The organism is Pradoshia sp. Z6_59, assembly GCF_058267515.1.
In genome coordinates this window covers 173014-261402 of sequence record NZ_JBZCPP010000004.1, presented here as the reverse complement: position 1 = coordinate 261402, position 88389 = coordinate 173014, and the positions used below count along the sequence as shown (strand labels likewise).

The 88389-nt window shown below is 38.2% G+C and carries 90 protein-coding genes, 3 pseudogenes and 2 riboswitches (1 of these 95 only partly in view); of the genes and pseudogenes, 15 read left to right on the top strand and 78 right to left on the bottom strand.

The annotated features are described in order from the left end of the window. From AC4D4B_RS06745 to AC4D4B_RS06735, 3 genes are all read right to left on the bottom strand, one after another. Positions 1-343 (bottom strand): FAD-dependent oxidoreductase (locus AC4D4B_RS06745; protein ID WP_490999494.1); only part of this gene is annotated, 343 nt, incomplete at its 3' end. 222 nt (positions 344-565) lie between these two features. Further along, positions 566-1663 carry a branched-chain amino acid dehydrogenase gene (gene bcd, locus AC4D4B_RS06740; protein ID WP_490996092.1) on the bottom strand — a complete coding sequence of 366 codons (1098 nt, stop codon included), beginning with the start codon at positions 1661-1663 and terminating at the stop codon, positions 566-568. A gap of 319 nt (positions 1664-1982) precedes the next feature. Further along, complete coding sequence (locus AC4D4B_RS06735; RefSeq protein ID WP_490996321.1) at positions 1983-4046, bottom strand: sigma-54 interaction domain-containing protein; 2064 nt, start codon at positions 4044-4046, stop codon at positions 1983-1985. A 148-nt stretch (positions 4047-4194) separates the two neighbouring features. On the opposite strand from AC4D4B_RS06735, the gene AC4D4B_RS06730 reads away from it, so the two are divergent. Beyond that, the gene (locus tag AC4D4B_RS06730; RefSeq protein ID WP_490999493.1) at positions 4195-4443 is read left to right on the top strand and encodes a DUF2627 domain-containing protein; all 249 of its coding nucleotides are present in this window, start codon (positions 4195-4197) and stop codon (positions 4441-4443) included. A 694-nt stretch (positions 4444-5137) separates the two neighbouring features. Here AC4D4B_RS06730 and AC4D4B_RS06725 read toward each other — a convergent pair. The 32 genes from AC4D4B_RS06725 to AC4D4B_RS06570 form a co-directional block, all read right to left on the bottom strand. After that, on the bottom strand, positions 5138-5440 hold the full coding sequence (locus AC4D4B_RS06725; protein WP_490999492.1) for a hypothetical protein: 303 nt from the start codon (positions 5438-5440) through the stop codon (positions 5138-5140). Continuing rightward, a complete protein-coding gene (locus AC4D4B_RS06720) occupies positions 5440-5670 on the bottom strand; it encodes a helix-turn-helix transcriptional regulator (RefSeq protein ID WP_490999491.1) in 231 nt (76 codons plus the stop codon). The genes AC4D4B_RS06725 and AC4D4B_RS06720 overlap by 1 nt, the downstream gene beginning before the upstream one ends. A 242-nt stretch (positions 5671-5912) precedes the next feature. Then, positions 5913-6101, bottom strand: a complete 189-nt coding sequence (locus tag AC4D4B_RS06715; protein WP_490999490.1) for a hypothetical protein — start codon at positions 6099-6101, stop codon at positions 5913-5915. A 213-nt stretch (positions 6102-6314) separates the two neighbouring features. Further along, the gene (locus tag AC4D4B_RS06710) at positions 6315-6548 is read right to left on the bottom strand and encodes a hypothetical protein (protein ID WP_490996087.1); all 234 of its coding nucleotides are present in this window, start codon (positions 6546-6548) and stop codon (positions 6315-6317) included. A 64-nt stretch (positions 6549-6612) separates the two neighbouring features. Continuing rightward, entirely contained in the window at positions 6613-7338 is a 726-nt protein-coding gene (locus tag AC4D4B_RS06705; protein ID WP_490999489.1) for a glycerophosphodiester phosphodiesterase, read from the bottom strand. A gap of 451 nt (positions 7339-7789) precedes the next feature. Then, positions 7790-8581 carry a sporulation transcription factor Spo0A gene (spo0A, locus tag AC4D4B_RS06700; protein WP_490996085.1) on the bottom strand — a complete coding sequence of 264 codons (792 nt, stop codon included), beginning with the start codon at positions 8579-8581 and terminating at the stop codon, positions 7790-7792. Positions 8582-8830: 249 nt separating this feature from the next. Beyond that, a complete protein-coding gene (gene spoIVB, locus AC4D4B_RS06695) occupies positions 8831-10117 on the bottom strand; it encodes a SpoIVB peptidase (protein WP_490996084.1) in 1287 nt (428 codons plus the stop codon). Positions 10118-10299: 182 nt separating this feature from the next. Beyond that, on the bottom strand, positions 10300-12012 hold the full coding sequence (gene recN / locus AC4D4B_RS06690) for a DNA repair protein RecN (protein WP_490999488.1): 1713 nt from the start codon (positions 12010-12012) through the stop codon (positions 10300-10302). 17 nt (positions 12013-12029) lie between these two features. Continuing rightward, on the bottom strand, positions 12030-12479 hold the full coding sequence (gene ahrC, locus AC4D4B_RS06685; protein WP_066104923.1) for a transcriptional regulator AhrC/ArgR: 450 nt from the start codon (positions 12477-12479) through the stop codon (positions 12030-12032). 145 nt (positions 12480-12624) lie between these two features. Then, positions 12625-13461: a TlyA family RNA methyltransferase gene (locus tag AC4D4B_RS06680; RefSeq protein ID WP_490996082.1), complete on the bottom strand. Its 837-nt coding sequence runs from the start codon at positions 13459-13461 to the stop codon at positions 12625-12627. Between the two features lie 2 nt (positions 13462-13463). Further along, positions 13464-15359 (bottom strand): 1-deoxy-D-xylulose-5-phosphate synthase, encoded by a 1896-nt coding sequence (gene dxs / locus AC4D4B_RS06675; protein WP_490996081.1) that lies wholly within the window; start codon positions 15357-15359, stop codon positions 13464-13466. Positions 15360-15364: 5 nt separating this feature from the next. Beyond that, entirely contained in the window at positions 15365-15979 is a 615-nt protein-coding gene (locus AC4D4B_RS06670; protein WP_490999487.1) for a hypothetical protein, read from the bottom strand. A 715-nt stretch (positions 15980-16694) separates the two neighbouring features. Beyond that, positions 16695-17582 (bottom strand): polyprenyl synthetase family protein, encoded by an 888-nt coding sequence (locus AC4D4B_RS06665; protein WP_490996079.1) that lies wholly within the window; start codon positions 17580-17582, stop codon positions 16695-16697. 1 nt (position 17583) lies between these two features. Beyond that, positions 17584-17820, bottom strand: coding sequence for an exodeoxyribonuclease VII small subunit (gene xseB / locus AC4D4B_RS06660; RefSeq protein WP_066104937.1), 237 nt, complete (start codon positions 17818-17820; stop codon positions 17584-17586). Between the two features lies 1 nt (position 17821). Then, a complete protein-coding gene (gene xseA / locus AC4D4B_RS06655; protein WP_490999486.1) occupies positions 17822-19165 on the bottom strand; it encodes an exodeoxyribonuclease VII large subunit in 1344 nt (447 codons plus the stop codon). 109 nt (positions 19166-19274) lie between these two features. Then, positions 19275-20123 (bottom strand): bifunctional methylenetetrahydrofolate dehydrogenase/methenyltetrahydrofolate cyclohydrolase FolD, encoded by an 849-nt coding sequence (gene folD / locus AC4D4B_RS06650; protein WP_490999485.1) that lies wholly within the window; start codon positions 20121-20123, stop codon positions 19275-19277. Between the two features lie 41 nt (positions 20124-20164). Beyond that, complete coding sequence (gene nusB, locus AC4D4B_RS06645; RefSeq protein ID WP_490999484.1) at positions 20165-20551, bottom strand: transcription antitermination factor NusB; 387 nt, start codon at positions 20549-20551, stop codon at positions 20165-20167. Positions 20552-20930: 379 nt separating this feature from the next. After that, a complete protein-coding gene (locus AC4D4B_RS06640; protein WP_066104947.1) occupies positions 20931-21338 on the bottom strand; it encodes an Asp23/Gls24 family envelope stress response protein in 408 nt (135 codons plus the stop codon). Positions 21339-21367: 29 nt separating this feature from the next. Further along, positions 21368-22720 carry an acetyl-CoA carboxylase biotin carboxylase subunit gene (gene accC / locus AC4D4B_RS06635; protein ID WP_490999483.1) on the bottom strand — a complete coding sequence of 451 codons (1353 nt, stop codon included), beginning with the start codon at positions 22718-22720 and terminating at the stop codon, positions 21368-21370. 13 nt (positions 22721-22733) lie between these two features. Further along, positions 22734-23228, bottom strand: a complete 495-nt coding sequence (accB, locus tag AC4D4B_RS06630; RefSeq protein WP_490996320.1) for an acetyl-CoA carboxylase biotin carboxyl carrier protein — start codon at positions 23226-23228, stop codon at positions 22734-22736. A 717-nt stretch (positions 23229-23945) separates the two neighbouring features. Then, positions 23946-24509 (bottom strand): SpoIIIAH-like family protein, encoded by a 564-nt coding sequence (locus tag AC4D4B_RS06625; protein WP_490996074.1) that lies wholly within the window; start codon positions 24507-24509, stop codon positions 23946-23948. 20 nt (positions 24510-24529) lie between these two features. Next, the gene (gene spoIIIAG, locus AC4D4B_RS06620) at positions 24530-25189 is read right to left on the bottom strand and encodes a stage III sporulation protein AG (protein WP_490999482.1); all 660 of its coding nucleotides are present in this window, start codon (positions 25187-25189) and stop codon (positions 24530-24532) included. Then, positions 25186-25812 carry a stage III sporulation protein AF gene (gene spoIIIAF, locus AC4D4B_RS06615; protein ID WP_490999481.1) on the bottom strand — a complete coding sequence of 209 codons (627 nt, stop codon included), beginning with the start codon at positions 25810-25812 and terminating at the stop codon, positions 25186-25188. Before spoIIIAF ends, spoIIIAG begins: the two co-directional genes overlap by 4 nt. Positions 25813-25824: 12 nt before the next feature. Further along, positions 25825-27021, bottom strand: coding sequence for a stage III sporulation protein AE (gene spoIIIAE / locus AC4D4B_RS06610; protein ID WP_490999480.1), 1197 nt, complete (start codon positions 27019-27021; stop codon positions 25825-25827). Between the two features lie 37 nt (positions 27022-27058). Next, on the bottom strand, positions 27059-27442 hold the full coding sequence (spoIIIAD, locus tag AC4D4B_RS06605) for a stage III sporulation protein AD (protein ID WP_066104967.1): 384 nt from the start codon (positions 27440-27442) through the stop codon (positions 27059-27061). A gap of 26 nt (positions 27443-27468) precedes the next feature. Beyond that, positions 27469-27672: a stage III sporulation protein AC gene (gene spoIIIAC, locus AC4D4B_RS06600; RefSeq protein WP_049670184.1), complete on the bottom strand. Its 204-nt coding sequence runs from the start codon at positions 27670-27672 to the stop codon at positions 27469-27471. 21 nt (positions 27673-27693) lie between these two features. Beyond that, the gene (spoIIIAB, locus tag AC4D4B_RS06595; RefSeq protein ID WP_140462034.1) at positions 27694-28209 is read right to left on the bottom strand and encodes a stage III sporulation protein SpoIIIAB; all 516 of its coding nucleotides are present in this window, start codon (positions 28207-28209) and stop codon (positions 27694-27696) included. Then, positions 28206-29129, bottom strand: a complete 924-nt coding sequence (gene spoIIIAA / locus AC4D4B_RS06590; protein ID WP_490996069.1) for a stage III sporulation protein AA — start codon at positions 29127-29129, stop codon at positions 28206-28208. Before spoIIIAA ends, spoIIIAB begins: the two co-directional genes overlap by 4 nt. Positions 29130-29352: 223 nt before the next feature. Beyond that, the gene (gene efp / locus AC4D4B_RS06585; RefSeq protein ID WP_066104976.1) at positions 29353-29910 is read right to left on the bottom strand and encodes an elongation factor P; all 558 of its coding nucleotides are present in this window, start codon (positions 29908-29910) and stop codon (positions 29353-29355) included. Between the two features lie 21 nt (positions 29911-29931). Beyond that, the gene (locus AC4D4B_RS06580; protein WP_490999479.1) at positions 29932-30993 is read right to left on the bottom strand and encodes a M24 family metallopeptidase; all 1062 of its coding nucleotides are present in this window, start codon (positions 30991-30993) and stop codon (positions 29932-29934) included. 22 nt (positions 30994-31015) lie between these two features. Continuing rightward, positions 31016-31450, bottom strand: coding sequence for a type II 3-dehydroquinate dehydratase (aroQ, locus tag AC4D4B_RS06575; protein ID WP_490996067.1), 435 nt, complete (start codon positions 31448-31450; stop codon positions 31016-31018). Positions 31451-31518: 68 nt separating this feature from the next. Further along, complete coding sequence (locus tag AC4D4B_RS06570) at positions 31519-32031, bottom strand: YqhR family membrane protein (RefSeq protein ID WP_490999478.1); 513 nt, start codon at positions 32029-32031, stop codon at positions 31519-31521. 133 nt (positions 32032-32164) lie between these two features. Between AC4D4B_RS06570 and AC4D4B_RS06565 the strand changes: the two genes are divergently transcribed. Both AC4D4B_RS06565 and AC4D4B_RS06560 read left to right on the top strand, forming a co-directional pair. Beyond that, entirely contained in the window at positions 32165-33112 is a 948-nt protein-coding gene (locus AC4D4B_RS06565) for a DUF1385 domain-containing protein (RefSeq protein ID WP_490999477.1), read from the top strand. A gap of 86 nt (positions 33113-33198) precedes the next feature. Further along, complete coding sequence (locus AC4D4B_RS06560) at positions 33199-33591, top strand: SA1362 family protein (RefSeq protein ID WP_490999476.1); 393 nt, start codon at positions 33199-33201, stop codon at positions 33589-33591. A gap of 144 nt (positions 33592-33735) precedes the next feature. On the opposite strand, the gene AC4D4B_RS06555 is transcribed toward AC4D4B_RS06560, so the two are convergent. The 9 genes from AC4D4B_RS06555 to AC4D4B_RS06515 all read right to left on the bottom strand — a co-directional run bounded on the left by AC4D4B_RS06555 (position 33736) and on the right by AC4D4B_RS06515 (position 45356). After that, on the bottom strand, positions 33736-34344 hold the full coding sequence (locus tag AC4D4B_RS06555; RefSeq protein WP_490999475.1) for a hypothetical protein: 609 nt from the start codon (positions 34342-34344) through the stop codon (positions 33736-33738). Next, positions 34344-34961, bottom strand: coding sequence for a phosphate starvation-inducible protein PhoH (locus AC4D4B_RS06550; RefSeq protein WP_490999474.1), 618 nt, complete (start codon positions 34959-34961; stop codon positions 34344-34346). The genes AC4D4B_RS06555 and AC4D4B_RS06550 overlap by 1 nt, the downstream gene beginning before the upstream one ends. Before the next feature lie 636 nt (positions 34962-35597). Further along, the gene (locus AC4D4B_RS06545) at positions 35598-36386 is read right to left on the bottom strand and encodes an ABC transporter ATP-binding protein (protein WP_490999473.1); all 789 of its coding nucleotides are present in this window, start codon (positions 36384-36386) and stop codon (positions 35598-35600) included. Continuing rightward, the gene (locus AC4D4B_RS06540) at positions 36387-37877 is read right to left on the bottom strand and encodes an ATP-binding cassette domain-containing protein (protein ID WP_490999472.1); all 1491 of its coding nucleotides are present in this window, start codon (positions 37875-37877) and stop codon (positions 36387-36389) included. Next, positions 37861-38748: an ABC transporter permease gene (locus tag AC4D4B_RS06535; RefSeq protein WP_490999471.1), complete on the bottom strand. Its 888-nt coding sequence runs from the start codon at positions 38746-38748 to the stop codon at positions 37861-37863. The genes AC4D4B_RS06540 and AC4D4B_RS06535 overlap by 17 nt, the downstream gene beginning before the upstream one ends. Before the next feature lie 91 nt (positions 38749-38839). Then, positions 38840-40423: an ABC transporter substrate-binding protein gene (locus AC4D4B_RS06530; protein ID WP_490999470.1), complete on the bottom strand. Its 1584-nt coding sequence runs from the start codon at positions 40421-40423 to the stop codon at positions 38840-38842. A 298-nt stretch (positions 40424-40721) separates the two neighbouring features. Further along, the gene (locus tag AC4D4B_RS06525; RefSeq protein WP_490996057.1) at positions 40722-41618 is read right to left on the bottom strand and encodes a patatin-like phospholipase family protein; all 897 of its coding nucleotides are present in this window, start codon (positions 41616-41618) and stop codon (positions 40722-40724) included. Between the two features lie 61 nt (positions 41619-41679). Next, positions 41680-42708, bottom strand: coding sequence for a spore photoproduct lyase (gene splB / locus AC4D4B_RS06520; RefSeq protein WP_066105011.1), 1029 nt, complete (start codon positions 42706-42708; stop codon positions 41680-41682). Positions 42709-42803: 95 nt separating this feature from the next. Continuing rightward, entirely contained in the window at positions 42804-45356 is a 2553-nt protein-coding gene (locus AC4D4B_RS06515) for a vitamin B12-dependent ribonucleotide reductase (protein ID WP_490999469.1), read from the bottom strand. A gap of 614 nt (positions 45357-45970) precedes the next feature. Here AC4D4B_RS06515 and AC4D4B_RS06510 point away from each other — a divergent pair. Further along, positions 45971-46354, top strand: a complete 384-nt coding sequence (locus AC4D4B_RS06510; RefSeq protein ID WP_490996055.1) for a rhodanese-like domain-containing protein — start codon at positions 45971-45973, stop codon at positions 46352-46354. Positions 46355-46415: 61 nt separating this feature from the next. Here the strand turns inward: AC4D4B_RS06510 and AC4D4B_RS06505 are convergent, their stop codons facing one another. Further along, on the bottom strand, positions 46416-47018 hold the full coding sequence (locus AC4D4B_RS06505; protein WP_490999468.1) for a DUF1836 domain-containing protein: 603 nt from the start codon (positions 47016-47018) through the stop codon (positions 46416-46418). Positions 47019-47106: 88 nt separating this feature from the next. Beyond that, positions 47107-47778 carry an NAD(P)H-binding protein gene (locus AC4D4B_RS06500; protein WP_490999467.1) on the bottom strand — a complete coding sequence of 224 codons (672 nt, stop codon included), beginning with the start codon at positions 47776-47778 and terminating at the stop codon, positions 47107-47109. Between the two features lie 117 nt (positions 47779-47895). Here AC4D4B_RS06500 and AC4D4B_RS06495 point away from each other — a divergent pair, with 117 nt between their 5' ends. After that, a complete protein-coding gene (locus AC4D4B_RS06495; protein WP_077248062.1) occupies positions 47896-48021 on the top strand; it encodes a DUF4023 domain-containing protein in 126 nt (41 codons plus the stop codon). Positions 48022-48683: 662 nt separating this feature from the next. On the opposite strand, the gene AC4D4B_RS06490 is transcribed toward AC4D4B_RS06495, so the two are convergent. Then, complete coding sequence (locus tag AC4D4B_RS06490; RefSeq protein WP_490999498.1) at positions 48684-49904, bottom strand: DNA/RNA non-specific endonuclease; 1221 nt, start codon at positions 49902-49904, stop codon at positions 48684-48686. A 1008-nt stretch (positions 49905-50912) separates the two neighbouring features. Beyond that, positions 50913-51920, bottom strand: a complete 1008-nt coding sequence (locus AC4D4B_RS06485; protein WP_490996052.1) for an NAD-dependent epimerase/dehydratase family protein — start codon at positions 51918-51920, stop codon at positions 50913-50915. Between the two features lie 528 nt (positions 51921-52448). On the opposite strand from AC4D4B_RS06485, the gene AC4D4B_RS06480 reads away from it, so the two are divergent. Next, positions 52449-53066, top strand: coding sequence for a DUF7010 family protein (locus AC4D4B_RS06480; protein ID WP_490996051.1), 618 nt, complete (start codon positions 52449-52451; stop codon positions 53064-53066). Between the two features lie 217 nt (positions 53067-53283). On the opposite strand, the gene AC4D4B_RS06475 is transcribed toward AC4D4B_RS06480, so the two are convergent. Both AC4D4B_RS06475 and AC4D4B_RS06470 read right to left on the bottom strand, forming a co-directional pair. Further along, positions 53284-55320: a Na+/H+ antiporter gene (locus tag AC4D4B_RS06475; protein ID WP_490999466.1), complete on the bottom strand. Its 2037-nt coding sequence runs from the start codon at positions 55318-55320 to the stop codon at positions 53284-53286. A 99-nt stretch (positions 55321-55419) separates the two neighbouring features. Then, complete coding sequence (locus AC4D4B_RS06470; protein WP_490996049.1) at positions 55420-56253, bottom strand: hypothetical protein; 834 nt, start codon at positions 56251-56253, stop codon at positions 55420-55422. Between the two features lie 193 nt (positions 56254-56446). Here AC4D4B_RS06470 and AC4D4B_RS06465 point away from each other — a divergent pair. After that, positions 56447-56981, top strand: a pseudogene (locus AC4D4B_RS06465) (kinase). An 81-nt stretch (positions 56982-57062) separates the two neighbouring features. Here the strand turns inward: AC4D4B_RS06465 and AC4D4B_RS06460 are convergent. The 5 genes from AC4D4B_RS06460 to gcvT form a co-directional block, all read right to left on the bottom strand. Then, on the bottom strand, positions 57063-58505 hold the full coding sequence (locus tag AC4D4B_RS06460; protein WP_490999465.1) for a DEAD/DEAH box helicase: 1443 nt from the start codon (positions 58503-58505) through the stop codon (positions 57063-57065). A gap of 228 nt (positions 58506-58733) precedes the next feature. After that, entirely contained in the window at positions 58734-59240 is a 507-nt protein-coding gene (locus AC4D4B_RS06455; protein WP_490999464.1) for a GNAT family N-acetyltransferase, read from the bottom strand. 127 nt (positions 59241-59367) lie between these two features. After that, entirely contained in the window at positions 59368-60825 is a 1458-nt protein-coding gene (gene gcvPB / locus AC4D4B_RS06450) for an aminomethyl-transferring glycine dehydrogenase subunit GcvPB (protein WP_490999463.1), read from the bottom strand. After that, the gene (gene gcvPA, locus AC4D4B_RS06445) at positions 60818-62164 is read right to left on the bottom strand and encodes an aminomethyl-transferring glycine dehydrogenase subunit GcvPA (RefSeq protein WP_490999462.1); all 1347 of its coding nucleotides are present in this window, start codon (positions 62162-62164) and stop codon (positions 60818-60820) included. The genes gcvPB and gcvPA overlap by 8 nt, the downstream gene beginning before the upstream one ends. Then, positions 62161-63279 (bottom strand): glycine cleavage system aminomethyltransferase GcvT, encoded by a 1119-nt coding sequence (gcvT, locus tag AC4D4B_RS06440; RefSeq protein WP_490999461.1) that lies wholly within the window; start codon positions 63277-63279, stop codon positions 62161-62163. The genes gcvPA and gcvT overlap by 4 nt, the downstream gene beginning before the upstream one ends. A 171-nt stretch (positions 63280-63450) precedes the next feature. Next, positions 63451-63542, bottom strand: a riboswitch (glycine riboswitch). 3 nt (positions 63543-63545) lie between these two features. After that, positions 63546-63637: riboswitch (glycine riboswitch) on the bottom strand. Positions 63638-64084: 447 nt separating this feature from the next. On the opposite strand from gcvT, the gene AC4D4B_RS06435 reads away from it, so the two are divergent. From AC4D4B_RS06435 to AC4D4B_RS06425, 3 genes are all read left to right on the top strand, one after another. Beyond that, a complete protein-coding gene (locus AC4D4B_RS06435; protein ID WP_490996318.1) occupies positions 64085-65716 on the top strand; it encodes a DEAD/DEAH box helicase in 1632 nt (543 codons plus the stop codon). After that, positions 65694-66488 carry a YqhG family protein gene (locus tag AC4D4B_RS06430; protein WP_490999460.1) on the top strand — a complete coding sequence of 265 codons (795 nt, stop codon included), beginning with the start codon at positions 65694-65696 and terminating at the stop codon, positions 66486-66488. The genes AC4D4B_RS06435 and AC4D4B_RS06430 overlap by 23 nt, the downstream gene beginning before the upstream one ends. Positions 66489-66950: 462 nt before the next feature. Then, positions 66951-68360: a vWA domain-containing protein gene (locus AC4D4B_RS06425; RefSeq protein ID WP_490999459.1), complete on the top strand. Its 1410-nt coding sequence runs from the start codon at positions 66951-66953 to the stop codon at positions 68358-68360. 172 nt (positions 68361-68532) lie between these two features. Here the strand turns inward: AC4D4B_RS06425 and AC4D4B_RS06420 are convergent, their stop codons facing one another. The 9 genes from AC4D4B_RS06420 to comGA are packed head-to-tail and all read right to left on the bottom strand — an operon-like array spanning position 68533 to position 73357. Next, entirely contained in the window at positions 68533-68727 is a 195-nt protein-coding gene (locus AC4D4B_RS06420; protein WP_490999458.1) for a YqzE family protein, read from the bottom strand. Positions 68728-68780: 53 nt separating this feature from the next. Then, a complete protein-coding gene (locus AC4D4B_RS06415; protein ID WP_490996040.1) occupies positions 68781-69284 on the bottom strand; it encodes a shikimate kinase in 504 nt (167 codons plus the stop codon). 10 nt (positions 69285-69294) lie between these two features. Beyond that, positions 69295-69678 (bottom strand): hypothetical protein, encoded by a 384-nt coding sequence (locus AC4D4B_RS06410; protein WP_490999457.1) that lies wholly within the window; start codon positions 69676-69678, stop codon positions 69295-69297. Then, complete coding sequence (gene comGF / locus AC4D4B_RS06405) at positions 69665-70111, bottom strand: competence type IV pilus minor pilin ComGF (protein ID WP_490999497.1); 447 nt, start codon at positions 70109-70111, stop codon at positions 69665-69667. The genes AC4D4B_RS06410 and comGF overlap by 14 nt, the downstream gene beginning before the upstream one ends. Next, complete coding sequence (locus AC4D4B_RS06400) at positions 70089-70382, bottom strand: hypothetical protein (protein WP_490999456.1); 294 nt, start codon at positions 70380-70382, stop codon at positions 70089-70091. The genes comGF and AC4D4B_RS06400 overlap by 23 nt, the downstream gene beginning before the upstream one ends. 19 nt (positions 70383-70401) lie before the next feature. Further along, positions 70402-70845: a competence type IV pilus minor pilin ComGD gene (comGD, locus tag AC4D4B_RS06395; protein WP_490996037.1), complete on the bottom strand. Its 444-nt coding sequence runs from the start codon at positions 70843-70845 to the stop codon at positions 70402-70404. Positions 70846-70847: 2 nt separating this feature from the next. Continuing rightward, on the bottom strand, positions 70848-71156 hold the full coding sequence (gene comGC / locus AC4D4B_RS06390; RefSeq protein ID WP_490996036.1) for a competence type IV pilus major pilin ComGC: 309 nt from the start codon (positions 71154-71156) through the stop codon (positions 70848-70850). A gap of 13 nt (positions 71157-71169) precedes the next feature. After that, a complete protein-coding gene (gene comGB / locus AC4D4B_RS06385) occupies positions 71170-72210 on the bottom strand; it encodes a competence type IV pilus assembly protein ComGB (protein ID WP_490999455.1) in 1041 nt (346 codons plus the stop codon). Continuing rightward, complete coding sequence (gene comGA, locus AC4D4B_RS06380) at positions 72200-73357, bottom strand: competence type IV pilus ATPase ComGA (RefSeq protein ID WP_490999454.1); 1158 nt, start codon at positions 73355-73357, stop codon at positions 72200-72202. Before comGA ends, comGB begins: the two co-directional genes overlap by 11 nt. A gap of 247 nt (positions 73358-73604) precedes the next feature. Between comGA and AC4D4B_RS06375 the strand changes: the two genes are divergently transcribed. Then, positions 73605-74312 (top strand): helix-turn-helix transcriptional regulator, encoded by a 708-nt coding sequence (locus AC4D4B_RS06375; RefSeq protein WP_490999453.1) that lies wholly within the window; start codon positions 73605-73607, stop codon positions 74310-74312. Positions 74313-74413: 101 nt separating this feature from the next. Further along, the gene (locus tag AC4D4B_RS06370) at positions 74414-74656 is read left to right on the top strand and encodes a DUF2626 domain-containing protein (RefSeq protein ID WP_066105073.1); all 243 of its coding nucleotides are present in this window, start codon (positions 74414-74416) and stop codon (positions 74654-74656) included. Between the two features lie 32 nt (positions 74657-74688). Here the strand turns inward: AC4D4B_RS06370 and AC4D4B_RS06365 are convergent, their stop codons facing one another. Both AC4D4B_RS06365 and AC4D4B_RS06360 read right to left on the bottom strand, forming a co-directional pair. Beyond that, positions 74689-75810 carry a class I SAM-dependent methyltransferase gene (locus AC4D4B_RS06365; RefSeq protein ID WP_490999452.1) on the bottom strand — a complete coding sequence of 374 codons (1122 nt, stop codon included), beginning with the start codon at positions 75808-75810 and terminating at the stop codon, positions 74689-74691. A gap of 114 nt (positions 75811-75924) precedes the next feature. After that, positions 75925-76557, bottom strand: coding sequence for an MBL fold metallo-hydrolase (locus AC4D4B_RS06360; protein ID WP_490996031.1), 633 nt, complete (start codon positions 76555-76557; stop codon positions 75925-75927). Positions 76558-76777: 220 nt separating this feature from the next. On the opposite strand from AC4D4B_RS06360, the gene AC4D4B_RS06355 reads away from it, so the two are divergent. Further along, positions 76778-76951, top strand: coding sequence for a DUF2759 domain-containing protein (locus tag AC4D4B_RS06355; RefSeq protein WP_490996030.1), 174 nt, complete (start codon positions 76778-76780; stop codon positions 76949-76951). 77 nt (positions 76952-77028) lie between these two features. Here the strand turns inward: AC4D4B_RS06355 and AC4D4B_RS06350 are convergent, their stop codons facing one another. From AC4D4B_RS06350 to AC4D4B_RS06330, 5 genes and pseudogenes are all read right to left on the bottom strand, one after another. Beyond that, positions 77029-78219, bottom strand: a complete 1191-nt coding sequence (locus AC4D4B_RS06350; protein WP_490999451.1) for a M14 family metallopeptidase — start codon at positions 78217-78219, stop codon at positions 77029-77031. A gap of 706 nt (positions 78220-78925) precedes the next feature. Then, positions 78926-79974 (bottom strand): annotated as a pseudogene (locus tag AC4D4B_RS06345) (DUF2332 domain-containing protein). A gap of 65 nt (positions 79975-80039) precedes the next feature. Next, positions 80040-80484: pseudogene (locus AC4D4B_RS06340) on the bottom strand (NUDIX hydrolase). A gap of 179 nt (positions 80485-80663) precedes the next feature. Next, the gene (locus AC4D4B_RS06335) at positions 80664-81638 is read right to left on the bottom strand and encodes an ROK family glucokinase (protein WP_490999450.1); all 975 of its coding nucleotides are present in this window, start codon (positions 81636-81638) and stop codon (positions 80664-80666) included. 6 nt (positions 81639-81644) lie between these two features. Then, positions 81645-81872 (bottom strand): YqgQ family protein, encoded by a 228-nt coding sequence (locus AC4D4B_RS06330; RefSeq protein ID WP_066105666.1) that lies wholly within the window; start codon positions 81870-81872, stop codon positions 81645-81647. A gap of 223 nt (positions 81873-82095) precedes the next feature. Between AC4D4B_RS06330 and AC4D4B_RS06325 the strand changes: the two genes are divergently transcribed. After that, complete coding sequence (locus tag AC4D4B_RS06325; RefSeq protein WP_490999449.1) at positions 82096-82971, top strand: hypothetical protein; 876 nt, start codon at positions 82096-82098, stop codon at positions 82969-82971. A gap of 12 nt (positions 82972-82983) precedes the next feature. Here AC4D4B_RS06325 and AC4D4B_RS06320 read toward each other — a convergent pair whose 3' ends face one another. The 7 genes from AC4D4B_RS06320 to AC4D4B_RS06290 all read right to left on the bottom strand — a co-directional run bounded on the left by AC4D4B_RS06320 (position 82984) and on the right by AC4D4B_RS06290 (position 88011). Next, positions 82984-84519 (bottom strand): rhomboid family intramembrane serine protease, encoded by a 1536-nt coding sequence (locus AC4D4B_RS06320; protein ID WP_490999448.1) that lies wholly within the window; start codon positions 84517-84519, stop codon positions 82984-82986. Between the two features lie 84 nt (positions 84520-84603). Next, positions 84604-84759, bottom strand: coding sequence for a hypothetical protein (locus AC4D4B_RS06315; protein WP_490999447.1), 156 nt, complete (start codon positions 84757-84759; stop codon positions 84604-84606). Positions 84760-84817: 58 nt separating this feature from the next. After that, positions 84818-85774, bottom strand: a complete 957-nt coding sequence (locus tag AC4D4B_RS06310) for an L-lactate dehydrogenase (RefSeq protein ID WP_490999446.1) — start codon at positions 85772-85774, stop codon at positions 84818-84820. Between the two features lie 49 nt (positions 85775-85823). Next, a complete protein-coding gene (locus AC4D4B_RS06305) occupies positions 85824-86612 on the bottom strand; it encodes a DUF92 domain-containing protein (RefSeq protein ID WP_490999445.1) in 789 nt (262 codons plus the stop codon). Further along, positions 86605-87168, bottom strand: a complete 564-nt coding sequence (locus tag AC4D4B_RS06300) for a 5-formyltetrahydrofolate cyclo-ligase (RefSeq protein WP_490999444.1) — start codon at positions 87166-87168, stop codon at positions 86605-86607. The genes AC4D4B_RS06305 and AC4D4B_RS06300 overlap by 8 nt, the downstream gene beginning before the upstream one ends. A gap of 66 nt (positions 87169-87234) precedes the next feature. Further along, entirely contained in the window at positions 87235-87384 is a 150-nt protein-coding gene (gene rpmG / locus AC4D4B_RS06295) for a 50S ribosomal protein L33 (RefSeq protein WP_066105110.1), read from the bottom strand. 63 nt (positions 87385-87447) lie between these two features. Further along, positions 87448-88011, bottom strand: a complete 564-nt coding sequence (locus tag AC4D4B_RS06290) for a hypothetical protein (RefSeq protein ID WP_490999443.1) — start codon at positions 88009-88011, stop codon at positions 87448-87450. 224 nt (positions 88012-88235) lie between these two features. Between AC4D4B_RS06290 and AC4D4B_RS06285 the strand changes: the two genes are divergently transcribed. Continuing rightward, positions 88236-88389: the beginning of a hypothetical protein gene (locus tag AC4D4B_RS06285; RefSeq protein ID WP_490999442.1), read on the top strand. Its footprint extends 209 nt past the window's final position; only the first 154 of its 363 coding nucleotides appear in the window; it begins with the start codon at positions 88236-88238; its stop codon lies off the right edge, out of view.

Genomic DNA, 88389 nt, shown 5'->3' with positions numbered 1-88389 from the left:
GGCCATATCCTTCATATAAATCGATTTTTCCTTGTTTGATTAGATGGTGCACACCTTTGTGGAGCTGTTCAACGATTCTTTCTTTTCTTTCCTGTGCCTTAAGAAAATTTAGACGAGGTTCGGCTACTTCCACACCAAACTCTCCTGCATGTTTGATAGTTTGGTAGACCTCAGCACTGCGTAAAAGTGCTTTTGACGGTATGCATCCTGCATGGAGACAGGTTCCGCCTAGCTTGCCCTTTTCAACAATAGCTGTTTTCAAACCTAGCTGGGAGCCTCTTATGGCTGCTACATAGCCGCCGGTGCCACCACCCAAAATGACCAAATCATAATCAGTTGCCATTTAAAATCCACATCCTAACATCTATATTCAGTACTTTATATTTAAGAGAAACACACTTTCGATAACTTCATTCGTATTCTATACTGGTCTTACCACATGGTCAGAGGTTATTAAGTTAAACCGCATTCAGCAGCCAAATACAACCTACACATTTAGGTGCCTAATTAGTGAACAAGAGTCCGCAAGTTTACACGTATACGGACTCTTCATTCACAGGTTACTTTAACGGCGACGATTTAGTATATGGCGGCCGTTTAATAAAAACTGGCTTCTGGATTGTTTTAATTGTTCAATTCTCTCCTCAGCCATACGATCCGCTGCAACATAGGTCGGAATGCCGTCTCTTTTAGCAATCTCAATCACTCGTTCAATATTGCTATATATACCCTCTACTTTTTTCAATGCCCGGTCCTTGTTATAGCCATATAATTCATCTGCGACATTAATAACCCCGCCGGCATTAATCACATAATCAGGTGCGTAAATGATACCCATTTCATGAATGGCATCTCCATGACGAGTTTCCTTTAATTGATTATTAGCTGCACCCGCAATTACTCTTGCTTTGATTCGCGTAATAGTTTCATCATTTATAGTTGCACCGAGTGCACAAGGTGCATAGATATCACAATCGACACTATATATATCTTCAGGATCCACTGCTTTTGCTCCAAAGTCCTCCACAGCACGATTCACAGATTCTTTATTAATATCTGTCACTATTAATTGTGCACCCTCTTCATGCAGATGCTTACAAAGATTATAGGCTACGTTTCCCACTCCTTGGATAGCGATTACCTTTCCTTCCAGTGAATCTGTTCCAAATGCTTCTTTTGCTGCTGCCTTCATTCCTCTGTATACGCCAAATGCAGTGACAGGGGATGGATTGCCTGATGAACCAAAAGCAGGTGAAATACCCGTTACATAGTCCGTTTCTTCATGGATAATGTCCATATCAGCCACTGTCGTTCCTACATCCTCAGCTGTAATATATCTTCCATTCAACCCTTGAATATAACGACCAAATGCACGGAACATTTCTTCATTTTTATCTTTACGTGGGTCACCGATAATAACGGTTTTACCTCCGCCAAGATTCAGGCCGGCAGCTGCATTTTTATACGTCATTCCCTTCGCTAATCGAAGAGCGTCCTCTATTGCAGCATCCTCTGTATCATATGTCCACATTCTTGTGCCGCCAAGCGCAGGTCCGAGAGTTGTATCATGTATAGCAATAATAGCTTTTAAACCAGATTGTTTATCCTGTACAAACAGCAATTGTTCATAATCATATTGCTCCATATATTTAAAAATTTCCATTTTTTCATTTCCCCTCTCTATCTTCGGTCCAACCTTTACTTTTAACTGATATTTTCACATTTCAAGATTATTTGGATATTTAGGGTGTAAATTCTAAATCGGACTTGAACTTGCCTCCTCTGTAGACTTGTTAAGAACAGCACAGTTGCTGTAAAACTCAAGCCATATCATCTTGGCCCTTGTTTTGGACCACCCATAGTCTTATAGATGCAAGAATCGTGCCAACATGAATTTTGTTGAATAACCAACCTTTTTAGAAGAATCCTTTTTTCATCGAACCTGCAAAAATTTGCACACATGAAAAATTCAGCATGCAAATTTATTCAAGTCTAAACTTTTGCAATTTATAATAAAAATTACGAATCGATAAACCCAGATCACGGCTGGCAGCAGTTTTATTCCCATTATGCTTTTCTAAGGAACGCATAATAATACTTTTCTCCACTTCATCTAATTGATCTGCTAAGCTTTGTTTATCATTTAAGGTAGGCCTTTTTTCGATTGTATGGTTAGGAGAACCCTCTGCAGCTTTCAATAATTTTTCAGGTAAATGCTTCTTTTGTATAATTTTTTCATGCTGATCCATAAAAATTATGGCTCTCCCTAATATATTCTCTATTTCCCTGACATTTCCAGTCCAATCGTATTCTTGAAGCATGATGAGTGCCTCACCGCTTATATCCTCAATACTACGGCCATACTCCAAATTTAACTTTTTGATTAAGTGGACGCATAATGGAGGAATATCTTCCTTACGTTCCCTTAATGGCTCAATATATATAGGCATTCTATTAATTCGATAATATAAATCTTCTCTAAAGTTTCCATTTGCAATCGCTTTCTCGAGATTGACATTGGTCGCTGTTATGACACGCACATTAATGGAAATAGGCTTAGTTCCTCCTACACGAACTATTTCATTCTCCTGCAAAACGCGAAGAAGCTTCGCCTGCATATTTTGAGAAAGCTCTCCAATTTCATCAAGAAATATGCTGCCATTATTGGCTTCTTCAAACAGTCCGCGTTTACCGCCTCGCTTTGCACCCGAAAAAGCTCCATCTTCATAACCAAATAACTCACTCTCCAAAAGCGACTCCGAAATCGCTGCGCAATTCACGCGAATGAATTTATTATATTTTCGATCACTGGCATTATGGATTGCATGGGCGAATAGTTCCTTACCTGTACCTGATTCACCCCTCAATAATACGGTAACTGGCGTACGGGCACATAAACGCGCCTGCTCTATTGCCAATTTCATCTCTTTAGATTGGCCAATAATATCGTCAAATGTATATTTGGCTTCTAGATTACGAATGATCTGTCTCGCCCTTTTCAGTTCCTGTGTTAGGCTTTGTATTTCGGAAAGGTCATGAATAACGCCAACGCTTCCCTTCAAATGACCATTCACCATAATCGGTGCTACATTAACCACCACATCCCGGTTCGAAGCCCCTACCTTCATTCGTACGCCGCGGACAGGTTTTTTTGTTTTCAAAACCTGCATATGCATACTTTTACCTTCAGTAATATCTGCCGTAGCCGGCTTCCCCAGAACGTCCTCTTCGGTCAACCCGGTAATTCTGGTATAAGCAGGATTAATTAAGAGTCCATTCCCATCCTCATCCACTACAGTTATGGCATCTTCACTCGAATGAATAATGGCTTCGAGCATGTTTTGAATATGCTTTAAATTTGTAATTTCCTCTGCTAAGCTTGTAAATTCCGTGATTCCTTTAAAAACGGCCAAAGCTCCCAGTAAACCGCCTTCTTCATTCTTGATAGGCATTCTGGTTGTTACCACATCTAAATTTTTATCCAAATGAGCCCGTTGATTGCTCTCCGTTTTTCCTGTTTTGAGGATTTCAGGAAGACGGGATGCAGGAATAACTTTATGTATGTGCTGACCGATTGCTCGTTCCCTGGCAACACTGATAATCGTTGCTGCAGCCTGATTAAAAAAGATGATGTTCTCTTCTGTATCAATAAGTACCATCCCATTATCGGTCGCATTCAAAACTAATTCATGTAAATATGCCTCTTCTTTGGACTTCCTAATTAAACTTTCTTTCTCTTGAATCAGATTGGCTAACAGAAAGGCAATCTGCCCGTGAACCAAAAGAGTGTTATTACTTTTATGGCGAGCTATATCCTGGTAAACTCGCTCATCCCCTGTCACTTCAAAAATGATATCCGAGCCATCATTGATAAAATCTACCCAGTCACTGCCTGTTTTTATATGATTTTGTTCAGCTAATTGAAGTCCCGCTGCATTCGAATGACGATCCACCACTCCTATGACCTGATAGTCCTTTGCCTCAAGCAAAATTTTTAAAATGGATAGTCCTCCAGTGCCCGCCCCAATAATCACAACTGTTTGCAGGGCAATCTCCTCCTTTTGAAGTGAGGGTACAGAATAGTGCAAATTTTTTCATTGTTTCCTCTATCATAAGTTATTTGAATAAACTTGACAAATTTTCTATATTTTATAAAGTTGAAGATAGAAATACACTTAATCAGGACGTGATGAATTGCAACGGATAATCGCCTTTGCGCTTTTATTGATTCCAGGACTTCTAACCGCCCTCGGAATTAAATGGATGAGAGACATGATTTTTGGCAGACTCAACCCAATGCTACCTGCCCTTTGGGTACAATTTTTATTAGGTTTACTATTATTTATTGGCGGACTTTCTTTTATTGCCGGATTCGTGTTTTATCGCGATCGAAAACGTAATAAAGTTCAAGATCGATTTAATGAGAAACCTGTACGTAAATGAATCTCAGGTGATTATAACAGGCATATCATCATTAGGTTTTTAAGGGTGCCAATAGACGTAACAAATTAAAGACCAAATCCTATAGTGATTTGGTCTTTAATCATGACATCCTCTTAAAAGCGCTGGTTATTTAAGTTAATCGCTATAATGGGATAAATATGCATTAAAAATGAAATACGCAGAAGTAAGGAATAGATGTATTCGTGTGGATGTAACGGAATGACAAAAACACAGCTAAATGACGTATGTGTTGTTACTAATGACTAAAAAAGCGGCTGGGACATAACTTATAATCAATGCAGAAAGACAAACGATATCTGTTTCTGTTGCTTGTTAAAGAGTTAAGTTGGAGAAAAAAGTCCGTTCCATTGTACAGCCACTCGCTTTCCGCAGGGAGGAAGCTGAGCCTGCGGGGTCTCAGCCTTTCCTCTGCTTCCCGCAGGAGTCGGTGGCTTCCGCTCCATTCCACTAGATATGAATAATGGTATGCAGCATGAACCTATCTATTGAAAACAAATAAAACCCAAACTAGCCGGCGAATATCCAATTAAAGTATCAACTAATAGTTCGGAATTATCGTCAACTGAAATACTTATGTCCAAGCCTCCATATTGAACAAACTTTCCAATTAATTCAATGAAATGTAAAACAACTTTATTTAATGTTGAGCTTTCAGAAAATCAAATGTTACACTTTATGAAATCCTTTTCAATTTATATAAACTAACAGCGTGAATAATATAGGTTCCAGTTAATATGAACCATATAGCCATTTTGTAACCATCAAAAGAAAATGGTGTTATATATTCATCAATTAAAAAAATAAAGAACCATCCTAATATGAATAGCGGGAAAGCAATTGAGTAAGATGTGTTTAATATACCTTTCCCTCTCTCATCCTTACTTTCTTCTCCAAATTGGAATTTCACACTAAAGATTACAGAACCAAAAAAGACTAATATATACGCGATTATAGCGATAAGCAGAAACACCGCCATTATAACCCCTCCCCTTTTTTTCTATACTGGAATATTTCATTAATCCCAACATTAAAAGCTTCTGCAATATCAAAGGCTAGCACTAATGACGGGGTGTAGTTACCTTTTTCTATCGAAATAATTGTCTGTCTACTTACCCCTACGCTTTTAGCTAAATCATGTTGAGTCATTTTTCTTTCGGCTCTTAGAATACGAATTCGATTTAATAATAAATATCCCTCTCCTCCCACACAAGCCCTCCTTTGTAAATATATGTTAAGTTAATTGTAAAACTAATTTTACTAAAAGTAAAGTTTGTTTTACAATTTAGTTTGAAATTGGTAATCTTCTTCCGCTAGTCTAATCGTTAACTGAAGAAGTATATGTGAAAAATACAACATTATATACGAACAAAGCCTTTTAGAAATATGAAAAAAGCGAACCATTTAGATTCATTTTTATGGCACATACCCGTTTTTGTTACTAAAGACGTTTAAACTCCTCCGCCACTACCGCCATCGAAACTTCCTCCGCTATAGTCAGAGGAATGATCATCACGGTCAGAATCAAAAAATGCCCAAAATCCAGACGAAGGCGCATCATCTGAAGTTTTTGAACTTGCTACCTTTGTTTTAGGCTTTTTAGGTATAGGTCCTCTTCCTCTACAATATTCGTTTTCCATTTTTAGAATACCTTTTTTTCATACTAAAAAACGAACGTATACAATACGTTCGTCTGTTATAAATGCTATTCACGAAACACGATTCCAAGCTCAACTATATCACGATTAGAAAGGCTCCAACCGAAAGACACTTATTGCTATATCCTACTTTAGTTGATCTATTTATGTACTCTCATATATCTTATTTTAAACCAAAGGCTGCCCATCTAAGATCTACTTATATGATTTACCTTCTTGCAAGTACTTTTGGTAGGCCTCTTTTACTTTGTCTTTCTTTGGCTCATCTTGTAAAAGATAATTATGTACCTTAGTTATAAGGTATAAGCTTCTGACAAGACATCCTAATACTATGCCCAAAACAATTATACCGCCATTTAAGTAGCCAAATACCGCAAAGGCAAAATACCCTATAAATATACAGCCTGCGATACAGAGTAACACTATCATTTCATCATCCCCCAATGATTTACATGGATAAATATACCACAAAAATACATAGGCTCAGATGAAATTATTGATATTGGTTCCTAAGCTGAATCGCTTTTTCTGGATCATCCGTAATAAAGGCAGTGCATCCCACCTTAAATAATCGCTTCATATCTGCTTTGCGGTTGACCGTATAGGGCCTGACTGCAATCCCAGCTTTCATAGATTCCTCAATGATTTCATTAGGTGCTGCTTTGTATTTTGGATGAATCCCTTTCGCTTTTATCGAGCTTGCATAAATCCAGGGCATATATAGTCCATCTGAGTATAATGGCGCTGTTTCAATCTCAGGAGCCAATCGATGACAATAGACCATACTATAGTGATTAAACGAGGACAAAACCGTTCTCTCCTCCATGTCATACTCACGAATCATTTCAATCACTTTCTCTTCCATGCCTGGATAAGGAAACACCCCATTTTTTAATTCGATATTCAATAGTAAGTCATTTGTAGCCAACCAATCCATAACTTCCCGAAGAGTTGGTATACTGGCGAATTCCACAGTTTTGGAGTTATTGGCAGCATTGAGCTTTTTAATCTCTGTAAGAGTAAAATCACGAACATTTCCTTCTGAGTCTGTCGTACGGTCAACCGTTTGATCATGGATGACAACAAGCTCACCATCTTCCGTTAATTGTACATCCAATTCAATCCCATCTGCACCTGCATTAAAGGCTTCGGTAAAAGAAATCATCGTGTTTTCCGGATACACAGCAGCATATCCTCTATGTCCAAATATTAATGTCAATATTCATACCTCCGTTTTAAAACATATAAAATTTCTATTCCCTATATCATTTTATTTCATGCATCTATTTTATAGGACAGGAATTAGAATGCAAACTAACAAAAAAGGGGGAATAGGAAATTTTCTCTGGAGGTAATTATTAAACAGTATTCCGATAAAGGTAGCTGTACTTTCGTTTTCAATTTCTACAGGATTAGGAAAATCCGTAAGGCATAGGGCTAGGGGAGTCACATGAATTAGGGGTTAAAATGATATTGGATAAACTTTTAAAGCCAATATAGTATTTATAAGGTTGGATAATCAGGAAGAAAAGAAGTACCCATGCAAAATTCATTTCACAGATACCTCTTTAATGATAATAAACCAAACATTTGGTACATAAGGTTTATTTATTAATTTAATCCTACCACTTAGAGTTAGAACAGACTCTTTAAGTATGCCACTTATATGTTTAAGATGCTTTATGCTCAAGTCGAAGCTTATCTGCGACCATTGCGATAAATTCACTGTTTGTTGGTTTCGCCTTCGTCATACTGACTGTGTAACCAAATAATGAGGAGATGGATTCAATATTTCCTCTGCTCCATGCAACCTCAATTGCATGTCGGATAGCACGTTCTACGCGGCTCGCAGTAGTGTTGAATTTTTTCGCAATATCCGGATAAAGCACTTTAGTAATCGAACCAAGTAGTTCAATGTCGTTATAAACCATAGAAATTGCTTCACGCAAATACATATAGCCTTTAATATGCGCAGGTACCCCAATCTCGTGAATAATGCTCGTTATACTTGCATCTAAGTTTAGAGGCTTAGATTCCGCTGGCTGACGTGGTGTATATGTGCTTGATCTTGCTATACCGGCACCCTTTTCACCTGTTTGTCTAATATGATTGACAAGGTTATCCATATCAAATGGTTTAAGTATAAAATATGACGCTCCCAGTTCAACCGCTTTTTTCGTAACATCTTCCTGGCCAAAAGCAGTTAACATGATGACATTCGGAACACTCGTTCCTTTTTGAGAATCTTTAATTCGCTCCAGAACGGCCAGACCATCCAAATGTGGCATGATAATATCAAGTACTAAAACATCCGGTGTTTGCTGTTCAAGCATGCTTAAGCAATCCTGTCCATTATGGGCAACCCCTATAATCTCCATATCCGGCTGTTCTGATATATACTCTTCCAATAAAGCAACAAGTTCACGATTGTCATCAACGATACATACTTTTATTTTTTTCAACCAGATATCCTCCTCAGAACATTTCCTTTATTTTCTATCATTTCTAATCTTTATTCTAACCGAGATATTCGACATTGCAATATAAAAAGCATTGAAAAAATGAAAAATACTTAAAATTATTAATTAATACAAGTTTTGCTCCTGATTCCTCTTTATTTCGACTGTTTTCGTCTTAACATGCAGATAATATTATACAATTGTCGAAAAATCTCCACGCCAACTACTAATAAAAGGAAAAAGCAGGCTAAATTACCCTGCTTTTTGATCCTTTTGATAGATATTAATACCTGCTTCATTAAGCATCCATTCAATATGAACTCCGTATCCGCTTGTTGGGTCATTAACAAATACATGCGTGACTGCGCCAATAACCTTCCCTTTTTGTATAATTGGACTCCCACTCATTCCTTGCACAATCCCGCCAGTTTTGCTTAATAAATCTTTATCGGTAACCTTTAATACCATTCCTTTAGTTGCCGGAAATTTTTGTGGAATAGTACTGATTATCTCTATATCGAATTTTTCCACCTTATTTCCGTTCACAACTGTATAAATTTCTGCTGGTCCTTCTTCGACTTCATTTGATAAAGCAATTGGCATTGGTGTATCATTCACTCCATTGTCCACTTGCCGATTCAGCCGTCCAAAAATACCGAATGGAGAATTACGGTTTATATTCCCGATTACTTCCCGATCAGCTGCAAAACGAGCCAGCTTTTCTCCCGGATTTCCATTGCTTCCTTTTTCTATCGAGGTAACGGTTGACTTAACAATTTGGCCATCCTTCACTACAATTGGCTTTTTTGTATCCATATCAGAAATAACATGACCTAAAGCCCCATATTTTCTCGTCTGTGGATGGTAAAAGGTCATTGTACCTATACCCGCAGCTGAATCACGAATATACAAACCCAATTTAAATACTTTTTCATTCTTATCCTTTAAAGGAGATAATTGTTTGGTCAATTTTACATTATCGCGAAATATATCTACCTTTAGCGGTTTATTATTCTTCTCAAATTCCTGAACGAAAGGAGCCACATCCTGCATTTTGGTAATTGGTTTCCCGTTTATAGCAGTAATGATATCTCCAACTTGAACTCCTGAGATCTCACCTGGCGAAAGATTGCCTTTCTCGGTTGCTATTTGATGATGGCCTACCACAAGGACACCCAATGTATTCAATTTCACTCCAATGGATTGCCCTCCCGGTATTACCTTAAAATCCTTTAAAACCTCTATATCAACCTTTTTAACAGGAATACCTGCAATATTAAAAACAACTTGGTTATACCCATTTTTTGAGCCCTTAATATTCAGGGCCTTGGAACGATTATCAATTAAAACTCCAGAGTTTGCAGAGACCACTTCTGCGTTAAGGAACTGGCTTTTTTCAAATGACTTATTTTGTCCTTCAAATAAAGTAAGTTTGGTGGGAATTTCAAAATATTTTTGCATTGGGTGGCTAAAAATAACGGCTAACAGCGAAACAAGGAGAAATACACCGAAACATTTTCTTATTGATATCGATTTCATCCATTCACTCTCCTCGTTTCTATGGCTACCCTTATAATTTTGCCGAGAGGGAATGACTTTATAACAAAAGTACAAAATAAAAAGCTACCCATTATGGATAGGAATAACAATGGTAAAATATTTACATAAGATAATTTTAATGCGGAGACAATAGTATTGAAAAAAACTGAGGAGAACGCTCCTCAGTTTGTCTTTATATTGTATTTAATTTGATCTGCCTGATTGAGCATTTCTTTTACATGCTCTTCTGTTAAAGCTGTTAATTCTTTACCGGATATCATTCGACCAATCTCTATTACTCGTTCCTCTTTTTCAAGAGGTTTGACATTCGTTTTTGTACGGCCTTCCGTAATTTCCTTAGAGATAAATAAATGAATATCTGCCATAGCTGCTACCTGCGGCAAGTGACTGATACATAATACCTGCGAGCCTTCCGATACACGGTATATCTTTTCGGCTATTGCCTGTGCAACTCGTCCGCTTACTCCAGTATCTACTTCGTCGAATATAATCGACGTGATTCCCTGGTGTTGAGAAAAGATATTTTTGATAGCCAGCATAATACGTGAAAGTTCTCCACCGGAGGCAGTTTTGGAAAGCGGCTTTACAGGCTCACCGGGGTTAGCAGAAATATAAAATTCCACCTGATCCATCCCGTTCTCACCAATTAGATTGGATTGATCTTGTCCAGAATGATGGAAATACACTTCAAATACGGCTTTATCCATGTATAGCTCTTTTAGTTCACGGTGGATTGCGTCCGTTAGAAGATGTGCATATTTTTGTCTCAGCTCTGACAGATTTGTGCCCTCTAGGATTACTTCTTTCTCCAATGCCGATAGCTGGCTTTTTAATTTTTCAAGATGTGTTTCACGATTCAGTATCGTATCAATCTCTTCTTCAATGGTTGCAGCATACTCCAGAATGTCCTTTATCGTCTTACCATATTTCCGCTTCAGATGATTAATTTCATTAAGTCTTGCGTCAATATCATGAAGCCTTTCGGGGTCAAACTCTAATAAATCCAGCTGTGAACGGATCGAGCTTGTTGCATCCTCAAGGATATAAAATGCATTTTTCACTGATTCAGACAAATCTTTATATTGTTCATCAATATGTTCAATCCCTTGTAGGTCTGTCATTGCGTTACCTACCCAATCAAGTCCTCCATTCTCATTATTTAAGGACATATAGGAATTATGCAGACTTTGATGAACCTTTTCAAAGTTACTCAGTTTATGCTTTTCCTCCATTAAACGCTCTTCTTCATCAATCTCCAATTCAGCCTTTTGTATCTCATCAAATTGAAATTGTATTAAATCAAGCCTGTGTGCCATTTTCTGCTCATTTTCACTTAATTTTTTCATTTGCTGACGTGTTTCATTATATTGCTTATAAAGCTTCCGATATTCAGTTAGAGATTGTTTAATATCCTGCTCACCAAATTGATCCAACAAAGGGAGATGAAAATCCGGATCCATTAACTCCTGATGTTCATGTTGCCCATGAATATCAATTAATTTTCTCCCTACCTCTCTTAAGGTTGAGATTGTAACCATTTTCCCATTGATACGGCATACACTTTTTCCTGAGGTATACATATCTCTTCTTATAATAATTATATTTTCTTCAGATTCAATCCCAAATTCTTTTGCTTTCTCTATGGCTGGATGCAATGAATCCGGCAACTGAAACAAACCTTCCAGTTCAGCTTTTTCTTCACCATGTCTTATGAATTCAGACGATCCGCGCCCACCGGCCAATAGCTGTACTGCATCAATAATAATAGATTTACCGGCACCTGTTTCACCAGTAAGTACAGTCAGACCTTTATCGAGAGAGAGCGTTTGCGATTCAATGATGGCGAAATTACGAATGGAGAGTTCCAATAACATCTTTCATCCCAACTTTCTTAAAGCATATCAAGAAAACGCTTTGATATGATTTCAGCATCTTTTTCATCTCTGCAAATAATTAAACACGTATCATCTCCGCAGATCGTTCCGAGGATTTCTTCCCAATCCAAATTGTCCATTAACACACCAATTGCCTGAGCATTACCTGGTAATGTTTTCATGACCAATAGATTGTTGGCTGAATCAATTCGCACAAACGCATCTACCAATGCACGTTTAAGTTTTTGAAAAGGGTTGAAGCGCTGATCTGCTGGCAGGCTGTATTTATAGCGTCCATCCTGCATCGGTACTTTTGCAAGATGCAGTTCTTTAATGTCTCTTGACACAGTCGCTTGCGTAACATTTACCCCTTCCGCTCTTAGAATATCCACTAAATCATCTTGTGTTTCAATATTATTATTTGTAATGATTTCACGTATTTTTATATGTCTTTGACCTTTATTCATCTAGTTTGACACCCCTCAATATAATGCCTTCCATACCTAATGTTAGCGGATTTTGTCACAAAAGTACATGTATTTTATGTATTTTTATGCAAGGATTGCATAAAGAAATAACCCCCATGGCAAAGCCACCGGGGGATTAAACATTTCACTTATCTTCGCCTTTATTCGTTTTTAGCGCTTCGTGTGCCGCTTCAACTACCTGCTCAAGATTCACGACTACATCTTGTCTACAATCGGAACCTTCGCCTGGCCAGTATAAATGGAATAGAAATTCGATATTTCCATCCCCGCCTGTAATGGGGCTAAAAGTAGCTTCTTTTAGTATATAGCCTTCCTGGATAGCAAAGTCTCGAATTTGCTCCACAACTTGAAGATGTACTTTTTTATCACGAATGATTCCTTTTTTCCCAACCTGCTCACGACCAGCTTCAAATTGCGGTTTTACAAGACTTACAACATCGCTTCCAGGTACAAGAATTCGTTTTAAAGCCGGTAAGATAAGCTTCAATGATATAAAAGAAACATCAATTGTAGCAAATTCCGGTAGCCCTTCAGTGAAATCTTCAGGTACTGAATGACGGAAGTTCGTTCTTTCCATCACGACTACCCGCGGATCCTGTCTCAGCTTCCAAGCCAATTGGTTATAACCGACATCAACTGCATAGGATTTTTTTGCACCGTTCTGCAGGGCACAGTCTGTGAACCCTCCTGTCGATGACCCAATATCAATCATTAACTTATCCTTAACGGAAATAGTAAATGTCTCCATAGCCTTTTCCAGCTTGTAGCCGCCTCTTGATACATAAGGCATTACTTGCCCTTTTATCGATAGCGGTGCATCGGTTGCTATTTTTTCACCAGCCTTGTCCATTCGCAGGTCGTTTGAATAAACAATGCCAGCCATCACTGCTCTTTTTGCCTTTTCTCTTGTTTCCGCTAATCCACGTTCAACCAATAATACATCTACACGTTCTTTTTTCATATTTAATACGCCTTTTTCGTCACTTTATAGGTCATCTTAGATAATTTTTCTACCACTTGATCTGTTGTTAGGTTAATATCATGGAGCAATTTACCGACGCTGCCATGTTCTATAAATTCATCAGGTATTCCTATTCTTTCGATATAGGCTTTATGGAATCCATTTTCCTCAGCAAATTCGAGTACTGCACTGCCGAAACCACCCTGAAGAACAGCTTCTTCTATTGTTAGGATTGGCAAATTGGCAGACATTAATTCAGCAAGCATTTCATGATCTAAAGGCTTTATAAAACGTGCGTTCACTACCTTCACATGAATATTATCCTTCTGGAGTCTATCAGCTGCTTCCATCGCCATTGGGATAGTCGTGCCGAATGTTAATATGACAGCGTCATTACCTTCACGCAGGACCTCCCAAGTACCAATCGGGATTGTTTTGAGCTCCTCATCCAGCGGAACACCCAAACCATTTCCTCTTGGGAATCGCATAGCAATCGGACCATCATTATATTGAATAGCCGTATTCACCATATGCTGTCCTTCATTTTCATCTTTAGGCATCATAATGACCATATTAGGCATAGGACGCAAGAAGGAAATATCAAATACACCCTGATGGGTTTCTCCATCTGCTCCCACAAGGCCAGCCCGATCAATTCCAATGAAGACATTTAGATTTTGTCGGCATATATCATGGAGCACCTGGTCATAAGCACGTTGCAGGAATGTAGAATAAATCGCTAAGAATGGCTTCATTCCCTGCGTGGCAAGTCCTGCAGCAACAGTAGTCGCATGCTGTTCCGCGATTCCGACATCGAACATTCGGTCAGGGAATTCAGAAGCAAATCCGAGCAGCTTCGAACCTACCGGCATTGCCGGCGTAATCGCTACAATCCGCTCGTCCTCTCTGGCCAATCTTCTAACCGTCTCACTGACAAGTGCACTCCATGCCGGAGGTGCATTCAATTCCTTGATTATATCGCCTGTCTCGATTTTATATGGACCCGTACCATGCCATGTACCAATCGCATCTGTTTCCGCTGGTTTATAACCTTTTCCTTTTTTCGTAATCACATGCAAAAGGACAGGACCTTTTGTTTTTTTAGCATATTTAAGGTTTTCAGACAAATCTTCAAAGTCATGTCCATCAACCGGACCTAAATAAGTAAAGCCCAATTCCTCAAAAAACATTCCGGAAACAACCAGATACTTCAAACTGTCTTTTATACGTTCAGCTGTATTAGCAAGCTTACCGCCCACAGCCGGTATTTTTTTAAGCAGTTGTTCCAGCTCATCTTTAACATAGTTGTATTTGCCTCCTGTCCGCATTCTTCCGAGAATAGAATGCAGGGCACCTACGTTTGGAGCAATGGACATCTCGTTATCGTTTAGAATAACAATCATATCTTTTTTTTCATGTCCTATATGGTTTAATGCTTCAAGGGCCATACCACCTGTTAAAGCACCATCACCAATAATAGGAATGATAAAACTTTTTTCTTTTTTCAAGTCACGAGCAATCGCCATACCCATTGCAGCTGACAAAGAAGTTGAGCTATGACCTGTCTCCCAAACATCATGCTCACTTTCATTCATCTTTGGAAATCCACACAGCCCTTTGTATTGACGGAGTGTTTCAAACTGACATGCCCGCCCTGTTAATATTTTATGAACATAAGACTGATGACCGACATCCCACAAAAATTTATCCTTTGGGCTATTAAACTCCTTATGTAAGGCGAGCGTTAACTCTACTACACCCAAGTTTGGCCCAATATGCCCGCCAGTAACAGATAGTTGTTTTATTAAAAAATCCCTAATATCCTGTGCCAAAGACTCCAATTCCGCATTGGACATCTTTTTAAGAAAAGATGGGTCTTTTATGGATAGCATATCCATCAGGATCACTCACTTTCATTTCTTTTTCTTTTGAGTCTCTTTCCCTTATTTTCTTTTATTATAACAATTTGGAAATGTTTCTCGAGAATGTACAATAATTTGCCCACTGCAAATATAATATCCTTTGAATATCGAATAGCAAGGGTTTTACCCATTGCTTTACCGCCGACTGTCAGTGCTGCGATTAGACTCGTTAAAATAATCGAACCAACACTTTCAGCTACAGACGCCTCTTCCCAGTTAAAGCTGATTGATAATTGTACAATCACAATCGCAGTTGCTGTTCCACTAACAATACCCGAAATATCCCCGATTACATCATTGCAAAAGCTTGCAAACCGATCGGCATTTCGAATGATCCGGATAGAATGCTTCGCACCATGTACCCGATTGGAGGCCATAGCATGAAATGGAACTTCATCAGCAGCAGTAGATGCAATACCAATCATATCAAAGAAGATACCAATAAGTACAATGCTAAGAACAATCGCCAAGCCACTTATCCAACCAACGCCATTTAAAGCTATGGTAGAAATGACTGTAAATATAGCTGCAAGAAGAAATGTAATAACGGTAATCGTAACTGTCCATCTAGCTGATTCTTTCAGTATTTTTTTCATATATTTATACTCTAACCATCCTATATGCAAAATAAAGCCTGCTATCAGCAAGCTTTTAAGTAAATTTTATAGGAGAGTGGTCATATAGGAAGTTAATTTTACGGCTTAGGTCCAGTAGGATTTCCCAGTCAGTTACCGAATGTCGCCATATCGGCGGTTCCCCTTTAAACCTGACTCAACTGCGTTTCCGTCAATTGGACTGGATTGCCACTTAGTCCGTACCTTAATCCTTCATATATGTCATTGAACAGTCTAGGAGATTTCCCCGACAGTCCTTAACCTATTCTTTAGCCTCTTTTGCAAAGCCGATTTCATGCGATGGCAGTAGATATATCAATGGCCAACTGATGTATATACGCTCCTTTCGCAATCCCCTCAAACTTCACTCAAGGCAGGCTACGCTGCACACAGTTTCCTGTTTATGCAGGTTTTCCAATATTCTCATTTAATTCAATCAGAATAAAGCCTCCGCGAAACCAGGGTCAACGCCCACATGCCATTGTGGATCGCCCTAATTCCTTACTTCCTGAATCGACCCAAAGCTGGGCGCCCCGAGCCAATCCAAGAACCATCATCGATGTGCCCTTTAGTGAATTTTTAGGCTCACTCTCCAGAAAGGTAGACCGACTAGAATACTGCACCACTCTTAGATACCAAAAAGTATAGCATACATCATTATTCTAGGTAAGTGGATTTGGATGGAAAACGTTCCAAATCAATGGTCGCGTTTCGCTACCAAATCAACAAATTTCAGTAATAAGGTCTCATTAAAATCAATTTCGGAAAGTAATATTCTTGCTGATTGAATATGCTTATCGAGCATAATTTTAGCTTTGTCCATTGTTAAAAGAGATGGATATGTACTTTTATGATTAGTAACATCGCTTCCTACAGGTTTACCAATTACACTTTCGGAACCCTCAACATCAAGGATATCATCGCGGATTTGGAAAGCAAGGCCAAGATGGCGGGAAAACTCCCTTAGCTTCTCCTTCTGCTCCAAGCTTGCTTCTGCAAGTATAGCTCCGGCCATAATGCTGTATCCAAGCAGTTTTCCAGTCTTATTTTCATGAATATACTCAAGGCCTTGTAGATCAACCCCATTTTCCTCTGCTTCTATATCGGCCACTTGACCCCCAACCATGCCCTCAGCCCCGGCTGCTCTCGCCAATTCAAGAACTAATTCAAGTTTGATTGACGGGTCTATTTCATACTTAGATTGATTGGCAATGACTTCAAATGCCAATGTAAGAAGTGCATCGCCCGCCAGGACTGCCATTCCTTCTCCAAATACCTTATGATTCGTTGGCTTTCCTCTTCTTAGGTCATCATTATCCATACATGGGAGGTCATCGTGAATTAATGAATACGTATGTATCATTTCAATGGCACATGCTGTATCAAGACCAATCTTCCCCTCTTTGCCAAAGGCATGTAAAACAGCCAGCACTAATAGAGGCCTTAGTCTTTTTCCGCCGGCTTCCAAAGAATAACTCATTGCCTTTTGGAGAGTTGACGGGGTATTTAAATTATAGACGATTTCTTCCATCCTTGACTCAATTTCATGTTTATTACTGTTTAAGAAGGAAGCAAACTCTTCCATGTTACTCCTCCTCATCAATGGAAAATGGCTTAAACGCATCTTCTTTCATAATTAACGTTAATTGCTCCTCAGCTGTTTTAAGCTTATCATGACACCATTTCGATAACTCCATTCCTTCTTTATAAAGATTAATGGATTCCTCCAATGGCACTTCTCCATCCTCGAGTCGCGCTACGATTCCTTCAAGCTTAGACATTGCCTCTTCAAATGTGATCGCAACCTCTTCCTTTTTACTCATATCAATCACTCTCCCTAATATCATTAACCGTACAGTCGATTTCACCGTCTTGCACAACAACTGTTATTTGATCGCCTATTTTTACAGACTCAGTTGATTTTATCAAGTTATCTTCATCTTTATAAACGAGTCCAAACCCCTTTTCCATAATCTTAAGAGGGCTGACTGCCTCAAGAAGCGTTACCGTATTCAAATAATCCCGCTGTTTACTTTTAACTGTATGGACAGCCGCACGAGTCATGCGAGACTCTATTTGTTCGATTTCACGTATTTTTCTCGATATCGTATTCAATGGAATATTACGCTCCACCGCTTTTGAGAGTGCAAGCAATTGATCTTGTTTACGTTCAAAATAGAGCTTGCTATTCCGCGAAATGCGCTCTGCCACTCTATCCAGCTGCTCTAGTTTTTGTTGATATAACAGGTGTGGATATTTGAAGGCATATGATTTATGAATAGCCGACAAGCGATTTCTCTCCGTCTCAATCCGCTGATGAGAGTAGCGAATCAGTTTCGTTTCCATTATGGAAATCCGTTCTGCTATATCACTTACCCTTGGCGCCGCCATTTCTGCTGCCCCAGTAGGTGTAGGAGCTCTTAAATCAGCTACGAAATCACTGATTGTTGTGTCTGTTTCATGCCCTACAGCTGAAATAATCGGTATTTTAGAAGCATAAATAGCTCTTGCTACCATTTCTTCATTAAATGCCCATAATTCTTCAATAGATCCACCGCCCCGACCGACAATTAAAACATCAATCGGATACTCATTTGCTTGTTCAATCGCTTTTACGATAGAGGGTGCTGCCTGTTTCCCTTGGACCAAAGCCGGAAAAATCAAAATTTCTCCAATTGGATAACGCCTCTTTAAGGTCGTAATTATATCGCGAATTGCAGCCCCAGTAGGGGACGTAATCACTCCAATTTTAGCCGGAAACAGTGGGATTGGCTTTTTATATATTCTTTGAAAGAGGCCTTCTTGCTCGAGCTTTTTCTTCAACTGCTCAAATGCAATAAAGAGCTCTCCAATCCCATCAGGCATCATTTCTTTTATGTACATTTGATATCCGCCGGTAGGTTCATAAACACGTATTTCTCCTCGCAACAGAACCTTCATCCCGTTTTCAGGAGTAAACGCGAGCGATTGTGCAGATTTAGCAAACATCACCGCATTAATTCTTGATTTATCATCCTTTAATGTTAAGTACATATGACCGCTGGAATGCTTTTTAAAATTTGATATCTCTCCCTTTACATAAATATCCGCAAGATTAGGGTCTGCATCAAATTTGCGTTTAATATACTTGGTTAAGGCGGCCACAGTTAAATATTGATTTTTCTCCATTTTAGACATGGCCTCCTTCTTCGAATTATTTATTTATACATAAAAAAGCTGCCGTAAATGTTATTATAGCAATTTTCGGCAGCTTTTTATAATCATACTCTTTATTATTTCACAAAGATTTTTTAGCAACTTGGACCGTATTATACATGAGCATAGTAATTGTCATCGGACCAACACCACCGGGAACAGGCGTGATATAAGATGCTTTTTGTATGACATCATCAAAATCGACATCACCGCATAATTTATTCGATTCATCCCTGTTCATACCCACATCAATTACTATAGCGCCTTCTTTTATATCATCCGCTTTGATCATTTTAGCAATTCCCACCGCTGCAATCAGGATATCGGCCTGCTTAGTAAAGTTTCTCAGATCAACTGTTTTAGAATGACAATAGGTTACGGTCGCATTCTCATTTAAAAACAGCTGTCCGACAGGTTTGCCGACAATATTACTTCGACCCACAACCACAACATGTTTACCGGCAATCTCAATCCCTGTTTTTTGAACCATTTTTAATATCCCAAATGGTGTACAAGGCAACAACGTCTCCTGCTTGGTCATCATTCTGCCAATATTGATTGGGTGAAAACCATCTACATCCTTAGCAGGATTAATTGTTTCAATTACCCGTCTTTCATCAATATGCACCGGTAAAGGTAACTGAACTAAAATACCATGGATATCCGGACGATGGTTCAGCTCTACAAGCTTATCCAGAAGCTTATCCTCGGTAATAGTTGCGGGGTAAGTAATCAACTCCGATTTCATACCCATTTGTTCACATGCTTTTTCTTTATTTCGCACATATGTTTGCGATGCCTGATCGTCACCGACCAGAATAACTGCAAGGCCTGGTATAATGCCGCTTTTCTTTAATAATTCAACTTCACTTGCAATCTCTTCGCGGATTGTTGCTGATATCGATTTCCCGTTAAGTATCTGTGCCGGCATGACAGCAGTTCCCCCTTAAAATCTAATCATCTTTTCTATTTTTATAAAGATTCTTTGATCTTGGATAATACTGCATTAATAAACTTCGGAGACTGATCATCCCCAAATAGTTTAGCTAATTCGATTGCTTCGTTAATGGCAGCGTTCTGCGGAACTTCTTCGTTGAATAACAGTTCGTACGTAGTTATTCTTAAAATATTACGATCTATATTAGAAAGACGGTCCAATTTCCAATTCTCTAAATTGGAGGTAATAAGACTATCTATCTTTTCCAACTGATCTGTCGTTCCATTTACCAATTGAACCAAATATGGATCTGCCTCTGATTCTTCCACCACATGTTCTATAGCTAGTTCTCTTTCTACTTTCCCAACGTCTATTTGAAAAAGAGCTTGAAGAGCTTTTTCTCTTGCCTCTCTGCGTTTCATGAATAATTCTTACTCCTTTACTTTCGAAAAGCACACTAAACTTTGTGCACCTCGTATCATATATGAAATCATACCACATCATGACAAGTAAAGGTAGTATAGTAACATCATTTAAAGAATGAGATTTAGTGATTTTACTGTTAACTTACCTGCAGATGCGAAAGACATCTTAGGTCCCCCATTATTTCCCTTATAGTGAACTATATACAAATCCAACTATTTTTTGTTTATAAATAATAAAAGCACTCAGTATGACTGATCTACCCCAAAAAGTTAGATGGATACCTAACTTAATACAGGGAAGTTCAGTCCTGAGCGCTTTTATTGTCGGTGCGTCAGTGCCACGGGAGGGCTGCCTAAACACCATTAGTTATAAAATTTAGATTGTATCCTGGTAATCTGATTCAGCTTTTGCTGTTTCAAATTGAATGCCAACAATATGAATATTCACTTCAGTCGCTTCAAGAGCAGTCATATTCAATAAAGTTTGACGGATATTCTCCTGTGCTTCCTGAGCCACTTTCGGGATAGATACACCGAATTTCACAAGGCAATAAACATCGATTTTAATGCTGTCTTCATTAAGTTCAACTTTTACACCTTTGCCATGATTCTTTTTACCAAGCTTTTCTACAACACCTGAAGCAAAATTACCTCGCATTTGGGCAATTCCTTCTACTTCACTTGCTGCTATACCAGTGATCACCTCAATAACTTCAGGGGCAATTTCAACCTTACCCAATCCATCATCATAGCTCTCTAAATCTACTGTTTGATTTTGTTCCATGTCATACACCTCCAAATCTTCTACCTCTATTATGGATTCATAACGTCATAAGTTTCAAGAAATTTTGTGTTAAAATCTCCAGAAACAAAAACATCATGGTTCATTAACCTTAAATGAAAGGGTATGGTTGTTTCAATACCTTCGACTACAAATTCTGATAATGCACGTTTCATTTTTTTTACAGCTTCGTCTCTCGTTGGAGCATGGACAATCAATTTTGCTACCATTGAATCATAATATGGAGGAATGAAATAGCCTGTATATGCTGCAGAATCAACCCTTACACCAAATCCACCCGGGGGTAAATACATTTCCACTTGACCCGCTGACGGCATAAAATTTTTATTTGGATTTTCCGCATTGATTCGGCATTCAATTGCCCACCCGTTAAATTGAACATCATTTTGCTCAACCGATAATTTTTCACCGGAGGCTACTCTGATTTGCTCCTTTATTAAATCAATTCCAGTGACCATTTCTGTAACAGGATGTTCAACTTGAATCCTTGTATTCATTTCCATGAAATAAAATTTCCGCTTGTGATGATCAAAAATAAACTCAACTGTTCCCGCTCCGATATAATCAACAGCTTTTGCTGCAGTCACTGCCGCTTTGCCCATTTCGGCTCTCATTTCACTATCAATTGCAGGTGAAGGTGTTTCTTCTACGAGCTTTTGCATTCTTCTTTGAATTGAACAATCTCTTTCACCCAGATGTATGACATTTCCAAAGCTGTCCCCTAAAACCTGAATTTCAACATGGCGGAAATCTTCAATAAATTTTTCAATATATACACCGGGATTGCCAAAAGCAGTTAATGCCTCCTGGCGGGTAATGCGAAAACCTTTTAGCAGATCGGCTTCATCTCTTGCTATTCGAATCCCTTTACCGCCGCCCCCGGCGGTTGCTTTAATAATGACTGGATATCCGATGTCTGAAGCCACTTGAATGGCAGCATCTTCATCATCCACAATTCCTCTCGAACCTGGCACTACCGGTACACCGGCCGCGCGCATGGTCTCTCTGGCTACATCCTTGGTACCCATTTTTGAAATGGCATCCGCGGACGGGCCAATAAAAATCAGATGACATTCTTTACACATTTCGGCGAAATCAGCATTTTCAGCTAAAAAGCCGTAGCCTGGATGAATAGCATCACATCCTGTTAGTTTTGCCAGACTGATTATATTCACCTTATTTAAATAACTGTCCTTAGAGGCAGTGGGCCCAATACAGTAGGCTTCATCCGCAATTTGTACATGCAGGGCAGTTTTATCAGCTTCAGAATAAACAGCTACCGTTTCAATATCTAATTCCTTGCAGGCGCGGATAATTCGAACGGCAATTTCACCACGGTTTGCAATTAGTACTTTCTTTATCATGAGTCGGTTCCTCCTATTCGGCTTTTACTAAAAACAGAGGTTGACCGTATTCAATCAATTGGCCATCTTCCACCAATACTTCCACAATCTCACCGGAAACTTCAGCCTCAATTTCATTAAACAATTTCATCGCTTCCACTATGCAAACAATTGTATCCTTCTTAACTTTATCACCAATTCTTATGTATGGGTCTTCATCAGGCGATGATGCTCCATAAAATGTGCCAACCATTGGCGAAGTAATCTTGTGAAGGTTGGATGGTTGTTCTGTTTTTTCTCCCACAACAGGCGGTTTCTCTTCTATACTCTCAGATTGAACCTCTTGTTTTGATACAGATTGTACTGCCGGTGCAGCCAGTACTGGTACATCTGTTGGTTGTATACTGTTTTCTAATCCAGTACTTTTAATAATTTTTATTTTCGTACCCTCTTGTTCAAACTCAAACTCATTAATAGTTGTTTGGTTAATTAATTTTATAATTTCTCTTATTTCCTGTACTTTCATCAGGAACCACCCCTCCTATTTATGACCAGATACTAATATAATACTATAATAGCTGGTAGAAATTCAATTTTGATAAATAGATACCCCGTTTGCAAGTTTCTAATTTTTGGTAAACAGATTATTAAAAAATCCTGTTATTCAGTCTGTATACCTATACAATCCTTACTCCAGTTAGGCAATGAAGTGAGTTTATTACTACTAAAAAAGCATTTAATGTCACTATTAAAATCTACTATAGATCTTTTTAGAAGCTTTTCTACTTTTAATTCCTCCTCTGCTTTCTCTTAATGACAGATTATTTACATGTTCGATAAAAACACCTCACAATCCTTTTTATTTCCATATAAAATTTTTGGATTGTTTACAATAACTCATACCCACACCTGAGATGGGCTACGTTAAATATCTGTAAAACTATATAAACAGAATTATCCCAGCCTGCTTTTAAAGAGTTTCCTAATCTCTCGGGACATATTCCAGATAATCGAAGATTACCTAAAATCATTTTCAGATTTCGCCAGCTTGTCCGACTCCATTTTTATTTACTGATGGATACACACTAGCTTCCTGCCAATACTAACATTTCGAAAACCACCAATTCACCTGATTACGCACCATCGTATGCTGGCAGATGTGATTTGAATGATCAATTGGTCCTGAATCTTTGCTTACACCAAAAACGATATCGGCAGCTCACCGATATCGTTTTATAGATTGGTACTATTTTTCCGGTTGAAATTCAACGGCGACTGCATTTGTTTTACCAATTTCTTTTGTGACCATTTGGATAATTTCATTTGCAGCTCCTGCATCCTGTTTATCAGCTTTTACAGTAATTTGGATTTGATCACCATCAGCCCTTACCAAAGCGTCTTTATAACCAAGTGCAATAATCATCGTCTCTAGCATGTCCTCTTTTGTGGACATTTCGGCCAATGCTTCAATCTGTGCGTGTGCTTCCACTCTCTCTTCTTCCGACAAATCGCTTGAAGCTACTTTATTGGTCAGTTCCTCTTTCTGCCTGCTTCTTTCATCATTCAGATCAATTCGCATCGCTTCAAATATAGAATCACTTGATTCATTTGTGATAACAGTGGAAGACTCTTCATTTTCAGTTGAATCTTTAGATGAATTTGTATCTGTATTTGTTTTTTCTTTCGTAGTCTGAGTATCCTGCTCCTGATTTACCGCTGTATCCTGTGGTGTTGTTATATAATATACACTTAGCACCGCCACCAGACTTAACATCGTCAATAACCAAACTGTTTGCTTTCTTAACAACATATTTTTCCTCCTTAAAACCCTTATTTTTTAGCTGATACGGCTACACGGTGACTTGGTACATCCAGCACCCTGGTTACCGCATCAATGATTTCTTTTTTTATACGAACATCATCTGCTCCCTTTGCCACAATTAATACTCCGCGAATAGCCGGTTTCTTCGTTTCTCTAACCAGGGGAACCTCTTTATCCCCTTCGCGTATAATTACAATCTTTTCATCTGTTGAAAAATCTTCAACCTTTCTCTGCCCGCCATCACGGTCTGTTTCTTCTGTTGTTTGGCGCTGTGCGACTGAATTCTTTTCATAAACCTTTGTTTCAGTTGCGTCAATATTAACAATAACGGATACATTTGATACCCCTTGCATCGTTTCCAATGTACCCTTCAATTCACTTTCATACATTTTTTCAATATCTCCGATTGATCCAGACTTTTTTGATGAAGTTGATTTCCAGGTCGTGACCGCTTCCTCTTCTTTCTGATCTTGGGTAGAACTCGCTTGAAAAACTTTATTTGTTTGTCCATTTTCAGAGGTGGGTTTATTCGTAAACATGCTTGCCACCATCAGTAATATACCGGCAATTAAAATAATGGCAAGATACCGATATGTTTTCTTTTGCTTGCCTCCCTCATCTCCTTTGGACAATAAGTCCTTAATCTTTTGAATCCAATCATTTTTCAAAGCCCATCACCCCCTTCATTTAATCCGATTACAATTTTACTTGAATCAATCCCCCATATATTAGATAGTATTGTGGATAGTTCGGATGACGGTACATCATTCATATTGGTTTGTTTCTCATCAATGTTAATATCGATTTTTTCTACTGGCTGGACAACTTCTGAGCTGGACTCTTGGCTTTCTGCCACAAATACGTATATGGCTTCAATATTTTCTACATTCATTTCTCCATTCTTATCCAAAAGTGTAATTGTAATATCTTGAATGGCATAATTACTTTGGTCCATCAGCTCCTTTTCTGCTTCATTTTTTAATTGGACAGCCATATGTTCCAATATATATGCCTGCTGTGTCTCTTCTATTTCTCTTTTCTTACTTTCCATTGAATTTTCTAATTTCGGATTTTTCCATGCACTGCTCTGCATGATTTTTTCCTGAATATTACTTGTAAAATTTTTATTAAAAATAGATAGAATAGGAGCGATGAAAACAGCGATCAAAAGTAACCCGATAACTAGCTTTGTATATTTCTGCATGGTCGAGTTTGGAAGAAGCATGTCCAAAATGATCGCAAATAAGATAAAAACGATTATATTAGTTACCCAGTCAGTTAATATACTCATTCATTCAGCCTCCTATCGAACCATCATCGTGATATTTCCTGCAGCCACGATTACAGTAACGGTCAGGAAGAACATAAGGCTGACAATGGCCAATGCAGCGAAAACGAAGATGATATTTTTACTGATAATCTCAAGACACTTAATCATCTGCCCAGCTCCAAGCGGTTGTAAAATCGCTGCAGCCACCTTGTAGACCATGGCAATCAACAATATCTTTAAAGCTGGAAAAGCTGTCATAATCAATAGAATGACCACACCCGCTATCCCAACTGTATTTTTTAAGAGGAGAGATGCTCCAATTACGGTATCAGCTGCATCGGTAAACATCCTTCCAACTACCGGAATAAAATTCCCAGTCACAAATTTTGCTGTTCTGATCCCAATTCCATCCGCCACTGCAGTTGATACTCCTTGCACAGAGATCACTCCTAGAAATACGGTCATGAAAATACCTAGCAATCCCACACTCCAGGTTCGTAATAAACCAGCTAACTGAGTGACCTTGTAATGCTCAGAAAGCATGCTGACTATGCTTAGCAGAGTCGATAGAAATAACATCGGCAAAACAATATATTCAATTAATGCTCCGCTCGTATTCATTAAAAATAGGAGCATCGGATGAAAGAATGCTGATGACAGTACACCTCCAGAGCTTGCAATTAGCGCAAGCAATAAAGGGATTAAGGCAACCAGAAAATCCGTGATGGCGGCAATCGTATCTATCACATAATCAACTGCTACATAGAAGCTATTCAGTGCAATAATCATCAAAACCATGAAGACTATTGCATTTGCCACTTTACTGACAGATGTTTTTTCAAAAGTGCTTTGCAATGTTTGTAGAAAGACACTGAATACAGTCAATAAAATGAGTGTTCCTAATAATTTCCCATTAGCAATAATTTCATGGAAAATGAATTTGAGAATACCACTGAGCCATTCTTTTAAAGAGAATTTTTTCTCTCCACTTATAAAATCTACAAAGCTTCCTTTTTGGGACTCAGGCAAAAAACCTCCATATTCCTCGTATACCGAATCCCAAAATTGCTTTAAATCATCAAGAGGAATATCACCCACATTAAATGTTTCAACAGCCTGCGTTTCTTCTGGAAAATCAGTAGGCGTGGGAGAGGCTTGAGTTGTTTGGCCATTGCTTAAGCTAAGAATTAGAAATAGAATGATGATACTTGTCCACTTTAATTGCTTCATTTATTCTTCAGCCCCTTTAAACCTTTCACCACAATGATTAGTTAGGAATCATCTGAATGACACTTTCAATAATGACCGTTAAAATTGGAATGGCCATCGTGAGGATAATAATCTTTCCAGCCAATTCAATTTTTGAAGCAATTGCACCCTGCCCGGCATCTTTTGTTATTTGTGATGTAAATTCAGCAATATAGGCAATTCCAATAATTTTCAAAACTGTTTGTAAGTAAACCATATTTACATTTGCATTAACGGCCAATTGCTGAATCATTTGAATGATTTCGTAGATTTTATCTATCAGAAAAAGAAATATAGCGCTTCCGACAAATACAACAAGTAAGAAAGCTAAATTTGGCTTTTGTTCCTTGATGATCATTGCCAGAAATGCTCCAACCAGTGCAACACCCGTTATCTGCAACATTTCAATGGCTCATCACCCCAATATTCCTATTGAAATAAAAACACGGATTTAATTCGATCAATCAACTGACCTACCACCTGCGCCACATTAAATAAGATATAAATAAAACTCACCAATATGACCCATTGTGAATATTCCTTCTTGCCCACCTGATCAAGAATCGTATGAATGAACGCAACAATTAGCCCGACCCCAGCAATTTTAAAAATAATATCGATATCAATCCCCATAACCCGCTATCCTCCCTCTCGCTACATCATTAAAATGGCAATGAGCAGACCTGCAAAAAAACCTAGACTTCTGGCCATTTTGTCGTATTTCACCTGCTTATCAACGGCATCTGCTTCCTCCCTCTCGAGATGAACCAATGCCAACTGAATTTGTTTTTGCTGGCTCTCGCGATCATGTCTACCTAATGTTTCTCCGAATTGGAGAAGGATATCTATTTCTTTTTGCTGTAGTTCTGATTGTTTTCTTACCACTTCAAGACTTTCACCCCAGGCTGCCGACACAGATTGATTGGCTGAGCCGAGCCTGCCTGCAAAGTCCGTAAAAAGAATCGAAACTGGAGCAGGAATTTGTTTTGCCAGTGTTAATACAGCTTCTTTTAAGGGAGAATGTCCATACATAATTTCAGCTTCCAAAATTTGAAGTGCCGCTCGTAAATCACGAATATGTTTAGGTCTGGTGATTAATTTTTTAGAAACCTCAAAGCCGATAAGGGATGTAGCTATAACAATTAAAACTGCACCTAAAATTTTAATCATACTCTCACTCTTTCCCCATCAAATAGCACCTTGCCTGTACGATCTTTTATTTTTGATATACACCCTGGCCGATCTATTCGCTTGAGTTCCACAATTCTCTCAAAATTAGCTTCCTGTACGATATTTTTCATGATGGGCCTGGCTAATATATCATCAAGCGAATGTCCATGTGCCGTTATAAAGAGCGTTATACCAGCGTTTACGGCTTCCATCATCGCCTCAGCATCTTCCATTCTTCCGATTTCATCAGCAACAATGATTTCTGGGCTCATAGATCTAATCATCATCATCATTCCTTCAGCCTTTGGGCAGCCATCAAGCACATCTACTCTGATACCGAAATCCATTTGTGGAACTCCTTGAACACATCCAGCAATTTCAGACCGCTCATCTACAATTCCCACTTTCATCGCACGGATCGGATAGGAGCGATCTCCACTGGAAGCATAGCGGGCTAAATCTCTTAAAAATGTCGTCTTCCCCGTTTGCGGTGGTCCGATAATCAGAGTCGATAGCCAGCGATTATGATATAAATACCGAACCCATTCATTTACCAACCCCTTCTTTTGTCTGGCAATCCGGATATTAAAAAAAGTGATATCTCTAAGTCCCTTCACTCTTCCATTTTCCAGAATAACTCTCCCTGCCAAACCAATACGATGTCCTCCCTGAACGGTTATATAACCGCGTTTTAACTCTTCCTCGAGCATATAAAAGGAAAACTGGCTGACTTTATTAAGAAATAAATCTGCATCCTCCCGTAATACAGGCTTATGCCCATACGAGATTCCATTTCCGAACATGACTTCAAGCGGTCTTCCAACTCTAATTCTTATTTCTTCAATATCCCCTGGGTTTTTGGCTATTTCTTTCAACTCAGCGCCAATAGCCGGAGGTAATAATTCAATGATTGAATCCATATCTCTCCCTCGCCTGGTCTGTCATTATTTAAAATGTATTCATGGACAGGCCGTTTATGACTTTTTTAGAAACAAAGAGGTTATAAACTGAAAAGGGAACCAAATTAATTGGCATTAAAAGTGAGGAACCTTGTCCTGAATTTTAGAAACCGGAATTTACAGAAGAGGGCTGAAAACAAAAAAACTCCCGGGAATTTACTCCCGGGAGTCTTACACCTATTTATTAACCTCTGGATACATAAGAAGCATCAGAAGTGTTGATGATCAGCTTGTCACCTTCATTTACAAAGAAAGGAACTTGAACAGTAAGACCAGTTTCAACAGTAGCTGGCTTCGTGCCGCCTGATGCTGTATCACCTTTGATACCTGGTTCTGTTTCAGTTACTACCAATGTAACAGTTGTTGGAAGCTGAACGCCAAGTGTTTCCGTTTGGAACATCATGATAGAAACTTCCATGTTTTCTTTCAAGAATTTCAATTCATATTCGATTTGCTTAGATGACAATTCGATTTGATCATATGTTTCGTTATCCATAAACACATGATTATCACCACTTGCATATAAGTATTGCATTTTACGATTTTCGATATGTGCTTTGGCAACTTTTTCACCAGCACGGAACGTTTTCTCCTGGATAGCACCTGTACGAAGATTACGTAATTTAGAACGTACAAACGCAGCTCCTTTACCAGGTTTTACGTGTTGGAATTCGATTACTTGCCAGATACCGCCATCCACTTCGATTGTTAGACCAGTTTTAAAATCATTAACAGAAATCATACAATATAGCCTCCTACAGCCTTATAAAATAAGTAAATCTTTCGTTGAATGAGTAAAGGTTTCGTTAGAATCCTCCGTAATAAGGAGATCATCCTCGATTCTTACCCCTCCAACTCCAGGTAAATAAATACCAGGTTCACAAGTGACAGTCATGCCTTTTTCCAAAATAATATCTGATTTAGCAGAAAGTCCAGGACCTTCGTGCACTTCAAGTCCAATTCCATGTCCCAGGGAATGACCGAAGTATTCTCCATATCCTTTGGCAGCTATGATATCTCTAGCAAGAGCATCTGCTTCGCGACCTGTCATACCCGGTTTAATATGCTCCATTGCATATAACTGAGCTTCCAGGGTAACATCATAGATTTTCTTTAATTCATCAGTTGGGTCACCGACCGCCACTGTACGTGTAATATCAGATATATACCCATTATAAAGGGCGCCATAATCCATTGTGACAAAATCGCCATTTTCTATTACTTTTTCTGTTGCAACACCGTGCGGCAATGCAGAACGTGCACCAGAAGCGACAATGATATCAAATGATGATGAAGTAGCCCCTGCTTTACGCATAAAGAATTCTAATTCATTAGATACTTCTATTTCAGTTAAACCTGGACGTATATACTCAATAATATGTTTAAATGCAGCATCTGCTATGTCTGCTGCTTCCTTTAATATCTTAATCTCTTGCGGTGTCTTAATCAAGCGCAATTTTTCAACAACATTGGAAACAGGAACAAGTTCACCTTCCACAACTTTTTCATATGCCTTATAGGTAGAATAAGTAAGGTCATCCTGTTCAAACCCGATTTTTTTCGCACCCATTTCCTTCAATTGAGCCGCTATCTCATCTTGAATTGGTCCGCTGTGTTTGACAATCTCAAATCCAACCGCCTGTTTGCCCGCTTGCTCCACGTATCTAAAATCTGTAATAAATTTTGCATCCTTCTGGGAAATCACGACTACTCCCGCTGTTCCAGTAAAATTAGAAATATATCTACGGTTATATGGGTTTGTAATGATGATAGCATCAATATGTTCCTGACTTAATCTTTCACGCAATCTCTGAATTTTTTCCATTGAATAGACCTCTCCCTCATGATTAAGTAGTCAATAAAGCACGTAACGCCAATTCATAGCCATTCAACCCAAGACCTACAATTTGACCCTTCGTTACAGGGGCAGTGACAGATTGATGACGAAATGGTTCTCTGGCATGGACATTTGAAATATGTACTTCTATTACCGGAACTGAAATAGAGGCTATCGCATCCCGTATCGCATAGCTATAGTGCGTAAATGCCCCTGGGTTTAAGATAATCCCTGAAGCCGAATTTGTTTCTGCCTCATATAGTCTATCTATGATTGCTCCTTCGTAATTGGATTGAAAACACACCAATTGCGCCCCGAGTTTTATAGACTGATTTGCTAACTGCTCTTCAAGATCTGCAAGAGTCGTCCTTCCATAAATCTCGGGTTCCCGAAACCCAAGGTAATTTAGATTTGGTCCGTTGATTAAATAAATTTGTTTATCCATAACCAGGCTCCCGTGTTTTAAAGTGATACTTTCAATTTTAACACAAGAGTGAAAAATACTACTACCTATTACTGGACGGAATCCACTTTTACTTCCTTTCCTTCCTCTGCCTCTAGTTTCCGTTCATGATATTCAAAGCTGATGGAGTAACCGACAAATAGTCCGTATAAGATAAAGATACATAAGGTCGTTACAATGGTATCCGCAGACAGTTCCCCAACCGTTTTCATCCCTGGAAATAATGGCCTTAATACAAGAAATGAAAGACCCCACAGAGCAATCCCATATACAATACCAATCCAATAAGATTGCAGCTTACGAAAAATAAAGGAGTAAACATAAGCAAAGAGAATAGAAATAAGACACAGGCATAAAATTGACAGTACCACGCCCATCCACCCTTTAACAAAATCGGCTTTCACCCATGTTCGAAGAAGAAAGGTTGGGCCTATTTCCGTAAAATGAAAATAGTGACAGATTTGAAAAATCGCACCCCAAAGTAATCCTCCATAAAATCCAACCGAATTAATTACACCATAATAGCCCATCGGCTTTTTCAGCTTTTCTTTTGCTGTTTCCATAATTCAATCACCTCATAAATGCTAGTATGTGCGAAACAGACAAAGTTCATAAGAGAAATGGAAACAATCACTAGTGAAATAGAGAAAAATTCTGTAGAATAGATAATATAGACAACTTAACCATTATGGAGTGATGAATAAATTGGATAATAAGCCAATCTACGGCGGACAGGCTGTATTAGAAGGTGTAATGTTTGGAGGCAAACATTGTACCGTTACAACCATTAAACGAAAAGATGGATCTTTTGATTCCTATGCACTGCCAAAAACCAGCCTTCCCCTGCTGGTAAAATTAAAAAAGATTCCGTTTCTGCGTGGGATTGTAGCATTATTGGAATCCAGTGCAATAGGCTCCAAGCATTTATCTTTCTCTACAGATCGATATGACGTTGACCCGGCGGATGACCATAAGATTGAAGAAGAAGAAACATCTAAACTGGGTATGATTTTGGGTGTAGCAGGCGTTGGGATTTTATCCTTTATACTCAGTAAATTACTTTTTACCGTAGTACCAATATTTTTGGCTGTTATTTTCAAGAGCATAGCACCCGGAGAAACAGTACAAGTATTATTAGAAGGTTTTTTCAAACTCACATTATTATTACTATATATCTATATCGTATCGTTAACACCGCTCGTAAAAAGAGTCTTTCAATACCATGGGGCAGAACATAAGGTTATCAACGCATTTGAAAGCAATAAGGAATTAACGGTTGAAAATGTTCGTAACGCATCTAGATTGCATTATCGATGCGGAAGCAGCTTTATTTTATTCACCGTATTTGTTGGAGTTTTTCTATATATGTTCGTTCCTTCTGATGTCCTTTATATTCGTATATTAAACCGAATTGCCTTAATTCCGATTGTTCTTGGTGTATCATTCGAAGTACTGCAGTTAACCAATAAAGTACGTAACGTTCCTGTATTGCGCTTTTTAGGTTACCCGGGACTATGGTTGCAGCTTTTAACGACTAAGGAACCAAGCGATGAACAAATTGAGGTAGCCATCGTATCATTTAACAAAATGCTAGAAACTGAAAATAGCTACAAACAAGGTTTACTCGAAGAAAAAATAGTGTAAAGAATAATAAAAGAAAAATAATTTCCTTGCTTATTGTTTATTTTTTCCTAAATATGCCAATGATGCTCTTAAAGGAGGTGCTTTCTGTGAATCGTAAGAATTCGATGATTTTTATTTATATCCTTCTTGGTTTCGCAGCTTTGGGGTTGATTTCAACTTTGATAAATAACCCGTTCCAACTAATTAAAAACGTACTCATTGGAGCCGCTGTTGTTGGGTTGATTTATTTTGTTTTTACACGATTCAGGAATGGTAACTCGGGTGGAGACTATCAGGCATACAGGAAAGCAGCCCGAAAAACAATTAAGAAGAAACGTAAACATGAAATGATTAAAACAAAAAGAAGCAAACATAATACACATGGATTAACCGTCATTTCTAAAGAACAACTAATTAACAGACCTAAGAAAAAGTCAGATGTCAAACTGACTGTCATAGAAGGAAAGAAAGCACGTAAAAAAAACCGGGCCCTTTTTTAAAGAGTTCGGTTTTTTTATAGTTTCTTTAAAGAGCAATATATGATTGAAACTTTAACCTTATTTCACTAAGGGGTAAAATTAGAATAATAAGCTAGGGTGATTATCAAAAAGGATAATCCAACTTACAGATTATCCTAAATTGACTTATTTAAATTCTCCACGATACAACCATGGAAAAAGGCCGTCTAAAAATCGTTCAGTTGCCGGCATAAAATAGGAACCATAATGATAGTCAGGATCAAGGGTTGTAATAATCCAAGTGCCTTTCGTTGATTGTTCATCTATATACAGTACAGATCCGCCATCTTCCGTAGCTATAAGAGTAGTAGCATGCTCAGGCGGCCAAAATACGCCGTGTTGATGCCATGTAGAATCTTCTAATGTAATATACTTAAAAAATTCATGGTCATCATTTTTAGTAACTAATTCACTATTTGCGTTTTCTTCTAGCCACCACCAAAAATTTGTCTGGCGTTCTTCCCATTTTTGATTAGGGAGCCATTCCCATGGCTGTGGACCCATAGCCACAATAATACCGCCCTGATCAGCAAACTCATAGAACTTCTCTTTATTATCAAGCAGTATTTGACCATTTAATTGAGAAGGAACAATCAACACATCAAATCCTGTTAAATCAAAATCTTCTAATTCAAGCTGATAAATAAGAGAGTCTATGAATTGCGCATACTTTGGCTCATGAAACGTTCTATAATGCGGGGCATGCCCGCCATAAATCACAGCTATTTTTCTCATTATGCCTCAACTCCTTTGGTGCATACTAATTCTTTCTTAAGTACCTCTATAAATTGAGGAGTTATTTGGTTTGTTGTGTTTTTCCGCTGACCATATCCTAATAAACTCCTGCCAGCATGAACAATAACTGTTCCCTTCGTTGTTTCACGATCAATGTACGTAATGACCTTACCATCTGTAAATGTTAGGCAAATCTCCGCATGTTTCGGTGGCAAATAAAAACCTCTTGCAAAGAAACCTGCAACACCCTTCGTATATACCATATCCTCTATCTTTACACCTTTAAAAATCGGTGAATTTTCAGGAACCTCTACTAGGTAATCCTGATAGCCGCGAATCTTTTTCGGCATCATTGGCATACAGCCAGGCAGCCAAGCCCTGAACAAGTGGCCACAAAAGACAACAATCTTTCCTTCGTTTAAAAATTGCTCTATTTTTTCTTTATGTTTATACAAATACTCCTGATCTGCAAAATCCGTAATAACCAAAACATTGTATGGATCCAATTCTATGTTTGCAAACTCGTACTCCATTAATTTAGTATGCTGACCGGATGATGCATCTGCTTTATAACCAAATGCGTGATTCGGACATAACTCCAGTATTCTAAGTTCCATTGTATCTCCTCCTTGTGTTGTGTAATCTAGCTTCGAAGCTAGTCCCTCGAGTCATAAGTGTAGCCACTGCAGGAACCTCCCTACGTGCCTCCTCTTATGCTTGTCGGAGGCCAACACGATATTGGTCACAAAGACGTTACCACAGGATGTGGTGTCTTTAGTCTTTGTTCCATCAAACTTTCTCCCTGCGCGCCACTTCTTACGCTTGTCTCGGGCCTACAGGATGTTGGTCATGAAGACGTTGCCACACGACGTGGCGCATTTAGTCTTCGTTCCTTAAATCAGCCGTTTCAGCTTTTTATGTAATCTAGCTTCAACTCCTAGCTCCTCGAGTCATAAGTGTAGCCACTACAGGAGGAAAGGTCGCCTCCCTACGTGCCTCCTCTTATGCTTGTCGGGGGCCAACACGATGTTGGTCACAAAGACGTTGCCACACGACGTGGCGCATTTAGTCTTCGTTCCTTAAATCAGCCGTTTCAGCTTTTTATCCAGCTTCGACGGCTAGAAGCTCAGGACATAAGCATAGTCTCTGCGGGGGAAAAACACCCCCTACGAGTCTCTGTCTTATGCTCTTCGCTTCTGGGCAAGCCGTTTCAGCTTTTTATTCAATCTAGCTTCGACTCCTAGGAGCTCGAGTCATAAGCAAATACTCTGCGGGGAAGAACTTTCCCTTCGAGTATTCGTCTTATGCTCTTCGCTCCTGTTCAGTCGTTTCAGCTTTTTATTTTCAAAGTAGTAGCATGCTTCTACTAATTTTTTTGTATATGGATGTGTTGATTGGTATAAAACTTGAGAAGGGGGTCCGCTTTCGACAATGGTTCCTGACTCAAGTACCATCATTCGATCTGCTACATTACCGACAGACTGAATTCGGTGCGTAATGTATAAAACTGACATATGAAATTCAACCTGAAATTTCTTTAAAAGGTTGATGATTAACTTTTCTGTTTGCGGATCAAGAGCAGATGTTATTTCATCGGCTATTAAAAGCTTAGGATTCATTAATAATGCTCTAATAATAGCCAATCTCTGCTTTTGCCCTCCGGAACATTGGCTTGGTTTTTTTGCTAATAATTCCGTAGGCAAGTCTGCCTTTGCCATTAATTCTTTTATTTTCTTTTTTATTAATTCTGGCTTTTCTTTTTTAAGTACAAGCGGTTCCATTAAACTTTTCTCCATTGTCCAAAACGGGTTAAAGGAACGCTCAGGATTTTGGTAAATATATTGAATCGTACAACATGGCTCTTTTTCGACAAGACCGCTTGTCGGTGACTGAATCCCCATAATGATTTCAGCCATTGTAGATTTACCCGATCCTGATTCTCCTATCAAACAAATAAATTCATTGCACAAAATCTCATAATTGATTCCCCGAAGCACAGCCTGATTTTGGTAGCTTTTATTTACATCTTGAACTCTTAACATTTATTGCACTTCCTTCATCAGTTGTTTATCACTTAAACTAAAAATCCGATCCGAGATTGCATACGCTACATCTAAATCATGCGTGATAAATAATAGACTGATCCCATGTGAACGGACTTTTTCCTCCAAGAGTTCTACTATTTCTTTTTTCAATATAGGATCCAGTGCACTTGTGCATTCATCTGCAATCACAAAAGCTGGTTTATTTACCAAAGAGAGTGCGATTAGAGCCCGGCTCAACATGCCGCCGGAGCACTCATGCGGATACTTGTCCAAAATGTTTTTATTTAACGCGACTTCCTCAACACTCTTCTCAGCTTCCACAAGACTTATACCGGTTTCTAAAAACTGTTCTTTTAATTTTAATACTGGATTAAATGCCGCCCGTGCATCCTGATAGATAAATGAGCATGTTTTCCAGTAGTGCTTTTCCCTAAAGGATTTCCCTCGAACAGATTCACCGTCATACGTAACATCACCAGACCAGTTCTGAGCCGGCAATAACCCGTACAAAGCTCTGCCTATCGTTGTTTTTCCACTGCCTGAAGGTCCTATCAAACTCACAATCTCTCCTCTTTTGATCGTAAACTCGATATTTTCAACAATAGTTTTTCCATCGTAGTTGACTGATTCCAAATAGCAGTATAAATCCCTGGGTTTATCACCAGCAGCTAGTGTGACTGGCTGTTTTTTTTCTTTTCGTGGTCTTATCTGTTTATCTTCCAATAAGAAAGCAAGCGAAACCGATGTGATGAGCAGCATAATCACTGGCGGCAATACAATCCATGTCCATTGGCCAGTTAAGAAAATAGATGTTTGTGAGAAAGCGGTATTTAACATGCTTCCCCAAGTTATCACATTCGGGTCACCTAAACCTAAGAATGCTAAACCTGCTTCTGTCAAAACAGCAGATTGAAATGTCATCACAAATTTAGTCTTTATAATTGGCCGTAATTGTGGCAAAATATGAGATTTCAATACATAAAAAGAACTGCCACCAAACAGCGCCGATGCTTTTACAAATTCTCTTTCTTTTAAAGTTAAAACAGAGGATCGAATAATTCTCATATAACCCGGCCACGATAATAGACTTAAAATGATAACAAGCTGAATTACGCCTGAACCCGTAAAAGCAACAACCAATAATATCAAAAGCAAATTTGGAAGCACTAATAAAATATTGGCCAGCCCGTTAATGAATTTATCGAATTTTGGCAAATATCCTGCTGCCAGTCCCAGCAATACACTTAAAACTGTCGAACAAAGAGCAATACAAAGTCCAATTAAGACACTCGTACGTGTACCATATAATAATTGGCTAAATATATCCTGACCTAAACGGTTTGTACCCAGCCAATGCTCAGGTGAAGGTGATTCAAACAATCCTCCGCTATAATCCATTGCTGAATAAGGAGAAAGTAATGGACCAAACAATGCCAACAGCATGACCAAGGCTAAACAAAGTAAGGGGAACTTATAGAACTTTTTCAACATGTTTGCCCCCTCTAACGCGTGGATCTAATTTAGGATAAATAGAATCTGCCAGTGCATTGCAAATCAAAATCATAACAGCAAATAATAAAAACAGACCATGCATCAATGGGTAATCCCGTGAAAGAATGGACTCTTTTAATAACTGTCCAATTCCCGGATAAGAAAATAACGTCTCTACAAAAATTGCTCCTGTAAAGGTGTAGCCAATTCTTATCATAATCAGAGTAAATATAGGTATTAAAACATTTTTAAACGTATGTCTGAATACTAAACGGATTTCCCTGACGCCCTTCATCTTGGCAAATTCAATGTAAGGTGAGGAAGCTACCTGAATCGTTTCATTACGCACGAGTAAGTAGATCCTTGTCAGGCTTACCATGGTTAATGTTACTATTGGCAAAATGGCATACTTAGCAGCATCTTTAAATTTCCCCCACATTGATTCGCTGTCCATAAACGGTGTATGTGCTCCGCTCATTGGAAGCATATCCAGCATTACTCCAAACACAATAAGCAATAGCATACCGAATAAAAATTCGGGTAAAGCGCCAACCGCAAGCATTGTTGACATAAATGTTTTATCACCTTTTTTATGATGAATCCAACCTGATAACAGTCCTAAAAAAATACCAATTACAATGGATAGAACAGAAGAAATTCCGACAATCCATAGCGTGTAAGAAATATGATCCATTATGATATCATTAACAGGCAATTTATAAGTATATGAAAATCCAAAATCAAACTGTACGATGCCAACTACATAATCAAGAAATTGTTCGGCCAATGAATCATTCAGCCCATAATATTCAATCATTGAATTCTTTTGTTGCTCTGTTAAGGTTGCACCGCTTTCCTGCCCCTCCAAATATTCAAGAGGTCCCCCCGGCATTAGTCGAGGGAGGAAAAAGTTTAAAAGAATTAAGATAAGAAGAAGAGAACCGTACAGCTTAAAAATTTTAATCATATTCAATAAACGCTGCCTTGTTATCTGTTAATGGGATTCCATCTGAAATACCACCATATGTGTTAAACCATCCATCAAATTCAGTAGCATCATAAACAAAGTAGAACGGGCGATGGTAAATCACTAATGTAGGCAGCTCTTCAGCTAAAATATCCTGCATGGAATTAACTGTTTCGTTACGCTCTTCCCCTTCTTGAGACAGTTGTTTACTAGCCAACTCGTTAAACTCTTGATGATTGAATACAGCATTGCCAGCATATGCATTGCTTGCCTGACCAGAGAACCATAAGCGGAGGAAATCAGGATCCCCACTTAATCCAATGTGCCCTGTTAAAGCCATATCATATTTCCCTTCACTCATAGCAGTTGTAAAAGTAGCTGTATCTACTGTTTGAATTTGCAATTTCACCCCTACATCAGCAAGCATTGATTTCATTAACTCGGCTTCCTGAGGAGTAGAAGAAACCAGAAGTTTTAAGCTAAGCTCTTTTCGAACACCATTTTTATTTTTTTCATATCCCAGTGAATCCAACATTTCATTTGCTCGATCCACATCATAGTCATATTTTTTTACCTCTTCATTAAACCAATCCGAATCAGGTGGAATTACCCCTCCGCTACCAACAATGGTTTTGGAATTCCCCAATACTTTTTCTGCTATTTCACCTCGATTAAGTGCATAGGCAATTGCTTGACGAAGCCTTTTATCACTTAACTGTTCATTTTCCAAATTAAAAACAATACGAACTGCGCTTCCTGTTGGATTGCTTTGAAGTGCTTTAAACCCTTGTTCTTCCATTTGCTTCACTTCTGTATAGTTATGCGTCATGCCCCCGGTTATTTCGCCTTTTTGCAGGGAAAGCATTTTATTCTCTACATTCAAATATTGAACTTCCTTAACCGTCACATCACCTTTGAAATAATCCTCATTTGCCAGGTAACGATAATTACCAGTCGAGCTGTTATAGCTATCAAGAACATATGGACCTGTACCGATTAATGCATTTTCTTCCGTATATTCCATTGGATTTTCGATTTCTGACCAGATATGCTCTGGCAGAATTGGAAGGATTCCAGCAATTTCAGTGATAAACGGGGAATACTTCTCGGTCAATGTGATTGCAACTTTATGATTAGAAATTTTCTTTAGTGAAGCTATTTTAGACATATCTGCATTCCACTGGAACGCATGTTTTTTAAAATAGTTATATGAAAAGACAACATCATCTGCGGTTAATGATTCTCCATCATGAAACTGCACATCTTTTTCTAAATTAAACGTATATGTTAGCTTGTCCTCAGATACTTCCCAGGAAGATGCCAGCCAAGGAATTACCCCTGTATCATCCTTCCAAGTAAGCGAGTCAAAAATGAAACTGCTCCGCAAGTATCCTCCGGGTCCATTTGAGGTAAATGTAAATGGAGATGGGAACCCACTATCTGCCCATGCAATTTTCACGGTCTTATTTTTTTCAGATTCCATTGAATCTGTATTTGTATTTGGTGAAGAGCCACCACCTGAACATCCTGCGAGCAGGATGAATAATGATAGTAGTAAAAATGAAATCCTTTTCATCCATACAACTCCCTTTCAACGTATGATGGTTATTATCATATAACAGTTGATAATGATTATCAATATCATTATTTTAAAAAATTGTAATCGTTTCATAAATAAGAAAAATGTCCTACACCAAATACAATTTACAATGGAAAATATTACAAATATAGATTAAAACTTTTTTAATTATCTCTCAAAATTATTATATCAACATATTCTTAGCGTTTATAATTTAAGGGCCACTCTTTTTGACACAAAAAAAGCACCCTACTATTAGTAGATGCTACAAAGTGTACTTATTTTTTGTTTTATATCATCTGATTCGGTAAACCCAATCCTTAAGGAAATGCTTAGCCGCTTCTTTGCCTTGATCAATTAATACCAGTCGCTGATTATCGGAAATAGAAAACTCTATAAATCCAGCCTCTTTAATTGGTATAAACACAATGTTTTTAACGAATTTTCTTGAAATATATCTGGCATCATGAGCATTCCTCATCGTTTCAAATAAAGATGTAAAAAGTTCAATTGCATTAGTAATATCACGCTCATGGACCATTGCCTGTTGCTTTTCAGGTACCAGCCTTAATCCCAGCACCGGTCTCTCAGCGATAACGTTTTCCTGATCAAACAGCCACATAGGAAAATTACTTAAAACCCCTCCATCTACTATAATTCTCTTTTCCCCTACTGTTCGAAGCGTAATCGGCTGAAAGAAAAAGGGGACAGAGCAGCTCATACGAATCGCTTTCGCCACTGAAAACTGATTGGGGTTTATATTATATTTCGGCAGATCATCCGGCAAAACGATCAGTCTTCCATTTGTAAGATCCGATGCAATAACCCTTAATTGCTTATCAGCTAAATCGGCAAATGTCCTAATATTTTTCCTAGCCAACACCTCTTTAATCCATAGCTCTAGGGCATCCCCTTTGTAAAGTCCCATACTCCAATATAATTTAAGCCATTTGGCTAATGGAAATCGTTTATTTTTTTTCGTTTCCAACAGCTTCGTTAATTTAACGCTTTTCATAATTTCATTAATTTCACTCCCTGAATACCCCGCTGCAATAAACCCGGCAATGATTGCTCCTGCACTTGTTCCGGCTAACCTCTTAAACCGGTATCCCTGCTCTTCTAATTCAATTACTGCTCCAATAAGAGCAAACCCCTTTATGCCTCCTCCGGAAAACACTCCGTCAATAAACAAAATAAACCCCTCCCCCCTTACTTACTCATTTTTAATCTGGGAGAGAGAGGTTTAGAACATATTAAGTAAAGTATTGTATTTCTGCATTCGGAAAGAATTCTTTGATGGAATTTTCTATATGAGTTTTCAAAGCATTCGCTTCTTCATCAGGATAGACATATTTCCCTATACCGTATTTACCCCATTTATACTTACGCTTCGTTTCATCCATCTCAAGCTTTGTCTTAGGATAACGTGCTTGAATAACTTTTTTTGCTGGCTTTGTAAAGCGATGCTGGATGAGCTCAAAGCTGATTTTCATCATGGACAGCTCTTCACCTAACGCATGCCTCAAACGATCAAATAATTCGTAATATCCTTCTTCCCAGCCTTCATGCATATATATCGGAGCGACTATAAACCCAAGATGATATCCGGCTGCTGCCACTTTTCGAGCAGCCTCCAAACGTTCATCAAACGAAGAAGTTCCTGGCTCAAAATTTTTTATAACATAACGGGAGTTAATGGAGAAACGGAAACTGGTTTTCCCATTATGTCTGGCATCGAGCAAATGATCGACATGATGAAATTTAGTTACAAATCGTAATCTCCCATATTCAGTACTGCCGATAAAATTAATCGTTTCCTTTAAGGAATGCGTGAGATGATCAATACCTACTATATCAGACGTACACGCTGCCTCAAATCGCGTGATTTCCGGCGCTCTCTGTTCCATATATTTACTTGCCTGCTCAAATATCTCTTCTAGATTCACATACACTCTAATATAAGGCTTACTGCCAAGGGTTGTTTGTAAATAACAATAATGGCAATGCCCCATACATCCTGTAGCCAGCGGAATCGCATACTCTGCAGAAGGCTTTGATGTATCAAATTTTAATGTTTTCCGTATTCCTATCACCATCGTGGATTTGGCTATTCGATATTTTTGCAGTTCATTATCACCTGGCAAATCACGAATCTGATTGTGGGATGTGGTTTGCCTAATTTCCACTGGCAGGCTCTGAAATTTTTCATATAAAGCCTTTCCTAACGGATATTCCAATGCTTTAGGTTCAAAATAAACTAATTGAGGAATAAATGGTTTCATGTTTTTCACCTACTTAACAAGTAGTGTATACAGAAATAAAAAAAAGGATGGCGTTAATCTTTACCATCCTTTTATCATTTATATCAATTTTTTATTTACAATCCACATTTAAGCTGAGCACCGCAGTTCGTACACGTATTACATCCACCAAGTTCTTCTACTTTACCTTGACGGCAAACCGGACAAGTATTTCCAACTTCGCTACCAATCGTTACACTTGTTGATTCAAGTGCATCAATTGTGTCGACAAGAACAACATGCTGCTTCGTATGTTGCGGCTGAGTGGGTTGATCCGTATCGTTTTCAGCCTTTAACGTTAATACCTGTGTATCACGACTTCCATCTACGTATACAGTACCGCCCTTAGCTCCGCCTTTATATAGACGCTCATACACTCGCTCTACCTGTTCAACGGAATATCCTTTCGGCGCATTTACCGTTTTACTGATGGAGCTATCGATCCAACGTTGGATAATGCATTGTACATCAGCATGTTTCTCAGGAGTTAAATCCATTGCAGAAATAAACCAAGAAGGTAGATTATTGCTATCTGCATTAGGATTGCGACGTAAATATTCTTCTACTATATCAGCTTTCACTTCAATAAATTTACCCAAACGTCCACTTCTGAAATATGTGAACGAGAAGTATGGCTCAAGACCTGTAGAAACACCTACCATTGTACCGGTGCTTCCAGTAGGAGCAACTGTTAATAGATGTGAGTTACGGATACCATATTTCATAATTCCTTCACGAATATGTTCAGGCATTTTTTTCATATACCCTGTATTAATAAAACGTGTGCGTAATTCTTTCGTTTCTTCCTCGGATTCACCGACTAAGAATGGGAAGCTGCCTTTTTCTTTCGCGATTTCAATAGATTCCTCATATGCTGCAGTTGCAATTGTTTCAAATACACGATCAACAAGCTTATTTCCTTCTTCAGAACCATATTCTTTTTCACAATAAATAAGCATATCATGTAGACCCATTACACCTAGGCCAACGCGTCTTTCCCCTAGAGCCTGTTTTTTATTGGCTTCAAGGAAGTATGGAGTTGCGTTAATGACATTATCCTGCATGCGCACGCCCACTTTTACCGTTTGTTTCAGTTTCTCCAAATCCACTTGTTTGTGATCTTTATCTGTCATTTCAGCCAGATTGACAGCAGCCAAGTTACATACAGAATAAGGAGCCAATGGCTGTTCCCCACATGGGTTCGTCGCAACTACTTTTTGACCGTACGCTTTAGCGTTTGTCATATCGTTTGCATTATCGATAAAGAAAATGCCCGGCTCCGCAGAATAAGTCGCACAAATATTGATTAAATTCCATAACTCGCGCGCTTTAATTTTACGATATACACGCACGGCATAGCCTAGTTTTTCCCATTCGCGTACATCACCGCAATCAGCCCATTTTTCATTATAGGCTTTCATATCAACTTCATTATAGGACTCAACATCCGGGAATCGAAGTTCATATTCTCCGTCATTTTCTACAGCTTCCATAAATTCTTTTGTTAAGCACACTGAAATATTGGCACCTGTTAAAAAGTCTGGATTATGAACAGTATCATTTCCACCAGCAGCAAGTTTTTCTTCTGCTTCTTTAATGATTGCCTCATTAAATCCGCCAAATCCAGAAATGTTTTTATAATTGACTATGCCTTGATACATGGCTTCCTCTTGCATGGTAAGCGGAGTGAATTTTAATTTTTCAGATGCATGTTTACGAATTACTTCATCCTCGCTGACTTCCATTAAAAAGCGCAAAATTTTAGGGTTTTGCATTTTTGAGATGATAAATTCTACGATATCCGGATGCCAATCAGACAGCATAATCATTTGAGCGCCACGACGGGAACCACCCTGTTCAACCAGGTGAGTTAATTTTGCAATATCATCCAACCAAGAAACTGCACCGGAGGATTTTCCGTTTACACCGCGAGCAAGCGTGTTTCTTGGACGTAATGTCGAACCATTTGTACCGACACCGCCTCCGCGGCTCATGATTTCCATCACATGTTTGCGATGTTCAGAAATTCCTTCACGGCTATCATTAATAAATGGCATTACATAGCAGTTAAAGTAGGTTACTTCGGTTTCAGAGCCGGCTCCATAGAGTACACGTCCTGCCGGGATAAAGTTCGTTTGGACCAATTCATTATAAAATTTATCAAACCATTCCTTGCGTTTCTCTTCCGTTTCCTCAACTTCAGCCAAACCGCGTGCATTCCGTTTTGCTATCTGTTCATAATAAATTTCAAGCGGTTTTTCAATGACGTCGAGTGACTTACAAATAAGGCCTGTTTTAATTTCATCATGCTTGTCCAATGAGGAGCGGAACTCCTCTTCTACCAATACATGTGCTTTCTTTGCTTCCCAATCAATATGTTGGATGTACCCAAGTCCACGGGCAGGAAATTTCGGATCTTCTTTAATTGTAAGTACTACAAAATCTCCATCACTAAGTGTCAATTTTTCCGTATCTTTGAAGGAATAGCGATCTATCATCACAAGCCTTGAAACACCCTTATACGTCTTATTCATGTCTGGAGTAATAGGAAAAACTTGTGGAAATAGGGCTATATCTTTATTTAACCTTTCGACATTTATAGACAACTTGCGATTTGTTACAGTAGGCAATTTGATCTCTCCTTCAACCAATAATATAATCTCTTTTTTATTTATCTTTGTTAAGTTCTTAAATGAATATCTCTACGTTATCATAGCCTACATATTAATTCAACATATAGTATTTGTATTTTTATAATTCATACCACATATAGTATTTGGAGCACCTTCTATTAAAATTGTCAATTCTTATAATTTTACAAAAAATAAAGAAAATCAAAGAATTAATCTTCTTTTCACCTATTTTTGAACCAAAACAAACAAAATCTCAGCTTGCATATTACTAAGCTTAACTATGCTTCATATAACAGCGTTTTTGCATTTTCGACACAAATATTTTTTCTTAAAAATTAAAATTTTGTCCATAATGCACGATACTTGATTTATAGTCGTTTGTAAACTTATTGTCCTTTCAAATAAAGCAAAACTATATAGATATAACCGTTATCTTGGATTCTAAACCACTGACCAATTCAGCTTGCAGGTAGACAGGTATAATATCCATCCTGGATGCCTATAATTTTTTAACTACAAATTCGTAAACTATTACCAGAAAATTTTTTTGCCAGACAAATATACGAACTGTATAATATAAAAGTGAACAGAAAGAGAAAGTGGGGATTGAATTGCCAAAGTCATTAATCGTATTAATTGTACTGGCTGTATTGATCATTGGATATTCCATCTACAGTTGGTTCTCCAGCAAAAAAATGGTTACGACATTGTCCCAAGAGGACTTTAAAGCTGGCTATCGAAAAGCTCAGTTAATAGATGTTCGTGAGCAAAAAGAATTTGATGGCGGACATATTTTAGGCGCCCGTAACATACCTTCTACCCAATTGAAAATGCGAATGAAGGAACTCCGCAAAGACAAACCTGTTTATCTATATTGTCAAAGCGGAATGAGAAGCACACGAGCAGCTCAGATGCTATATAAAAAAGGCTATCGTGAACTTTATCAACTCGAAGGCGGCTTCAAGCAATGGAAGGGTAAAATTAAATCTAAATAAAACCAAAGAGCCAATGCAGGATGCACTTGGCTCTTTATAATTATAATTAAACGGATATTCTTTATGATTTCGTTTTATTATCACTGTTAAATTCATCTACCAAATTCTCTGCTGCTTTTTTATACAGCTGGCTCATATGAGAAAGGGAAGCAATCATTAATAATTTCTCAAAATATTCAACATCGCCATTGAACTCATCCAGATTGCCACCTAAATGTACCCCTTCTTCTTTTGCCTCAGAGATACTCTCCAGAATGTCTTCTTTAAATTTATGAGCATTATGATCAGTCAGGCGCAGAAAGCTGGAATATAGTTCATCAAGCTGCAAGTCTTCCTCTACTATCTTAGTGTTCAAAGGTCCAAGAATCGTTTTAATGTCACTTATAGACAATGTCCCTTTTAACTGATAAATCAAGCTGATTACTATTAAATGCCGCTTGGAATATTTCTTATTTTTAATAGGAAAAAATACTTTGCCCTTGGCATAATTATTGATCATCGTCTTAGTTAAAACTTTTTCATCATCATTCCGCTTAGACATTTTGAATTTACTCTCGAATAATTGAATGACTTGATCCATATATAAATCAATGTCTGGTATATCCTCTAATGTGATTTTATCTTGCAATCCCAGTTGATTGATAAGTTCTTCATTGTTTTTCATTTTGTAACCTCTGTTTACTAATAGTAATTTCTATTATACATTAACCAATCAAATACTGTAAGGATGAGGATTTTTTAGACTTTTATCATTAATTGGAATGCTTGGCAATCTGCTCTATCTCATAGGAAGCAACCGAATTTATGCCCTTATTATCCTGCAGCGCACAGATATACATAGCCTGTGCTAGCACTTTTCCTTGTACTGGCTTATATTTCTTAAGAGGCCCTTTGAATACAAACGGGCAAACTTTACTTACTGAAGCTGCCAATCCCTCTCCCAGTCTGAATTCCTGCCTATCCCCTAATAAAAGTGATGGCCTAAAAATGGTCAGACTGTTTAATTGAAGCTGTTTTAATGCAGTCTCCAGTTGCCCTTTTGTTTTGCTGTAAAATACATGGGATTCTTCATCAGCACCCATTGCAGAAATAATTAAGAATTGACGAACATGGTGCTGTTTAGCATTCTCTGCAAGCATCAAAGGGTATGTATAATCGACTTTCCTAAAGGCTTCTTTTGTCTTTGCTTTCTTAATGGTTGTACCCAAACAGCAAAAAATACAATCGACATCACTTGGTAGTGGTTCCCGATCCAGTTGTTCAAAATCTGGAAAACTCTCCCTAAGCTTTGAATGTTGAATACCCATGCTTGTCCTTACCCATACAATTACCTTCGCAAATTCATTTGAATCCAAAAGTGTTGTCACCAATTCTCTACCAACTAATCCGGTTGCCCCAATTACTAATCCTACTTTACCGGTCATCTAATTCCTCCATAACCCTTATTTTCATTTCCTCTATTATAATCTATTTTCATCATGCATGAATTCCATTAAGATTGAGAAAATAACTATAAATCCATAAGAGGGAGGATGAAATATATGAAAGAAGAAAGCACTCATGAATTTGTAGAAAATTTGCATGAAAAGCAACAAAAGGCTGAAAAGAACCAAGCTAAACAAGGATACGGACGTCCAAGCAAAAAACTTCCTAATAAACAGCATTAATATCTTGTAAATGTATGCCATGAGTAATTTTCCTCATGGCTTTTTACTGATTTACCTACTTTTCGGCTTCACTTCTGGCTACTCCTATTAATGGTAGCATTTCCTCGAAAAATCAATACTTTCATTCGCATAGATATCCCTGTTAAATATATAACTACTTAAAAAATCTAACGTTGCCCATTCTTATTCACATTGCAGGTTAGTGGAATTAGACAACCTTATATATTCATATCTTAGGAAAAATTGATTTGGGTGTGATTGAAGAATATGAATACACATAATCAAGTTGTTTTCTATACGATTAGGTGGTCTACCATTAAAAAATTTTTAGTACTAGATTTTATAACAGGCACAGGTATTTATTATGCATTTAAAATTATTTCATCCAGCGTTTTAGTTGGTGTTTTAGGAAGTATTATTTGTACCGAAGGGATTAAACGGTTACCTGGCAAACTAATGCGTTGATTGGAAAGGGTTAAGAATCATTTTACTGTTCGTAAAGATTCTAGCTAGTTATTATGTTTTTAATATAAAAATAGCCCCACCAAAAAGGAATTAGCTTTTTTGTTATTGGACTAACGCTCTTTCAGTTTAAGTAATTTTTATCACAGACAGAACCCTCCTATTGACTAGGAGGGCTTTTATTCCTATAGTCTAGATGCCTACTCACCTACCATCCCATCACCATCGTTATCACGCATATAAGGATACAACCAATGGTCACTCGTTATAGGCATACTAAAACCTGCATCTTTTGCTTCTTTAATCGTCACTTCACCATTACCGTTCGTATCGACACTAGAAATGTTTCCGCCTCTATTTGAACTGGTTGAGTTTTTACTTGAACTAGTTGAGTTTTTACTTGAACTGGTTGGGTTTTTACTTGAACTGGTTGGGTTTTTACTTGAACTGGTTGGGTTTTTACTTGAACTGGTTGATTTAGAAGACTTGCTTTCTGTTAAACCAAGTGATTTGTTTACTTCATCCGGGTTAACATTGTCAAATTTATCAACAACTTTATTGCCCTTGATGGTATACGTATACTTATAGCTTGAAGGAACCTGTGTTTTTGTATTCGGATAGGTGATAATTGCTTCAAAATTTGTCGCACCACCTGCATCACGAATCACTTTTTCCATGTATGCTTGGTCACCATACCTGTTCAATGTGCTTTCTTGTGGGGTAATATTATAAGCATTCGATACCCCTCCTAAAGAGTCCGCTATGATATGTCCTTCATCAAAATTATCACTTTCAACACCCGGAACTTTTGCCTCATCAGAGTAGTATCTACCAGACGATGTTACAGGCTCGCTACTGTCATCTTGTAGAATAATCTCGTCCGCAATGACACGTACTAGTTGCCCGTATTCATTAGTAAACGCCCAATATTTACGATTCCCATAGCCGATATCCACAACAACATTAGGTTCACGATAACCAGATAAATCGCCACCATCAACTTTGATAAGTTTGTACCCTGAGAACTGTGTCTCCTCTTTTTTCTTAGCCTCCGCTTCCGCCTTTGCCTTAGCTTCTGCTTCCGCCTTTGCCTTAGCCTCTGCTTCTTCCTTTGCCTTAGCCTCCGCTTCCGCCTTTGCCTTAGCCTCTGCTTCTTCCTTTGCCTTAGCCTCCGCTTCTTCCTTTGCCTTAGCCTCCGCTTCCGCCTTTGCCTTAGCCTCTGCTTCCGCCTTTGCCTTATCTGCTTCCGCCTTCGCCTCAGCCTCTGCTTCTTCCTTCGCTTTAGTTTTTTCTTCCACTGCTTTAACCGTTCCTACTTCTTGCTGTTGCTCTACCTGTGCGCTACTACCAGCAAACTCTTCTAATGGAGCAATTATTGAACTTAAAGTAATACATAGTATCGCTGCAGCGCCAAAAATCATTACTACATGCAATTTAGTCCTTTTAGCTTCAGGAGCTCTCTTCAAAACATAGCTCGGTTTAATTAAGCCCACAAATAAAGCTGTGATAGATACTAGAAATAGGATAAGAAGCAAACTATCAATTACTGAAGGTGACAGTATCCCAATAAAAGATACTGCTATTGCGCCCCCAAAAACCCGCCACACATATGACTTATTTCTTTTAGTTTCAGGAAGCCATGAAAGAACAACGTTTGGATCCTTCAAACCCACGATTAGACCCAGAAAAGATATTAATAACAGTCCAACCAACAAAGCCATCTTTCTTCCTCCTTCTATTTTTGTAATTAATATTGAAAACAAATAGGCTTTTATAATTGCTCATATTCTTATTTACCACTTTGCAATCCGAACTCAATCTAGATATTATTTCCATATAGTAATAAAGAGGGAAAATCAAAGAAGAGGCATTCAAAATAAATACAAAGGTTTACGTTTTGAGGTCTCTTCTAAAAATACTCTGTAGTAATAGCCTTTTTGATATCATAAATGGCATAAAGATAAAAAAACACGCCTTAAAACGGCGTGTTTTCTTTATTGTAAATTTCACTTCTTCTTTAACTAATCCTCCAATAATTTATTAATGCTATCTGCAACCAACTAAGTTCGTTCTTTACACTCCCTCCAAGTAGCATATAGCTTCATTTTTTATACAAGATCTCAGTTCACCTAGCCCTATATATATCTATATAAAAGTAGGGGGTAACAGTCAGCGGAGGAAATCCATATCAATCCCACATCGCGTATATCCTACCCTGGATACTGATACCTTATAAAAGTTCAACCAGAAAGTTCTGGCTGAACTATATCATATGAACCTTACCAACTTTCCCTTCCATACGAAAACCACAATCTTTACGAAACAGCCTTTTGTTAAGGTTCTTTATAGTGACCCATTAACTTTTTCATAACAAAAAGGAAGGATACAAAGCTACCCTTCCTTTATATATATTTTTCTCTCATGTAGATTTATTCAGCTTTCATATCAACTGCTTTTTTTCCTTCCAATATATCCAGACTTAACTGAACTGATTCTCCGATGGCCTTTTCTATATCATCTGGTTGTACACCAAAGTGGTCAACAATTGTCTTTTTATCAATGAAAAGATTTTTAGTAAAGATTTTTGCAAATTCAGCCGTATCCAATCCCTGTTCTATTCCCGTACTCTTTTGTTTTTCTGCTTTCGCCTTCATCGCTTCAATATAATTAGAGGCAGGAATTGTTATGATTTCTTTATCTGGTGTTCCCATGTATTTATGGAAGATGGTCAGCATTTCTTTCCACTCCATATTATAATAGCCGACCGGGTAATTACCTGTCTTCCCATATATTAAGGCACCAGAAATGCACTCCCCGATCTGCTTCGCTGTCACCATGGTTGTTCCTCCTTCAGGATACATGACAGCTTCTCTCATATTTTGAATCTGTTCAACAAGGAACACCCAAACAGGCTTACGTCCCTGCTGGCTTCCAAAGACATATGGAACCTCCAAAACGGCTACACTCATATCATCATCCCCGAAGGATAAAGCCATATTAGCCTGATCTACACGGCTTCTTATATATGGATGGTGCTTAGTCAGTTCATACTCGGGTAGTTCTCTATTAAAATAAGCAAAATATGAACCCAGTACAACTGAATGTTTGACACCGCATTCCTTTGCTATTCTTAAGAGCCGTTCTAATGGTGTAATATTATATTTTTCAAAAAATGAATAGATTGGTGATGGTGCCTCTATTCTTTCATCTACACCTGCCGCAAAAACAAATCCGTCACAGCCTGTTAAATATTTACGAATCTCATCATCTGTCAATGTTAAATAATTTCCCAAAGTTATCTCCATTTCTTCAGGAAGGTTACTGCCTTCAGGGATGGGTGGCAGTGACAATGTTGCCACTTCATGCCCTTGTTCAATTAATACCCTTGCTCCTTCAGCTCCTAATAAGCCCGTACCGCCAATCATAAATACTTTCATGTTGGTTGCCTCCTCCGTTTCATTCTTCTAAATTTTATCATTTTACATAGTGGTATATTTGACCAAAATTGTATTTTATGTGAAAGCTTATACTCACATTTCCCTTTACCTTAAAATGGTAAACAAAAAAAGCTCACAGGTAGAACGCTAATAGATTCCGTTTTGATGTGCTTTTTGAGTAATGACACTAGAAATGACGTATGAATCGTCATACGTCATTTTCCTTATTTATTAATGTTTTTAGCCTATTTTATCGTTTTTGACATAGCAATTGACATTATATTTTATATTGGACAATAACGGCACTGTTAAAATGCACTGCCATTATTGTTGTCAATTTTATTGTCACTTTAACTTCCAGTATTATCCTTCTTATTCAACTAAGGACCAGAATAGTTCTGTAAATTGCCTAAATGAATATAACTATAACAAGGAATATAGGATTTTTCCGAATGGACTAAACCAAATAACAATGTAGGATAATATGCGGTTGTAATGAACACATATTTTGAATGGAGGTTCTTATTTGTGACACAAACGTCAAAAGCTATTCCTGGTGCTGTAGTACGAGGAACTGCATCTGGTGTATTTTTTATGGCTTTTTTCGGTACTCTATGGGCATACACAGGGATTATGGGACTACAAGGATGGGGAGTTCAATTATTGATTGGTGTAGCTGTTACCATAGGTATGGTGCTGTTCATCGGCGGTGTTTCATTAATGCGCGCATCTCGAGAAGTGACAAATCAGGTTTCAAAAGCAGACTTAGGGCGTGGAAAGCGTACAAGGTTTTGGTTTAACATTATTTTTGCGACAGAGGGTTTGGCTATAGCAATTACGATTGCTGTCAGTAACGCTACTAATCACTCCGAACTTATACCTGTCGTTATCGCTATTATTGTCGGTGCTCATTTTCTCCCATTGGCCTCTCTTTTCCAAGTCAGACTCTATTATTTTACAGGTACACTCCTTTGTTTACTTGCTATTATTACATTACTGTTTGTACCTGAGAAAGTCACACTGGGAGAACAACAAATCAATGCGTTTATGTCTGTAGTAGGATTTGGCTCTGCCTTAATCTTATGGGGAACTGGTGTTGCAATATGGCTTATAGGTAGAAGGTTGCTAGGTATCGTCCCAAAATAAATATCACAATTGTACACTAAACTAAAAACAGAGTAACTTCCTTCTCCAACTATGGACTTTAGTTAAAGAAGAATGGGGTATTTACAACAAAAGAAAACTCGCCATTTTTATGAGCGAGTTTTCTTTATTTTATATCATTTACGATATCAAAAGGACTGACGTTTCTGAGCATTTTTTTAGAAAAGAACCTCTCCCTTTAGTAGAACACCTGCCAAGCCTATTCCTCAATTTCCTGAAGCATAACACTCTCCACATAATTCACAAATCGACGTAAATCCTGAGCCAGTTCACGATTTATTTGGCCTTCTTCATACATTCGCTGAATGTCAGCTCGTTCAGCTTCAATAGCTTTGAAACGTAATTCTTCTTTTTGCTGATCCTTCATACTATTATTTGAACGGGCATTATTTGGTTGCTTCAGTTTGTCAATAATTCTTCGATACTCATAAATGATGGATGAAACATGTGAATTGTTCGTTTCCTCTACATATTTTTCTAGACTTTCAATGGCGGCTTTTGTCGCCTGAATCTGAATATCCCGCATATCATTTAAGAGGACTGCCGTCTTTTCGTTTTCCTTGGTTATCACACGCCTATACTGCTTATACTTCCTATATAATTGGCCAAAAAGAGTCATTATTTTGGACATGAAATTCTCTGTGAGTAAATTTTCTCTTATATCCAGGGACTTCTCGAGTCTTTTCACAATCTCTTCACTTACTGAACCATCAGCAGCAGCCTCCTGGATATATTGTCTTTCTGCTCTTAAACCAACTAAGCGAGCTTCAATTCTCTCTTTTTGCGATACTTTAATAAATTCTAAATCCTTATTTTCATAGCGAATTTGTTCAATCATCTTTTTATATTCGCCAATTAATTCGTAACCAGCGGATTGATTCTCTGGCTCTATTTCTTCTTCAATCCTCTTTATGGCAGTCCGCAATATTTTCAATTTCATCTGAGCATCTAAAAACTCTTTCTCCTCATCATTCTCCGGTTCAATGGATTTTTTACTGATCAGAGGCAGTAGAATAGTTGCAGCTAAAAGAGTAAATAAAATAACACCGCCTGCTATAAATACAATCAGAGAACGTTCAGGAAATAAATCTCCAGTTGCTACAAAGTATGGCATAGACAATACCCCTGCCATCGTAATAGCACCGCGCACACCGGTCAAGCCGGTTAGAAGGGCCACTTTCCAACTGGGCTTCGATTGTTCTTTTCGGTTAGTTATGTAATAACCCATGCTTAAAAAGCAGTAGGACCAAACAATTCGGATAATCATGATAGCCAAACCTATTGCCAGGACATAGCCGAGCACAAGCCAATTGCTGATTAGAGGATTCTCTACCGTTGCTCTCATAGAAGACGGCAAGCTCAAACCCAATAATAAAAATACCACTCCATTGAGTACAAATAAGATGATCGACCACATATTCTCAGTGACCACCTGTTCCTCAGCACTTTTCATCCCCGTCTTTTCACTTAAACTGGAATGAACAATACCTGCAGCTACTACAGCAATTACACCAGAGGCGTGCAGGACTTCTTCTGAAACAATATAAACAATAAATGGCGTGACAAATTGCAGCAAAGAATAAAAGGTAACATCCTGGATCCCCTGTCTTCTTAGTGAATAACGGATTAGAATAGCTAATAATCCGAGGATAATACCAGCAATCGCACCAACAATGACCACATAAACAAAATCTGCAGCTGCCTCCTGTAATGAAAAATAACCTGTTACAACCGCAGCAACTGCATAATTAAAGGCAATTAAACCAGACGCATCATTAATCAACGATTCGCCTCGAACAAGACGTAAAATAATCGTCGGTAAGTAAATCCTTTCGGCAATACCGTTCACCGCTACTGGATCCGTTGGAGAAAGGATAGCTGCTAAAGCAAAAGCAGCGGCCAACGGAATACTGGGAATAAGCCAGTTAATAAAATACCCACCAATTATAGTCGTTAAAAAAACAAGAATAAATGCATTGGCCAATATTGGCCAGCGCATTTTCCATAAATCATCGCGTGGAAATCGACGTCCATCATTAAATAATAGGGGTGCAATAAATAGGAGCAAAAACCATTCCGCTTTTAACTCAAATGATAGATCCTGTATGAATAAAGCAAATAAAATCCCCAAAGCTATTTGAGTTAAAGCCGTAGGGATGGATGGAATATAGTGGCTAATAATATTCGATATTAAAAGCATCACTAAAAGCAATATAATTGATAAAAGTAAATCCATTATTCTCCCTCTAACTCGATATTATTAATGTTTACATTCTGCCACAAAAGGAGGCTACTTATTACCATACCCAATCAGTTATGCAGGAAACATTTCTCTTTAATCGGATTCATTACTGCGTTGTAATCGATCTGCTTCAATCTTGTATCCAAGTTCCCTTAACTCACTTAAAACGAACTTCCTGACTTCTTCATCTTCCATTATAATGCCAAGAGTTTGTGCATCTCTGACAAAAGCAAGTTTATTTTCTACGGAAGCTTTCTGAAAGTATGCCTGTAAATCTTGAACGTCTATTTCTACATCCTCTTCTAATTCGTATTTATCATGTGTGATTGGTTGATTACTTATCGGAACCACCCCAATCCCGTCTTGAGTATGTATAGCAATTTGCTGTTTTCTCTCCTTAAATAGATTCTTATAATATGACTTTACATCTTGAATAACCGTACAATTTAATGATTCTTTTAATTTTTCAAGTACATATTCCCTTTCTTGTAAAAACTCTTCTTCATCATATTCGAATTCTGCTTCGTCTTCACTTTCTTCCCCTTCATCAGCCATTTCAATTGAAAGAAAATTCCCGATTTCGATCGCATCCTTCATCGTGAAAAGGAGATTCGTAAATTCTTTTAAATTACGAGCAGCCAAAAAAACAGCTGATCCAAAATCCATAGGACTAACATAAACCACATAGGCCTCTTCCAAATCGGTAACAGCTCCAAAATCAGTCAATAAACCAAAATGAATTCCATCCGCTCCGGTAGACGCAAATGTAATAACATCGCATGGTGTGACGAAATAATTCTGATCCTCCGTGTCCAGCATTAGTCCAAGTGAATCTAAAGAATACCCGACTTCTTCAAGATTGTCCTGCAGTTTCTGTAACCTTTGAAAAGTGGGTGGCATCTGTTTATAATGTCTAACAATATCCACGTAACTACCCCCTTTGTATTGCCTTCTCTATAATTATAAAGGAAAATATTTCTAACGGGGATAAATAACAGAAAAATCTAACTACCCTATTTAAGTAAGGACAATTTCAAAGTACAGGAGGCTTAGATACTTGGAAGATCATATACAAAATCTAATTAATTAATTACCCAAACTTAAAGTAGGACAAAGATTTATTCTTGGTATTGACGGCCTCAGTCGTTCCGGGAAGACGACTTTTACCAAAAGAATGAAACAGCTACTAGAGGAACAGAGCCTATCATTTTACCTTTTTCATATAGATGATTTTATTGTAGATAAAGATAAACGTTATCACACTGGTCACGATGAATGGATTGAATATTACTTTTTGCAATGGGACACCGAGTGGTTAAGAGTTAATTTTTTCAATCAATTAAAGGAAGCATCTGAGATACTCCTGCCTACATATGACCCCACCACTGATAAGCAAAAATGGCAAATGTGCCAGATTCCAGCAACTTCCCTCATCATCATTGAAGGTATATTTCTGCAAAGAAAAGAATGGAGAGCATTCTTTGATTATATAATTTTCCTGAATTGTTCCAGAGAAACAAGATTCAGCCGTGAAAGTAAGTCTACACAGGCGAATATTGATAAATTTCGAAATCGATACTGGAAAGCAGAAGAATATTATTCGAAGACAGTTACCCCAGCACTTAGCTGATTTGGTTATCGAGAATGAAGGTTAGATCAGAAAGGATATGTTCTAATTAAAATAGCCCTGCCGAATGATTCGGAAGGGCTGTTTTAGATCGGTGAGCACTCTATTATTATTCAAATGCCTCATATACCTTTAATTTTTTTCCTTTAATAGTTTTATTCTTCATCGCCTGTAATACGACGGGACCTTTATTATTCAAAATTTCAACAAATGTAGCCTGATCTTGAATTGTGATAATTCCAATGTCCTCAGCTGCTATGCCTTCAATTTTTGCGATTGTTCCAACAAAATCAACAGCACGCAATTTCTTTTTCTTGCCGCCATTGAAAAACAGCTTCATTATCCCACTGTTTAATTCGGTCGCTTTATCTTCCTTTATCTCATTTGCAAACATTTTCGCATCGAAATCCGGCCTGCATTTTTCTACTTCTGCTTCACTTGGCTCCTCTTTTACCGGAATAGCAAAGCCTATATATTCTTCTGTCTCTCTCAACAATTCTTCATCTCTAGGAGTTACAAAAGAAATAGCTACTCCCGTATGTCCCGCACGGCCCGTTCTTCCCGTCCTATGTACATAGGATTCCTTTTCCACTGGAAAATCATAATTCAACACATGCGTAATATTATCAATATCTATTCCGCGCGCAGCAACATCGGTGGCAATTAAATATCGAAACTCACCCCGTTTGAATTGGTTCATAACATCAAAGCGATCCTCTTGATACATTCCACCATGAATTTTACCGCATGAATACTCCCATTTAACCAATGTATCAAACAGATTATTTACCTGTTCCTGTGTGCGGCAAAAAACAATGCAGCTATCCGCATTCTCAATCGTTGTAACTTTCCTTAGCAGTTCCGCTTTGTTTTCATGCTTGACCCTATAATAAGAGTGTTCGATCAGCTGAGTCGTCATCTCTTTTTTATTAATTTCAATAAAGACTGGTTCTTTTAGATATTGATTAGATAGCTTTTGAATATCATCCGGCAATGTTGCTGAAAACAACATGCTGATTCGTTCCTTAGGTAATTCATTTATTATCGCTTCAACCTGATCAATAAAGCCCATATTCAACATTTCATCTGCTTCATCAATTACCAGATAGCGCAGTTCACCAACGTTTAATGTTCCTTTTTGAATATGATCTAACACTCTGCCCGGTGTTCCAACGACAATATGATTTTTTTGCTTAAGCTCCAGCTGTTGCTTGGCAAATGATTGCTTTCCATAAACAGCTGCTGCTTTAATCCGCTTAAATCGACCAATATTCGTTAAATCTTCCTTCACCTGTGCAGCCAATTCTCTGGTCGGTGTTAGGATAAGTGCCTGAGGTTTATTTTCGATCCACTCTATATGATTACAAATCGGGATTCCATACGCAGCTGTTTTCCCACTGCCAGTTTGTGCTTTTACGATAAGATCCTGATTACCAATCGCAATTGGAATCACCTTTTGCTGGACCTCTGTCGGTTGAAAATAATTCATTTTACTTAATGCCCGAATAATTTCGGGACTTATGTCAAAATCATTGAAGCTATGTTCAGTCATGTATGTTCCTCTTTTTCGGTTACTTAGCTGATTCTCCACTTGAGAGATGCTTTTATCCATTATACCTGATTTGCACTGATTAATCGAAATTAGAAGGATAGTCTAATCTCAGGTTCCCGTCATTTTAAGGCACCTTTTAATAGTAGAGTATTTATTGGACAGCCATCCCACCCGATAAAAAAGCGATATTATTAGAGTATCACACCCGTAAAAGAATTAATTGTCTATTTACCTATCCCATTCATGTACTAAAACACTGTATAATAATGAATCTCGCCAGCCCATTCTCATGAGCAAATGGTCGCGAATGATGCCTTCCCTAACCATTCCTGCTTTTTCTAACACCTTCGCTGAACCTATATTTCTTGGGTCACAGGTTGCAAAAATACGATGCAGGTTCAGTTCCTTAAATCCAAAGTCAATTAACAAACACGCAACTTCTGTAGCCACTCCTTTTCTCCAGTAATCCGAATTAACAATATAGCCAATTTCTCCAGCTTTATTAGTGAAACTTCGTATAGTAAGTTCTCCAGCCCCAATCATATTTCCATTATAAATAATTGCGAAGACAAACCTTGCTCTTGGTTTTTTTGTTGAATCCTCGATTACTTGGCTCACAAATTTTTTCGATTCTTCTTTCGTATTCGGTCCCCATGGCTGATACTTACAAACGATATCTTGTGATGCGTATTTATGTACATCAACCCAGTCACTACTAATCATTTCTCTCAGCATGATTCTTTCATTTGAAAGGCAGAATGTATTTTCGATCGTATTTCCCTCCCTATCCTGAACGACAGATTATTCATTCTTCTAAAAAAGCAGCTATCTAGTCATGATAGCTGCTTAAAATGTATTCTAATTAATTTTGATATCTCAATACAGGCTTACGAGCAGCCAGTGCCTCATCCAAACGGCTGATTACCGTTGTATGCGGTGCTTCCTGTACAATTTCCGGATTCTCCTCTGCTTCTCTGGCAATTTGAATCATAGCATCAATAAAGCCATCCAGTGTTTCTTTTGATTCTGTTTCTGTTGGCTCAATCATCATGCATTCTTCCACATTCAAAGGGAAATAAATGGTTGGAGGATGATAGCCAAAGTCTAGCAATCTCTTGGCAATATCAAGAGCCCGTACACCAAGTTTCTTCTGACGTTTTCCGCTAATCACAAACTCATGCTTACAGTGCTTATCATATGGAAGATCATAATACTCCGCCAATCTTCTCATCATATAGTTTGCATTTAAGACAGCATACTCTGTTACTGCCTTCAATCCGTCTGGTCCCATAGACCGAATATACGTATAGGCACGGACATTGATTCCAAAATTTCCATAGTACGGCTTTACTCTGCCAATTGATTGCGGACGATTGTAATCAAGCTGATAGCCATTCTCTTCTTTTACAATAAGCGGTTTTGGTAAGAACGGAATTAACTCCTTCTTAACCCCAACCGGCCCTGAACCTGGTCCACCGCCGCCATGTGGTCCAGTAAATGTCTTATGCAAGTTAAGATGAACAACGTCAAATCCCATATCACCCGGTCGAGCCTTGGATAGGACAGCATTCAGATTGGCACCGTCATAGTATAGTTTCCCACCGGCATCATGAATAATTTCGGCCATCTCGATGATCTGTTCTTCAAAAAGTCCCAGTGTATTTGGATTTGTAAGCATCAAAGCTGCTGTATCTTTCCCTACAACATTCTTCAAATCTTCCAGATCAACTAAACCATCCGGCCCTGACTTCACGGTAACAGTTTGCAATCCCGCAACTGTGGCTGAGGCAGGATTCGTACCATGAGCAGAATCAGGAACAATTACTTTTACGCGATCAAAGTCACCATTCGACTCATGATAGGCGCGAATCATCATTAATCCCGTCCACTCTCCATGCGCTCCCGCAGCCGGTTGCAAAGTGACTTCGTCCATACCAGTGATTTCCTTTAGACTTTGCTGCAAATCATACATTAACTCTAAAGAACCCTGTACAGCTTCTGCGTCCTGCAGGGGATGAACATGTGCAAATCCATTTAGACGGGCAACATTTTCATTAATTTTCGGATTATATTTCATAGTACAGGAACCGAGCGGATAGAAACCGGAATCAACGCCATGGTTTCTTCTCGAAAGTGCCGTATAATGACGCATGATATCCAACTCGGATACTTCAGGCAGCTTTGGTTCCTCTGTGCGAATGAACTCCTCAGGCAAAAGCTCAGTTAAAGCTGACTCCGGAACATCCATTTCCGGCAACGAATAGCCGATACGGCCCGGCTTGGTTTGTTCAAATATTAATGGCTGATCCTGTTTATTCATGGAAATCCCCCAATTCCTGTGCAAATCTATCAATCTCTTCTTTTGTACGCAGCTCCGTCACTGCCACAAGCATATGATTGGTTAAGGCAGGATAATCATTAGCTAAATCGTAACCACCAATTATGCCTTTTTGGATGAGCATTTTATTAGCTGCAGCTACAGAACCATTTAGCTTAACAACAAACTCATTGAATGAAGGTCCTTCAAAGGCAATTTCAAGTCCATTTGCTTTTAATTGCTCCTTTGCATAATGCGCTTTTTGGAGATTTTGAAGTGCCATCTCCTGCACGCCTTTCTTACCTAACGCAGTCATTGCCACAGAGGCTGCGAGAGCATTTAATGCCTGGTTTGAGCAAATATTTGAGGTCGCTTTATCGCGGCGAATATGCTGTTCTCTCGCCTGCAGGGTTAATACAAACCCGCGCTTCCCGTCCTCATCAACTGTTTGGCCAACCAAACGTCCAGGTACTTTTCTCATCAGCTTAGAAGTAACTGCGAAATATCCGCAATGAGGTCCACCAAATGCAGCCGGAATTCCAAAAGGCTGTGCATCCCCAATGACAATATCTGCACCGAATTCACCCGGCGGTTTCAGGACACCAAGTGAAAGTGGGTTACTTGAAACAATTAACATTCCTTTATGTTCATGTACAATTTGTTCAATTTCAGCTAAGTTTTCGATTCGGCCAAAGAAGTTTGGATATTGAGTAATAAAACCAGCTACCTCTTCAGTCATCATACCCGCCAATTGTTCTGTATCCGTTACCCCGTTTTTACAGGGAACAACTTCAAGCTCAAGATATTGGCCTTTTGCATAAGTGGATAAAACAGCCCGTGATTCTGGGTGCACTGCCTCTGAAACAAGCAGTTTCTTACGGCGTGTATGTCCTGCTGAGAGCATGGCTGCCTCGGCCAGAGCAGTTCCCCCATCATACATGGAGGAGTTCGCCACATCCATTCCGGTCAGTTCACAAATCATCGTTTGAAATTCAAAAATAGCCTGCAATTCTCCTTGGGAAATCTCCGGTTGATAGGGTGTATAAGCGGTATAAAACTCTGATCTTGAGATTACGTGATCAACGATGACCGGCATGTAATGGTCATATACTCCCGCTCCAAGGAAAGAACTATGGGTCCTAAGATTGGCATTTTTCTCGGCCAGCTCTGTTAATTCTTTCAGAAGTGATGATTCAGACTTTGCTTTTTTTAGCTTGTATTCACCCTTAAACCTTACTTTTTCAGGTATATCAGAAAATAAGTCATCGATTGATTCTACACCAATCGCTGTTAACATCTGTTCAGTATCCCGCTCTGTCATTGGTAAATAACGATGCTTCATTTTTTTACTCCTCCTGCCTGAGTGCGTTTATAAAATGGAGTACTAACAATTTTCGCCTTTAATCTTTTTCCCCTTATCTCAACCTCGACTACTTCATCAAGGTTAGCGAATTCTACATTAATCAGGACAAGGCCTACGTTTTTCTTTAAGGTTGGGGATTGTGTTCCAGTGGTCACTTCCCCTATTACATCATCCTTAACGAAAACCGGATACCCATGTCTCGGTATACCGCGGTCAATCATTTCGATTCCGACAAGCTTTCTAGTGGCGCCATTTTCCTTCTGTCCCTTTAAAACTTCCTTACCAATAAAATGTACTTTATCGGTTTTTACAGCGAACCCAATTCCTGCTTCGATAGGTGAAATCTCTGGTGATAGCTCTTGGCCATATAAGGGAAGTTTCGCTTCAAACCGAAGCGTATCTCTTGCCCCCAGTCCACATGGAACTAACCCCTTATCCTTACCGATTTCTAAGAGATCCTTCCAAAGTTTCACTGCATCTTCGCTCTTACAGTACAATTCAAATCCATCTTCTCCGGTGTAGCCAGTTCTTGAAACCAGTACACTAATGCCATTTATTATGACATCTTCACGAAAAGCAAAGAAACCAATAGTATCGAGATCCACTTCTTCTACAAGGTTCTGTAGAATATCAGCAGCAAGCGGTCCCTGTATGGCCAATTGTCCTATTTGTTCCGATACATTTTTTAGTTCCACATCTTCGCTGACATGCTTTTCTAGCCATTCAAAATCTTTATCAATATTAGATGCGTTCACAACTAACAAATAATCATCTTCATCTTTTTTATAAATAATCAGGTCATCAACCGTTCCGCCATCCTCATAGCACATAGCAGTATACTGTGCCCGGCCTGTTTTCAGCTTACTGACATCGTTGGTCATCATGAGCTGCAAAAATGGTAGTGAGCCAGCACCCTTAACGATAAATTCCCCCATATGTGATACATCAAAGAGGCCTGCTCTTGTACGTACTGCTTCATGCTCCTGTTTAATGCCCGAAAATTGGACAGGCAATTCCCAGCCGCCAAAATCAATTGTTTTTCCTCCATACTCCCTGTACACACTGATCAGCGGAGTCTGCTTTAATTCTCCCATCCTTACCCTCCTAAAAAGTTCGTTATATACGGATTCTCTTGCTAGTTATGACATTTAAACGATTGCTTGTTAACTTATTAAGTAAAACGCCGCTTTTCCGCATTTGACCGAGGTGATATACCCTTCAGTGATCCACGAAAAAAAGGACAGAAACCTCCCTTATTAGGGGGGCTCTGTCCTGATACCTGAAAGTTTACCGCCGGATAACGTACTTCGGCGTTTCCTCTTGGGTGGCTTCACAATAAAGGAAGCGCTCTCCAGAGATGCGTCCAGCAAGAGTCTCTGTACCTGAGAGATTCATGGTTTCACCATTTGCTCCTTCGGTGCCGCAGTATGCGGTCTCTCCCCTTGCCTTCATTCGCTCATATAATTATGTAAATTGGTCATACTAAACAAAAAGCAAGAGATAAGCCGTTTTCTAAATAGTCTTACATTTATATCCTACCATCAACAATTATCAGGTGGCAACAATTACGTTATCTCTGATGAATGAATAGGAAACTAAAAAAATTGTCAGTAATACCTCAGCTTTATTGCGGTGAAAAATCGTTTAGGGGTCGGCTTAATCAATTCCTTATAAATATCCGTCAACCGCATAAGGCGTTAATCAGATTTTAGCCGAAGATTACCCTTCTACTGTTATTTTGGAATTGATAGCAGCACCTATCTGAGACGGAGACTTCTATAAATTACTATCAAACATTTATCTAACTAGCTTAAGTAAAGAAAGTTGGGATTCACATTGAGTTTAACACCAAAGGTCTATTTTGATGAAGATTGGGAAAAGGAGCTTGAAGAAAAGATTATGGAGGACGGCCCATGGTGCAGCTACTCTCTTTTTAAACTCGGATTGGAGGCCGAAAAGCATAATCTGATTCCAGATTTCAACGGCCTCCTTGCACCAAAGCATTTATCAGGATTTACACCTTTAAACCATCAGCTCGAAGCTGCTACCGAAGTCATTGAAAGAATGAATGGTAAAGCCATATTGGCTGATGAAGTGGGTCTTGGCAAAACGATAGAGGCCGGTCTTATTTTAAAGGAATATATGATTCGGGGCCTGGCAAGCAAAATACTAATACTAGTCCCAGCCTCTCTCGTATCCCAATGGGCAAAGGAGCTTAATCAGAAGTTTCACATACCTGCTGTCATATATAGAAAGGGGTATGGGTGGGATTCTGAATGTATAATCACTTCCATAGATACTGCTAAACGAGAGCCTCATCGTTCTGCCATATTGGAACAAACCTATGACATTGTCATCATAGATGAAGCTCACAAGTTAAAAAACAATAAAACCAAAAACTATGAGTTTGTACAAAAAGTCCAAAGAAAGTTCTGTCTACTATTAACGGCAACCCCTATTCAAAACAAGCTAGAAGAAATTTTTTATCTTGTATCATTGCTTAAGCCAGGGCATTTAGGAAGCTATGCCAAATTTAATGAACGCTTCTCTGCTAAGAAACGTTCATTAAAGGATGATGCTTATTTAAAAGAATTGGTTAATATGGTGATGATTCGAAATAAACGCCAGGATACCGGCATTGAATGGACAAAGAGAAAGGTTGAAACCATTTTTATAGATTTCACCGAAAAGGAGCAGGCTCTATATGATGGAGTTTCTTCATTTAGGAAAGAATTGCCGGAGGGTATCGGAAGTACATTTTCTTCTTTAATCCTCCAGCGTGAGGCATGCAGCAGCAGAGAAGCCGTCTACTTTACGCTGAAAAATATGCTCGATCGAAACCCAGATGCCGGACTAAGCTTTAAGGAAGCCATACATAACCTTATCAACCTGGTCGAACTGGTTGATGGCAATTCAAAAGCAAAAAAAGCGCTTGAATTGATTCATTCCATAAAAGATAAGGTTATCATTTTTACCGAGTATCGAGCCACACAATTATATTTGCAGTGGTTTCTTAAGCAAAATGGAATCAGTTCTGTTCCATTCCGCGGCGGATTTAAACGCAGTAAGAAGGACTGGATGAAGGAACTATTTGAAAAACAAGCGCAAGTCTTAATTGCTACAGAAGCAGGTGGAGAAGGAATTAACCTGCAGTTTTGCCATCATATTATAAACTTTGATTTACCTTGGAATCCGATGCGCCTGGAACAAAGAATCGGCCGAATTCACAGACTTGGACAAACAGAAGATGTCCGAATCTATAATTTTGCGACCAGAAATACTATTGAAGATCATATTATGAAAATTCTCTACGAAAAAATTCAATTATTTGAACGCGTCGTAGGAGAACTTGATGATATTTTAACAAGGCTGGAGGTTAAGAATCTTGAAGAGCATTTAACCGATATCCTCAATAAATCAAAAACAGAGGGTGAGATGAAGGTTAAAATGGATAATCTCACTTCTCTAATACAGCTTGCTCAAGATTTAAAAAAGGAGATGCCATCACATGCAGCAACAGGAAATTCTTGAGTTTCTCGTTCAATTTTTCACAGCCAATCAATGTGAAATCATCAATCAAGGGCCAGGTCATCTAACTGTGCAATTGACGATTGATATGGATAAAGAACTAATGAACCGCCCTTTTTATTGGCATTATCTCGAGAAAGTTGGCGGAGTGCCCAATCCGATGAGTTTAACGTTTATCCTCGATAAAGAGGCAGCTCCTCCTGATTTAAAAGGGGAATTCATACATTTCGGATCCCCTCGCCTGCACCAAATATTCGCGTCTGCCCAAAGACTATCTAAGCATATCCGTTTATTTGAGGAGATTAAAGTGACTAGTGGTCAGATGCCTTTATTTCCCTGGTTAGGTGTAAATGTTAATATCTCCTATGAATGCGACCGAAAAAAGGATTTATTCTTTTCAATAGGATTAAACCTGATCAACGGTCTTTTTGTAGAAAATTTCATTGATTCAGCTGATAAACTGTCGCTTACACCTAAAATATCTGACTATACATTTACGCTTACACCAATTATTCGTTATCAAAGCGGATTGCATCGTATCAAAACTTACATCCAAAATAAAATTAATCAGGATGACCATGGGTGGGCTGATGAGGCTCTCGTGCGCTGGAATAAAGATTTGAGTTTGCTGAACCATTTTTATGAGGACAAAAAAGAAGAGGAAACTAACATGTATGACCTTGAAAAGGAAGCATTGCGAATGCAATACGAACCCAGAATCCGTGTCAGCATCATAAATGGCGGACTTTTTTATCTTAGCGGTCAGGCTATCTAAAGGAATCTAATAAAGCTCAGGCTGGATATTCGCAAAACAAAATTGAGTATCAATCAGAGGCAGCCAATTAAGGCATATGTTTTCAATGATACTCATCAATGTTCTCAGTTTGGTGAGCATTCTATCGTTCCATTATTTAATCATTAAAGCTATGAATCGAAATGTAAAAAGGCGAACCTGCTTGTCCAGTTTCAGAATATATGGTCGGTTACTTCAATACTTCTAAATAGAACTTCTAATATATAGCTGCCATACCGAGGCAGCTATTTCAATTAATACAGCATTCTCCTAATCCAACGTTTCCACCTCCTTTCGATTTATATCCTAACATTCAATAAATTTCCATATAATTATGTTTTTATGTAAAATATAGGAGATTAAGAACGACATAAACATCCTCTGCTATTTTCATCTGAGTATATTCATCTGTTTTTTTACTTTTGAATGATATGGAGGTACAAGATGAAGAAAATTAGCTATCAATTAATTTTATTTTTGCTTTTTCTACTATTTATATTGACAGCTGGATGCTCACCCAATGACAAAGATAAAGGGAATGATTTTGAGACTACTGCCAAAGCAGTTAATCCATCTGAGAAAAAAAGCTCAGAAGCTGCAATCCCAAAAGCTGATGCCACGTTTGAAGGAATGATGACTCAAGAGCAAGGAATATTAATGGAAGAAATAGTCAACAAGAAATTGGACGGAAAAACCGGTTGGGATGCTCAACCCTATTTAAACTATTATAATGATACATTTAAGAAAAACAGCGAGACGACCATTACCCAACACATAAAAGAACATAAGGAACTAACCGATGAAGAACTTTATGACTATTTAATTTATGCTATTGGCACCGGGGAATATCAAACATACTATGATCAATTAAGAATGTATGATCCAGGCCTTAAAGCTCCTGAACTACCAACAGGATCAGCAGAAGAAAAAGAAGAGCAACAAACACCTGAAAAAACGAATGTGGTTGTATTACTTGATGCCAGTGGAAGTATGAATGCAGAAGTTCCAGGCGGAAAGAAAATCGATATAGCGAAAGACGCCATTTCTACCTTTGTATCTTCTCTTCCACAGAATACAAATACATCGCTTCTTGTATATGGACATGAAGGAACCGGTTCCGATGCAGATAAAGCAAAATCGTGCGGTAAAATTGATACAGTTTATCCTTTAAAACCATATGCTCAGACAGAATTTCAAACCGCTATGAATAAATTTAATGCAAGCGGATGGACTCCACTTAGCCAAGCTATCAGTAAAGCACAAGAGATCCTTACAAACTATAGTGGTGAATATAATAATAAGATTTATATCGTAAGTGATGGAATTGAAACATGTGATGGGGACCCCGTAAAGGCTGCTCAATCATTACATGATTCCAACATCCAGGCAACCGTTAATATTATCGGTTTTGATGTAGATGATGAAGGCGTCCAACAGTTAAAACAGGTAGCCGAAGCTGGTAAGGGTGAGTTCATTCGGGTTAGCGATAAATCTGAATTAGATGCCCAAATTAAAAACAAATGGTCCCCTTCTATCTTTGAAATATCCGGAAAACAGGCTGTTCATGCATTTGATATGCTTGATGCACGAAAAGAAATTATCAACCTAGCCAATTCACTGAATTCTTTATCTACTAATGAAAAAAGCAGAATAGAAGGAGCTATCCAAACCCTTCATACTGAAAAACTGATAAGCGATTCTATCCAAAAGGAAATACTAGCTAAAGCTTCTGACATGCATAAAATACGAGCAGATGGTATTGAACAGCTTAAGAACAAAAAAGAAGAAGAATTAAAGGGCATTCAGGAGGATTATCAACAACAAATAGATGAATGGAAAAAGCAATGGGATTAATCATTTATATATAATAGTCAATTAATTAATAATGGAGTAAGCCATACTATATATGTGTGGCTTTTTGTTTGATGGCATGAATATGACTTAATCTAAGATGAAGATATAAAAAAGAATACAAAAAAGCAGTGGGTTCAGCAAATCCACTGCTTTTTCAAACAAGCATGATTTATTACGCCTTACGTTTAAAGAGCATTTCAATCGATAACGGAATGATTCCGAACCAATGGCTCATTAATGGCGGCCGATCATCTCTATGATTACGGCGTTGCTCTTTACGTACTTCCTTTGGCTGCTTCATATACACTAACCACTGAATTGTTAAAAATTTTACATAATCATTTGTTTTCATCAGACATTCACCCATCAGAAGTATCTCCATTTATCAAGGGTGTTATTCATTAATTTATAAGAAGTTAGCTAGTTTATGGTGATTTTCATTAATATCTCTTCTGTAATCTCCATTTTTGTTTTTCCGTCCGTATGAACCTGTAAATCAGCAGCCAGCTTATATAGGTCAACCCTCTTTTGATAAAGCTGCACGATTTGTTCCTCTTTATTTCCAGACAATAAAGGGCGTGATGAATCAGTCTCGAGCCTTTTTATTATTTCTGTCGGATTGGCATGGAGCCAAATAACAGTTCCCTTCTCCTTCATATAATTCAGGTTGTCTTCCCTGAGAATGATTCCCCCACCTGTCGCGATGATACAATTTTCGACAGGCAATGATTGCAGTGCCTGCTGTTCTAGGTCCCTAAATCCATCTTCACCTACTTCATCAAAGAGCTGTGGAATCGACCTTCCTGTTCGTTCAGCTACCGCCTGATCACTATCATAAAAGGGAAAACGCATTTTTTCGGCGAGAGCCATACCCACAGTTGTTTTCCCAGCTCCCATAAATCCAATTAAATAAATGGCATTCATCTTGTTCCCCCTAACTATCTAACCATTTCACTACTTTCTTTGCTTCAGTTGAGTACGTAATCGTCTCCCGTCTCACCTTATGATCCGTCTGAATATCCAATGAGATCTCATAGAACCCTCTCTCAAGCGGTTTTATATGATAGGCTATTCTTCCATTATAATAAATCCATTCCCCTTTTGTCTCAGGAATACCATCACCTTCAAGCATTAAGATCGCAGCATGTGTACCCGCATCACCCAGATAAGTGGTGATTAACCATTCGGTTTGATATTTATGATAATTCACTTCCTGAGCCATATTACCTATCGAATACATACAAATGATAAATATAACCGAAAAAAACAATAAAGCAACAGGCATAAAGATTCCACGTTCATTTTTAAGAAGGTTCAAATTTATATCGTTTGAACAGCCGTTTTTCATACATATCACCATTTATAAGAGTCACAGATATTAGCAGTGACTCTCCTTCTTTTTTTAAGTGAAAGCTCTTAATTTCTTGAAGGACCATTTCATGTCCAGCACCATTCACTCGCCTTCTTACCATATTGTTATAGGTTTCATATGTTATTTCTTCCCCACTTTTATCAAGTAAAAGGATATTGCTTTTAGGTACTCCAAAGTCTTTTGTCTTTTGAAATTCACGATCCAACTGACGTATAAAGATATTCCATTCCATCCTTGCATTTGTGTTGGTATCTTTGACATGCCAGTCTGTTATGCTGGTAAGTGCACTTGTCATAAACACACTTAATAACGAAAATAAACCAAGGGCAAATAGTATCTCTACCAAAGTAAAGCCATCATTTTTCAGGCAGCTTTTCATACACTTTCTGTAATTTGTCCTTTGAGTTGCTATACTCTGCAAAATAAACGTCCCCTTCAAGATAAAAAGTATAGGCTTTCCCCTCAATCTCTGCTTGTCCAGTAAATAATGGACGGCCGTTTATCTGATAATCATTTAGATTTTCAAACAATCTATTAAGAGCGGCTTCCTCCATTCTTAAGTCATTCTTTAGTGTAATGCTTTCCATATATGCCGGAAGCAATAAACAGCAGCATAAGATGAGTATGCCAAACGAAATCAGAAGGTCCAAGATAGCGTAGCCATGCTCTTTATACTTTTGATATATAAAATCTCCCCCTCCCTAATTGAAAGACAAGCTTGTATATCGTTTTTCCGTTCTTATCTGTTAGATTGATTGTTGTCGGGCTTTGGATATTGCCTGCTGGAATATAGGTAACTGGCACATTGCCAACTTTTTTAAACTTGATCGATTCAGCCTTCTGAGTGGATATAATATGACTGTTTGTTTTGTATGAGTATGCTGAATATTCATTTTGATCCGTCATAAATCTAAGCAAGACATATGTGTTATTTTCCATGGCATAGACTTGCGCATAGTAAAGGTCCTTCTCGAGTTGGTTTAAAAATGCTTTTTGTTCATACGTTTCAAACATTTTACTAGTAACCGCACTTGCTATGGTCAGCATTAACGTCAGACATCCTAGTACAATCAACACCTCTATTAACGTAAACCCTTCTTCATTCTTTTTCATTTTTATTGTTCCTGAAGAGTTACAGTCCCATCATCCGCAATCAATGCAGTTTTCCCCTCAGGACATTTAACATCCTCTCTTAAAAATCCTGAAGAGATAAGCTGCTCCATCGTGGGAAGCGTACCTTCCTTTAATTTATAAGCTTGCACCTGTCCCTCCACCATCTTGACATATGCCTCGCATCCCTTGCTATTAACTGCTTCCTGATTTTTCATTACATTGGGCACTGTAATAATCAAAAGAACTGATATAACCAACATGACAATTAGCATTTCAATTAAGGTAAAACCTTGTTCGTTTTTGTATTTCATCAAAAACACCGTCCTATATCGTATTCATTAATGAAATCATCGGCATTAAAATTGCCAAATAAAGAAGGATCACTAAAATGGCAACAAGGCCAAACATTAACGGTTGAACCACCTTTATATATTTTTCAGTCTGTATCTCCATCTCATTTAACAGAAATCTGCTGTAATAAAGTAGTTCTTCGCCTAATAAACTATTTTTTTGCCCATGGCTGATTACTCGCTCAAAATCATTCATAAAGATTTTAAAAGTTCCACAAATGCTTTCCAATGAATCTCCCTCTTGAAGACTTTCAATCATATGATGGGTTATTTCCTTAACTAGGCTTTTGGGGTCTTGCCTACTCATAATCGTCAACGCATCGATTATAGAAATACCGCCCTTTAATAATGAGCCCAGTTGCATAGAGAAATAATATGTCGTGGAAAGCCTTCTAAATGAACGCAGAAACGGAACTTTATTCATCAGTAATTCCTGTTTTATTTTGGATAGTTTTTTTAAATAATAGTGGTATATAAGCAAATGTATGGTTAGGAGCACGATGATAATAAATGGAAGATTGTTAACGAGGGTAGCCAATAAAATTGATAGCTTTAAGAATATATTTGATTCCTGCCCTACACCCTGATACATACTTGAGAATTTGGGCAGCAAATAATTTGTAAATACTTGCAGCAAGGCAAATGTAAAAACGAGTAGGAAGACTGGATAATACAATAAATTTTTTAATTTTGCCCGATCCTCACTTTTCTTAAGCCATATTTCCCCTCCATTCTTCAAGGATTTGGATAGCTGTCCGTGTTTTTCACCGTAGGATACTAAACCAACCAGCTCTTGTTCAAAATTCAACCATTCTAAAAAGTCCCTAAAAGTATGGCCATCTTTCAATAACTCCAAAGCATCCTTGATTTCTTCTCGATATTTCTTTTTTCCATGAATAAGCGAAAATTCAATACCCTCATAAAGAGTAAAGCCATTATCCAATAAATCGCCCAATTCCTGAAGAAACCTCGCCTGATCCCTGCAAGACCATCGGGACTTTAGTTTACTCGTCATGCACCCACCTCTCATACTCTTTTTGATCCACAAATCCATAGGCAACAGCCTTGCTGATGAGAGAAGATAGATCCGGATAATGAAAGTTCACATCATCTCCCTCCATCTCTGCCCAAACCTTCGCCAATTCATTGCCATAAATCATTTCATGTACACTTACCCGCCCCCTGCTCTTTTCCATAAGGCAATATGGTGAGCATTCACCCTTACAAAAAGGACAGTGCAATTCCAATAATCTTTGAGAGGTTACTCCTAAAAGAGTTTGTTTTGCCTCCTCCCTGTCTATCCCAAATTCCAAAAGCCTTCTAACCGCACCTAATACATCACTGGCATGCATTGTTGTTAAGATTAAGTGTCCTGTTAAAGCAGCGCGCACCGCTATTCTGGCCGTTTCGGCATCCCTGATTTCTCCTATCATGATAATGTCTGGATCGTGGCGCAGAGCAGCTTTCAAGCCTACAGAATAGCTGATACCGGCTTTTTCATTAATCTGGACTTGAATGGCATCATCGGACTGATGTTCAACAGGGTCTTCCAGTGTAATAATATTTCGGTTAACGGTATTTTTGGCATGATGCAGCATGGAATATAAAGTCGTAGTTTTCCCACTCCCAGTCGGTCCACAAATGATCATTAATCCATGGGAATGTTTAAGCATAGATATTAACGTAGTTGACATTTTTGGAAATAAGGAGATTTCTTCGATTGGGAGAGTTTGTAAGCTTGGAATAATACGAATGACGAGTGATTCAGAATATGGGGTAGGCAAGGTGGATAATCGGAGGCCAATCCATTTATTTGAAACAAACATCGTTAAGGCCCCTGACTGAGGACGTCTTTTTTCGCCTATATCCATCCCGGCCATAAATTTAAAATGGGAGATGAGTCGTTCTGCTCTGTCTCTTTGGTAACTGCCTTCTGAAAATAAACGATTGTGAATCCGATAGTAAAGATGGGTTTTCTTGCGTTGAGGAACAATGTGGATATCTGAGGCTTTGAACTTTACTGCTTCAGTTACAACTTTTTCAGCTAGCTTATCGATGGTGAGCAATTCTTGTTTCACCTCCTTATATGTTACTCTCTTAATGGTATTAGACATTAATTTCTCAATACCTGCTGAAATTATGAAAGTTTCGAAATCTGTCACAATTCGTCGTTAATTTGGGTAATTTTTCATAATCATGAAATATTTCATTCCTTTTATTCTGTTAACATATTTACAGATAAATTTTAAAATTAAGATAGTACTATATACATGGTAAATTATTGACTTATCAAAATGTGGCTAAATTACAACATATGTTTCCAAAGAGTCAGAATAGTCATGAACAGCATATCAATGCTTAATTGACTGTATTATAATGGAATTATTAAGGAGCGCGAGGTGGACCACAATGGACCAAACATTAAAGATTACCAATGTATTATCAGATCCGACCAGATACTATATTTATCAGCATATAGCTAAAAGGCATAGCGAGGTGACGGTACAGGAAATTGCGGATATATTTGAGATTCACCCCAATGTTGCGCGTTTACATTTAACAAAGCTTGAAGATGTAAATATGCTTGTTTCTGAAACTAAGAAAACAGGAAAAGGTGGAAGACCAAGCAGATTATATAGATTATCAGATGATGTCATACAATTAAACTTCCCATACCGCGATTACCAACTGCTTTCAAAAATAGCCCTTCAGACAATGTTCTCACTGGGTGAGGCAGGGAAGCAAGCATTATTCAATACAGGAAGATTATTTGGGAAAGATCTGGCCGAACAGCATATGAAAGGAATTGGAGAAAGTCAGGACAGTCTGTCCTTCGACCACAAGCTTTCTATCATAAAAGATGCCTCGACTACTGCCGGGTTCTATCCGGAATTCGTAACAGCTGAGGATCATTCAACCATTTTCTTTAGAATACATAACTGTCCTTTTAAAGAAATTGCCTTTGAGCAAAAAGAAGCCGTATGCGGAATGCATTATGAGTTTTTACGCGGTATGTTCAGTGTCCTTTTTGATTCAATCGAATTAATAGAAGAGGAAAATATGTTTGATCATGCAGGTTGCCATGCTTGTACATACAAGATGCTCGCTGGAAATTAATCGCACAATTCAGTCATTCTATTTTAAGATAGTTTACATTCTTTAACAATATCCTTATAATAGTAGTGATGGAATTATAAGGGGATAAGGGAGGTTAAGGAATGGACAGAATGTTCAGAGTATGTGGTTTCTGGACTGGAATTATGGCAGTCATGTTCTTTGTTGGCGGTATGCATACTACATCACTCATCTTTTTCGGTCAAACAGGTTTCTTTGTTATTTTAAGCTATTTAAAATTATCTGAAAGAATGTACTTATATGTTTTCGGTGCTTATTTAACCGTTTTCTTTGCAGGGTTCACCTATTGGACAACGTTCATGATGACTCCTGGAGCGGGACATTAATTTAAAGTAAAACCTTGATTGAGCTAGAGCAATCAAGGTTTTTTTATGTTTTTGGACTGAACTAAAACACTGAAACTATCACTTATCCAGTCTCCAAGAACTAATTGTTTAATTTGTCTGTTGCGTCTGGCGGTGGGAGAAAAAGGATTGGTATCCGCATGTGGGACCAGCTCCCCCAATATCCCTTCCTCTAATAAAAATGACTGTTGTCCTCCCCAGTACTCCAGATCAAGCCCTATCCTTTTCCCCGCCCATTTAAGCAATGAAAAATTGACGGTACTCGTTATATCCATTTCTCCTGGATGTTCAAGAATTGAGCCTATTAATTGATGGTCCTTAAACCCTCTTAAGGTACCATTTTTTCGGGCAGGTATATAGAAATCCTCCATATCCATTCCATAATCTATCGTCATAAGATATCCGCTCTTCATTTTATCAATCATTTGCTCGTAGGCAAGCATCATTGGGCATGGCACCTCTATTCGATTGATAAACTCCGGAATATCCAACTTCTCTATAATGGATAAAATCATCTGATTATGGAGATCTCTGGCCGTTTCAAATAGCTCTCCATTCTTTACTGTAATGCCTGCTTCTTTCCACTGTTTCTTATCTTTAATTAAAACATGAACAGGAAAAGCATCAAAAAATTCATTTGAAAAAATGAAACCTTCAATTACCGGCATATCCTTGATGGAATCTAACAGACGAATTCTATCATCCTTTGCTGCCATATCTAAAATCAATTCTCGATGATAGGAACTGGATTCAACAATATAATAAATTGCATTAGATGCCAGCTCTGGGTTGTCCAGTTCCAATCCCCTCAAAAAATCACATGCCATCTTCCCGGTGCCACCACCAAGCTCACATATAGTGGGAGGTAGGTCGGATTCAATTAGCTTCCTTCCTGCCCATTTACCTATAAATTCACCAAAGACAGGGGACATACTCACCGAAGTATAGAAATCACCGCTACTCCCAATTTTATCTTTTCTCCGTTGGTAATAGCCATATACAGGATGATACAATGCCAACTCTATATATTTGTCATAAGGTAAAAATAAATCTTCTGTTTCCTCGATGGACCGAATGATTATTTTTTTCATAAATTCACCTAATTTTGTAAATATTTCCACAACAGGCGTTGACATCGTATTATCCCTATTGTAAATTTATGGTATAACTTAAAATGGCCCCTCCCATTTTATAGGAATACCCCCTGACCCTCCTTAACTAATTGATAAGGGGGGTCAATTTATTCACTTTTATCTTAAAAAAGGATTATGATTTATCTCATCTTCAATAATGGTTTCCGGCCCATGCCCGGATAAACAAAGCGTATCTTTTGGAAGAGTTAATAATTTATTATGAAGACTATTCATTAGCTGTTGATGATTTCCACCAGGTAAATCGGTCCTGCCTATACTCATTTGGAATAATGCATCTCCTGAAAATACAAGCGCCTCGTCCTTATCATAATAAGATACGCTTCCTGGTGAATGTCCAGGTGTAAACAGTACGTTAAAGGTGAAATCCCCAATTTTTAGAATACCTTCCTCTGAAATCACATTTTCTGCTGGAGCAGCCTTAATCTCACCCAGTTGGAAAAACTGTGAACCGTTCAATGCCGGGTTTGTTAACCATTCTGTTTCTTTTTTGTGCACATAAACTGGAATACTAAAGACTTCCCGTACCCTGTCCACTGCCCCTATATGGTCAAAATGAGCGTGAGTTAAAAGAACTGCAATTGGTTTCCATTTCTTTTCACGAATGATTTGAATCAGCTTTTCCGCTTCCTCGCCCGGGTCGATGATTAAACATTCACCATCCTGCTTGGCATATAAATAACAATTTGTTTGCAAAGGCCCTAAAGGAACTCTTTTCCATGTTTTCTTCATGTCTTTCCCCCTGAAGTATCAGTTTAGTTTCTTTTATTTTACACAAGTGATGCTTTTGTATAAAGAGTCTTATACTGTATTGTCCCTATTCCTTCCAAATCGCCTATAATATCTCGACAAATAATCTGAAAAGAATTAAAATACTATTGAATGCATTTATTTTACAATTTAATGATTTATTGGGTTTTATTACTTAATAATTCCAGGGGAGGTAAATGAAATGGGATTGGTAATTATTTTTGGTTTAGTTGCCATTTTGGCTGTTTTCGCATTAATCAGCGCCTTTAAAAACAAAAATTTCCTTGGGCTAGTATTCGCTTTGGGTACTGCCGTTGTATTTGGCTGGTTCGCCATCATGACCTTCATTAGAGACGGCTATCCTGCTGTACATTAATTGTATACGCTGTACATCTGAAAAAGAGGAATCCTTTAAACAGGATTCCTCTTTTTCGTTCAACAGTTCCCTATCTTCTATAAATAAAGACACGCATTTAAAATTGGTTTTGTATCCCGATAAATTTGTTCAAATTGTGATAAAGGAAGAGGATTGATTCCTTTACCCAGCTCTAATGTAAATCCCGGCTTCTTGAACTGATCAATAAACCAATCCTTAAAGCCTGCATGGCTATCAATATAGCGAACGGCCTTGTAGCCTGATCTTGCAGTAAATTCCCTAGCCATAACAGAAGTGATTTCCGGCTCCTTTTTCTCATATCCCCAATAAAATTCTTCTCCCTGAGTGTGCAGAGAAACTACACGATCGAACCCTTCCTTCTGAACAAGTGCAACCAGTGATTTCACTTCACTTTCTGTTAAAGGCTCGATTCCGGGGAAATCTCTTGCTGCAGGATTTTTGGGCCGTTTTCTCTTTTTCTCAATCTCCCAGTTTGCCGGAAATTGATTATTTAAATCAATTCCTCTAATATTCGCTTTCCAGCCTAAAAATTCTTCTCTTCCACCATTCATCCTGATTAGATCTTTTTTCATTTTTTCAGATGGACCATTTACTACTAAATCCACACCATCAGGATTCACCATCATAACAAGAGACAAATCACACTCCAGGAATAGCTCCAGTGCTGAACATTCTCCTAAATTTGTCCCCATCGTTAATGCCAGTAAATAATCATTCAGCCACTTCATTAAAACCAAGCTGGTAATCCATTCATTCGCATGCATTGAGGCATTCATATGGACTTTTTTCGGACCAACGCCTATGCGCAGTTCCCAAATATCCTGGCCAAGTTCAGATTTCCCGATAGAGTTCATCTGCAGGAAAGGATAGATTGTTGTAAGAATTTCCATGTCGTTCATGCATTTACTTGATGAATATGGACAAGTGTGATCCACAATACTATGTTGAATTTTCACTGGTAATCTAACAGATTTCTTCGGGTTCTCTTCCATACTCTCCAATGAATTAGCTACCTGAATTCTTTCGCGTTCTATAGGGTGTGTGATATCCAAGGTCGATAACCTTTCCTCCCTTGTCCAATATCCAGGTATATGAACCATATCGCCAACAGATAGCTCATTATTACTAATATGTAAATTACATTCCCGTAAAAGTGCGATTGGTATAGAATACAAAACTGCCAATCTCGATAATAAGTCAGGCTTCTTTATGATGACTTCCATAGAATCACATCCTTTTCTACTCATTTTATGAATACTCCAATCAAAAAATACAGAAGCTAACAGATATTATGTATAGATTCGTAAAAACCGGCTGATTATAGATGTCTGTTACTGAATAAACCTAATTCAGCATGCCATTTAGCGGGTTATGGGCTGGGGAAAGGCGGGGTGTAGATGGGGCATAGGTGTTTCATAGGTGGTGTATAGCTGCTTCCCTACACACTTCACCCTCCTTTCAGGCACCTTTACCCGGGTATAGATGGGGCATAGGTGTTTCATAGGTGGGACATAGCTGCTTTCCTACACACTTCACCCTCCTTTCAGGCATCTTTACCCGGGTATAGGTGGGGCATAGGTACTTCATAGGTGGGGTATAGCTGCTTTCCTACACACTTCACCCACCTTTCAGGCACCTTTACCCCGGTATAGCTGGAGCATAGGTACTTCATAGGTGGGGCATAGGTTACTTCATAGATGGAATTTTAGTACGGCTTTTCATTCCCTATGACGCACCTTTAACCGAGCATAACTGCTCCATAGGTGGTTTGGGGCGGCTATCTCTGTCCTTTGACACGTACCTCCTACATCCTTCACTCAACTATCCAATTCAAACCGAATGAAAAACAGTTGGGTCAACGAAAAAGAAAAGGCATTAACCCAAGTGGATTAATGCTCTCATTGTTTAATATCCCGTCAAAGAAAACAAATTCAAAAGGGCAAATTTCATTTCCTACTGACTAATAGTCCGCTCACTCTCCCATAACCATTTAAACCATCTGCCGTGCCCGTCGGTTTCTGCAATTGTATTTTTGTTCAGAATGCCATCCAAATAATAATCCAGATGCAAATATCTATCTTGAATATTATTATAAATATGAAATACCTCTCTCTTCTTCCCAATATCCTCGATGGTTTCCAACAGATGCTTTTTCACATCCATTGGCATTTGGTTAGCAACATGTGTATGAAAAATACAAATGGCATGATCCTCTGCGATATCCTGTATACAGTGAGGTAATAAATCAACGCCATCACCGTTTACTAATTTTACGGAACTCCCTCTCACATAGGCTGCAGCTTTTTCAAACATAGACAACCTCTCCGTATGCTCGGGCCATATTAAGGATTTAAGCCACATTTCCTCGTCCTCATCATTTAAATCAATCGTATGTAAATCCAAGCCAATCCTAGTTGTAACTGGCGGCGGCATGGAGGGAAGGTTTGGTACATCTTCTCCTATAATTTCTGCTGAAATTGTAAGTTTAGATTCTGAATTCCCATAGGTATTCTCTTCCCCATATGTATATGAATAGTGGTCCCAAAGAAGCTGTAATCATGCACTTGTTCCAATTTCAATAAGCGCTAAAGGTTTCTTAGCTATCTCATAAGCAGCACAAAAGGCGGGGTACAGGTATGCACATCTTCGCACTTCATTGGTTTGAACCCGTCTCGATTTAAGAATAGAATCAATCTCTTCTCGATAAGTAAAGCAAAAATCCCTATAAGATTCATACGATTCCATATATGACTTCGGATAGTCAACAAGCTAGGATAATACTCTTTTAGTGAATGTTCTTTACCCTTTAAAAGGAGATAGTGGACAGCACCGAATAAAAGATTTGGTATTGGCTGACCGTCCCTCGCATTCTTACATATCTCTAAAAACGCTTCATCTCGGGCAATTTTTATAGATAAGTGCTCGTATAGCCTGCTGGAGCCTTTACATTCCCTTACAGCAAAATTTATAAAGGTTTGAGAAAGAACACTACTATTAAACAAATGGAACCCCCCTTTTGAAACTAAATAATGACACCCGCTGTTTGATCTTGATTGGCTTCATCCACCTATAGCTCGTGTACAACCCCTTCTCGGTCCTTCCCATTAAATTCGACATAAAACGGCTGAATGCTTTCGTCCAGACAATACTCAATTCTTTGTCTGAAATTATTCCAGGTTACCATTTCCAGTGCCTCTGCTATGGGAAAAAAACCTACCTCTAAACTTTCAGGGCTGGTAGTAGGAGTACCCCCAATCGCCTTGCCCAAGAATTAAGGTATTACAAATAGAAAGGTCTATATTTTGAAAAACACCACAAAATTTAGTCACTTCGATATCAATTCCCGATTCTTCCTTTGTTTCTCTTATGGCAGCATCTTTGAGTGACTCGCCTTCTTCGACTTGTCCTCCAGGCATTTCCCACCCCCGGCGTGGACCCCTAATCAGCAAAATTTCCCCAGCTTCGTTTAAAACAATCGCTGCTGCAGACACAATATGCTTTGGCACATTCATCCCCAAACCCTCCATCACCTATTTCCATGCTATACTTCCAACTAATTTCGACATATGGTTTTTATTTTCCTTTATAAAAACTCGTGCAAATAAAAAAGCACTTCAACAAATACATTGAAATGCTTGCAAAATTAATTAATTTCTACTTAGATTTAGCGTTTGCCTCAGCATGTGGACTCTTAAATCTCTTGTCCCAATTGTTGCATGATTAAACCCGCTGCGCCTATGACACCCGCATCATTACCAAGAGATGCAACTTTGATTTCAGTTGATTCCGAAACCCGCGGAAAAGCAAATTGCTTAAAGTATTTCTCAATTGGTTTTAAAATAATGTCCCCGGCTTTTGAAACACCACCACCGATTACGATGATGTCAGGGTTAATAATATTACCCACATTGGCTGCTGCAAGTCCAAGGTATTTAGCTACTTCATCGAGGACATCCAGACTTGCCTGGTCTCCGCTTATAGCACAATCAACTACATCTTTAGAAGTGATTAACCCATTTTCGTTAAAAACAATCGAGAGGTCCGAATCTGGATTCTCTTTAATCTTCTCTAAAGCCAATCTTACGATACCGGTAGCTGAGGCGATCGTTTCCACACAGCCTGTTTTCCCACAGTTACAAGGAGCTCCACCCTCTGGCTGAACCGTTATGTGACCGAGCTCACCAGCCGCCCCGCTAACGCCATGCACCAAACGCTTATTTGTGATTACACCGCCACCCACACCAGTTCCGAGAGTGATACAGACTAAATCATTTGTACCTTTTCCTGCTCCCTTCCAAAACTCACCGAAGGATGCTACATTTGCATCGTTATCAACTACAGCAGGAATTCCTAATTCTTTTTCAAGCAGTTCCTTTAACGGAAAGTCTTTCCAACCAATATTCACGGCTACATAGATTGAACCGTTTTCAAAATTAACTGGACCAGGGGCACCCATTCCGACACCTACTAAATTACCATCCTGCCATTCTTCCAATTTTGACCTGACAGACTTGCCGATATCAGAAACGATATGGAGACCGTTTTCTGCCGTTCTCGTTATGATCTCCCAATTATGTACAATGGTCCCTTCCTTATCTATGAAAGCAAGCTTAATCGTTGTACCGCCAATATCAATTCCCAGTAACCAATCTTGTTTCCCCAGCATATTGATTCACCTTTTCGATTGTTTTTGTTTTAGCTGTTGCTTTTCCTTCTCATACTCTATCTCTTGCTTCAAGATTAAAATAGCCGTTTGATAATCTCTGATTTCAATCAACTGAGAGTGAAATAACTCTCTTAATTCTCCTGCCATCATCTCCAGATCAGCTAATCGATCACCCATATATATGATGGTCCCAAACCTCTTTAAATATTGTTGAATTTCATATACGGATTTCATTTTTGTCACATTCCTTCCTGCTTCTTTAGTATATCTGAATTTAGCTGTTCTCCTCAAGATACTTTCTTTCTGTATTCCGTCAATTGTGACATTTATAAACAAAGCATATGTATTTAGAGTTACACATATATTGCTTAGGACAAAGCATCCGTCTATTTATCATTTGACATCAATTTAAGATTGTATACGTAAGGCAATAATCTAAAGTGAGGAGAGAATCCTTTTGAAAAAATATATTGGTTATCTAACAGTAGGTTTAGTACTCATGTTTACCTTTATGTGGTGGAAACAGCTTTATATACAAAGAGATATAGCTGTCATTAAATATTTTCCACTTAATCAAAAGGCTGCGTTTACTAAAACAACCTCTTCCCTTGTCATGCCTAAGCAGGAAAAAGATACAGAACAGTACGATGTTACATTATCGACTGAATCTATTTTAAATCAAACAAGTTATCTCAGACAGGACTTCTCACTTCTTTTTCAAAACGGTCGTTTAAAAGAGTTTACTAAGAAATGGGAGCAGAATACAGATCGAATATTTCAAAAGACAACCGTGAAAGCTCATGAATCTTCTTTATTTCAAGTGGTTACCATTCATTATGCTGAGATTCATACGGAAAAAGACACGATTACCAGCTCATTTAAATTAACTGATAGCAATCTTTTTGTCATTGCTTCACGTTATGGACCAACCAAAGCATTTCATTCTCCTGAAACCCAGGAACAAAAAGAATGGGCCTTTACCCTGTCTTCTGTAAGTAATTCCAGGCTGACTAAAGTGCTCAATCGCTATACAGATACTAAAAAGATTGATATTACAAAGTATCACGTAGTTCCCCTGACACAGTTTTCGACTGAAGAAAAAAGATTGTTAGCCGGATATTCAGATCAAAAACGTCTGGAAATTACGGAGAAGCTATGGGAAGCTTTTTATTCCATTTATGTTTCAGGAATAAAAAAACAGGATGGTACCGTCATAGATCCGATAGACAGTACCATCCCCTTGATTTTGCGCAAACAAGACTCAAACAAGCTGATTATTCTTATCCAGGATAAATCAGGCAACATACATGAATATTATCAGCAGCTGCCTTAAAGATTAAAATACCTATTCGGAATCTAGCTCATTCAGCGCAGTTTTATAATCCTCATTATCCGGTTCCTGATCAACTGCTATCTGGATATACTTTTTAGCTTTATCGATTTGTCCCAGCTGCCAGTAGAGCAGTCCAATGTCATAATATGCTTCTGGAAATACTTCTTGCTGTTCAATGGCTTTTAGAAAATACTTCTCAGCTGCTTTCAAATCATATTGATGATACTTTATATATCCTGCTAAAAAATATGCTTCTGGAGCGTCTTCTTCCTTCAGATAGCCTTCGATACGCTCATAGGCTTTGTCATATTCCTTAGAATTAACATATTCATGAGCAAAAGTGACATCATTATGATATTGATGGTCAGATTCATTTGATGAATAACCATATACCACTGCTCCTATTGTTAACAAAACAGTCAGGAGCAGAGCACCCATTTGCATGGCAAGCTTGCGATTTTTCGGCAATCTAACAATCGCTGCTGCGAGGAATCCGCCTATTAAACCGCCGATATGGCCGGCACTATCTATAGCATCTGCAGAGAATGTAATAACCAAGTTTATGGCCAGAATTACAATCACATTCCATCCCATTGTTCTGAAAAAGAGATTGGGATGAAGCACACCAAACAATAGCAAGGCACCGAGCAAGCCAAATATCGCTCCACTGGCACCGGCTGATAGATTGGGCATCAGAATAAAACTTGCTACCGAACCAATAAAGCCTGCAAAAAAGTAAATAACCAGAAATCTTAAGCTTCCATAAATACGCTCCACAATAACTCCGACAAAATACAAGCTTAAGGTGTTCAGAACCAAGTGTGTAAATCCAATATGAAGAAAGATGGGGGTGAAGAATCTCCACCATTCACCTTCCATAATTAATGGGTTATACTTTGCACCAAATTGGATGAGGGTTTCAGTATTAGTACTTCCACCACGCATCTCCAGTAAAATAAACATAAGAACTTGGATAGCCATCAACAAGTACGTAAAAATTGGTTTGCCATGACTAAAGATTTGTTCGTCTTGTTTCTGCTTTTGGTAAGAAGCAGCCAAAGCATCTTCTTTAAGATGGTTAATTTCAGTTTCTTCTATAGCTTCATAATCCCTGTTGACCACTTCCAATGGAAACCCTAGGAATCTTTCCAATTCCATTAATGATTCTTCCATAGTCTCTGTTTGAAAAATCATGGTATCAATCGTAATTTTTGCACGACTTTCGTTTGAGTACCTTCCAAGGATATCCGAATAATCATCTACCGGAGCATATTGGCTAACATAAATGGTTTTAACGGTTAGTTCCTTCCTGGAAAGGAACTTCCGAATCTTCTCTGCATTCTGCAGTACAAGATTTCGGTCACGCTTCATATTATTGGACCAATCCAAATCTTCTTTTTTTATACGGATTAGGGGATCGACCCGACTCGACTGATTTTCAAGCCATATCTCTTGTTGATCAGTGGATGCAGATATAAATCGATACCCTTTTTTCGTAATCAATTGATTGATAAAGGACCAATAGATATATTCTTCTTTAAAACTCACGGATTCCCCTACTTTCTCTCCCTGTAAAGTTTCTATATCTATTTTATCATTACGTTAGAGGAACAGAAATAATTCCTCTGCTCTTTATGTTTGATCTTGCACAGTTTTAAAAATCGGCAATTCCATTAGTACGGCTATAAGGATGTTCCGCAGCACTTGATTCTTCATAATGGAAGACCTCTTTTGAAACACTATATACCCTATTATGCCAGATGCGAAAATAAATAAGAATTTATTCATGTAAAAATCCCTCCTGTTTACCATATAGTTTGGTGAACAGAAGGGATTTTTATTCTACTTATAGTAACTGATCAAGAATTGGATTCATCGTTTCTTTTAATACTTTAACAGAATGTGAAAATTTCTCTTGCTCATCATCTGATAATTTCAGTTCGAGGATATCAGAAATTCCTTCACGGTTTACTATCGCAGGTACACCTACATATACATCTTCTTCGCCGTACTCCCCTTCAAGGAAGGTTGATACTGTTAAAATGCTGTTTTCATTCTGAAGGATGGCTTTTGTAATACGAACTAGACCCATGGCAATTCCATAGAATGTTGCACCTTTCCGATTAATGATTTCATAAGCTGCATCACGTACATTAATGAAAATCTTATCCAAATCTTCCATTGACTGATGATCTTTATTGTTGATCAGCTCACTAATGTTCTTTCCACCAACATTGGCATGGCTCCATACTGGCAATTCTGTATCGCCATGCTCTCCAATGATATAGGCATGGACATTACGAGGGTCCACTTCAAAATAATCGCTTAACATAAATCGGAATCTGGCCGTATCGAGGATCGTACCAGAGCCAAGTACGCGATGTTTAGGAAGACCTGAAAATTTCCATGTTGCATATGTAAGAATATCAACCGGGTTCGCAGCAACAAGGAATATTCCATTAAATCCATTAGCCATAATTTCTCCAACAATGGATTTAAAGATTTTCATATTCTTTTCAACTAAATCTAAACGTGTTTCACCAGGCTTTTGATTAGCGCCTGCAGTTAGAACGACAATGTCTGCATCTTTACAGTCGGAATAATCTCCAAACCAAATTTTCGTTCTATTCGGCGCAAATGGAGTTCCATGATTCAAGTCCATTGCATCGCCTTCTGCTTTATCCTTATTCAAATCAATTAAAACAAACTCTTCAGTAATTCCCTGATTTAACATAGCAAAGGCATAGCTGCTTCCAACAAACCCTGTACCAACCAGGACCACACGATTTACATTGTTTTTCATTACAAAAACCACCTTTTCAAACTACATAAAAGCTCTTTATACCATAGTATTATGTGAAACTATACCAAGTTATTATACATAGAATACTGCTTATCACAATTGAGCTTATGTTTACAATTTCATTATTAATCCAGTTAATTCCCTTCCTTTTAACAGATCGTGTATTGCAGTGCACTTTTTTCTCCGTATGAACCGAACAAACTGGGCATATATATTCGACTTGCAGGAAAGCTCCCAGTAGGGTATCCAGAATACTGCCCAGAAACCCGAATACACTCAGTAGGAGAATCGTTGAAAATGACAGATTAAACAGTATACCTGCTATTACTGCAATGAATATGGAGCCAAACAGCCCAGCCAGAGTTCCATAGACTGAGACTGCCCCAGAAGTACCCCGTTCACATCTCTTCAAACTGATGATATGGATTGGGTCAGATTTACTCAACACACCAAGTTCAGAAGACCATGTATCAGATGTAGCTGCTGCAATTGATACGATAAAGGCAATTAACCAGATATCCGAACCGTCAGATATAAAATAAAGTAAAGAACTTATGCCAGCAGGACCGCCATTCGCTGCCACCTGGGCCCAATTTCGTCTACTTCCGTTTGCTAGTTTTTGATCAATACTCTGCTTTATTCTTTTTTTATAACTGGAAAACAGACTAGATGAGGAAAAAAACAAACCAATTAGCAGTAAGCCTTCCCATCCAAGTCCTATAACAATCGAAGCCCCCAAGACAAAAGCTGCCAGAGCACCCGATTTACTCAGCGCTTTAAGCCGATAAGCCCCATAGGAGCCGACAGCAACAGCGCCATAAATGATTAAGTTACCCACAATTTATTACCCCTTGTTCTGTGAATAGATAGTCGACAGGGATGTCAAACTCTTCTGTATGGATATCATCCCTTATTTGCATCATAAACGCCAGCGAAAGTTTAATTCCATAAAATGATGCTAAATAACGGTCATAATAACCGCCGCCAAATCCAATCCGATATCCAGCTGTTGAGAATAGGAGCCCCGGAACAATCATCATATCGATTTGGTCGGCTTCTATCTTTTGTGTTTTATCCGGTCTGGGCTCTTTTAAACCACTATAAACTGATTCCAGTATCGTATTTGGATTATAATGATAAAATTCCATTTGTTTTGTATGCGGATTGCATTTTGGAATCACGATATTTTTTTTCTCTTTCCACGCTCTCTCGATAATCCCTTTCGTTTCAATCTCAGGATGCCGAGAAATTGTGATTCCAATTGTCTTTGCACACTTCCATATGTCATGATTAAATAAGTATTCTACAATTTTAGATGTATATGTATCTCGCTCGTATGACGGACATTCCGCTAATAAATTCCGATAAATCGATCTCAATTCTCCCTTTAACATTGCGTTAAATCCCCTTAAATTCTATATAATCCCAAAAAAAACAACAGGAGATAGCCTCCTGTTGTTTTATTTTGTTTCGCGGTGTGCAGTTGTACGCTTCTCTCTTGGGCAATATTTTTTAAGCTCAAGACGATCAGGATTATTACGTTTATTTTTTGTGCTGATATAATTACGCTCACCGCACTCTGTGCAAGCTAAAGTAATGTTTACACGCATGTGAGTCCCTCCAGTTCATTCAAAACTTCATTTTATACGACTTTTCTATAATATCACCTTTCACTAATAAATGCTAGTCTGATTTTTGACCAAGTAATCAAACAGCATAACTTCCTCTTTATTGTTGCCTGTAATTATCCAATTAGAAACCCCAATTTTCACTCCAGGCTCCACTAAAAGCTTGTACATCGTTGTACAAACAACTAGACCTCTGGCTAATGGGGAGTGGATGATTTGGCCATTTCCCATTAATTCGTACACCGCTTTTTTATGTTTTCGTTCCATTATTGATATAGATGCACAATCATTTCCATTTAATAAGCTTATCGTATTCTTTCCATATAAATAGATTAAAGAATCCGTTGGACTATAAAAACTTGCCGAAACTTCACTGAAGGCCTCATGGACAAAAAATATCTTAATTTCCAGTGACCGATCCCCATCATTTTTGCAGACTACATCCACTCTATCGAAATAATCATTATTTGTTAACTGTACTGCAGCAGATATCCCCTCTTGATCTTGATCGTTTTTGCACCAAAGATAGGGTACAATTAATCCAGATTTATCATCGACAAGCCTTTTACAGCTGGCTTTACTTTTATTTAAAGAGTCTAACTGGTCCATGCGGTCCCACCCCTTTCATTCATCTTACCTGCTTTTAGCGAACCACTAATATCTTCCATTAAATCCTAACACTCCCTGACCAAGATGACAATGAACGCATATTGTCGAAGAACCACTACCTACTTCCAAATTATGAGCAATACTTCCTTTTTCATATATTTTTACCAAAATCAAGTGAAAATTGTTGTACAATAGGGATTGTAATTTAATTTGGGAGGGTATTCATGATAATCATTATGATTAGTTTATTTTCTCTATCTGCCTTACTATTCTTGCTATCGTTATTTTATAAAGGACAGGAAACTAAAGTAGAAAAAGAGATTGAACAGTTATCATTAGAGCATGTACAAGAAATGTATATACTAAAAAAACGAATTC

Excerpts from the sequence above, each read along its gene's own strand:
- spoIIIAE (WP_490999480.1), bottom strand. The coding sequence starts at position 27,021 with ATGAAGCAATTAAAGTGGACAAGTATCATCATTCTATTTCTAATTCTT.
- AC4D4B_RS06420 (WP_490999458.1), bottom strand. The coding sequence starts at position 68,727 with ATGGGTGAATGTCTGATGAAAACAAATGATTATGTAAAATTTTTAACA.
- AC4D4B_RS06460 (WP_490999465.1), bottom strand. The coding sequence starts at position 58,505 with ATGACTGAACATAGCTTCAATGATTTTGACATAAGTCCCGAAATTATT.
- spoIIIAA (WP_490996069.1), bottom strand. The coding sequence starts at position 29,129 with ATGGATTCAATCATTGAATTATTACCTCCGGCTATTGGCGCTGAGTTG.
- spoIIIAC (WP_049670184.1), bottom strand. The coding sequence starts at position 27,672 with ATGGGGATTGATATCGATATTATTTTTAAAATTGCTGGGGTCGGGCTA.
- AC4D4B_RS06355 (WP_490996030.1), top strand. The coding sequence starts at position 76,778 with ATGGGATTGGTAATTATTTTTGGTTTAGTTGCCATTTTGGCTGTTTTC.
- AC4D4B_RS06545 (WP_490999473.1), bottom strand. The coding sequence starts at position 36,386 with ATGTTAAGAGTTCAAGATGTAAATAAAAGCTACCAAAATCAGGCTGTG.
- accC (WP_490999483.1), bottom strand. The coding sequence starts at position 22,720 with ATGATAAAGAAAGTACTAATTGCAAACCGTGGTGAAATTGCCGTTCGA.
- gcvPA (WP_490999462.1), bottom strand. The coding sequence starts at position 62,164 with ATGAAGCATCGTTATTTACCAATGACAGAGCGGGATACTGAACAGATG.
- AC4D4B_RS06715 (WP_490999490.1), bottom strand. The coding sequence starts at position 6,101 with ATGGAAAACGAATATTGTAGAGGAAGAGGACCTATACCTAAAAAGCCT.
- ahrC (WP_066104923.1), bottom strand. The coding sequence starts at position 12,479 with ATGAATAAAGGTCAAAGACATATAAAAATACGTGAAATCATTACAAAT.
- AC4D4B_RS06425 (WP_490999459.1), top strand. The coding sequence starts at position 66,951 with ATGAAGAAAATTAGCTATCAATTAATTTTATTTTTGCTTTTTCTACTA.
- aroQ (WP_490996067.1), bottom strand. The coding sequence starts at position 31,450 with ATGGATAAACAAATTTATTTAATCAACGGACCAAATCTAAATTACCTT.
- xseB (WP_066104937.1), bottom strand. The coding sequence starts at position 17,820 with ATGAGTAAAAAGGAAGAGGTTGCGATCACATTTGAAGAGGCAATGTCT.
- AC4D4B_RS06335 (WP_490999450.1), bottom strand. The coding sequence starts at position 81,638 with ATGCTGGGGAAACAAGATTGGTTACTGGGAATTGATATTGGCGGTACA.
- nusB (WP_490999484.1), bottom strand. The coding sequence starts at position 20,551 with ATGAAACGCAGAGAGGCAAGAGAAAAAGCTCTTCAAGCTCTTTTTCAA.
- recN (WP_490999488.1), bottom strand. The coding sequence starts at position 12,012 with ATGTTATTGGAACTCTCCATTCGTAATTTCGCCATCATTGAATCGCAA.
- bcd (WP_490996092.1), bottom strand. The coding sequence starts at position 1,663 with ATGGAAATTTTTAAATATATGGAGCAATATGATTATGAACAATTGCTG.
- AC4D4B_RS06570 (WP_490999478.1), bottom strand. The coding sequence starts at position 32,031 with ATGGAAACAGCAAAAGAAAAGCTGAAAAAGCCGATGGGCTATTATGGT.
- AC4D4B_RS06455 (WP_490999464.1), bottom strand. The coding sequence starts at position 59,240 with ATGCTGAGAGAAATGATTAGTAGTGACTGGGTTGATGTACATAAATAC.
- comGC (WP_490996036.1), bottom strand. The coding sequence starts at position 71,156 with ATGAAATACAAAAACGAACAAGGTTTTACCTTAATTGAAATGCTAATT.
- xseA (WP_490999486.1), bottom strand. The coding sequence starts at position 19,165 with ATGGAGAAAAATCAATATTTAACTGTGGCCGCCTTAACCAAGTATATT.
- AC4D4B_RS06315 (WP_490999447.1), bottom strand. The coding sequence starts at position 84,759 with ATGAATAAATTCTTATTTATTTTCGCATCTGGCATAATAGGGTATATA.
- AC4D4B_RS06625 (WP_490996074.1), bottom strand. The coding sequence starts at position 24,509 with ATGTTGTTAAGAAAGCAAACAGTTTGGTTATTGACGATGTTAAGTCTG.
- AC4D4B_RS06435 (WP_490996318.1), top strand. The coding sequence starts at position 64,085 with ATGGAGGACGGCCCATGGTGCAGCTACTCTCTTTTTAAACTCGGATTG.
- comGB (WP_490999455.1), bottom strand. The coding sequence starts at position 72,210 with ATGACGAGTAAACTAAAGTCCCGATGGTCTTGCAGGGATCAGGCGAGG.
- AC4D4B_RS06550 (WP_490999474.1), bottom strand. The coding sequence starts at position 34,961 with ATGGAACTTAGAATACTGGAGTTATGTCCGAATCACGCATTTGGTTAT.
- AC4D4B_RS06530 (WP_490999470.1), bottom strand. The coding sequence starts at position 40,423 with ATGAAAAGGATTTCATTTTTACTACTATCATTATTCATCCTGCTCGCA.
- AC4D4B_RS06375 (WP_490999453.1), top strand. The coding sequence starts at position 73,605 with ATGGACCAAACATTAAAGATTACCAATGTATTATCAGATCCGACCAGA.
- AC4D4B_RS06290 (WP_490999443.1), bottom strand. The coding sequence starts at position 88,011 with ATGGACCAGTTAGACTCTTTAAATAAAAGTAAAGCCAGCTGTAAAAGG.
- AC4D4B_RS06300 (WP_490999444.1), bottom strand. The coding sequence starts at position 87,168 with ATGTTAAAGGGAGAATTGAGATCGATTTATCGGAATTTATTAGCGGAA.
- gcvPB (WP_490999463.1), bottom strand. The coding sequence starts at position 60,825 with ATGAATAAACAGGATCAGCCATTAATATTTGAACAAACCAAGCCGGGC.
- spoIIIAD (WP_066104967.1), bottom strand. The coding sequence starts at position 27,442 with ATGTTGCAGATAACGGGTGTTGCACTGGTTGGAGCATTTCTGGCAATG.
- comGD (WP_490996037.1), bottom strand. The coding sequence starts at position 70,845 with ATGAAAAAGAATGAAGAAGGGTTTACGTTAATAGAGGTGTTGATTGTA.
- gcvT (WP_490999461.1), bottom strand. The coding sequence starts at position 63,279 with ATGGGAGAATTAAAGCAGACTCCGCTGATCAGTGTGTACAGGGAGTAT.
- AC4D4B_RS06360 (WP_490996031.1), bottom strand. The coding sequence starts at position 76,557 with ATGAAGAAAACATGGAAAAGAGTTCCTTTAGGGCCTTTGCAAACAAAT.
- AC4D4B_RS06430 (WP_490999460.1), top strand. The coding sequence starts at position 65,694 with ATGCAGCAACAGGAAATTCTTGAGTTTCTCGTTCAATTTTTCACAGCC.
- AC4D4B_RS06495 (WP_077248062.1), top strand. The coding sequence starts at position 47,896 with ATGAAAGAAGAAAGCACTCATGAATTTGTAGAAAATTTGCATGAAAAG.
- AC4D4B_RS06725 (WP_490999492.1), bottom strand. The coding sequence starts at position 5,440 with ATGGCGGTGTTTCTGCTTATCGCTATAATCGCGTATATATTAGTCTTT.
- AC4D4B_RS06485 (WP_490996052.1), bottom strand. The coding sequence starts at position 51,920 with ATGAAAGTATTTATGATTGGCGGTACGGGCTTATTAGGAGCTGAAGGA.
- AC4D4B_RS06475 (WP_490999466.1), bottom strand. The coding sequence starts at position 55,320 with ATGGATTTACTTTTATCAATTATATTGCTTTTAGTGATGCTTTTAATA.
- spoIVB (WP_490996084.1), bottom strand. The coding sequence starts at position 10,117 with ATGAAATCGATATCAATAAGAAAATGTTTCGGTGTATTTCTCCTTGTT.
- AC4D4B_RS06670 (WP_490999487.1), bottom strand. The coding sequence starts at position 15,979 with ATGAAAAAAATACTGAAAGAATCAGCTAGATGGACAGTTACGATTACC.
- AC4D4B_RS06370 (WP_066105073.1), top strand. The coding sequence starts at position 74,414 with ATGGACAGAATGTTCAGAGTATGTGGTTTCTGGACTGGAATTATGGCA.
- AC4D4B_RS06330 (WP_066105666.1), bottom strand. The coding sequence starts at position 81,872 with ATGAAATCCGTATATGAAATTCAACAATATTTAAAGAGGTTTGGGACC.
- rpmG (WP_066105110.1), bottom strand. The coding sequence starts at position 87,384 with ATGCGTGTAAACATTACTTTAGCTTGCACAGAGTGCGGTGAGCGTAAT.
- AC4D4B_RS06415 (WP_490996040.1), bottom strand. The coding sequence starts at position 69,284 with ATGAATGCCATTTATTTAATTGGATTTATGGGAGCTGGGAAAACAACT.
- AC4D4B_RS06555 (WP_490999475.1), bottom strand. The coding sequence starts at position 34,344 with ATGAGAAAAATAGCTGTGATTTATGGCGGGCATGCCCCGCATTATAGA.
- spoIIIAB (WP_140462034.1), bottom strand. The coding sequence starts at position 28,209 with ATGATTAAAATTTTAGGTGCAGTTTTAATTGTTATAGCTACATCCCTT.
- AC4D4B_RS06490 (WP_490999498.1), bottom strand. The coding sequence starts at position 49,904 with ATGATTTTTGGCGCTGCAGCGATACTATGTATTACTTTAAGTTCAATA.
- folD (WP_490999485.1), bottom strand. The coding sequence starts at position 20,123 with ATGCCGGCACAGATACTTAACGGGAAATCGATATCAGCAACAATCCGC.
- splB (WP_066105011.1), bottom strand. The coding sequence starts at position 42,708 with ATGAAACCATTTATTCCTCAATTAGTTTATTTTGAACCTAAAGCATTG.
- comGF (WP_490999497.1), bottom strand. The coding sequence starts at position 70,111 with ATGAAAAGCTGCCTGAAAAATGATGGCTTTACTTTGGTAGAGATACTA.
- AC4D4B_RS06365 (WP_490999452.1), bottom strand. The coding sequence starts at position 75,810 with ATGTCAACGCCTGTTGTGGAAATATTTACAAAATTAGGTGAATTTATG.
- AC4D4B_RS06310 (WP_490999446.1), bottom strand. The coding sequence starts at position 85,774 with ATGAAAAACAATGTAAATCGTGTGGTCCTGGTTGGTACAGGGTTTGTT.
- AC4D4B_RS06640 (WP_066104947.1), bottom strand. The coding sequence starts at position 21,338 with ATGGAACAAAATCAAACAGTAGATTTAGAGAGCTATGATGATGGATTG.
- AC4D4B_RS06350 (WP_490999451.1), bottom strand. The coding sequence starts at position 78,219 with ATGAGTAGAAAAGGATGTGATTCTATGGAAGTCATCATAAAGAAGCCT.
- AC4D4B_RS06505 (WP_490999468.1), bottom strand. The coding sequence starts at position 47,018 with ATGAAAAACAATGAAGAACTTATCAATCAACTGGGATTGCAAGATAAA.
- dxs (WP_490996081.1), bottom strand. The coding sequence starts at position 15,359 with ATGGATATGCTATCCATAAAAGACCCATCTTTTCTTAAAAAGATGTCC.
- spoIIIAF (WP_490999481.1), bottom strand. The coding sequence starts at position 25,812 with ATGAGTATATTAACTGACTGGGTAACTAATATAATCGTTTTTATCTTA.
- AC4D4B_RS06500 (WP_490999467.1), bottom strand. The coding sequence starts at position 47,778 with ATGACCGGTAAAGTAGGATTAGTAATTGGGGCAACCGGATTAGTTGGT.
- AC4D4B_RS06565 (WP_490999477.1), top strand. The coding sequence starts at position 32,165 with ATGAATAAATTGGATAATAAGCCAATCTACGGCGGACAGGCTGTATTA.
- AC4D4B_RS06710 (WP_490996087.1), bottom strand. The coding sequence starts at position 6,548 with ATGATAGTGTTACTCTGTATCGCAGGCTGTATATTTATAGGGTATTTT.
- AC4D4B_RS06680 (WP_490996082.1), bottom strand. The coding sequence starts at position 13,461 with ATGAAAAAAGAACGTGTAGATGTATTATTGGTTGAACGTGGATTAGCG.
- efp (WP_066104976.1), bottom strand. The coding sequence starts at position 29,910 with ATGATTTCTGTTAATGATTTTAAAACTGGTCTAACAATCGAAGTGGAT.
- AC4D4B_RS06665 (WP_490996079.1), bottom strand. The coding sequence starts at position 17,582 with ATGGAAGAGTTTGCTTCCTTCTTAAACAGTAATAAACATGAAATTGAG.
- AC4D4B_RS06580 (WP_490999479.1), bottom strand. The coding sequence starts at position 30,993 with ATGGAAAAAATTCAGAGATTGCGTGAAAGATTAAGTCAGGAACATATT.